Genomic DNA, 115,343 nt, shown 5'->3' on the forward strand with positions numbered 1-115,343 from the left:
GTGGCACCTATTAAAATGGTATTTGGGTTATACTTGTGACAGAGTTTTAAAAATGCATCTCCATATACATCTGAAGAATAATTTTTATATTCTTCTCCCTGTACAACATAAACTTTATCTGCTCCATGACTGCTTGCACCCTTAACTGCATCTTCTACATCACTGCCTATTACTACGGCACATAATTTCTGCTTTAGGCCATCTGCTAAAATTCTACCTTGTCCCAGCAGTTCAAAACCAACGTTCTTTGGTTGTCCCTGAAAGCATTCTATAAATACCCATACGTCTTTATACTCATCGAAATTCATAACCAAAGCCTCCCCTTAAACTAATTTTGCTTCTAATAGCTTGCCAACTAACTCTTTTGCTGTTTTTTCAGGATTTACAACTTTCATTACCTCACCACTTGCCTGACGTTTTGGTGTAAAAGTTGCTTTTACTCTTGTTGGTGAACCTTTAAGACCTATTTTGGTAGTATCTATATCCTTAATATCATCTAAATGAATTTCTCCTATTTCTGCCTTTAAAGAATCAATTTTTCCCTTAATAGTTGCATATCTTGGTTTATTGCTTTCTTTTGTCAAAGTACATAAAACAGGAAGTTTTGTTTCAACTATTTCAGCACCTTCTTCTACCTGACGCTTTACTACACACTTTTGGCCTTCCATTTTAATATCAAGCACATAGCTTAATCTGGAAATTTTCAAATGCTCTGCAATACTTGAACCTGTCTGTCCTGTATCTCCATCAATTGCCTGTTTACCTACAAGTACAAAATCAAATGGCCCTACTTTTTCAATTGCCTTTGATAAAATATAGCTAGTTGCATAGGTATCAGATCCTCCAAAAGCTCTATCTGTTACTAAGTACGCTTTATCTGCGCCCATGGAAAGAGCTTCTCTTAAAACTTCTTTTGCGTTATCAGGTCCCATGGAAAGTGCAGTTACAGTACCTCCATATTGATCTTTTAAACGAAGTGCCTGTTCTAGTGCATTTTTATCAAATGGATTTAGAATGCTTGGAACGCCTTTTCGAATCAATGTATTTTTAACTGGATCAATTTTAATTTCTGTTGTATCAGGAACCTGTTTTATACAAACAACGATGTTCATTTCTCTTCCCCCCTACTTATATTCCTTTTCTAATGCACCGGCTATTGTCATTCTTTGAATCTGATTAGCTCCTTCAAAAATCTGGAACACTTTGCAGTCTCTCATAAGCTTCTCAACTGGATATTCCTTGCTGTATCCATATCCACCGAAAATTTGAACTGCATTTGACGTAACTTCCTGTGCACAATCAGATACGAATGCTTTAGTAATGGCACCTTCTTTACGAACAAGATTTCCATTATCCATTAACTTCATAGTATTATTTACAAGTGCTCTGGAAGCTTCTACTTTTATTGCCATATCTGCAAGCATCTGTTGTACCATTTGGAATTTAATTATAGGCTTGCCAAACTGCTTTCTTTCTTTTGCATACTTTACAGATTCATCCAAAGCCCTCTGCATAATACCTACTGCTAATGTAGCAACAAAAGCTCTAGATAAGTTAAGAGAATTTAATGCAAGTTTAAATCCTGATCCTTCCTCTCCAAGCATATTAGAAGCTGGAACTCTTACATTTTCAAAAGTAACATCTGTAGTATTTGATAAACGAAGACCCATTTTGTCTTCATGTTTTCCAATAGTAATTCCTGGTGTATTTCCATCTATTATAAAAGCTGAAATACCTTTATTGCCTGCTTCAGGATTTGTTTTAAAGATTCCTACAAACACAGAAGCCAGTGCACCATTAGTGATAAACGTTTTTGTTGCGTTCAATATATATTCATCACCATCTTTTACAGCTGTTCCTCTCATTCCTGCAGGATCAGAACCTGCATTTGGCTCTGTAAGAGCGAAACCCGCAAAATTTCCTTTTCCAATTATATCTGCAAAATATTTACCCTGCTCTTTGGTACCAGAAAGAATAACATTTCTTAAAGCAACAAATGTAGTAACAAGTGTAATTGCATATCCTGCATCTACCTTTGCAAGCTCTTCAAAAATCATGGCTGTAGTTTCGTAGCTAAGTCCAGTTCCACCATATTCTTCTGGAATTTCAAGCATATGAAGTCCCATATCAAAGGCATACTTAAACAATTCTCTTGGACATTCGCCCTTTTCATCCAGCTCCTGAACATGTGGTTTGATTTCATTTTCTGCCATTTCTTTTACAAGAGCAATTAATTCCTTTTGTTCCTTTGTATATAATAAGCTCATTAATTTTAACCCTCCTCATTATTTTTTAAGCAGTTTCAATCCAGCTACAGCTCCTTCGTTTATGTATTCTTTAACCTCACTGCTGCTGTAACCCAATTCTTTCATGATTTGCTCTGTATGTGCACCTTGAGGTTTACAAGTTTTTATTATAGGTTCTGACATAGAACCAAATGAAATTGGATTAGTAGGAACCATTCTTTTTCCTGAAGGGTAATCTACCTTAGTTAAGATATTGTTTGCCCAAACCTGCTCATCTTTATAAACATCCAAAGGCTCATTTGCTGCTTCACACGGCAACTCATTGTCAGCAAGCATTTTCAGCAAGTCATCCCTATTAATCTTAGAAATAGCTTCATCAAGCATATCTACTACTTCATGATTTAATTTTTCAGCATTTATCTTTGCGCAGTTATTGTATTTGGTATTTCCTACTATATTTTTAATACCCAATAAAGTCATAATCTTATCATAATCTCTGTCATATTCAGGACAGCACATTACAACCCACTTATTATCCTTAGTACGATAACAATTATTAAATGGATTTGGAACTTCTTTTCGGCTCTTTGGATATTTATTTCCATATTGTGCTGAAATCATGGCAACACTTAACATAAATGATGCAGCATGCTGAAGACTTACAGTTATCTTATCTCCTTTTCCTGTCCTTTCTCTATTAAACAAAGCTCCGCATATACCAGATAAAAGACATATTGAAACCTGAAAATCTCCATAACCATTAGGTGGATTCATTGGAGAACCACCTTTATCTACTGTTGTGCCTAAGACGCCTCCTCTTGCCATATAGCAAGTAGCATCAAAACCCGGCCTATCTTTTGCAGGTCCTTTTTCTCCGTAACCTAAAACCTGTGCAAAAATAAGTTTTGGGAATTTTTCTTTCAAAGTATCATAATCCATACCTAGTTTTACAAGTGATTTTGTCCTTGTATTTGTAATAAATACATCTGCCTTTTCTAACAATTTATAAGCAACTTCTCGTCCACGTTCTGTTTTTAAATTTATAGTGATAAATCTCTTATCCATGTTTGCAACATCAAAAGGCAAGTTTTCTTCATCACTGAAAGGCATATTAAATACTGAACCCTGCTCTCTTGCGGGATCTCCTTTAGGGGCTTCAATTTTAATTAAATCAGCGCCCCACTCTCCCATAACTCTAGCAGTAGTAGGAGCTGCTAAATATGTGGTTAAATCTACTACCTTAATCCCTTTTAAAGGTTCCATTTTTATCCTCCTGTTCTTATATTTTATTTATAGCCTTTTGAAAACTTCAAAAGGCTATAATATAAAATAATAACTATTTCAAGTAAAAAATTACTCTTCTTCAGTATTGCCTCCATTAGCAATAAGTTTTCTTGAAGCTGTTAATCTTTGAACAGTTCTAGGTCCTTCCTCTAACCACATTGCACGACAATCACGGTATAATCTTTCAACTGGACCATATTCGCATTCTTCAAAGTATCCAATTCCTCCAAATATCTCTAACATATAATCAGATACTAACTTAACAGTATTGATACTGTGAAGTTTACACATAGCTGCTTTCATCTCAATTTCCTTACCAGCTTCATAATCTTTTGCAAAATCGTAAACCATTAATCTAAGTGCATGTATTTCAGTTCCCATATCAGCAATTGTCTGTTGAATTGCTTGTCTCTTAACAAGTGGTTTTCCAAATGTTACTCTGTCTTTTGCTCTCTTAATTGTCATCTCTAACATTCTCTGAGACATACCAAGATTACTTACTGCAATATGAGCTCTAGATACGGATAAAGAATGCATTGCAATCTTAAGACCTTCGCCTTCTTTACCAAGTAAGTATTTCTTGTCAAGTTTCATGTTAGTGAATTTTAATCCTGCATGTCCAGCTCCACGGCATCCCATCATATGAGGCATTGGAACGATTTCATAACCAGGTGTATTAACTGGTACGAAGAATGCAGATAATCTCTTATCCTTTGGAGCATCTGGGTCAGTTACAGCGATTACATATGCAAACTCACAACAGTCAGTATGTGAAATTAATGTTTTTTCGCCATTCATGATGTAGTAGTCACCATCTTTTACAGCTCTTGTATGTAAATCTGCTCCTGTACCACCTGTTTCTTCAGTTAATGCAAAGCATGTGAAGATTGTTTTATCTTGAAATTTGTCCATATATTCATCTTTTAATTCTTTACTTCCAAAGTCATCAAGAATTCTCCAGTTTAAATCCATTGCATAATGAAGATGCATACGCATTCCACCTGGTCCTCTACTGAACTCTTCTTGTACCTGTAAAATTTGTGTCTCACTTAATCCCCATCCACCATATTGTTCTGGCAATGCACATCTGTATAAATTGTTTTCAATTGATAGATCAAAAAACTTTTGAGGAAATTTATTAGTAACCTCAACTTCTTTTTGTATCTCTTCAAAAGGTCCTTCAGCTAAAGCTCTAATTTGTTTCAGATAATCCTGAAATTCTTTTTCATTTAATTTTGACATTTTATTTCCCCCTTGTGTATTTTATAACAATCTTTATGCTTTTATTATACTTATATCTAAAATATATTACCAATAGTTACCACCAATGTTATTGTTATCTTTTATAGTTATTGCCTATACATAATACAGCAATTCCACGGATAAAATTTAAGGAAATTGTCTTATACAAAGGGTTGAGGTACAATAATAAGAATTTGAATGAAATGCTTTACCAAAATATTTGCCTAGAAATTTAAAATTTTTTGAAAATAAGATGTTTTCAATTTTTATGTATAAAAAAGTAGAAAGCTATTGTTAATAAAAAGATTTTTATTAACAATAGCTTAATGAAAATTTTTAAAATTTTCTTATTTCATCTAATATACTATTTTCTACTTTATTACAATCTGGAACATAGCTTTTAAGCAATTTCATGTTACCTTTCAAGCTATATTCTCCAAGAGAAGCTGGAACAAGCACGCTGTCTCCTTTAAATATATTTTCAAAACCGCCGTTGTAAACTATCTTGCCCTTACCATCAACACAGGTAAATATATAAAACCTTTCTCTATCACTTTTTTCTACTGCTTCAATTTGAATATCATATAACTCCAGAGAAATTTCTCTTGATAAACAAAGATAGGTTTTTTTATAGCCATCCTTTTTTATACTAATACCTCTACTCTTATTTCCCTTTAATTTTAGATTTACTACGTCTAAGGCTTTATTAATATGTAACTCCCTTCCCCTTCCATAATCATATACTCTGTAAGTTATATCACTATTTTGTTGAATTTCTGCCAATATAACTCCTTCACATATGGCATGTACAAGACCGCTTTTTATAAAATACACATCACCTTTTTTAACAGGAATTCTGTTCATATACTTTTCCAAGTTTTCATTGTTTATAGCCTTTTTAAATTCGTCTATGCTGCATCCATCTTTAGTCCCAACTATCAAACTTGCCCCCTCAAATGCTTCAATAACATACCATACCTCTGTCTTTCCTGAATCATTTTCTACTTTTTTCGCATAGATATCGTCTGGATGAACTTGTATTGAAAGTTTTTTCCTGGCATTTATTAGCTTTACAAGAAGAGGAAATCTATTACCTTTAATTTTTGTTCCCAATAGCTTATCTCCTTGAATCTTAATAAGATCATCAAATCTAATTCCTTTAAATTTTCCATTCTCTACTATACCCATACCATTTTTATGGCAGGCTATATCCCAGCTTTCTCCTATCTTTCCTTCTGGAAGGTTACTCCTAAAAAGTTCTAAATCTCTGCCTCCCCAAATTTTATCATAGTATAAGTTTTTAAATTTTATTGGATACACACCAAACATCTCCTTATATTCCAAACTTATACTTATATTATAAGTCAATCTTAGATAAAATTTACATAAATATAAAAAGATTAATATTTAAGTAGCAAATTACTTTTTTACAATATCATAGTTCAATATATCAGTATATTGCATTAAAGTAACTTATTTATCCGATGACTATCTGCTCTAATACTCCCGCTTCTCCAAGTGTACGTTGCGAGCAGCTACGTCCCTGGATAACGATTTTCCCTAAAGGATAACGCCTTCTAAGTGCTGAAGCACTAAGAAGCCTGTTAATAAGCATCAGGTGGAGTCAAAACTCCATCTGATGCCAAGAACTCTGTTTATCCTAATTCACTTTTTATAACTTTTATCATAAAATACTACTATAATTTATATTTTGGAGAGTTGAAAATGAAACATTATATGTGTCCCTTTACTCGCTGTGGTATGAACTTCTCTAACAATATTTCTCAAGTAGACTTGAATTTAGATGAATACACTTATCCAGACAACTTCAATTCTGCACTAAAGTTAATAAAAGAAGCTATCTCTGGAGAAAGAGAAGATGAACTTTTTTACAACTATTTAATAAAAAATGCTCCCGAAAATGAATCTAAAAAAATTATATCTGGTATCAGGGATAATGAAAAAAAGCATAACAAAATGTTTAGATTTATTTACTATGAACTAACGGGAAATATGATTCCTTCTCCTGAAAATGTAGAGTTTAATACTCCTGATTCTTTTTGCAGTGGCATTAAACGTGCCTTAAATGGAGAACTAAATGCAGTTGTAAAATATAGAAAAATATTGTTTGCACTTAATAACAGAAAACACATAAACATGCTTATTGAAATAATAACAGATGAATTAAGACATGCTAGTCTATATAACTTTATATATACATCAAACTGTTCTAAGGAACAATTCTAGCTTAACTACTATGTATATGTAAAGTTTTTTCATTGATTTGTAACTATATAACTCACAATAACATACTATTTAATTAAGAGTAAAAAATAGGAGTTGTGTACATGTACGATTATGATTACTTCAGATTTGATGATGACGCTAGAGAAGATGATGAGCCAGAAGAACTAGATTATCTTGATGATGATTTTGTATGTCCTTACCTACAATTTTCCTCAAACCATACCCCTATGTGTATGAGCAGACAGCGAGATAACTTTCCACCAGGGCCTCCTCCAGCCAATGTTCCTCAAGCACCTCAAAACTTAGCACCTGGTTCAAGTACAAAATTTGTAGATCCAGGTTCTATAAGACGATGCTTATTTAAATTCGTTTATATTTGGCCAAATAGAGGCAATGGATTCTGGGCATGGTTAACTCATGTAGGAAGAAGATCTATTTCAGGTTATAGATGGCATAGAAATAGATGGGTTTATTTTGGAATGGATTTACGTCAAATAAGAAGTTTTATGTGCCGTTAACATTGATCCTAAAAATATAACTGACATAGTTACCAATTAAAAAATAAGCTTATACTCAGGATATTTCTACGTATAAGTTTATTTTTAAGTTTAGAAATTCTATATCATAAGAAATTTTTTAAACATTATGTGAAATAGTATTAGGAATATGAGAAAAAACGCTAATATCCTATGATCTACAAGCCATTTTCCCTTCATATTCCTACTTTTAAGTCCATATACTCCTAAACATGCTGTCGCAACCATAACTACAGCTGCAGCAAGCCCCGGTATGGAAATGCCCTTATATTTATACATAATATAACCATGGCACACTACAGCTATAACTCCTATAATTCCAACCAACTTGTGATATTTTATAATGCATTTCATAAAAGCTTTATATATATGCGCATACTGTTTTTTATCCTTTGGTAACTTCTTTATATATTTCCTATTTATATACTTTATAAAGAAATTAAGGAGTAATATAAAATACGCCCAAAATCCAACCCATCCCAAGAATTTTCCAAGTTCCTTCATAATCTTACCCTCCCATTTTCTTTCAAATGCCTAAATAACTTAGTATGTCATTTATGTTAATTTCATATAATATATATTAGAGGTGTGAATAAAATGTCTTGTTTAAACACAATGTCCCCTACACAGCTTGCAGTACTTAGTACTTTTATAGCCATTGTTATAACTAAGGATAAAAGTGCAGATGAAATAAATGTTCTTGGAAACGTAATTGCATCAACTGGAGCTACTGTACTTTCTATCGCAGCTCAGATGCAGTACCTCGAGTCAATTCAGAGTAAAAAAGATCAAATTCATGACTTAAAAAAGCAGCTTAATGACCTAAAATAGATATATCAAGACATAATTTAACTCAGCTTTTTTAATTAATAGTTAATGTGGATTTTTTTCCGTTACACTACAAAAAATCTTTGATTAAGCTTTTTACCACTCGTTTTGCTAAAGCAAAACATTACTAAGCACTGACTTATATAAATTTAAAGATTTTTTGCGAAAGCTAAAAATCATCCTTCACTATTAATTCTTCATTATTAATTCTTCATTATTAATTCTTAACTCACAAAGTTTTTAATATGCAAAATTTAATTTATTAATTTTAGCAATCAAATTCAATTTTAGCATACTCTTATACTACTCATCTGCTAATCTATAGCCTACTCCAACCTCTGTATATATATACTCAGGCTGTGCAGGATCTTTTTCTATCTTTCGTCTCAAATTTGCCATGAACACCCTTAATGATTTAGTCTCACTTCCCAAGGATGAACCCCATATTTCACGAATAATAAAATTATGAGTAAGCACTTTTCCTGAATACTTACATAAAAGTGCCATTATCTTATACTCTATAGGAGTTAAATGTATCTCTTTACCTTCTACAGTTACACGTCTTTTATCGAAATCTATAAATAGCTTTTTTACCTTAAAATTATTCAATATCTCATGTTGATCCTTGTTTACAATAAGATGCCTTAAAGACACACGAATTCTAGCAAGCAATTCACTTATACTAAAAGGTTTAGTTAAATAATCATCTGCCCCCTTATCAAGTGCTTCAACTTTCTGTCTTTCATTTCCTCTTGCAGATACAACTATAATCGGAATGTTAGACCATCCTCTTACTTTTTCTATAACTTCAATTCCATCAATATCTGGAAGACCCAAATCTAATATTATAAGATCAGGATTGTGTGACATTACAAGAGAAATACCCTCATTTCCCTTATCTGTTTCAATATATTTATATCCCTGGGAAGATAAAGCTGCTGTAATAAAATTTCTTATTGGTCTGTCATCTTCAATTACAAGAATATAAGGCTTACTATCCATCACTCTTCCTCCTTACATTAACTCATTACTATTACTTTCCCCTTTAGGGATGTTAAACCTAAAAATAGCCCCTCCTTCTTTTTTGTTTTCCGCTTCAATTGTACCACAATGGGCTTCAACTATGGATTTACAAATGGTAAGTCCAAGTCCCACACCACGTCTTGAATCTGCTATACTGCTGCCATTGGTAAAAAACCTATCAAATATATGGGGCAATATTTTATCTGATATTCCTATTCCATCATCTATGACTTCAAAAAATACATCGTCTACACTTTCATAAACTTTTATTTGTATAAACGATTGTTTCTTAGAAAATTTTGCAGCATTCTGAATTAAATTTATAAGTACTTGCTCAATTAAATTTCCATCCATAGGAACCATTATAAGTTTCTTTGGAACTTCTACCTTTATTTTATGGTCTTTAAAATATTTAGAGCTTCTCTGAACTGCCTCTGATACTACTTCCTCCACCAGTTCTAGATTTTTATTGATTTTCATATTTCCCTCATCAAATTTAGTCATACTAAGGAGATTCTCTACAAGACTTATAAGCCATTCTGTATCGTCATAAATCCCATTTAGCAAGTCTTCCTTAGTCTTTTCTGGTATAAATTTACCGTTTTCTATAATAGTACTTACTGCTCCCTTAATTCCTGCAAGGGGACTTCTTAAATCATGAGAAATAGATCTTAAAAGATTGCTTCTAAGCCTTTCACGTTCAATTTCCACTTTGGATTTTTCCTGCTGTCCTACAAGTATTTCTCTGTCAAGTGCAATAGCCATTTGGCCCGTTACAGTTTCTACAATAAATTTCTGATCATGGCTTAAAAAATCTTTTTCACAGGAAACTCCAATAACTCCTAATATCTTATTTTGCACTTTTATTGGAATGTAGTATCCCCTTGCCCTATAAAATGTATCTGTACCAGAACCAGCTTCCTTGCCTTTCAAAAAACTCCAGTAAGCTACAGCAGCCTCATCTTTATTCAAAATTGAATCATCTTTTTTTAATTCATCCAAATAATATACAAAAGGAGTTGAAAGCTTGTTATCTATAGATAGGTAACATACCACAGTCCTGTCCACAAGTCTTGATAGATATTTTATAGCTATGGAAATTACATCAGAATTTCCAACTGCACTTAAAAGTTTACTTGTCACCCTATACAATGTCTGTGTTCTTTTTTCCCTAGTATAGGACTCATCCGCATCCCGCTGGATCCTATTTGTCAAATTTCCTATTACAAATGCCTCAATAAGTATCATTATAAATGTAATCAAGTAATTTTTATCATAAAAATGAAAAGACCTCTTGGGCTGAACAAATAAATAATTAAATATAGATACACCTACTAAAGAAGATATTATACCCATTAAGTAACCCGTAGTCTGCATATATACAATTATAACACCTAAAATAAAAATCATAATAACATTGGCTTCTGAAAAACCCACATAGTCAAAAATCATAGCAACACAAGTTACTATTAATAAAATTAAAACAGCTTTAATAGCTTCCTTTAAGGACAAACTAAATTCTTTACTAAATTTCTTAGTAATCTTGTCACTTTTCCTATCATATAGTGAATTTGGTATCACATAAACATCGATATAAGAATTAGAATCCATAAGTTTATCTACTACATCTTTTGCATAAAAATGAAATACCTTACTTGTTTTTTTGTTGTTCTTACCTATTATTATCTTAGTTATATTTCTAAATTTTGCATATTGTATAACTTGATCTGCTATGTCATCCCCATATATTGTAACTACTTCTCCACCTAATTGCTCTCCTAAATTAAAATATGAATTAAGTCTTTTTCTATCTTCTTTACTTAATTTCTGAGATTTAGTAGTTTCTACATATACTACTATCCATTTTGAATGATAAACTTCTGCCATTCTTGCAGCTGTTCGTATAACCCGAAGAGATGAAGGTGATGAACTTATACATGCAAGTATTTGATCGGACGCAGGTACTACAGTAATCTGACCTTTTGAAAGCCTTGCAGTTTCAATTTCATAGTTTACCCTATCAGCCGTTTTTCTAAGGGCAATTTCCCTTAAAGCATATAAATTGCTTTTAGTAAAGAAATTATGAAAGGCACTCTTTACCTGATCTCTTGCATATACTTTACCATCGCTAAAACGCTTTAAAAGTTCATCTGGTTCTATATCTATAATTTCAACTTTATCCGCGTTATCAAATACTTTGTCTGGAATAGTTTCTCTTACGGAAATATGAGTTATACTTTCAACTACATCATTTAAACTTTCAATGTGTTGAACATTTAGCGTAGTATATACATCAATTCCAGCTTCAAGAAGCTCCTCTATATCTTGCCACCTTTTTCTATGTCTTTTTCCCTTGGCATTGGTGTGGGCAAGTTCATCTACAAGTATTATCTCAGGCTTTCTTGAAAGTGCTGCATCCAGATCAAATTCTTTTAAAATTACCCCCCTGTAGTCGATAACTTTAGTATTTATACTCTCAATCCCTTTAGTCAAATCCATAGTTTCTAATCTTTCATGGGATTCAATATAACCTATCACTATATCTTTTCCCAAATTTTTAATGTCATGGGCTTCTCTAAGCATGGAATAGGTTTTTCCAACTCCCGCAGCATATCCAAAAAATATTTTTAATTTTCCCCGTCCACTTTCACTCTCTTCTTTTTCCACTTTGTTTAAAATACGATATGGATTAGGTCTTTCATTATAATCTATAATAATCACCTCCATATAGAACTTGTATCACATATTTATTTTCTCATTTTTCTAGATAAAATGTAACATGTTTTTCATAAAACTTATCGAATTCAATTCTGTCCCCCTCAATTTTTCCTTCAATATATTCCTTTGGATAGGAAATTGTCTCGCCTTTCTTTAACATTAATTTCATATTGTTACTTTCTATGCTATACTTGCCTTTAGTATAAACAGCTTCTCTGTATAAATTATTTATTATTGTATAATTATTATTTTTATCAAGTATTAGAATCGTATTATTCTGGGGACATTCATATTTACCTGTATATGGATATTTATTACTACCTTTATCTACAAGAACTACTATAAATACAACAATAATTATACATAATATTATAACACCCATCTTCTTCATGATACTATCACCTACTTCTCCAATTAAAATAAAACTTATTTATTTAAAATCGAGGCTATTTCAAGATTAACTTTTAGTACATTTACCCTAGGCTCACCTAAAATTCCAAAAGTTTTATCTTCCGTATATTTACGAATTATCTTACGAATATTTTCTTCACTTATTCCTGTTGCTTTTGATACAGCAGGTATCTGTATTTCTGCAGCTTTAGGACTTATATCAGGATCAAGACCAGATCCTGAACTTGTAAGGAGATCTGTCGGTATATCTTCTTTCTTTACCCCTGGATGAGTTTTTAAGAAGTCATCTAAATCCTTTTTAACCCTATCCTGAAGTGCTTTATTTGATGGTGCCAAATTTTGAGATCCAGATGATACACCAGTGTAAGCTACTTTTCCACTCTTATCTGGTTTCAAATCTGCCTTTGTGTAAGTGTTATAGTTCACAGCCGAAACCCTTCCTCTAAAGAACCTCGGATCTGTAAAATTCTGTCCTATTAGTTCAGAGCCTACCTCTTTACCATTTACCGTTATAATACTTCCATTTGCCTGTTTATGAAAAAATACCTGACCTACACCTGTTATAAAAAGCGGATATATAATACCGCAAATTATCATCAAAACAACAGTTAAGCGAATAGATTTTTGGATCATTTTCATATTAAAACCTTCCTTTCTGAAAAACCTAACCTAAATTAAAAATTCTAACTAATGGAGTTATTAGTAAATCTATAATTTTTATTCCTATAAATGGAGCAATAATTCCTCCAAATCCAAAAACAAGCATATTCCTCAAAAGCATTGTCTCTGATTTCATAGGTCTATATTTTACGCCTCTCATAGCAATAGGTATTAAAAGAGGTATTATTACGGCATTGAATATTAACGCAGATAGTATAGCACTATAAGGTGTTGCCAATTTCATAATATTCATTACCTGCATTCTAGGTATAGCTACTGCAAACATAGCAGGTATTACAGCAAAATATTTAGCTACATCATTAGCTATGCTAAACGTAGTAAGTGCTCCCCTTGTTATTAAAAGCTGCTTTCCTATTTCAACCACTTCTAGTATCTTGGTTGGATCTGAATCTAAATCCACCATGTTGGCAGCCTCTTTAGCTGAAGTGGTACCACTATTCATAGCAAGCCCTACATCTGCCTGAGCCAGTGCCGGAGCATCATTTGTTCCATCTCCTGTCATTGCTACAATTTTACCTTCTGATTGTTCTTTTTTTATAGCTTCTATTTTATCCTCTGGCTTGCATTCAGCAATAAAACTATCCACTCCTGCCTCTTTAGCAATAGTTGCTGCCGTAAGTGGGTTATCTCCGGTACACATTATAGTTTTGATTCCAATTTCACGAAGCCTTTGAAATCTTTCCACAAGACCTGGCTTTACAGTATCTTTAAGATATATAACTCCATAAATTTTATTACCCACACATACTACAAGTGGCGTTCCTCCCAAGCTTGCTACTTTATTTACAATATCATCTAGTCCATATGGAATAGCTTCTTTTAATTTCTCTACCCTATCTTTTATAGCATCATAGGCCCCTTTTCTTATAGAAGTACCATCCTTTAAATTAACCCCACTCATTCTAGTCTGTGCTGTAAATTCTTCAAATTCCATATCCTCATATTTGGATTTTTCCACTTTTGAACCCAATTTATATCCAAGTTCTACTGTAGATTTGCCCTCTGGCGTATCATCCTTTAAAGAACATAAAACAGCATAATCTATAAGCTCTTCTTTAGATACATGTTCTACAGGAATAAAATCTGAAGCTAGTCTGTTTCCAAAAGTTATGGTACCAGTCTTGTCAAGTATCATGGTATCTACATCACCACAGGATTCTACTGCTTTTCCAGACATAGCTATAACATTAAATCTTGTGACCCTATCCATTCCAGCTATACCAATTGCAGATAACAATCCTCCTATTGTAGTTGGTATAAGGCAAACTAAAAGGGCTATAAGAGTAGATATTGAAATCTTTACCCCTGTATAAGAAGCCATGGGATAAAGTGCTACAAGTACTATAAGAAAAATAAGTGTTAGACTTACAAGCACAGTATTAAGGGCAATTTCATTAGGTGTTTTCTGCCTTGATGCTCCTTCTACGAGACTTATCATTTTATCTAAAAAAGATTCTCCTGGAGTCGCTGTAATTTTTACTTTTAACCAATCACTTACAACCCTAGTTCCACCTGTAACTGAAGCAAAATCCCCTCCTGACTCTTTGACAACAGGTGCTGATTCACCAGTTATTGCAGATTCGTCTACAGACGCTATACCGCAAACAACCTCCCCATCATTTGGAATTATATCTCCATTTTGTACTAAAACTACATCGCCTTTTTTAAGTTCACTTGCACTTATAACTTTTACATTATCATTTAAATCAAGTAATTTTGCAGAAGTATCCTTACGGGTTTTCTTAAGCGTTTCTGCTTGAGCTTTTCCTCTTCCTTCAGCTATTGCTTCTGCAAAGTTTGCAAACAATATTGTTATAAACAATATTAAAGCTACTACAAAATCATAAATTCTCAGATTATTTCCTTTATCTCCGAATATACTAGGAAAAACTGTACTTATCAAAGATATTAAAAATCCAATTTCAACTACAAACATAACAGGATTTTTAATCATATATTTAGGATTTAATTTTTTTAAAGATTCTACAATTGCATCTTTCATTATGCTCTTTGTAATAAACTTAGATTTTTTAATTTTATTTTTCATAATCACACCATTCCCTTTTTATATTCATAATGTAAGCTGTTCTGCAATAGGTCCAAGAGACAATGCTGGAAAAAATGTAAGTGCGCCAATTATCAAGACAATAAATACTAAAGTTATAGTAAATACCCCATTGTCTGTTTTAAATGTGCCTGCAGTTACAGGTATTGCCTTCTTTGAAGCTAAAGATGCTGATACAGCAAGCAGTATTATCATAGACAAATATCTTCCGAAAAACATTACTATGCCTGCAGTTGTATTCCAAAACATAGTGTTATCTGAAAGTCCCTCAAATCCAGATCCATTGTTTGCAGCTGAACTTGTAAATTGATATAATATCTGCGTAAGTCCATGAAATCCTGGATTTGATATGCCTGCAATTCCTTGAGGTACAACAAGTGCTAAAGCTGAAAACATCAATATCAAAAATGGATGTATAATAATAGCAAGTGCTATTAATTTGATTTCTTTTCCCTCAATTTTTTTTGAAAGAAATTCAGGAGTTCTTCCTACCATAAGTCCACACAGAAAAACAGTAAGTATTGCATACATGATCATATTCATAAACCCTACACCTTTTCCACCAAATATTACATTGAGCATCATGTTTACAAGTGCCACAAGTCCACCTATAGGTGTCAGTGAATCATGCATGTTATTAACAGCACCACAGGATGTAGCCGTAGTAGCTGTAGTAAAAAGTGCAGACATAGGTATTCCAAATCTAACTTCCTTACCTTCCATATTGCCCATAATTTGATTAAGTCCTAAATGTCCAAGTATAGGATTACCTGCTTTTTCAGCTGCATAACATATTACAATGCCAATTACAAATAGCACACTCATAGCTGAAAATATAGATATAGCTTGTTTCTTCTTTTTAATCATATGTCCAAAACATACCACAGTCGCTCCTGCAAAAAGAAGAAATGAAATTATCTCAAAAGCATTTGTAAGTGGTGTTGGATTTTCAAATGGATGAGCTGAATTGGCACCAAAAAATCCTCCTCCATTAGTTCCAAATAGTTTTATTGATTCCAAGCTTGCTACAGGTCCCATTGGAATGTCCTGAAACTTTCCCTCTATAGTAGTAATTGTTTTATTAGCTGATAATGTCTGTGGAACACCCTGTTGAATATAAAATATAGATATTACAATACACACAGGAAGAAGTATTCTTGTTATAATCCTTATATAATCCACATAAAAATTTCCCAGTGTTTTTTTCTTTCCTGCAAGTCCTCTCATAAATGCCAATGCTATAGAAAGCCCTGTTGATGCTGCAAGAAACATAAAAAATGTAATTACTATCATCTGGCTAAAGTAAGAAATTCCTGATTCTCCGCTGTAATCTTGAAGATTAGTATTTGTTAAAAAACTTATTACAGTATTAAATGTAAGTCCCTGTTCCATGCCTCCTATATGATTAGGATTTAAAACATGTATAAACTGTATTCTCAAAATTATATATGCTAAAACAGCTGGAACAGCATTGCATAAAAACAAAGCCAAAATATATTGTTTCCATGTCATATCCTCCTTTGTTATTCCGGATATTTTATAAATAAAGTTATCAACTTTATCAAGTACAGGATCTAAAAATGTCTTTTCATGCTCTGCAACTTTATAAATATATTTACCTGTTGGAATACAGAGTAGAACAAGAATAACAAGTATAATTTCAATTTGCAATATTCCCATATTATTAACCTCCACATCCTATAGTTAAAATTTCTCTGGATTAAATAATGCATAACACAAATATCCAAACAATAAAATAATCACAATTACTAAAAAGATCATAAACATCCCTCCAACTTATTGTTTTTTACTTATTTGGTTTTCACACCACTTTGTAAAATATTTTAATGACAAAAATCCTATTAAAAGCAAAGCTACAAATATAATATCCAGCATTTTTATTCCTCCTCCATATTTCTTAGCCCTAATACTATCACCTAATGTATAAAATTAGAGTTAAGATAAACCCCACCTATGTAAAAATTGCATAAATGTTTTATCCGATGGCTACCAGCCGTAATACCTTTATCGCACACAACGAAAGCGACTGTCACCAAATCAAAGATTTGGGACATCTGCTTTTCTTATAAAGTGGAGGATAACGGCTGCTACGCCCCTGGATAACGATTTCTAAGTTTCGGATGAAGAAAAAACTCCACCTGAAACCAAGAACTCTGTTTATTCCAAAAAAAAAGAAATCTACAAAATGTGAATTTCTTTCTTAACTCTCCATTTTTTACTATTATATTTTTCAAAGCTAAAATACTTTTCTCTGGTAATAGTAAAATGGTTCTAGGTTTTCTAACTAAAAAATAAACTTATGCGTAGAAATATTTTACAATAAGCAAGTACATTTAAATATTTTGTATATAAGTCTTAGGTAAAAATTTAAAAAAATTTAGGACTTTTGAATTGTTTGAGGTACGAGTTTTCAAAAGTCCTCAGTATTTTTTTAAATTTCCCCTTAGACTTATTAAAATATTTAACCGTACTTGTAGTTGTAAAAATATTCGGAGCATAAGTTTATTTTGGGTTTAGAATCTCTATACATATTTAATTTTCATCTATTATATAAGGCACTGTAACTATTGCTATATTTCTTCTTTTAAGAAGAATAGTTTTAATCAATAATGCAGTTTGATTGTGCAAAATATTTCCCCACCATTTAGTAACTACAAATTGTGGAAGTACAACAGTTATTGTATCCTTAGGTCCTGCAGCATACTCTTCAGAATCTATAAACTTTGCAAGAGGCTTTATAATACTTCTATAAGGAGATTTTTTCACTATTATAGGTATACCTATATTATATTCATTCCATTTCTTTAAAAGTTTATTAGTCACCTCATCATCTACAGAAACGTGAAATATTATTATATTCTCAGATATAGTTCTAGCATAATTTAAAGCTTTCAGAAAAGATTTATTTAAGGTATCTATAGGTACTATTACGTATCTCTTTTGCCCCTCAAAACTTACCTTCTCATATTTTCTCAGCTCATCCATTGAAAGCCTCAGCTGCTGTGCAACTTTTAAGTAATGTCTTTTTATCTTTTCCATGGTATATACAATTATAGGTATAAGTATGAAAACTACCCACGCACCACGAGTAAACCTAGTAACTCCTATAATAATAGTTGTAACAAAAGTTAACACTCCACCTAATCCATTTATAAATGCCTTGTGTTTCCATCCGTTTATTTTAATTTTAGTCCACCTTTTGAACATACCGCACTGAGATAAAGTAAATGATATAAACACTCCTACAGCATAAAGTCCTAGCAAATAATGGGTATCTCCTTTAAATATTATAACTAATATAGCAGCTAGCAAACCAAGCATTATTATACCATTGGAATAATTAAGTCTTTTACCACGTTTTGCAAACTGTCTTGGGGCATATCCATCTTTAGCCATAAGAGCAAGTAACAGCGGAAGTCCTGCAAAAGCAGTATTACATGCCATAACAAGTATAATGGCTGTAGCTGCCTGAATTATATAAAATAAAACTCCTCCATTAAATACCTGCCACGAAATCTGAGCAACTACAGTTACATTAGAATTTGGAACAGCATGATAAAGTGTAGCCAAATAGGAAATTCCCCCAAACATTAAAAGTACTATAAAAGCTAAAAGCATTAACACAATCTTAGCATTTTTCTGTGATGGTTCCCTAAAGTTTGGAACTCCATTACTTACAGCTTCCACACCTGTTAAAGCCGTACACCCTGCTGCAAAAGCCTTTAAAAATAGAAATATAGTTATAGTTCCAGAAACATCAGGTATCTTATAACTGGATTTAGGTACATACCCCATAAAATTTATTTTTATTATTCCCCATATAAGCATAACTAATATTAAAAATATAAATATATAAGTTGGAACTCCAAATACCTTTGAAGATTCTCTTATGCCCTTTAAATTTCCAATTACTAAAAGCGTTATAAGCACTAGAGTTATAGTAACCGTGTGTGGAAGCAGGGATGGTATTGCTGAAGTTATAGCAGCAGTTCCTGCTGAAGCACTTACTGCTACAGTCAATATATAATCAATAATTAATGAAGCTCCTGCCACAAGACCAGCGGTTGTCCCTAAATTATCTGTTGCTACAATATAAGAACCTCCACCACCTGGATAGGCATCTATAGTTTGTCTATATGAAAATATAAGCATAAACAATAAAAATATAATGCATAGTGAAGCATAGAGCATATATCTATAGGACAAAAGCCCCATAACCGGCATAAGTATCAATAATATTTCTTCTCCAGCATAGGCTACAGAGGAGATGGCGTCACTTGACATTATTGGCAGTCCCCAAAATACATTGAATTTTTCACCTTTTAATTCCTCGGTTTTTAAGCTTTTACCTATAAGAGCATTTGATACATTTCCTAAATTTAAATTCATTTTTAACACCCCCTAAACGTAAATTAAATATCTCAACTTTCGCACATACGAAATTAACTTAATATAAAAATATTGCGAAAGTTAAGTTAAATATATTAATAAACCCCTTGTCAAAAGTTGATTTCTTAATTTTGATTTTACTATACTACCACCTTGAACATAAATTTTGAGTTAAGATTGTACTTGCCTGTATAAAGATTCTATAAAGATTTTATTTTAAAGCTTATGAATACATTTTCATAATTTCATTTCATCTCGAACTTACAGAAGACTTAAATTTTTGCAAATATTTTTTATCCATGCACAGATAAACAGAGTTCTTGGTATCAGATAAAATAAATGAGCTGACACACTAATTAATTAGTGTATCAGCCTGTTTAAGAAGTATATATGTTTTTAAATAGTCGATAATTGATAGTGGAAATTTATGGATAATTTTCTTACGCTAACACTTTAAAAAATTACCTTTCTTCCCTTGAATAGGAAATACCTAACGCTTTAGGCATAGCTGAAGGTCTACTTTTAGTTTCTCTAGTTGTAAAAATTAGAACTACAAAAGTAAAAATATAAGGAAGCATTTGTAGTATATATGTAGGAATAACAAAACCAAAAGCCTGAAGGTGAAGGCCCAGTGAACTTATAATTCCAAAAATATAAGCTCCTACTACAGCACGAATTGGATCCCACAATGCAAATATCACAAGGGCTATGGCAATCCATCCCCGCCCTGCTGTCATATTTTCACTCCATGAAGGAGAATAAGCAAGAGATATATAGGCACCCCCTGCCCCGGACAGCATACCACCTAAAATTACACATAGATACCTTACTAAAAAAACATTTATTCCTGCAGCATCTGCAGCAGCAGGATTTTCTCCAACAGCTCTCAGTATAAGCCCAGATTTAGTTTTATAAAGCACAAACCATATTGCAAAAACCAGTATAAAACTCAAATACACCAAGAGATCATTTTTGAAGAGTATTGTCCCTATCACTGGTATTTTACTTAAAAGCGGAATATCTATAGCCTTAAATGAAGCAGCTGGAAGAGCTCCTATGTAGGATTTCCCAAGATAGGCACTAAGTCCAGTTCCAAATATAGTAAGTGCCACACCACTGGCTACCTGATTAGCTTTTAACTTTATAGTGAGGACAGCATGAAAAAATGCTAAAGCCGCACCAGCCACAATTCCTGCTATAAATCCCAGCCATTGATTTTTAGTATGAATACTAACTATAAATCCTGTTACAGCACCTACAAGCATCATGCCTTCTACACCTAAATTCATTACTCCTGATCTCTCTGTCAAAAGTTCTCCAAGACAAGCATATAATAAAGGCGTTCCTGCAATAACTCCCGCTGCAAACACTGAAATTATAAAAGTACTATTCATGTTATCAAGCTTCCTTTCTCACTAATTTATACTTGAGTAATATTTCGCTCCCCAGTACGAAAAGTAATATGGCACCTTGAAACATTAAAACCATACTTAATGAAAAGCCTGATGTTTGCAAATTATATCCGCCTACAAAAAGACCTCCCATAAAGAAAGAAACTATAACTATTCCTAAAGGACTAAGTCTTGCCAAAAGCGCAATTATAACCGCTGTATATCCATATCCAGGTGATATATTCTGTTGAAGTTTATGGATAACTCCTGATACCTCTACCATTCCTGCAATCCCTGCAATTCCTCCACTTATAAACATAACAATTAAAATATTTCGAACATAATTCATACCTGCATAGATTGCAGTGCTTTTATTACCGCCGCTTACCCGTATCTCATAACCCCATCTAGAATACTTCAAAACAATAAACATCAACACTGCTATTCCTATTCCAATAAATAGACCTATATTTATATCTGTATTACCAAAGGAAGTTAAAGTTGCACTTTTAGAAAAAGTGGCACTTACGGGAAAATTTTTGCCCTTTGGATCTTTCCAAGGTCCAAATACCAAATATTGAACCCATAAAATAGCTATATAATTGAGAAGTAATGTAGTTATGGTTTCATTTATGTTTAAAAATGCCTTTGGAATTGCTGCAACCATTGACCATAATCCACCTGCTATAAAACCTGCTATCATCATAAGTGGCAGCAATTCATAGGCTGGCATGTTTGGAAAAGATAGTGCAGCCCAAGAAGCCCCAAATGCTCCCATGAAAAACTGACCTTCAGCGCCTATATTCCAGAGCTGCATACGAAAAGCTAGTGATACTCCAAGAGAGGTAAGCATAAGTGGTATAGATTTCGCTACAGTTTCTGAAAGCCCATAAGTTGAACCAAAAGCACCAGAAAATATTTGGGAACATACATCTATAGGATCATTTCCAGTAATAGCAATGATAATAGCTGAAAATACAATTCCACCAATTACAGATATAATAGAAACCATTACCTTTTTCATCATAGAACAGGAGTCCGTCTTTTTTAGTTTCCACCCTTTAAGCACGTTAATCACTGTAATTCTCCTTTCTACTTCCAGACATCATTAGTCCAATAGATTCCATAGTAACCTCCGATGAATCTACTATTCCCATAATAGAGCCTTCATGCAAAACACAAATCCTATCTGAAAGCTGTATTAAATCTTCCAGTTCTTCAGAAATGAGAAGAATTGCTCTACCTTTATTTCTTTCATCTATTAAAAGTTTTTTTATATATTCTGAGGCACCTATATCAAGTCCTCTAAAAGGATATGCTAAAACAATAAGATTTGGATTTGACTGTATTTCTCTGGCTAAAAGAAGCTTTTGCATATTTCCCCCTGACATGGTTTTCACAGGAGTATTCAAAGAAGCTATCTTGATATGAAACTTTTCTATTATATTAACTGTGTTATCATACACTTTTCTCCAGTTAATATGATATCCTGGCATCCTTCGATAATTTTCAAGTATCATGTTTTCGCAAGCATTCATGTCAGCTACAAGACCTACAGTCATCCTATCTTCTGGTACATAACTTATTCCCTTATCTATAAATTTCCTTCTGCTTTCATTTATACAATTTGCTTCATTTAAGAATATATTTCCTTCTTTTATTGGTGTCAAACCTGAAATAACTTCTGCCAACTCCTTCTGACCATTGTCATCAATACCTGCAACTCCAAATATTTCTCCTTCATGTACGCTAAATGATATATTTTTTAGTTTTACAGATCCACTTTTGTCCTCTGAACACACATCTTTTAATTCTAAAATTTTCTTTCCATTTGATACTGCTTTTTTACTGGAAACATGTACTATATTTCCGCCCACCATCATTTTCGCCATATCTTTTTCTTTAACATCTTTTGTGTTAAAAGTACCCATGGATTTTCCATCACGCAGCACTGTAATTCTATTGGTATTTTCCATTACTTCTCTCATTTTATGTGATATCACTATAATGGATTTTCCCTTTTTAGCTAAAATGCCCAGTGTTTTATAAAGTGATTCCCCTTCCTTAGGGGTAAGTACTGCTGTAGGTTCATCCATTATAAGTATTTTTGCACCATGCATAAGTGCTTTTACAATTTCAACCTTTTGTTGTTCTCCTACTGTGAGTTGCCATATTTTAGCTTTAGGGTTTACATAAAGTCCATATTCTTGAGCATTTTTTTCAATTTCATCTTCAATATATTTCTTATTGTAAATTTCTTTTAAATTTCTAAGTCCTAACATTATGTTTTCTGCCACAGTAAAAGCTCTTACTAATTTAAAATGCTGATGTACCATACCTATACCACAAGTTATGGCATCTTTAGGAGAGTTGAATTCAACATTTTTCCCATTTATCTTTATTTCACCGCTATCTGGTTTATATAGACCTGTTAATATATTCATAAGTGTACTTTTGCCTGCTCCATTCTCACCTAAAAGAGCATGAATTTCTCCAGCATTTAATGAAAATGAGATTTTATCATTAACTGCTATTCCTGAAAATTCTTTTGAAATATTAGTCATTTCAACTATAGGTTGTTTCTCCATATTATCACTCCCAACCTTTAAAGTTTACATACCGACTCATTTAAAAGCCGGTATGCAAAAATAATATATTCTATTTAGAGATTGTTCCTTCAACGCCCTTTACAAACCAGTTAATAGAAAGCATTTGTTCATCAGTAAGTTTTTGTCCTTTAGCAACCTTTAAGTTACCAGCTTGATCATATATTGGTCCTTCAAATACATTTAACTTATTATCTATAATGTTCTGCCTCTGTTTTGAAATAAGTGACTTTACATCATCTTTTACCATTGGACCAAAAGGACCTATATCAACTATTGCGTTATCTTTAATTCCACCCCAGTATTGTCCAGGTTTCCAGGTACCATTAGCTACAGCTTTAACAGTCTTGACATAATAAGGTCCCCAATTCCATATTGATCCTCCAAGCACTGCCTTTGGAGCTTTTGACCTCATATCAGAACTAAAACCAATCCCATATACCCCTCTTTCCTGGGCAGCCTGCATTACAGTAGTAGAATCAAGATGCATTGCAAGTACATCAGCCCCCGCATCTATCAAACTATTAGTTGCAGTTTTTTCAGTAGCAGGATCACTCCATGAATTAGTATAAACTACTTTAACTTTTACATTTGGATTTACTGATTGTGCTCCCAAAGTAAAGGCATCAATATTTCTTACAATTTCAGGTATTGAAAACGGAGCCACAAATCCAATTACATTACTCTTTGTATTCTTACCTGCCAGAATACCTGAAAGATATCTTCCTTCATAATCACGTCCAGCATATGTTCCTAGATTGTTTGACGTTTTGTATCCAGTACAATGCATAAAAACTACATTTGGAAATTTTTTTGCTACATTAACCATATAATCCATGTATCCATAAGTTGTTCCAAATATAACCTTATTGCCTTTTTGGGCAAGCTGTGTAAATACTTTCTCTGAGTCTGCTGTTTCAGGTACATTGTCCACATATGTTACTTCTGCGTTTGGCATATTAGCAGCTAGATACTTTCTTCCTTGATCCTGAGCATAATTCCATCCTGTATCCCCTATAGGTCCTTCATAAACAAAAGCTACTTTAATCTTTTTGTTGTCAGAAGTTGCTTTTTTGTTACTCTGACATCCTACTATCAAGGTAGATAGTACAAGGATAGCACATAATAAAATTGAACTGCCCTTCCTTATTTTCTTCATAATCATTTCCCCCTATTTTAATTGTTAGTGTAAAGTTTTTTACACCATTTATTTAATTTCTACATTTTTTATACCCTTAAAAATATAGATTATAACCTTTATTTAATATGAAAATAAGGCCAAGCTTTATTTAATTTAATAAAGATTGACCTTATTTTTATATACTCAGTCAATTGATATCCATCTCTTTTATAAACAGATTTCTAAGCATCAGATGGAGTTTTGACTCCACCTGATGCTTAGAAATCGTTATCCAGAGACGTAGCTGCTCTTTACTCCCACTTGGAGACGTGAGAGTATTAGAGCAGGTAGTCATCGGATAAAAAGTGGATACATTTACATGACTTTATAATATTCTTTTTTGGCTTTTTCGTCAATATATAGAAAAATAATTTTCAAACTATTATACTAGAGCTGAACTAACTATACTCTTGAAGTTTTCTATCTTTAAACCAAATCTTCCAATAAACAATCCATCAATATCTTTTTGTTTCATGAGCAATTTAGAACTTTCAGGACTAACAGATCCTCCATATATAATTCTTATAGAATTTCCAACTTCTTCTCCATATTCATTTATTATAAAATTCCTCATAAATTCATGCATATTTTGAACATATTCCGGACTTGCTGCCTGCTGCTTTCCTATTGCCCAAACTGGCTCATAAGCTAGTATAACCTTTTTCATTTCCTCTCTGCTTAAACCGTCCAAAGCCCATAATATTTGAGTTTTTAACCTTATGCTTCCAAATTCATTGTCTAGATCATCTTGAGTCTCTCCGATGCAAACTATAGGTACGAAGCCATATTTAAAACTAAGTTTTACTTTTCTATTCACTATTTCATCTGTTTCATTAAAAAACTTTCTTCGCTCAGCATGTCCAATCTCTGTATACTGGCATTTTAAGTCCTTTAACACTTGAGGTGGTACTTCCCCTGTATAAGCTCCTTTTTCTGCAAAACACATATTTTGAGCTCCCCATCCAATCTTGCTTCCTTCTAAAATATCTTTTAGAAAGCTTATCATTGGAAATGTAGGTAATATAAATATTTCTACCGAATCCATATTTCCTAAATTATCTTTTATCTGTTTGGCTAAATCCACGCCATCTTTTATGGAATTAACATGCATTTTCCAGCTTGTTCCTATAATCTTTTTTCTCATACAAATTACCTCCAAATTTACTACATACAGCTTCTACTCTTTGCTTTGCATTCCTCTTCATAAAAAATTCTATTTACAATTTTAATTGCAGTTGTATCGTCTCCTGTAAGTCCTCCCTTACCTACCACAGTCATTCCATTAAATTTGCTTCCTATTAATCTTCCTAAATCCGATTGTGGAATAACGTAGTCAATAAGTTCAATTCCGTCCACTCCAAGTGAAGCACAAACATACACCATAACATCTCCACCTGTCATATAAAGACCTACTATCTTTTCTTTCATTTTATCAAGAATTCTTCGTGTAATTTCTCCTATTCCTAAATTTATGTTATCTGCAGCTTCTTCAGAAGATATTCCGTACTTTTTACCTTCTTCCTTTAAATTAAGGACATCACCGCTTAAAGCTGTTTCTAACATTATTACCCTAGGTACATTACTTTCGTTTAAAATATTTACAACCTTTTCACTTACCCTTTTTATTTCTAAATCTGAAGCTTTTCCACCGCCTAATAAAAGCGGTGCTTTTACTGAAACCTGACAGGTACCAGAAACATCCCTAAGCACTTTCATTTGTGAAACAGTAACTGATGATGCACTTCCTGCTACAACTAAAACTGTGCCACTACCATAAAATTCATTATCTTTTGTTTCCATTTTAACAGATTTCTTTATTACATTGGAATTAAATTTTTTAGCTCTAGCAAGTTGTTCTGTAAAGGGACCCGGGTCAACTGCAAGTACATTCCAATCAAGTTCTGTAACAGCACAAGCTACCATACTTACATCTTCTAAAGAAATTGCATCAACTAATAAAACTTCTGCTCCTTTATTTCTACTTTCAGTTAGTACTTTTTTAAGATTTTCTTTTCCTTTAAGTAATTCATCTAAGCCCACATGGCTTACTTTTCTCTTGGTCTGCTTAGCTATAAGCCTTGGGACATACGAATCTGTTACTGGAGTCCTAACGTCTTTTGCTACTGGAGTTTTAGATAATGGTACTCCATTAATTATAGAATATCCTCCAACCATAATACGATTTGATTGGGGCATAGAAGGAAGCATGACTGCAACAGTATCTGATCCTAATTCATCAAGCATAGCATCAATTTCAGTGCCTATATTTCCACGTAAAGTAGTATCTATTCTTTTAGAAAATTCCCTGATACCCATACGTTTCAAGTTTAAAGTAGCAATTTTTACTTTTTCCTTAGCTTTTTCTTTAGTTATACCACGACTATTAGTACTTACAATAATTGCCTCATGATCTAAATTACAATTATCTGACATTGAACAATTTTCGTTAAAAAGCGCAGCAGTAGTAATTCCTGATCTTGCAAGCAATACTCCAACAGTAGTAGCACCTGTCAAATCATCAGCTACAGCACCTATAATTGCCATTTCCTTCACTCCCCTTTGTGTAACACTGATATAAATAATTTTGTAACATCTAATAAATTGCAAATCTAATTTTGAACAGGTTCATCTAAAGTTAATATTATTAAGAAAGCTGCAAACAGAAGTACTGCAAAATATACGAAAGCTAAATTGTAGTTGCCAAATATGTCAAGCAGTGCTCCTATAATCATTGGTGCGAAGAATCCACCTAGGTTACCACCACTATTAACTACTGAAATAGCAACAGAATAAGTTTCTCCTGATGTCAATCCCATTAAGTATGATGTAAATGCTGGCCATCCTATGTTAAGACATAATCCAGTTATACATAAGCATAAAGATACTAAAGTTACATTTTCAGGTAAATTGATAAGTACAATCATCATTACTGCTGTAGTTAAAGCTGTTATAAGCATAGTTGGCTTACGTCTCTTTAAGAATACTCTATCTGAAATAACTCCACCTAAAAGTGCTCCAATAAGTCCTCCAACACTAGGGGCAGAAGCAACAAATCCCATCTTTATAAATGAATAATGTTTAGCAACAACTAAATATGATGGAATCCAAGTTAACATTCCATATAATACATTATTCATACAAAAGTAAGCTAATGTATCTCCCCATATATTCCATGATTTAAATACTTTCTTACTAGTATCTACTTTACTAATTTTCCTATATTTAATAAATTTATCAATCCATCCTAAAGATTTATCTTTAGGAGCTGAAGTAGCTTCTATTTGTGAAACTTCACCTTGACGAATATATTGAAGTTCAGATTTAGATACAAACTTATCGTCTTCAGGTTTTGTTCTTACTACAAAATACCATATAGCAGCCATAAATAATCCAGGAATTGCAAACCAGAAAAATATACTTCTCCAACCGTAATTTGTAGCAATCCAAACAGCAATAGTTGGTACTAAAATTGGTGCAAGTTGTGTAGATGCAATATATATACCTGTAGCTGTAGCTTTTTCTTTTGCTGGAAACCAGTTATTAATAGTAGACGTCATACCTACTGGAGCAGGTCCCTCTGCTAATCCTAATCCTAAACGATAGAATATTAAATGCATTGTACTTGAAACTGTACCCAGTAAATAAGTAAATCCTGAAAATCCTACAATAGCTGCAGAAACAATGCCTCTTGTTCCACGTTTTTTAATTGCAAAACCAGCTGGAATTTGAGAAAAAGCATATCCTAAGAAAAAGAAACTTGATATAGCTCCAGATACAAAATTGGTAATATGAAATTCCTTTTTTATGAAAGGTAATGCTATACCTATGTTGGATCTATCTGCCATATTGATAAAATAACTAATAAAAATAATAAATAAGATTATCCACCTATAATTAGTCCTTCTTCCAGAGTTCAGGTTATTATCAACCACATTCTGATTTTGATTCATTATTTCCCCTCCTTAAATTTATATGTTTTTAAATGTTGAATGTAAATATAAATGAGTTATAATATATATTGAATGTATATTATTTATATATAATTTCACCTTTTGCTTGATTTATTTTTTGCCATATACATCAAACAAAGGGTGCTAATTATTCTATAGTTCAAAACGTATACATATTATTTTAAAACGAATTAAGAACCCTTATCATAAAACTTACCCAAGTTTTAATTTTTATAGTTTTTAAGCATTCTTCATCATTTTGCTATATTCAGCTGCTAATCTAGTGGATTCCATCATACTTACATGACCCGCTATTCCTTTTCCTGCAATATCAAAAGCAGTACCATGATCAACTGAGCTTCTGATAAATGGAAGTCCTAATGTAAGTGTAATAGATTTTTCAAAATCTAATGTCTTACAAGCTATATGTCCCTGATCATGATAAAGAGATAAAATTGCATCATATCTTCCAAGTAAGCCTAAATGAAATACTGAATCAGCAGGTACTGGGCCTACCGCATTTATTCCCATTTCTTTAGCTACTTCTACTGCTGGAATCAATTGTTCTCCTTCCTCCGTTCCAAACAATCCATTATCTGAACCATGAGGATTTAATGCTGCTACAGCAATTTTAGGATTCTTAAGTTTTAATTTTTTCAATTCTTTATCAATGTTAACAACAAACTCTAAAACCTTTTCTTTGGAAGCATAGTCACAAGCATCTCTAAGTGCAATATGACGACTTACAAAAAATACTCTTAGGTTACGTACTGAAAACATAGTAAGTGCATACTCTGAATTAGTAAGTCCTTGATATATTTCTGTCTGACCTATGTATTTTACTCCAGCTATTCTTATTGCCTCTTTATTAATAGGAGCTGTGGAAACAGCATCAATTTCCTTATTTAATCCAAGTTCAATAGATTTTTTAATGTACGCATAAGACATTTCCCCAGCTTTAGCTTGGACCTTACCTAACTCTATAGAGTCACAATCACAATTTTCAGGTTCTAAAACATCCATAGTTCCCAATTCATATAATGCCTCTTTAGGAGATGCAATTTTATTAATTTTTGTTTTTATTCCAAGAATAGAAACAATTTTTTCAATTATTTTAACAGTTCCAATTACAAAAGGTTTACAAGTATTATATATTTCTTCTTCTTGTAATGTTTTAACTACAATCTCAGGTCCTACTCCTGCTGGATCTCCCATGGTTATAGCTACAACAGGTTTCCCTTGTTCTGAACTCATTATAATCGCTTCCTTTCATTTATTTATCTTTATAGTATCATCTATAGGACTAGTTTCCAAATATATAATCACCTTTTATATTTTATTTATTTATATATATATTAGCATTTGCTTTTGTTTTCTTTTATTTTCTTTTATTTTTATCTAATTAATATACCAAAAACTTAATAAATTCACAATGCTGTACACTTACCTTATTGTATATCCTTATTTATCATAAAAGATAACACCTTCTAAGTGATGAATCACTAAGAAGTCTGTTAATAAATATCAGGTGAAATTAAAACTCCATCTGATGCTAAGAACTCTGTTTATCATCTTTTATCGAAGTCTATCAAATAGCAATTAAACGAAAACAAACAAAAACAAATGAAAAATAAACTACTAATGAAATAAATAAGTGTAATGGTTGAATGGTACATTTGGACAGAAATCTTTTAAATGATACTATAATCATAAATATTAGATATTTACTCATTGTATAAATAGTAAAATTGCAGAAAGGATTTGATTTATTATGAAGATTGCTATAGGCTGTGATCAAAATGGCTATGCTTTGAAATTGGAGTTAATAAAATTTTTAAAAGAAAAAAATATTGAACATATAGACTTTGGATGTGGTGAAGGTGAAACAGTATACTACCCTAAAGTAGCTTTAAAAGTAAGCGAAGAAGTAGCAAAAGGAAATTTTGATAGAGGTATATTAATTTGTGGAACTGGTATAGGCATGGCCATAACAGCTAATAAAGTTCCTGGTATAAGAGCTGCAGTATGCCATGATATCTACTCTGCTGAAAGAGCTCAAAAAAGTAATAATGCACAAATTGCTACATTCGGTGCAGAAGTAATAGGTCCTTCTCTTGCTAAATACCTATTAAATATATGGCTCAACTCTGAATTTAAAGATGGAAGGTCAACTCCAAAAGTTGAATTAATCAATGAAATAGATGAGAATTTTAGAAAGAAAATATGATCAATTTGTGGTAGAATAATTGTGTAAATCATAATTTTATATAAATATAATAGGAGGTAATAAGTATGAAATTATTTATAGATACCGCTAATGTAGAAGAAATAAGAAAAGCTAATGAAATGGGCGTAATTTGCGGAGTTACTACTAATCCTTCTTTAATCGCAAAAGAAGGTAGAGACTTTAAGGAAGTAGTAAAAGAAATAACTACTATTGTGGATGGACCAATAAGCGCTGAAGTAATAAGCTTAGAATCTAAAAAAATGGTAGAAGAAGCAAGAGAACTTGTAAAAATACACAAAAATATAGTAATAAAAATTCCTATGACTGTAGAAGGCTTAAAAGCTGTAAAAGTTCTTTCAAAAGAAAATATAAAAACTAATGTAACATTGATATTTTCACCAGGACAAGCACTTTTAGCTGCAAGAGCTGGTGCAACTTATGTAAGTCCTTTTTTAGGAAGACTAGACGATATTGGAATGAACGGTATTGAATTAATTGAACAAATATCTGCTATTTTTAAAATTCATGATATAAAAACAGAAATTATATCAGCCAGCATTAGAGGTCCTCTTCATGTTATAAATGCTGCAAAAGCAGGATCAGATATTGCTACAGTTCCATATAAAGTATTAGTACAAATGACTAAACACCCACTAACAGATATAGGAATACAAAGATTTTTAGATGATTGGAAAACAGTACCTAATAAATAATATATTATGAATAAATAAAAAATTAAGCTGTAAATAAATACAGCTTAATTTTTTATTTATCTTCTTTTGGAGCTACTATCACATTTATACCATATTTTCTATATTTCTCAAGTACGTTCGTTGGTGAATTAAAATCAGTAATTATAGTATCTAGTTTTTTCGAATCTGCAAAACTAGAAATTGAACTAACTTCCAACTTTGAAGAGTCCAATAGAGCTACAACTTTTTTAGTCCTAGATATAAGAAACTTTTTAAGCTCGCCTTCATATATGTTAAATTCTGTAAGTCCCTCTTCTAAAGTAAATCCTCTCGCAGATACAAAAGCTACATCTGCATTTATCTGAGAAATTAGATTCTTACCTAAAAGACCTTCTAGTGCACCAGACTTTGGTCTAACCACTCCTCCAACAAGAATTACGTTTATGTTGTTATTATCTTTAAGTGCTAACGCAGTATATATGCCGCTAGTTATCACTGTAATTCTAAGATCAGTTTTATTTAAATACTTGGCAAGGGAAATAGCTGTTGAACTGGCATCTATTATTAGACACTGTCCATTTTTTATAAACTCACAAGCACTCTTACCAATAGCATTTTTTTCAATCTGATTTTTGCTTTTTCTACTAGGGAAACTTAAATCCCTCTGTATAGCCTCAGGTAATATGGCCCCTCCATGAATTCTCTTTATAAGCCCATCCTTTTCTAACTTGTTTAAATCATTTCTTATAGTACATGCAGAAACATCTATTAACCTACTTAAATCCTGGGTAGTTACTTTTTTATTCTTATATAATAAATCTAATATTTTATTGTGTCTTTCAAAAGCAAGCATTAATTAGCCTTCTTTCCTTATTTACTAAATTAATTTTAACTTTAATCTCTATATACAAAGCTATTTTATAACAAAATACGATGTATCACACAAACCCCCATAGTACTAATTTATCATAATATATGAAAGTAATAAAATTCTAAATCTAACTATTTATTATTATTTTTATGACATATATCGAATTTTTATTTATTTATTTTTATTTTCACTTATTTTCAGTATTTATCATTTTATAGTTAAAAAGAATCCTCTTATAATACTATACTAAATATATTCTATAAAATAGATTATATCATTTGATATCATTTGACATCAATAAAAAATACGTATATTATAATTATTAATGTAATTTACGAATATTTAGAATTTATATAAAACAAGGGGTGAAAATTATGAATAATGCGTCACAATTTCATAAAGAGGGATTTAATTGTGCAGAATCTATAATCAAGGCTTTTAACAGAGACAACAATTTAAACATTCCTGTATCAATTGCAAGTCCGTTTGGACTTGGCATGGCCGTACAAAGTACTTGCGGTGCTGTTACTGGAGCACTTATGGCTATGGGTTCCGTAAAAGGAAGAAACGAGTCTTCTGTACAAAATGAATCTAGAAAAATTGCAAAAGAAATAATGAACAAAGTAACAGAAAAGTATGGAACTTTTGAATGCTCTAAATTAAAACAAAAAGGTGTATCTTGCGATGAGATAATAGATTATACTTATGAAATTCTTAAAGATTATGCAAAATAATAGTAATTAATAACCACTTTAATACATTATAACTTATTAAAGTTTGTACTATCAGTACATATGTACTGATAGTACAAACTTTTAATTATGTTTAAAAGCTTCTTTAACTCATATTAATAAACTTTCACTTTATTAATGAACGTTTTCTATTCACAATTCTTTACCATATCAGCAATGGAATAATCTGATGAGTTTGTTATTGCCTTCACATTTCTTTGAAATCGTTCATATCTAAAACAGCAGTAATCAAGAAAATCATCTCCACTGTAGTGTCTAATCATAGCCCATACCATCCAAAGTAAATCCTGTGCTACCATATAACTTTTTATTTTTACTATTTCTTCATGTACCGGAAATTGGCCATAGTAGTCAACAAGAAGATATTGAATTGCTTCTTCGGTTAATTTAGATTCAAGAATATATGAAGCTACATCCCAACTTGGATCATTCATTCCAGAATATTCCCAATCTATAAGGTAGGTCTTTCCTTTACCATCAATAATAAAGTTTTCAGGAACTGTGTCATTATGGCATGGAACAGAAATAGTTTTTTTAATATTCTTTTCCATAAAATCAAGCAATTGTTTTTTTAATGTAGCATAGTCAAAGAAAAAATCACCATTAAGCTTTTGAATTATATTTTCGTATTTATTTAACTCCATCTTCCAATTAAATGAATTAGAAAAACACTTTTTGCTAGAGTGAGTTTTTTTCATGAGAGTAGAAACAGATCTCAGAGTTGTAGGAGAACATGGATCAGCTTGAGCAATATTTTTGCTATTTTCAATATATACGCTAATTTTAATTCCACTATCCTCATCAAAATAAATACACTCAGAATTCAAACCAAGCTCTGCTGCTATTTTATCATTAACACTTTCAATTTTACGATCAATCATCAGATTGGTCATGGCACCCGGTTGTCGGACAACGTACTGTTTTCCATTGATATTCATAATATAGTTGTAATTGGTAAGTCCACCTGCAAAACGAGATTTATCAAACATTATACTGTCATCGTTAAAAACAAGACACAGCTTTTTTTGTACTAATTCTTCCATCTTCATAAATAATCCACCACACATATTTCAATCTTTTGTTTTGTCAATAAAAAACACAAGCAGCCAACTAACACCGGTTTATAACTTTCTGACGATACCAATTCTGAAGTTAATTATAACAATAATACTCCCAAAAATCAACATATTGCTTTCTATTAGAAGCTTTATTAAATATTTCACACCTTTTTCACAAATTATATATATTCTAATAGCAATATTAATTGTAACTTTAAAAAAGTGCTATATCAAATCATATTTTGAAGTAGATATTGTTCAATAAAAACAATATTGTACCATATCAATTTCTAACTGGATACAATAGTGCTAAAACTATATATTGAATTTACAATATACTATCCGCTTTGTATGATACCATGTAAAGTGATAATTGTGAAAGCATTTATTAAAAAAATAACAAAGTTTATTAAAAATTTGTAAAAAGTAACTGTAGAAAGAATAGGAGGGAAAATCATGGAAGACAAGTTTGAAAATTTTAATTTGAAATCCAAGATTTATTTTAATAGGGAATCCATACAACTTTTAGAGCAGGTTACTGGCTCTCGAGCATTTATTGTTGCAGATGCCATTATGGGAAAACTTGGATATCTTCAAAAAGTAATAGATTCCCTAAGTAAAGCCGGAATAAGTTCCGTTGTTTTTACGGGAGTACACCCTGATCCAGATGTCAATGTAATTGCAGATGCAATGAAATTGTACAACAAAAGCGATGCAGATGTTCTCGTTGCACTAGGTGGAGGCTCCAGCATTGATACCGCCAAAGGAATAATGTATTTTGCATGTAATTTAGGAAAAGCAATGGGCCAGGAAATGAAAAAGCCCCTGTTTATTGCAATTCCATCAACAAGTGGAACAGGCTCTGAAGTAACAAACTTTACTGTTATTACTTCTCAGAAAGAAAAGGTATGCATTGTAGATGATTTTATTGCACCAGACGTTGCAATACTTGACTCTAGTTGTATTGATGGTCTGCCTCAACGTATTGTAGCAGATACTGGTATAGATGTTCTAGTTCATTCTATTGAAGCCTATGTTTCCAAAAAAGCAACTGACTTTACAGACGCTCTTGCTGAAAAAGCAGTTAAATTGATTTTTGAGAATCTTCCAAAAATTTATAACGATAGTAAAGATTCTGAAGCTCGAGATCATGTTCAAAACGCTTCTTGTATAGCAGGAATAGCATTTACAAATGCTGGTCTTGGAATTAATCACAGCTTGGCTCATGCTATGGGTGGATCTTTTCACATTCCTCACGGCCGATCCAATGCACTTTTACTTAATGCAGTAATGGAATACAATGCTAGCTTAGTGGGAAATGCAAACGATCATGCTATGGAAAAATACGCAAAACTAGCATCAGTTCTACACCTTCCAGCTCGAACAACTCGTGAAGGCGCTGTAAGTTTTATCGAAGCTGTAAATAAATTAATAAAATCCCTAGGTGTTGAAGATAATATTCGAGCTCTTGGAATTAAAGAAGACGATTTTCAAGGTGCTCTAAATCATATGGCAGAAACAGCAATGCAAGATAGATGCACTCCAACTAATCCTAGAAAACCTTCTAAAGAAGAACTGATACATATTTATCAAAAATGCTATTAATAAGTATCTCAACTTTCGCAATTTAAAAATATTGCGACACAATATTTTTAATTAATAGTTAAGAATGAAGAATTAATAGTTAATGTGAATTTTTTCCGTTACACTACAAAAAATCTTTGATTAAGCTTTTCATCACTCGTTTCGCTAAAGCGAAATATTGCTGATTTATATAAACTTAAAGATTTTTTGCGACAGTTAAAAATCATCTTTCACTATTAATTCTTCATTATTAATTCTTAACCTGTGAAACTTTGCTTAGCAAAGTTTTTAAATTATGTCTTAGTGCTTATAGTAAAAATTTAATATATTACTTGAAATCAGAAAAAATTGGAGTCTAAAGGTTTTATATTTATCTTCTTTTTTTGACAATATATGACAAAGAACTGTGAAAAAGTATAAAATATTGTTTACTTTTATATTTTTATATAATATAATATAAAAAAAAGAATACACTAGAATCTAATTAATTTCTTTTTTTGAGTATAAACTATAGGTCAGGAGACGGGTGTTATAAGGATGAATAAAACTGATAATCCACTTAAAAAATTTATAACCTCAAAGTTATATAGCCGCTATAGTGGTATTTTAGCCCTATCAGATGTACCTTTGTTTTTGGTAGATATAAATGGGGATATTTTACTTGAATTTATTCCATCCCCAGATTTTTGTACTCATGTATGTCAGGAAAGAGAGTCTCATGTATGTCCTGACTACCAATGTCGATTACAATCTGGCAAGGAAGGTAGATTTGTATGCCGACATGGTCTCGAAAATATGATTTTTCCGATCACAGTAGACAATAAAACTGTAGGTTATATGGCTGGTATACAAGTATATTTGAAGGATAATGAATACAAAAAGTATATGATTAATATCCAGTCTCCCAAAGAAACTAAGGCTGAGGAACTAGAGTTTATCGCTAAGTCGATTTTCTCACTAAAATCCGTAGAATCAAATAAAATTAAAGTATACGAGCGATTATGCTGCGAAATTGCTAAAAACATTTCTCTTGATTTATCAGAAAGCACTGAGCTGTCCCATCAGGATGTGAAAAGGTTGTCAATTGAGAAGGAAATATTAGAGAAAAAGATCATTGATCTAGAATCAAAAAATATGTCTCTAGTTGTTAATCCTCATTTTTTGTTTAACACTTTAAATTGTATTGCTCGTGTAGCTTATTTTGAGCATTCCAGCGAAACAGAAGAGCTTATTTATTGCCTTTCTGATTTGCTGCGGTATAATTTAAAGCAGGGTAACCAACTTCATACCATCGGTGCTGAAATTAATAATATTGAGAAATATTTATATATTCAAAAAGTAAGATTCAAAACTCGTCTGGAATATGATATTAATATTTCAGAAGATCTTAAGTCTTATAGAATTCTCAATATGATCATCCAACCTATTGTTGAAAACTCTGTAATTCATGGAATAACCCCAAGGCGAGATGGAGGCAAAATAAGTATTTATGCAGAAAAATATAAAGAGGAAGTGGTTATTTCCATCATGGATAACGGAAATGGTTTCCCAAAGGATGTTTTGCTTAGCATACAACAATGCGAAAATAAATCTGGCCTAGGTTTTCAAAGTACAGATAAACGTTTAAAACGATATTACGGAAAACAATATGGATTGAAAATTGTAAAATCTGATTTCAGTGGAAGTACCGTTACCATCACAATTCCTGCAGAACCTATTGTGAGGTGATAACAATGAGCATAATATTGATTGTAGAAGATGAAATACTTGAACAAGAATTTCTTAAATCAATTGTACTTGAAGAACTTTTTCCAGAAGATGTATTACTGACTTGTGAAAGCGGTGTTCAAGCTATTAAACTAGCCAAACAATATCATCCGAATATTATCATGATGGATGTAATGATTCCTGAATTGGACGGTCTTAGTACTATTGAAGAGATCAGGAAATTTCTACCCAATGCGCTTATTACAATTTTATCTGCTCACTCAGACTTTTCCTATGCACAGAAAGCAATCAGTCTCCGGGTTTTTGAATACCTATTAAAACCCGTAAAACCTAACATTATCAAACAAGTTTTTCGGAAAATGCTGGACTCCTCAGCTGATTGTAACATAGTAGTAGATAAAAATACTGAAGAAAAGAACCCAGAATCCAAAGAATCTCAGCAATACTTTATTGAAAAGTCTATAAAATATATTAAAGAACATTTTAGGGAAAAAATAACTTTACAAATAGTTGCCTCTACAGTGTTTTTGAATCCAAAATATTTTAGCCGTGTCTTTAAAAAGGAACTGGGTGTCTCATTTTCAAAGTATGTAATTAATCTGAGAATTCAATATGCCTGTAGATTATTAAAAACAACTAATTACCGTGCTTATCGAATTTCATCAGAATGCGGCTTTTCAGATCCATCTTATTTTAACAGGGTATTTTGTGCGGAGATGAATATGACTCCTCAAGCCTATAGAAAACATACGCTTATGTCAATGCAAGATGACTAAATTGTGTGTAGTTAATTTCATAGGAAAGATTAATATTTGAACTGTTCCCTGTTGAATGGGCAGTTAAATATAATTAAAGCGCCAATTGTATAATTGGCGCTTTAATTATATTTTCTGATAATACAATTTTCTAAAGAGCAAATAAGGAACGTACCTCGATTTAATTTACACAATCTAGATACGTTCCCTAAACAAACTATTACTTTTAACTATCTACCATATCACACCTGACTTATTTCAAAGTCATCTTTTCATATGCATTTAAACGGTAAACTGTAATCTACTTTTCATCTTCCTTTAAATTAGTTTTAGGAAGGATAGTTTCAACTTCAACGTGTGGACGAGGAATAACATGAACAGAAACTAATTCTCCAACACGTTGTGCTGCAGCAGCACCAGCATCAGTAGCTGCCTTTACAGCTCCTACGTCTCCTCTTACCATTACTGTTACAAGACCGCCACCAACATGTTCTTTACCTATTAAATAAACATTAGCTGCCTTAACCATTGCATCTGCAGCTTCAATTGAACCTACTAAACCTTTTGTTTCAATCATTCCTAATGCATCATATTTCATTTTTATTTCCTCCTAGTTTATAATTTATTTTTTTCTATTTTGTACTTTGTATCTTATACCCTATATTTTCTAATATTAGTCTTCCTTTAAACCAGTTTTAGGAAGGATAGTTTCAACTTCAACGTGTGGACGAGGAATAACATGAACAGAAATTAATTCTCCAACACGTTGTGCTGCAGCAGCACCAGCATCAGTAGCTGCTTTTACAGCTCCTACATCTCCTCTTACCATTACTGTTACAAGACCGCCACCAACATGTTCTTTTCCTATTAAGTTAACGTTAGCTGCCTTTACCATTGCATCTGCAGCCTCTATAGAACCTACTAACCCCTTTGTTTCAATCATTCCTAATGCATCAGATTTCATTTTTATTTCTCCTCTCCAAATACTGTTATTTTATGATTTATAATTTTACTATTTTACTATTGTAATTTTTGATGAGTTGCCAACACACATAGCATTTGCTTCCTCTGTGTCAATATGGCACTCTAAAGCTGAAGTATCATTTGCTCTGATAGCAACATTATTATAGATTCCACCACGTGGTCCATCAACTTTAATACTTACTGTCTGTCCATCATGCACATTAAAATGTTGTGCATTTGCAGGAGTCATGTGAATGTGTCTTTGTGCAACAATCACACCTTCCTTTATTTGAACAGATCCCTTTGGTCCTATTATGGTAATTCCAGGTGTTCCGTGTAAATCACCTGACATCCTTACTTCTGGAGCTACTCCCAATTTGAAAGAATCTCCTCTTAGGATTTCTACCTGTGTCTTACTACGTAATGGTCCAAGGATTCTAATTTTTTCGATAGCTCCCTTTGGTCCACATACTGTTACTGTTTCTTTACAAGCATACTGTCCTGGCTGTGCTAAATCCTTTATCTTTGTTACCTGGTATCCTTCTCCAAACAAGATGTTAAAATCTGCTTGTGAAAGGTGAATATGACGATTTGAAACTCCAACTGGGATTTCATTTGTATCTTGTTTTGTCTCTGTAGAAGACTGATTACCTTGAACAGCTTCCAATAAAAGCTTTATAACAGCTTCGTACTTGTCCATTTTAGTTAGCTCCCTTCATTGCAGCTACTAATTCACTTACGAGTCTAGCAAGTTTATCATTATCAGTAGTATCCGCAGCAGTGCTAGCACAATTGCTATTTGCTGCAAATTCTGCAGGGCTTGTAGCACAGCATCCTAAGTCATTTTTGCTTCCACAAAGTTCAGGATGATTGAAAGTTGTATCATCTGCAGCTAATGTAGAACAATCTTTAAGACCATATGCAACTCTCTTTATATTGATTAAATGTAATGGAGTAACATTTTCGGAAACAGAGCTTCCTCCCCATGTACCACAACCTAATGTAAATGCAGGTGCTAATCCTGTGCTTGCACCAGTACCTCCTTGGCTTCCACCAGTATTAACTAATATACGGGATGCTGGTTTTTTAGCAAACTTCATTACTAAGTCTCTGTCATTTGTATGAATGTTCATAGTATGTCCAAGACCATTTTGAAGTAATCTTATACTAAGATCACATGCTTCATGCCAATCTTTAACTGTATAGAAAGCAAGTACTGTTGTAAGTTTCTCATAAGATAGAGGGTAACCATTACCAACTCCGCCTTGTTCTCCTACTAAAACTTTTGTTCCTTCTGGAACTGAGAAACCTGCAGCTGCTGCTATAACCTGAGGAGCTCTTCCTACAAACTTAGCACTCATACTGTGTGTACCAGGCTTAAAAAGTATACTGCAAACTTTTGCAGTTTCTTCAGCTGTCATGAAATATCCGCCTTGTTTCTTCAACTCAGCTATTACTTCATCATGGTTGCATTCTTCAACAATTATTGATTGCTCAGATGCACAAATAGTACCATAGTCAAAACTCTTACTAGCAATTATATCTTTAACTGATTGATGAACATCAGCAGTTCTTTCTATATAAGATGGAGAGTTACCAGCACCAACGCCTATTGCAGGTGTTCCTGAACTATAAGCAGCCTTTACCATTCCAGGGCCTCCAGTGGCAATTATCATAGCAACTTCTTTAGCTTTCATAAGTTCATTTGTAGCTTGTATAGATGGTGTAACAATACCGCCAATTACATTTGCAGGAGCTCCTGCTGCTACTGCTGCATCACGCATAAGTTCTATTGCTTTTGTTGAACATTTTAATGCAGCTGGGTGTGGTGAGAATACAATTGCATTTCTTGATTTAATTGCAATGATTGATTTATAGATAACAGTAGATGTTGGATTTGTAGATGGTACAATACCCATTAATAAACCAACTGGTTCAGCAAATTCAATTACACCTTGACTTTTATCTTCTTTTATAACACCAATAGTCTTCATATCCTTGATATAATTATATACTGTAGTAGCAGCCATATGGTTCTTATAAGCCTTATCTTCAGCTTTTCCAAAACCAGTTTCTTCTGCAGCCATTTTACCAAGGCAAACTGCATTTTCCTCTGCTACCCTAACCATATTACATAGGATTTTATCAATTTGTTCTTCAGTATAATCAGCAATTTCACATGCTGCAATTTTTCCTAAACGTGCAAGATCTCTTGCTTCTTGTATAGAGCGTAAGTCTTTATCAAAATTTTCCAATTGTGTTCCCTCCATTGTTTATTATTTATATATTTTAATTTTTATAGCTGGCTAATTATGCCCATAATATTTTTTGAACTCTATAAGCAGCAACTTCTTGTCTGCTTTAGAAATGGACCTTCCTTTGATACCAAAGTTCTTATATTTACGAGCGAGATTTCGAAGCTCTATTACCTTAAACTTACTTAAAATCTCAATAGCTTTTTCTAAACCATAGTCAAGCACCATCTTATCTACAGCTTTTCTATTTAGTTTAGTCAAATCCATTTTCAAAGGATCAGTTATTTTTTCTGGCAAAAGCTCCTCATTCTCTGAATTTTCTACTGTTGAATTCTCTTCTTTTGAGTCTTCCACTGTTGTATTTTCCACTGTTGAATTCTCTTCTTTTGAGTCTTCTACTATTGAATCTTCTATTTTAACAGGAACCTCTACAGTATCTTCTTCAATTACTTCAACTGTTGTTTCATCTTCTGATTGGTTTTTCGCTGGAGCGACAGTTGGAATATTTCTATCTTTCAATGGTACTGCTGATACAATTATATTATCTAATTCCTCATGTGGACGGGGAATCACATGTTGTGAAACAAGCAATGTGTCATTTATGTTTCTAACTGCCGCTCCACCAGCGTCTACAGCTGCTTTCACCGCAGCCACATCACCAGTTACAGCAATCGAAACAAGTCCTCCTCCTACATATGTCTTTTCTAAGAGATTCACATCTGCCGCCTTGAGCATAGCATCTGCACTCTCAATAGCTGCAATAAGTCCTATTGTTTCGATTAACCCAAGTGCCTGCATTGTTTAACCCTCCTAAACTTTGGTCAAGCATTCTAAATTCTAATATGTAGCATAGAATGCTTTCATCTTGTCAGGTGAACCAAATGCTATCTTAGCTCCCTTAGGGAAGAATACTGAATCACCAGGATGTGCAGTATAAACTTTATCATCCACTGTTACTGTCAATGTACCCTCTATAACATAGTAAAGTTCTTGACATTCTGTTTCCCAATCAAATTTACAATCTTCAATTGTAATAAATCCTGCATTCATTGAGGAACCATCATCTGCATTGATTATTTCCTGATAAAATACTTTATCATCAGGATTTCCTGTATCAAGTGCTTCATACTTTACTGAACTGCCACGAACGATCTTCAAACCGATAGAGTCAGTCTCAGCAAGATAAGGCTTCTTATTAGTAATCAAATCAATCACTCCATTCAAAAGTCCTTTATCCATCATTACCTTGAATACTTTATAAATCATTTCACTATCAATTCCATTTTCAAAAACTTTTTCAAGTTCAGAAGCTTTTGTTTCACAAGAAGGTTTTGTTTCACAAGATCCTTTTGTTTCACAAGGAACTTCTACTTCACAAGATTTCTTTACTTCAGGAACTGGAGTTTCGGTAGAGAATTCTATTCCACTATTTCTAGCCGCATCTTTAGCTGAAGGAGTAACAATTGTATCGCAATTAATATACACTACTTTTTGACCCTGCTTTTCTGCAGTTTCAACATCTTTTACACAAATTAATTTTTTCATTCCTTCACATCCTTTCATTTATAAAAGTTCTTATATATTAGAACAATGATGCCAATAATCTTTCAGACGGTGAAGGTATAACCTCTGCATTTACTAATAACCCTTTTTCTTCTGCAATAGCTTTTCCTGTTTCAACACCAGTTTCAACAGCAGCTACATCTCCGGTAAAAGTAAAGAATGACTTACCTCCCAATCCATTTCCCAAACGAAGTTCAATCGGCTGCAATTCAGCAGATTTCAAAATTGCATCAGCAGCAATGACCATTGTTGACAGGGAGAAAGACTCCATAATTCCTAAAGCCTGAATTTCATCTGGCATCGTTGCACCTGTGATTGCAGGGAATACTGCCGGATTGACATTTGGTATAACAATAGAATCAACTAAAAATTCTTCTGCAAATCTTACACCAACACTCACTGAATCTTCAACTGCTGCAACATCACCTTGAACAATGGCAATATACTTGCCAGGGCAAGAAGAACCTGCTGTGACTATTTCCACTTCAGAAGTCTTTACCATCTGGTCTGCTGCATATATACCACGAGCAATGCTTGTAAACTCAACCATTCCTATTGCTTGTGACATATTATCCCCTCCTTATCACAATAAAATCATTTCCACATTCCACAACTGTTCCCGAAATACTTGCATGAATAGCAGCACTTAAACTACCTTCAGGAATTTTTCCAATTTGTTGTCCAAGTTCTACATGATCACCAACATTAACAATTGGTACTGCAGGTGCTCCTACATGCTGTCTTGTTGCAATATGAACTTCTTCAGGATTTACCTGAACTTCAGTCATAGGAGCTGGCCTGTCAAAGTCATGCAAACCTAATCTAGCAATAAGACGCTTACTTGGAACTAACCTATACTCACGGCTTTTGCGGGTAGTAAATTCCGACTTCATTGGTTTATATTTTATGTTCTGTTCTGCTAATTTTCCTTTAAAATAGAGATTTGCAGATTTCGGATAAAGTCCTGCTGGACATGAGAACAATTCACATAAATTACACTGACAGCAAAGCTGTGCAATCTTCTGCTCTTCAACATTCTTCAATGCATAATTCAAAGCTCTCATCATCTTGTGGGGTTGTGTACTATGTCCAAGAAGATAACGAGGGCACATATCTGTACACATGCGGCACTGCTCACAGGAAGACCTATTTACTCTTTTCGCCTGTTCTATGCTAACAGATTTTTTACGAATCAGAGGATGATCTTTTTTCAAAATTACGAATCCCTTATTTTTCTTCGTAACATATCCATCTACATTACTCTTTACAGGTCCCATCATAGGGCCACCATCAATAACTGTATAATCATCAAAATCTTCTATGCCACTCAGTTTCAGTACATCTATAACAGGTGTACCCACTGGTACCTTTACAGTCAAACGTTTAGGAATATCTCCTGCAACTGTGATATATTTTTCTGTAACTGGTACTCCCATAGAAGCGTGATAAATATTCAATGCTGTTTCTGCATTGACTACTACACAACCAACACTAATTGGAATACCCATTTCGGGAACAACTCTTCCAGTCAATTCATGAACTAGAACTTGTTCATCACCTGCAGGGTAAATATCAGGAATTTCTTTTACTTCGATAAAATCTCCTACTTGAAGTTCTTCAATTCTATTACGAAGTATAGAAATAACTTCCTTATGCTTTCCTTTAATACCTATAAGTGCTTTATTTGCACCTACTAACTTTCCTGCTGATTCAAATCCTTTAATTATCTCATCTGGAAACATCCTCATCAGCTGCTGATCCACACGAAGCAGCGGCTCACATTCAGCTCCATTAAGAAGTATATATTCTGCCTTTGATGCTAGCTTTGCGTGGGTAGGAAATCCTGCCCCACCGGCACCAATAACACCAGCTTCTCGCACCATATCAAGAATACTCATTCTCGTACCTCCTGAGTCTATTCTATATTGCAGTCTTCATCAATAATTCCAACAACAACTGCATCAACCGGGATATCCTCACATTCATCTAACATTTTTCGAGCTGATGATCCCGTTGAAACAAGAACTCTATCTCCAATACCGGCGCTGATTATATCTGCTACAACTAAATGTTGACCAGCACCAGTTCCACCAATTACTTCTGCTAACATAAATTTCAATCCATTAAGTGATTCTGCTTTTCTTGTTGCCCATACATTGTCAATTAATCTTGCTATTAACATATATTTTTCTCCTTTTTAACATTGCGCTTAATCTCCTGAATTGCTGATTCAACAGATGACGTATCGCCAAAAATCGCAATCATTATCATATTCTGTGGACAACTTCCTTTAATATCTTCTACTGTGACACCAACTGCCTTTTCAGCAATATCTGCGGCATAAATCATGTCCAGCATTTTACCTTGCACAAGACCAACCGCATCAACACAAATTGAATCTTTATTAACATTAGCACCCATACGCCTCATAAGCATATCTATAGTACCCTTTGAAGGTGATTTAATAATTCGAAATTCCATATTGAATCATCTCCAACTATATACTTTCCTGCGTACAACTAAGTGCTATACCTAAAGGGGTTACAAACATCGGATTCTTTGGCTTATGAGTAAAAATTCCTGTCTTTTTCTCTATAATTGTCTCAATACCTGTCAGGCAGCAAGTTCCTCCTACCAAAGATATTTCCTGAACATCGTACCCTTTAATATGCTGGTTAATAATAGATGCAATTTTTTCAACTACTGGCTTTAGTACAGGTAAAAGATCCTTATGGTTTTCTGGATTACGTTTATACAATTCTGCTTCTGCAAAAGGCATTTTATATGCACCAGAAACAACTAATGAAAATTGAGTACCTCCTGTTGGTTCATCTGCAATATAAACAACTTTTCCATCTTTTAAAATTGAAATTCCAGTCGTTCCACCACCGATATCTACAACTGCACCATTCTTAATTCTAAGAACTTTATTAGCAGCCGTCGGTTCATCAAGTACACTTGTAAGTTCAAAACCAGCTGCTTGAACTACATTTTTAACTGCTCCTGAGTCCAATTCATCTGTTCCAGGTGGAATAGCTGCAGCTCCATAAATCAACTCTGTACCTAACTTTTCTTCAATCTCATGCTTCATCTCTCTAACAATATTGATTGCACCAATATAATCAACAACCATACCATCTCGAACTACATCTGCATATTTATAAGCACCTGCTACTGGTTTATAGTTTTCATCTACAACTGCTAGGACAACACATGCTGTACCCAGGTCAACTCCTGTATAATAAACAGAAGACTTATCAACAATCGGATGTTTTACTACATGTTCAAAATCTTTCACAAGTTGGTCGCAGAACTTAAAAGTCAAATTTTTCTCTGACATTTTGTACCTCCAAAAATAGAACAAATCATTTGGGACAAAGCATTAATAATCTGATTGATCTTTCCAATAGTATCACTGCACAATGCATCCTCATCTTCACTATCTTCATATGCTTCTAAAATAAATGGTTCGATTTCTCTAAGAGCACAGCGCAGTCTATGCAAAATTATGATATCTCTGCCTTTTTTAAGCTGCATATGAAATTCTGTAATTTCAAAGCAATCATCTAAATCAAGTGAATAATTACTAAAATTTATTGCTGTACATTCCTTAATACAAAGATTTTCAACGGACCCCTTACCCTGAATGGCATTCTTAATTTTAGTAAACTGCTTACCTAAACTAATAACATTCTGTGCCCAAAGGATATCCTTATTCAAAAGTTCTTCTTCCGTAATAAGGAACAATGCTTCCGTTGATTTCATCTTACTGTAAAGTTTTTTCTTCTTCCAATTATTCTTCTTTTTGGGCTGTGCAGGTGTTTGATTTTCCTTTATAGTCTGCACCTTTTCCACAGTTTCCTTTTTCTCTACAGCTTGTTTTTTCTCTACAGTCTGCTTTTTCTCCGCAGTCTGTTTTTTATTTGCAGTATTTCTCTTTGTGTAAGGACCATCGTCAAACATATTTATACCTTTATCTGATAGAAATTGACGTGCTCCAGGCGTAAGTCTTGTTCCCGGTTCTAATTCATAATCTGTAAAAGGTTCTTTTCTATATAAATCCCGCAAATCAATTTCGGTAATAAATTTCATTTTGGCCCCCCTTTACTTTTATTTTAAAAATAAACATTTTTTAGGGCTCCACCGGCTAATCCGCTAGGAACACTAATCTTATAATAAGGCTCTGAAACTTTTATTTGCCTCAACTGTCGGAAACATAAACTCTAATGTTCCACCATCAAATCAATTTTATTTATTACACCAATTACAGGTCATTTAATAAATCTTTATAAAACCAGGGAAATTACACATTAACACATATTGACTAATTAACTGCTTATTAATGCTTAATAACCGCAACTGGGAAATCATATTCTTTAATCCAGCCTTCAATCCTATCCAAATCATCACTACTTAAGCTTGGATCTCCCTCTATTGGGTAATCTATACCCAGCTGTGTATATTTATTTACGCCTAATTTATGATAAGGAAGCAGATCTATACCTTTAAAGTTTTTGTAATCACGGAAAGGCATCAAGAAGTTAATTACACCATCAAACTCTTCTTTGCTATCATTCAAGCCTTTTAACAGGGGCATCCTAATCTTCACGTTATACCTGTGGTTAAGAAGTTCTTTCAAGTTCTTCAAAATTTGCTCATTATGCACTCCTGTCAGTTGATAGTGTCGTTCAGGATCAATATGCTTTATATCAAAAAGGAACAAATCTGTGAACTCAGCAACCTTAAGTATTGCTTCCAATTTTGCATGACCACAAGTTTCAATGGCTGTATTGATTCCTTCCTGCTTACATACCATAAGCAAATTTGCTGCAAATTCCCACTGCATCAATACCTCGCCGCCACCTAGTGTGACACCACCACCTGAAATTTCATAAAACTGCCTGTCCTCTTCTATAACTTCCATAATTTCAGAAACAGTTTTTTCTTGTCCCATAATGGATATTGCAGACTCGGTACAAGCATTCTCACACTTGCGGCAACCTAAACAATCAATACTATGATCTACCTCATGTTCCATTCCTTTTGACATTGTATGTATTCCAACCGGACAAACAGAGACACAAGCACCGCAATTAATGCATGAATTCTTTTTGAACATAACTTCATATTTTCGTAATTGTCCTTCAGGATTGGCACACCACTTGCAACGCAATGGGCATCCTTTAAAGAATACCAGTGTCCTTACTCCCGGTCCATCATACATATTGTATTTTTGCACATTAAAAATGACTGCTTTTCTTTCAATCATTGCTGCCTTCGCATTACTCATACTAACCAATCTCCTGTTTGATTCATTTTGGTGTTCAGATGAATTTTTAACCGAGCCTGTCCTCTTGCATACCTTGCAGTATGCAAGATACAGACATCAGATAAATTAATTTAAAATCAATGGAATACTATGTTTAAAAATGTGTTAACATAGTTCTACTAATAATTTCATCCTGAACATCCTTACACAATTCAACAAAGAATGCACTGTAACCTGCTACACGAACAATAAGATCTCTGTACTGTTCTGGATGCTTCTGTGCTTCAATCAAAGTCTTGTTATCCAAGTAATTGAACTGCATTTGTCCATTACCAAATAAGCAAGCAGTACGTAACAATGTGATAATACCTTCTTCTCCTTCTGGAGTTTCAAGCAATCCTGCCATAAGTTTAAAGTTATGAACCATACCTATGTTCATATTGTCACAAGACATCTTGGAAACAGATTTAATAATAGCAGTAGGTCCTTTAAAATCTGCACCCTGAGTTGGACTGATACCATCAGATAATGGTGTCCATGCTTTACGTCCGTTAGCAGAGGCGCCTGTCAACTGACCAAATGGAGTATTATTTGAGATAGATAAAGTACCATGACTCAAAACAGAGTACAAAGTCTTATATTTACGATGTTCCATCTCTGTAAAGTTGATCAAATCTGCAGCAATTAAATCTGCATAATCATCATCATTACCATACTTAGGAGCTTTTAAGCAATCATTTCTAAGTTCTTCATATCCAACAAAATCAGCTTTCAATGCTTGATTTAATTGCTCTAAAGTACATTTCTTATCATCGAATACTACCTTCTTGATAGCAGCCATGGAATCTGCATATGTAGCCAATCCAGTCCATACAACACCAGGTCCGAAATTGTACATAGCACCACCGGCAGAAACATCTTTACCGTGTTCCATACATCCTTCATACATGATGGACATTAAAGGCTTTGGAGCTAAATCTCTGTGAACACGCTGAGAAATAACTGTAGCAACATCAGTCCATTTTGTAACATACTTAATTTCTTCCTTAACAGCATTATCAAACTCTTCATAAGTCTTAAATCTATTTAAATCTCCCATATCAGGGCAAACTTGCTTTCCATACCATAAAGGAACACCATGGTTTAGAACTAATTCTATACATATAGGCCATTGAGTATAAGCTGTAGAAGTCCATTGATATAAACGTCCAGCTTTCTGAGGTTCAACACAACCCATTATGCAATAATCTCTAGCATCTTCTATGGAAACACCTTTTGCAAGCATCATCTTAATATGCGCATCATCAAAATGGCAAGCTGGGAATCCCATACCAGCACGAACAACATCAACAATCTTCTTCAAGTACTTCTTAGGTGATTTGTTGTGAATACGGCAAGCTAAAGATGGCTGATAAATCTTAACGTGACGAACAGCATCCATCAAAAGATAAGTCAAGTCATTTGTTGCATCAAGACCATCACGAGTAACACCACCAACACACATATTTACGAATGGTTGGTAACCTGCAAAGAACTTAGAAGCACCTTCGCTTGTAACCCACATCATTTCAGACATTTTAATTAGCATACAACCAGATAATTCAAATGCTTCATAATTATTCATACGTCCTGATTCTATATCTGCCTTATAGAACGGATACATATATTGGTCAACACGACCAATGGACATACCAGTTTGATTTTCTTCAACTACAAGTAATGACTCAATAGTCCAAACTGATTGAATTGCTTCCCAGAAATTACTAGGTTTATGTGCAGGAACATGTGCATTAACTTCTGAAATCTTTTGTAATTCTGCTTTACGCTTAGGGTTTGTCTCTTTTGCAGCTAATTCAGCAGCATATTCAGACATACGTTTAGCGTAAATCATAACTCCTTCAGTAGTATCAATAACGGATTTATAGAAATAAATCTTTTCAATATCTTCAGGATTTTCATAATCCAATTTTGCTAAATGATCCTTTGCTTCCTGCTGAATATCTGCCATACCTTTTTTCATTAAGATAACATCATATCCAGGGTTTGAATCACCACCACCATTAGTTGCATGGTAAGAACAATCTGAAACAAATGATTCACCTGAAAGTTCCCAAACACCCGCTTCACGGTATTGGTCTTCACAGTATTCATCAACGGATTTACCTTGCCAGAAAGGGAAAAGTTCATCACGCATAAGCTTTTTATCTTCTTCAGATACATAAAATGGATCTTGAGGACGTGTTCCAATAGTATCTATTTCATCTTGCATCCATCTCCATGCTATATCAGGAGAAAAAGCTCCAGCACGAGGTGCACCACAAGGAGCTCCTACAATTAGCTCATCATCTTGAATTACTAAAGGTGCAGTTTCACAGCAATAACGGAAACATTTAGCACGTAATAAAATCTTAGGCATACCAGGATTTTCTTTAGCAATCTTTGTAATAGCCTTAGCACGATATGTTGTTATTGAAGGCTTTTGCTTTAAATAGTTTTCCTTTATTCTTTTTAAACGTTCTGTCATTCCATTTGGAACTTCTCCATTATTAGTGCAAGGTTCTGCACAAGCTGCAGGTACTCCATTATCTTCTTTTGTAATTTCTTGAGAAACGCCTTGAAATATCTTCATTAAGGCTGCTTGTTCTTCTGCAGACATATTTTTAGTTGCCTCTGCAAACTTATTTGAAAATTCACGAATATCCAAAACACTTACCTCTTTTCTTTCATAATTATTTTAGATTTAACTATTTGAGTTTTAAACTTATTGTTTACCATGTTTCAACACATCTGTACGCTATTTAATTTTTTCCATAGCTTTTTTCAAAATATGCTGCAACATTTGTATATCCTCTGGATTATAGTCTGACTGCTTTGTCATACCACTCAAATCACTTTTTTCTTCTGTAAACAATCCATTAGTATTAATAATCTCTTCTACATTCCGTACGCCATATCCGACTTTACGGACGTAAATAAGATTCATTGGTGAAACATTATCGGAGGTAATACCTTTACCTGCCGATCCACTACCTAAAGTTAAAGCAGGAAATAAATTACTTGTAGCACCCATACTACCAAAGGAAGCAGGCGTATTAACAAGTATCCTGCCTACAGGTTTTTTTAATGCAAACTGGCGAATTACATCTTCGTCTTTTGAATGTATAACAAGAGTGTGACCATGTCTCTCACTTAATAGCAGCTCAATACACTTTTCACATGCATGCATCCAATCATCTTCAATGTAGTAAGCTAGTACCGGACAAAGTTTCTCCTTGGAATAAGGATTATCTTGGGAAACATATTTCTGCTCTGAAATTAGCACTGTGCTACTTTCAGGAATACTGAAACCTGCTTTCTTAGCCAATCTCTGTGCGGATTTGCCAACCATTTCTGAATCCATACTACCATCAGAACGGAAAAAGAGAGAACCCAGTTTTTGTGCTTCCTCCTCTGTCATGAAATATGCACCACTATTTTGCAACTCACGTTTAACATCAGATGCAACACAGCTATCTACAACAATAGATTGTTCAGATGATGGTACTATTCCGTTATCAAAGGTCTTACTAGCAATAATATCTCTTACCGCCTGCTTGATGTCAGCTGTACGTTCAATAAATGCTGGTCCATTACCAGTTCCTCCATAGATCACAGGTTTTCCAGATCTATATGACGCTTTAAGCATCCCGGGAACGCCTGTATTCATAATCAAAGAAGTCGCCTCATGGTTCATCAATTCGATTGTTCCACTAGGCGTCACAGTATGTAAGTATGCAAGAGCTCCTTCTGGCAGCCCATATCCTTCAGCTGCACGAATCATGATGTCAAGCGCCTTACAAATTGTCTCCTTTGCTCTAGGATGTGGAGAAAAGATAATTGCATTACCAGACTTAATTGCAATTAATGCCTTATATATGGTAGTAGAAACCGGACTAGTTGCAGGACATAATGCAATAATTACACCCATAGGTACACCTACATCCATGGTCTTATCCTGACCATTTTCGTTAATAATACCTACACATCGCATTCCTCTAAGCTTAGCTGGCAAATATTCACAGGCAAATCGGTTTTTGATGCATTTATCCTGCCATTTTCCATAACCAGTTTCATCCTGTGACATTACAGCAAGCTCTCGGGTATGTTTTCCGATTTCTTCAGCCATACGTTCAACAATCTCATCTAACTTTTCTTGCGGAAAAGTTGCTAACATTTTTTGTGCTCGTGCAGCATTTTCCACAAGGATTCGGGATTCTTGGATGGAGAGCAAATCATTATCAATAATATTCATTTCTAACTCTCCCTTTCATTTTTACTAACTAAGTACTGTACTTCTGTACTTTTTCATTTTATGTGGTGGTATCATATCATCCACATATTAAGGAAGTAAATTTTCAATTGTATAACGTTTGGTGATTTTCTGAAGATCCGGATGTGGACTTGCAATAACAACTGAACTATAAACTTCAGCGCCCATATCTGTTACAGCTTTTACTCCAGCTTCTACAGCTGCTTTGCAAGCTCCTACATCTCCGGCAACCAATACAGAAATATAACCGGAAGCTACATTTTCGTAGCCAATTAATTCAACATCTGCAGCTTTACACATTGCATCTGCAGCCTCTAAAACAAAAACCAAACCAAATGTTTCTACTAAACCTAAAGCCACATATTTGCTCATCTGTTTTTCCTTTCCTTTACCATATTTTTTACTATATTTTTATGCATCGATGTCATGTACTGAAACAATGTCTCCAACACCTTTAATTGGTCTTGGCATAACATTGTGTGCTGTCAATTTGCCTATTGCTGCAGCAGCAGCAGCTCCTGCTTCCACAGATGCTCTAACGGCAGCAACATCACCCTTTACCATAATTGTAACAAGAGTGGAACCTATATTTTCATATGATATCAGTTCAACATCAGCAGCCTTTAGCATTTTGTCTGCTGCTTCAATTGCAGGAACCATCCCTAATGTTTCAATAAGGCCTAATGCCTCTTCGCCATAATACCTCATTTCATAACCCTCCTCCTCTATACGCAATTACGCAGTATGGATCTTTTTCAAGCAAATGCAATTTTGATTCGATTACCTTTGCTTGAAAATATTTATTATTTGAACTAATAATTTGAACTTATGAAATTCAAGTTATTAGTCTTTGATATATTTATTAATTGTAGCTGCACCTTCTTCATGTGCGTGATAATAAACTCTTAAGTTACCTGATTTATCCATTTCAAATCTTGTTTCTTCAAGAAGTCCATTAGCCTCAGCTGTCATTAAAGCTTCAATTACAGCATCTCTATTAAGTGCCTTAAAATTACCATAGTCATCTTTTAAAGCTTCAATAACCTCTTCTGCACAAGCCTCTTTAACTGTTGTAAAGTGTTTTAAAATAGCATAGTTAAGTGGTTTCATACTATTTATCCTCCTTTTTTCTAAATAAATCCATTGGATTCATAGCAATTACCAAAATACCAAATACCATAAGTACTGCAGCAATCCAACCAATAGCAGGTATTGACCAACCTGATTTGCCAAAGATTACACCAAGTACTATCCAGCAGCAGAATGGTCCCCAGAATGAGTAAGTACCATTACAAGCCATACCAAGAGCTGCACCACACATACTATTACCCTTATACCAACTCATGTATGAAACAAATGCGCAAAGACCACTTATAGCAAACCAAATCATAGCAGATCCACTTGTAAACGCCTGAAATACAAGACCAGTTGAAAGCTTAACACTACCTGCAAGCATACCCATAATAGGTATTAATATAATTAAGTTTGAAATACCTGATGTTGCTTGACGGATAGTAATACCTATTTCAGAATCAATCATAGATGTACCATAACCAGCTACACAACCTTCAAATCCCCATCCAAGGGCTGCTATGAAAGCAATAGCAATACCTAAAAGAGCGCCCTTTGGAGCACTTCCAGTGATGCTTGTACTACCAATCATGAAACTAGCAGTAACACAAATAACTATACCTAACATCATACGTTTGTTTAACTCTTGTTTAAATAAGATTCTACCTAATATAGCACCAATAGCCGGACAAAGAGCTGTAATAGGAATAACTATTGAGCCAGCCATCTGAAGACCGATAACATAAGCTGTACTTGAAATTGGTCCTCCTATAAGAGCTGCCAAAATCATTACACGGCCTGGAGTAGTATTGATGCATCTTAAGAAATCTCCAAACTTACCCTTAATACCTGCATAAAGCATTGCCCAGATAGCACTGCAAGAATCATTTACTGCACTACCAAGGGCACCCAATACATAGGTAATAACAAAAGCGGATAACCCTGCTGTATTAGTACCATACCAGTCACTCCAAACTCCTTTAGTCATACCTAATGATAAGAATGCAGAATAGAATCCATACATAATACCTGAAAATATAGCAATTGATATACCTTTTTTGAAAAATTGTGATGATAATTTCTTTTTAGCGGCAATTGCTGCCGCACTAGGTTTTCCTGTCATTTCACACATAACTTAAAACTCCCCTCTTTCATAACTAGACTTTAGTGAAAACGTTTTTGTTTTCTAATGATATATTAACTTAATAACACATTTTTTCATGGTATAAAGTTCAATATTTTACTGCATAATATCTGCTAGTTTTTTGGAGTTCTTGTACTATAGCTATTTTCTTGTACTAATAGCATTTAATTTTAATCAATGTATTTATTAATTGTAGCTGCTCCTTCTTCATTTGCATGATAGTAAACAACTAAATCACCTGACTTATCCAATATAGATCTTGTTTCTTCAAGAAGTCCATTAGCTTCAGCTGTCATTAAAGCTTCAATTACAGCACCTTTTTTAAGTCCCTTAAAATCGCCATAGTCACCTTTTAAAGCTTCAATAACGTCATCTGCACAAGCTTCTTTAGCTTTTGTAAAATGTTTTAAAATAGCATAATTAAGTGGTTTCATACAATTAATCCTCCTGTTTTCTAAACAAATCTATTGGGTTTACAGCAATTACTAAAATACCAACTGCCATTAATATAGCGGAAAACCATACTATAGGAGCCATTGCCCAACCTTGTATACCGAAAATTACACCAAGTATAATCCAGCAGAAGAATGGTCCGAAAAATGAGTATGTTCCATTAGTTGCCATACCAAGAGCTGTACCAGTCATACTATTACCTTTATACCAAGTCATAAATGAAAGATAAGCACAAAGACCACTTATAGCAAGCCAAATCATAGCAGGACCACTTGTAAATGCTTTAGCAGTAAGCTGAAATGCTAGACCTGCATTATTACCTACAATTATAGATATAATAGGAATAAATATAATTAAATTTGAAAGACCTGATGTTGTCTGACGAATAGCAATACCAATCTCTGAATCTACCATACATGAACCATAACCAGCTATACAACCTTCTAATCCCCATCCAAGTGCAGCGATAAGAGCGATAACCATACCTAATCCTGCTCCTGCAGGTGCATTTCCAGTAACACTTTGGAGACCAATCAAACCACTTGCACAAACACAGATAAGAATACCTACAATCATATGCTTGTTTAATTCTTGTTTGTATAAAATTCTACCTAATATAGCACCAATAGCTGGGCAAAGGGCAGAAATCGGAACAGCAAGTGAACCTGCCATCTTTAGAGCTACAACATAAGCTGTAGTAGCAACTGGGCCTCCCATAAGAGCAGCTACCATAATCAATCTACCTGGTTTAGTATTAAGACATCTAAAGAAATCACCCAGTTTGCCTCTAGCAGCTGCAGCAATTAATGCCCAAGCTGCACTGGCAGTATCATTTATTCCACTACTAAGTGCACCAAGTACATATGCAATAGTAAGCGCTGTTAAACCTGCTGTATTTGCACCATACCAGTCACCCCAAATTCCTTTTGTTGTACCTAATGTCAAAAATGCTGAATATAGTCCATATGAAATTCCTGAAAATAAACCAATTGCAATACCTTTTTTAAAAAAACTTGATTTTACCTTTTTTTTAGCAGCAGCTAAAGCCGCATCCATTGACAATTCCATAAACAAACCTCCAATTATTTTATTATATTGTTATTTGATGAGAAGCCTCATCTTAATGCGAATTTCAGATTTAAGACGCTTTTGTAATATTAATATATTAATACATTAATCATTGTAAACGAATAGAGAATCTTTTCATGGCATAAAGTGACATATGTTATTTGGACAATATCCGTTTATTTTTTTATATTTTTGTACTATTGTTACCTTATTGTATTAATAGTATTAATTTTTTCGGTAAAATATTAAAAAAGGTGACTTACTTTGTAAATAATTTAGAATAAATGGGTGTATTTTAGGATGAGACAGAAGATTATACCTAGTACTTTTAGAATTGTTAAAAATTATACAAAATGTTATGTAACCTACTCACAGTACATATCCAGGCGCGCAGCAGTGCTTATACCACATTTTGATAGAAAAGCAGATATTCCAAATCTCTGATTTGGTATAGTCGCTTTCGCTGTGTGCAAGCAGATATTCCAAATCTTTGATTTGGTATAGTCGCTTTCGCTGTGTACTATGGGGTGTTAGCAATGGCAGCGATCGGATAAACTTCTAATTATTTGTGAAAGCTTTTTAAGTCCTAGTTCCAAGTCATAAAGAGAAGCATAGGAATAGGATATCCTTATATTATAATTTTTAGTAAAATCGTATATATATCCTGGATTTATTAATATTCCATTTTTGCAACATTTATAAAAAAGTTTTTTCATGTCTATTTTATTTTTAAGCTTTAACCATATATAAAACCCTCCTTTTGGCACATTCCAACTAGCTATGTTAAAAAAATATTTTTCAAGAGCATTTAGTGCAATTTCTCTCCTTATTTTAAGTTTTTCTCTCAGTTCTTTTAAATATATTTCATAAAATCCACTTTCTATCCATTCAGCAGTTACATACTGTGAAATGGAACTTGCACCATAATCCGTTTGCATTTTAACATCTCCAAGTCGCTCAACAACAGTTTCGGGAGCAACAACCCACCCTATTCTCATTCCTGCTGCCATTGACTTCGATGTAGTACCCATATAAAGTACTATTCCATTTTCATCTTTTGCTTTTATTGGATAAGGTGGCACTTCATCCAACCATAATTCCCTATAGGCATCATCTTCGATAATTGGAATTCTCTCTTTATTACATAAATCCAGTAGCTTATTTCTCCTATGCTGCGGCATTAATATACCCGTAGGATTATGGAATGTTGGAATAGTATATAGAAGAGATGTATTTCTATCTATATTTTTTAAAATTTCATTTAACTTAATTCCATCTGAATCCATAGATATTCCACTGAAACTAACTCCAGAAAAGTCAAATACATGAAGTGATTTTATATATGATGGTTTTTCCACAAGTATCCTAGATCCAGGCTTTAGTATGCTCATTGAAATCAACTGAAGAGCCTGAAGTGAACCTGAAACAATTAGTATTGAGTCTGATGACACATTTATATGGAATTTTTTTAAATACTCACTTATAACCTTTCTCAATTTAGGTGAACCCTTAGCCATTTCATAACTTAAAGAAGTTATGTTATTGGACACAGTTTTAAATACCTTCTTCATCATATCTTTTGGAAATAATTCAGGAGAAAGTTCACCCGTGCCAAGCCTTATTATATTATCCTTATATTCCAACTTATTTATAATTTGGATTGTATGAAGGTTAGGTTTGTGTATTCCACTTTTTATATAGGGTTCCCAACTACCTGGCAGCATAGACGCCATCAAAGACCAAGTATTATTTATAATTCTGGTACCTTTTTTACTTTTTCCCTCAATTAGGCCATCTGCTTTTAACTCATCTAAAGCTTCTACAACAGTGCTTCTATTTACTTCAAATTTTTCTGCCAGCTCTCTCTGTGATGGTAGCTTTTCTCCTATAGTCCACTCTCCATTTCCTATTTTCTCCTTTACATAATTTACAATCTGCCTGTACATAGAAATACAAGATTTTTTATCCGGTTTCCAATCAATACTTAACATACACATTCAAATCCTTTTACTTTGATAATATGAAATTCAAGCCAAGTCTTACTCCGTAATAAATTATTATTATACCACATATCCTATTGATTACCTTAATTGATTTTTCATTAAAACTGTGCTTAAAAATCGACATAATAGCTGCAAGAGAAGTAAACCAAAAAATTGATGCCATGCAAGATCCAAGTATAAAGTACCAAGAGGTTTGATAAGAAAGAGATGCCCTAAACCCTCCAAGGAGAAGTGAGCCATCAATAATAGCCTGCGGATTCATCCAAGTCACAACAAAACAAGATATAATTACTTTAACTAAGCCTTTTTCTACATTAGTTTTTTTATCAATATCCGACTTACTTCTTATAAGGCTTACTCCAATGTATATAACAACTATACATCCAACCAATAACACAACTGATCTCAAAACTTTTGATTTTTGAATTATGGTTCCTATACCCCAAAAACAGGTTAGTGCAAGGGAAATATCAAAAAATATAGTTATAAAAGCTGTCCTAAATGCCTCTGCTCTTTTACTAGCAGTTATAGCTGAATTAATTACATATAAGTTCTGCATACCAATTGGAGCCACATAAGAAATTCCAAGTAAAAATCCTTGTAAAAAATATCTAATCATTTTTCCACCTCTAAAAATTCATATTATAGAATTTCCAAGTAAAAAATAAAAACTCTATAAAATTAATTATATTTATTAAAGTGCCAATGTCTTCAACCAAAATCTAAAATTTATACCAACCAAAAGATTTCATTATATTTATTAGACTAGGTGGAATTTTTACAATAATATTTATTAAAGCACCAGTTATCAATTGGATTAATAACTGGTGCTTCATCAAATTATATTAAGTTTATATTAGGTTCATATTGAGTTATACTAAAAAGTTACCTTTTTCCCATCATATATACATTGAAGTATCTTTTTCATCTGATCAAAATCTATAGGCCTTGGATTAGCTCCTGTACATGCATCTAAGAGAGCATTCTTTGCTATAAAATCAACATTTGAATTGAAATCATCTTTACTTATACCATAATCTTTTAAAGTCAAAGGTATGTTCATTTCCTTATCCATATCTTGTACCATTTTAACTAGAGAATCTACCAATTCATCTTCAGTAGTTCCTTTAAGTCCTAATATTTTAGCTATATTAGCATATCTATCTCCACAAGCTTTTTTATTAAAATCTAAAACATATGGAAGATATATTGCATTAGCGCATCCATGTGGTATGTGCCATACAGCTCCTGTTTTATGTGCTAAACTATGGGTTATACCAAGAAGTGCATTAGAAAATGCCATACCTGCTAAACATTGTGATATATGCATTTTATTTCTAGCATCTTTATCACCCTTATAGGATTTAAATAAGTTATCCCTTGTCATAATTATAGAATGTATTGCAAGTGGATCTGAAATATCTGACCTAGCTGATGCTACATAAGCCTCTAGTGCATGAGTTAATGCATCCATACCAGTATGTGCAGTTAATTTAGGTGGCATTGTCTGGGCTAATGCTGGATCAACTATAGCTATATCTGGTGTCAAATTGAAGTCAGCTAAAGGATACTTTATTTTAGCTTTGTAATCAGTTATTACTGAAAATGAAGTAACTTCAGTAGCTGTTCCACTAGTAGAAGCTATAGCTACAAATTTAGCTTTTTGTCTTAATTCTGGTAATCCAAATGGAACAATTGCTTGTTTGAAAGTAAAATCTGGATATTCATAAAATAACCACATAGCCTTTGCAGCATCTATTGGTGAACCTCCTCCAATAGCAACTATCCAATCTGGTCCAAATTCTGTCATTATTTTAGCGCCTTTCATAACAGTTTCCACAGATGGATCTGGTTCAACACCTTCTATTAGTTTAACTTCTATGTTTGCTTCTTTTAAGTATTCTTCTACCTTGTCAAGGAAACCAAATCTCTTCATGGATCCTCCTCCAACAACTACTACAGCTTTCTTACCCTTTAACGTTTTCAAAGCACCCAAAGCGTCTTCTCCAAAGTAAATGTCTCTTGGCAACGTAAATCTCTCCATTATTATTCCCCCTAATTTTATTTCCATATATTTTTATTCCCATATATTTCATTAGCAAAATTCGTACCAATCAACTTACTTACTTTTGAAATTTTCTATATCATTAGATATTATACCCAAAGCCATACCAGTTAAGGTTTCGAGGTACTTTTATAGCTTTTCCAACTTTAGGTTTATCTTTAATAATACTAGTACCACTGTTCAAAAAAAAAGCAGGATTTTGATCAAATAAAGAACACAATCTTCAGACAATTCTGTAATGTTATTATTTGGATGATAGCCGTATATTCCTTTGTATTACATTAAAATTTTCATAATACTATATTTTATTTCATCTATTAAGTGTACTCTTTTTGTACACTATTAATAGACAACTGATAGTTGAATTTTTTCTTGTTTTATTTTAGGCACTGTTCTGTAAATTTTCTATAAATAAATACCTTCTAACAGGTGATGATACTTTACCCAGTTAACTCCAAGGACACTTCCCAATGAAATAAAAGTGGTCGTCCATATAAGAGCTCCTATATATGCGTTAACTGAAAATTTTTTATATGATATATGTGCAATGCCTGAAACATACCCCGTAACATGCCTTACACCTGGAATAAAGTATGCTATAATTAACAGTTTATTACCATACTTTTGAAGCCATAGAAATACCTTATCAAATTTATTTTTATTCATATGAATATAATGTCCATGCTTTTCGAAAAAAGCTGATCCTAATATTCTTCCAATAAAATAAGATAGAGTTATACCTATACTTACTCCAAGCGAAGCAATTAATATACTTATAATCAAACTCATTTTTCCCTTATAAATAACATATCCACAATAAGTCATAAGCGCTTCTCCAGGTAATGGAAATGCTATAAGTTCCAGCATTAACGCTATTAATAATACAATATATCCATAATGATTAAATAATCCTATTACAAACTGCAAAATTTTCACCTCACATATACAAGTATAACCCTTAATTTTTATTAGTAACTATAGAGTTCTCAACAAAAATCAATTTATCCGATTGCTGCCATTGCTAACACCTGTATCTGAACTTAAGAATCACTTTATACTGCAAAATGTGCTATGAATTTGTTTTCTATTACTTCATATAAACTTTGAATTTTTCTTCTTAATATTAAATTGTATATGTAGTTTGTTATCCATACAATTACATATGCTGCAATAACATCCATAGGATAATGGTTACCTACATATACTCTTGAAAATCCTACAATCAACGATAAAAAGGTTAATATTAGACTAAGTGACTTATTATAATTTTTAAAGCCTAATGCTATACTCATTGTCCCTGCTGCATGGTCACTTGGAAATGATGCATTACTTGTATGAGGTAATAATAAATTTACTTTATTATGAACAAAAGGTCTGTCTACATAATAAATGCCCCCGATAATGCAGTTTAAAATTAAGTTTAATGAAGTAATAAATAAGGCATTAACAGCACCTTTCCTATATTTAGAATTCCTTTTTACAATTCCTAAAATAAATACCGCACTAAGAACTGCCACAAATATGAAAGGCGAATATTTAGAAAAGAAAATCATTATCTTGTCCAAAATTAAATTTTTATTTGCTAAGTTGTTTATTAATCTAAAAAGTTCCATGTTCATTCTTAACTGTCACCCCTACAAAGCAGTAATTAATTTTATCCGATCGCTACCATTGCTAACACCCCCATCGCACACAGCAAAAGCGACTATACCAAATCAAAGATTTGGTATATCTGCTTTTCTATCAAAGTGGGGAATAAGCACTGCTACGCGCCTGGATAAGTTCTTCTAAGGTTCAGCTGGAGAAAGTCATCCTTATAAGCAAACTCCATCTGAACCTAAGAATCACTTGATTACATCATATATTATATCATTTAAAATTAAAACTGCATTAAGGGATTCCTTAATTTTCCCACACATATTTTAGATCAAATTTCAAGTGTTGCATATATTAATCATATCTGACAAAGGAAATATTAATGTAACTTTAGTTCCCTTATTTATATCAGAGTTAATACTAATTTTCAGCCCTAATTTTGAACAAAGCTTTTCACATAAATATAGTCCCATTCCTGTACTTTTGCTAAACTTTCTTCCGTTCTCACCAGTAAACCCATTTTCAAAAACTCTATTTATATCTCTATCTACTATACCTACTCCATTATCCTCTATAGTTAACATTACTACATTAGCTTTCTTCGCTGAATATATAATTATCATTGGGTCCTTAGTACTTGAGTACTTTATAGAATTTCCTATTATCTGATTTATAATAAATTCAACCCATTTTCCATCAGTATATACAATTTCATCAATATCTTTTATATCTAATTTTATTTTCTTATGAATAAAATCTCTATAATTTCTTTTGGCTACATTTCTTACTGCATTATCAAGGCTAATTTGCTTTATAATATAGTCTTTACTCACATTGTTACTTCGTGAATAATAAAGTACCTGTTCTACAAATCCCTCAATTCTATCCAGTTGGGAGTCTATTTTATTAGTTACTTCATTTTGATTATTTTCAAGTATCAGCTTTGTAGAAGCTATTGGTGTCTTAATTTCATGTACCCAGGTCTCTATGTATTCTCTATAATCTGCTTGACTATCCTTATAATATTTCACATTCTCATGCATATTTCTGCTTACCACTTTAAGTATAGAATTAAGTTTTTCTCCTTCTATAAAGCTTGCTTCCTTTATTACCTCTGGGAGCAGATATTTCTTGTCCAATTTTTCTAATATGCTATCAATTTCATCATAATAATTTTTATATTTTATAAATTGTAAGGCCATATATGAAACTAATGGTAAAAACCAGACGCAAAAAAGCAATACAATTATACTGAAGCTAACATTAATAGCAAGCATTATAATTGATAACACAATAAATATCAGCATATTACATGATATTATTACCATTTTATCTTTAATAAATTCACCTATACTCATGGCATTATATACCCTAACCCTCTTCTTGTCTCTATTGGATTTTCTATACCTATCTCTTCAAGCTTCTTTCTTAATCTGTTAATATTAACAGTTAAAGCACTGTCATCTACAAAATAGTCTACTTTCCACAAGTATTCCATAAGTAAATCTCTTTTTACTATACTTCCCCTATTATTTATTAAATAAGAAAGTATCTTAACCTCATTTTTAGTTAGCTCTAAGGATTTGTCTTTATAAATAACCGTTGCATTTGAAAGATTTAAATTAAAATCTTTGTAATTTAATATATTATTAGTTTTTAAGTTTCCATATGTTCTTTTTAATATATTTGTCATCCTTGCAAGTAGTATTTCTGTATTATAAGGTTTTGTTATAAAATCGTCTGCCCCCAAATTCATACTAATTAATTCATCTGCGTCACTATCTCTGCTAGTAACTATTATAATAGGAACATCTGAGGTTTTACGTATTTCTCTACATATATAATAGCCATCAAACTGTGGGAGATTTATGTCTAGCAATATAAGGTTTGCATTCTCATTTTCAACATATTGTATTATATTATTAAACTCTACAGGAGCTTTCACTTCGTATCCATATTTCATTAAAAAGCTTTGTAATTCTTCTCTTATAACTTCATCATCTTCAATAATAATAATTTTTCTCATTATTTTCTTTACCTTTCTATATAGAAGACTATTAAACTTTGGCAAACAAAATTTAATAGCCCTAATAATTATTATAATATTAGATATTATTTTTTACTATATTTTTATATCCTGTATATGTTGTATAGAAATATCCTGCGTAAACTGCAATAAATAATAACGCTGTTATTAAAGCTGAAAATCTAATATCTATTTGATTAAACTTACTCATCTCTCCATTAACTACTGAAATGCCAATAATAGAATGAATTATCGCAAGCATAACTGGGAGACTAAAATATATCAGAGTTTGAATGAAGATTGTTTTATCTATCATTTTTTTGTTTGCACCAATTCTCTTTAAAGCTTTATATCTTTCTATACTATCACTAGCTTCTGACAATTGCTCAAGAGCAAGCACTGCCATGCTAGTTATTAGAAATACTATCCCTAAATATATTCCAATAAATAATACTGCTGTTGTTCCGCTCTTACTTCTAGAATAAATATCATCCTTTGAATACGCATCCATATTTGAAATACTTAAGCTCTTATACTTGTGATTTAATAAATTCTCGTGTATTTCACTATATTTTTTATTATTTTGTTGCCTATTTTTATCTAAATACATCACATTAAGTATGGATCTACAAATTTTATTGTACTTTGGTAGAATTTCATCATTTATAACTATCGTTAAATAAGTATCTTGCACTATATCATTTCCGAGATTTTCTTCTATAATTTTATCGTTTTTAACCAAGTACTCTTTTCCTTTAATATTAACTTTCTTACTACTTTTAAGCTTTTCATGAGCTAACTTAACCAGCTCATTATAGTTGGACATAAGTAAAACTTCATCCTTGTTTAAGCTTATTTCTTTTTTTCCTCTCAGTTTCAACATTTTATTATAATCCGATATTTTAATAAAGGATACCTCATCATCCTTATGATCTTCATCTGTAATTGATAATAAATTCCCTACTTTTACTCCTGAAAGATATTCATTGTAAGCTGCATACTTTTCATTTTTATTTGTTTTAAAATTAATTTTAGCTAATACATCTTCTAAATTGTCCTTTTTACTATTATTGTATACTGTTACACTAGCATCAAAAGGTGCTTCTTTTTCAAGTCCTACTTCAAAACCTTTCTTAAGACTTATTCCCGTAGATAATATAAGTATTGTAATAAATAACATTAAGCATATTACTGACATTGATATAAAATTTGTATTAACCTTACTATTTATTTGTTTTACTACAAATATATTCAATCCTTTTAAATATACATTCTTATTTCTATTTACTATATATAGTATCACTCCAGATAAACTAAAGAAGAATAATACTGTACCTACTACCGAGAAGATTATTAATGGCTTAAACATAGGATTTCTTGTATCCAAACCTATCTTTAGTATAGATTTATACGTAAATCCAAGTAATACCACACATAGAATAAAAGCTAATAAATATGTAAATGAATTTTTAAATTTTATATCTTCATTTTTCCTTCCTGCTGTTAGTAAATCAATTATTTTATACTTAGAAATAACAAATACATTAAATATCATAACAAGCAAAAACATTATTCCAAAGTATAATATAGTCTTACCTATAGCACTTGTTGAAACAGCAAATCTGTATTCATTTATAGAAGTCTCAAATAATTTTAATGTAAAAATAGATAAAACCTGTGATGTCCCCATTCCTAATATAAGACCGGAAATTAAAGATATAATTCCAACTATAAGTGTCTCTGTTACTAATATCCTGGATACTTTTCCTTTTCCCATACCTAAAGACATGTATATTCCTAATTCTTTTTTGCGTTTCTTTATTAAAAAATTATTTGCATATAATATTAAACTCCCTAATATCATTGATACAAATACTGATACGCCAGACATCATTTCCATTAACCTGGATATGTATTTTGCATTTGAAGATTTTAGATCAATAAGTGCCTTTTGTGAATCTATAGAATTAAAACTGTAAAATATACAAACAGCCAGTATTAGTGTTAAAAAGTATATAGTATAATCCTTATAACTTTTCTTAATATTGTTTATAGCTATCTTAAAATACATTGTTGTCATCGCCTCCAAGAAGAGTTATAACTTCTATAATTTTATTAAAGAATTCTTTTCTAGTGTTATTACCTCTTACAAGCTCGCTGAAGATTCTTCCATCTTTAATAAAAAGTATTCTATGAGCATAGCTTGCTGTAAAGGAATCATGAGTAACCATAAGTATGGTAGTATTCAACTCCTTGTTTAAACTTTCAAATCTTTCAAGTAATAATCTGGAAGACTTTGAATCCAGTGCTCCTGTTGGTTCATCTGCAAGTACCAAGGATGGATTAGTTACTATTGCTCTTGCTGAAGCAACTCTTTGTTTTTGTCCTCCTGACATCTGATAAGGATATTTATTTAATACTTGTCCTATTTCTAAATATTTAGCTACTGATTTTATTTTTTCATCTATTTCTGAAATTTTCTCGCCTTTTATTGTTAATGATAAAGCAATATTCTCATAAGCTGTAAGAGTATCTAATAAGTTGAAGTCTTGAAATATAAACCCTAACTCATTTTGTCTAAACTTGTCCAATGCTTTTGATTTTAACCTGGTAATGTCACTACCATTTATTATTATCTTTCCCACAGTAACATTATCAATAGTTGATATACAGTTAAGTAATGTAGTTTTACCACTTCCTGAAGGTCCCATTATTCCAACAAACTCCCCTTCATCTACCTTAAAGCTGATATTATCTATAGCCTTTGTTACATTATCTTTACTACCATAATACTTTTCAATTTTTTCTACACTTAATATATTTTGCATTTCCAATTCTCCCTTTTCCTTATTCCAGCTAGAATTTTTTAACTTCATCTGATGAACTTATTTTATATGATTCTATTTATATCATCAATTGAACTATATATAATTAATATTACATTTTTGTTATGTTATTTTCCTTAATTATAGAGCTGCTGCATTATAGATTTTTTATTGCAGCAGCCCCATGTTACAAATGTAATGTTGTTAATCCCTCATGTGTATGAGAAAAAATCTTATATTTTTATTTCCCCAACCTAAATCCCAGGGTACATGATACCTATCTGTAGTATGGGAGTTAACCAAAGGGTAATTGTGAGAATCAAATCCCGTTACTATTGCAAAATGATCTATATTGCCTCTGCCTTTCTCATAAGCTATCAAATCACCTGTCTTTAACTTACTAAATACTCCATTAGATGTATTTGATATAGCAGCAGTCAACTGGTCAAAAGTTCCAATCCTTATAACACTTCCCCTTCCACTGTGTAATAAATAGTTTTTTAATCCATCTGCATTTGACCAAGCTCTTGTACCTGGATGCCATTCACCATTAGTACGCATGGCACCTCCTTCTTTATCTCCCAATACTTGAGATATAAAATTAGTACAGTCTCCCCCTGCTCCATTATAATCATCATACTTCCTATTATATTTAAAGTTATTGCTATTTCCCCAAGCTATGCCACAATACTTGTCAGCATAAGCCACTGCATTTTTCCTGTCATAAACCATTTTCCTTTTACTACTGAAATTATTGAAATACTTTTTTGAAGAACTTAAGTTATTATTTAATGCTGCTGTATAAAGTTGAAGAGAATCTTCAAAGCAATCAGTGTACCAATCACTAAGTACAAGCCAATTTCCATCTTTTTTTACTACACTTGCCGTATGGCGTATACCTACTCCAAATGAATTTAATGGACTAGCTTCATCATTTTTATATTTATAATCAAACTTATAACTTTCTGCAATAACTAATCTTACTGCGTTGCCACGAGGTATAGCTTTTCTTAAATTTATAGTAGATTTAATATCTTTAAATTCTATATTTCTTTTACTGCACCAATCCTTCAAGTATTTAGCTCTTTTTACCTCATGCTCCAATGCATATCTACCGCTTGGTCTAGATGTATCATAGTAATTATTCAATGTTGAATAGTCACCGGTTTTAAGAGCATCACACCGAAAATTATATATTTTTTCAATTTCTGCACTTATCTCTTCCTTATTTATATTTTCCCTAGACTTGCATATTGAACATTTAAGTACAGGGATCGTTAAGAATATAAATATTAAAGTTATGTATTTTAGCAATGACATAACTTTAATTTTCTTCATCCCATGATTTAATCTCACAAATAGTCTCCTCCTAAAAAATAACTTAACAGTTTGCCTATTATGTTTAATAAAAAGCATCTATAACTATATGATTAGAATTTTATTATAAAATCATGTGATAAATATATTTCCAAATTTCATGTTAAATTTTATACCTTGTTCTACTTTGTATCACTTAAATTTATCTTTTATTGTAATAAACTTAGAGGGTACATCACTGCTTAAAAACTTTTCTTTTTATAGAGGATTATAGAATATTATGTAGAATAATTATATTATGGATTAAAATAACATTGTACTAAGGAGACAATATGATGAAAGACAATATGATGAAAGTATTATCCCAGCTAAATAGTGAAGAAAATTATGAAAGTATTATAGAACTTACTTCACTTATCTTAATTAAACATCCAGAGGATATCAAAATTCACTATTGTCTGGCAATGGCTTACATTACAAAAGGTGACAGAACTAACGGATTAAAACATTTACAAAATTTAATCTCCCAATCATTAAGTGCAAATAAAGAAAGCAAGGTTCATAGATTATTTATAAATCGGATAATATTACAGACGGTAGAAATTACAGAACTTTCACTCCATGGGGGGGATATGCTTGGTAAAAATACAATTCAAATAGTTAAAGAAGTAAAGCATTATGCCCATAAACTTGGAGAAAAGAATCTAGAACAGAGTGCAGAAAATATTTTAAAAAGGTGGATACATATAAACTCATTCAATCAACCAATAGTGGCGTTAATTCCTGATTCGCCATTAACTCTTCAAGTAGAGCCCACTAATGCCTGCAATTTAAACTGCACTATGTGCCCTCGCAGTAAGATGACCCGTAAAGTGGGATTTATGGATACGGCAATTTTTGATGAAATGCTTGGCGGTTGGAAAAATAGAGTACTTGTTAAATATGTACAGCATTTAATTTTTGGGACTACTTTCCCCATCATTAAGAGGGGTTCCATTAAACTCTTTTTTATGGGTGAACCTTTAATTCATAATCAACTAGATAAATTAATAGGAAGTGGAAAACGGGCTGGCTGTACTGTTGGAATCCAGACTAATGGCATAGCTCTTATAAATAAAGTGGTCCGCCAAAAATTGTTGTCAGCAAAACCTTCTGTAATAGGAATTTCTCTTGATGGTATAAATGAAATGTCATATGAATCTGTTAGACAAGGAGCCCATTGGGTAGATATTTGCAAAGGATTGGAAGCGCTACATAAAGAACGTGAGGAAATGAATTTGCATAGAAAGGCATGGATTATAATATCTTCTATTATTCCCCAATGGAATCAGATGTCGCTGGAACGTGCACAAAAATTTCTTGAGCCGATCCGTCCTTTTGTAGATCATATTGGATTTATTCCTCTAAGCCGTGAGCGGAATCCTAAATTTTATGATGGAAACGGTAAAATCACCTTATACAGCAAGCAGCCTATAGCCAGCGTATCAAAACTGCAGCCATTATGTGTAGAACCATTTACAAAACTCAATGTTCTCTGGGATGGGAGTATCACTCCATGTTGTTATGACATTGATTGTGATATGCTATTAGGTCAGGTCAAAGATGGTATCGATACCATCTGGAAATCCAACAAAGTAAAAGAACTTCAGTATGCTCTTTTAAATCAGGATATTAAGAAGTATCCCCTATGTTCAGTATGTATGGGCAATAACAAAATGTAATATCAAATTTTTATGGTGAAATACAAACTATTTTAATTAAGGAGGAATATTTTATGGAACTTAAAAAGAGTCAAACACCTACATGGCCACCAACTATGGAGGAAAAAGAAGAATCCGGGTTTGTTGATCGTGAAGTTAAAGGACAACCTTCAACTGAAAGAAACAAGAGAATTAAGCAGCGTTATTTAGATGCAAGACTTATGTTGGATCCAGAATTTTCAGTTTTATTTACAGAAAAATGGCGTGAATGTGATGGGGAGCCTGTATTAATACGCCATGCTAAAGCTTATGCTTATGCACTTGAAAATGTTACTCCATCAATTCTGCCTGATGAATTAATTGTAATGCAGAAAACACGTTACACACGTGGGGCACCAGTTCATCTGCAATACAGTCAGCAATTTTATCCGATTATGTTAAGTCATAGCGAATCTGTTGAGGACAAAAAAATATACGATATAGGAATGGGTGGCGGACGTAAACATATTGAATCAAAAGGCTTGAAGCAGTGTGGAATTTATGCAATCAGAGATGAGGATGTTCAACCACTTCTGGATGCCTGCAATTATTGGAAAGGCAAATGTATTGATGAAGCAGCTGAAAAATTTATTAACGAAAATATGCCCGATGCAGAAACCTTTAATAATGGCTATAAGGTAACTATGTGGCCGTTAAGTGTCGTTTCCATAATGGAAGGCAGATGGGTACCCGCTTATGATATAATCGTGGAGCGCGGCCTTGAGAATGTTATCAAGGAATGCAAGGAGCATATTGCCAATACTTTGCCTACTACCTATGATGTTGCGGAAAAGATCTTGTTCTGGAGAGCCTCAATTATTTCCTGTGAAGCAGTAATAAATTGGTCAAAGAACTACGCGCAGCAAGCTCGCATAGCTGCAGACACCGAAACAGATATGACACGTAAAAAAGAATTATTAGATATAGCAGAAAGGCTTGAATGGGTTCCTGCAAAACCTGCACGTAATTTTATGGAGGCACTTCAATCTGCATGGATAGGCCATATCGCTGTGGGACATGATTGTTCCGTCGTTGGTCTTTCACCAGGAAGATGGGGACAATTGTTGTACCCTTATTATAAAAAAGATCTTAAAGAGGGAAAGTTAACACGTGCACAAGTTATTGAAGTAATGGAACAGATACGTATCAAATTCTCAGGAAATGAATATATTGCACCACGTGCATGGTCTGCAATGGCTTCTGGAAATGCATATCAGCACCTAGTAGTGGGTGGTGTAGATAAAAATGGTTTACCAGCAGAAAATGACCTAGAATTTGATATTTTACAAGCTGGCATTAATATGCAGACAATACAGCCAACTCTCGGGGTACAGGTCAGTTCAAAAACCAGTGATAAACTGATGATGAAGGCTGCAGAATGCTGCAAGAGTGGCGGCGGCTATCCAGCATTCTTCAATAACGACATCAGCATTCAACATTTACTAATCGATGAAAGCGAAGAAGATATTACTTTAGAGGATGCAAGAGATGTAGCTATAGCAGGATGTGTTGAAATCGGAACACAGGGAACTTCACACGGTATTACCCATCCTGCATTCTTTAATGAGCCAAAGATTCTTGAAATAGTCCTTAATGATGGTGTTGATCCAAGAACAAACGTAAGATGCTATGATCCTCTGGGGAAAATAGATAGTTATGAAAAACTGTGGGATACATGGTGCAAGGTTGAATCAAAATATCTTAAATTTTACATGGATTCATGGAATTATACAGTAGAAATGCGCCGTGAAATAAATCCTTTGGTATTTGCTTCGGTGTTGATGAAGGATTGTATTAAGACCGGTAGGCCTATGGACGAAAATGGATGCCGTTATAATAAGTCAGTAACCCTGTTGAATTCAGGAATGGTTAATGTAGCAAACAGCTTTGCTGCTATCAAAAAGTGTGTATTTGAAGAAAAATTATTTACTTTGGATGAATTAAAACAATCTTTAAAGGAAAACTTCGGTTATGAGAAATCAGATAGTCGTACGTCGATGCTTGAACAAAAACGAATTGATATGAAATGGGCTAAGATTCATAAATTATGTCTTGATGCACCAAAGTTCGGTAACGATGATGATTATGTTGATAGCATTTTCGTACATTTGTGGCAACATTATAAAGATATAGTTTCAAAACAAACAACCTATTTAGGCTATCATTGGGTTCCTGCAGCATTATCCATATCATCACATGGTCCATTTGGTCGTGTATGTGGAGCAACACCTGATGGAAGATTAGCAGGTGTAACATTGACCGATGGCATCCTTTCAGCAACTCCGGGAACTGATGTTAATGGTCCTATGGCTCTATTAAATTCTGGAATTAAACTAGATTGTACCGATATGCGTAGTGTACAGCTGAATATGAAATTTCATCCTAATGCTGTTAAAGGTACTGAAGGTTCACATCACCTTGTAGACCTAATTAGAGGCTATTTTAGTAAGGGTGGTTACCACGTCCAGTTCAATATAGTGGACTCCAAGATGCTCCGAGATGCACAGGCACATCCTGAAAACTACCGTGACTTAATTGTACGTGTTGCTGGCTTCAGTGCATACTGGGTTGAGCTCGGCAAACCAATTCAAGATGAGATTATTGCCAGAACAGAATACGGAACCTCAGTGTAATAATACTGGATAATATAATTATGGGATGTGCATATTCCATCCCACATGTATAAAATAGTTATTTAATCATATATTGAAAGATAAAAGGAGGGAATTAAAATAACAAATAAAACAGGAATAGTTTTCGATATTCAAAGCTTTTCAGTTCACGATGGACCGGGCATTAGAACTATTGTATTCTTGAAGGGATGTCCACTAAAGTGCTGGTGGTGCGCAAATCCTGAGGGACAAGCTACCTTACCAGAAATTAGTTATCATGTTGATAAGTGTCAGGGCTGTATGTCCTGCGTAATAGCTTGTAAAAATAAAGCCATAGAAGGAATTACTGAATTGAAGACAGGTGAACATCATATTAATATAGATAAGGAAAAATGTAAAAAATGCTTGGAATTTGATTGTGTAAATGCCTGCCCGAATAAAGGGTTAGTTACCTGGGGGGATTTAAAGACAGTTGAAGATGTAATGAAAGCGATAAAACGCGATATTTCATATTTTAGAGAAAATGGTGGCGTTACGTTATCTGGAGGAGAACCTTTATGCCAGCATGACTTTGCTTTAGAAATATTGAAAGCATGTAAAGAAGAATATATTAATACCGCAATTGAGACTACACTTTATGCACCTTTTAAGGTTATTGAACCTTTTATACCTTTTGTAGATTTGTTCCTATGTGATATTAAGCAAATGGATGATTCAAAACACAAAAAATATACAGGGGTACCCAATAAAATGATATTGAGTAACATTTGCAGTTTATCTCAAAAAACCAAAAATATTTTAATAAGAATTCCTTTAATTCCAGGATGTAATGATGATATTTTAAATATTCAAAATACATCAAAGTTTGCATACGATAATGGGATAAATAGAATAAATATATTACCTTACCACAATCTTGGACAAAGCAAGTATGATAAATTGGGTAAAGAATATAAATTAAAGGATACAAAATCCCCTGGAGCTGATAAATTGGAACAATTAAGAAAAATAGTGGAAGAACAAGGTGTTAAATGTATCATCGGATAAAATTAAATCTATACATTTCAAAATAATTCAAAAGTACCCTCACATCACATTTATGACATGAGGGTACTTAAATTCTTTTTTTTAATTGTCATTGACATAAGGGTTCGTTTTAAATATTAAGAGCTCCTTCTTATATCTTAAAATTATGTACCAATTTATCAATCTTTTGAGCAAATTTTTCTTGATTTTGTGACGTTTGTACCATTTGTTTCATAGATTTTGAGGTTTCATCAATATTACCTTTAATATCCCCAGTACGCTCTGCAGAAAGCTGTGAATTTTCTGCAAAAGTTTGTACTGCTGTACTAACCTGGTTTACTGTGGCTTCCACTTCTTCGGACATAGATGCAATTTCTTCGGACATGGAACTCACAAATTGACCATCTTCATCATATTGTTTTGCTAAATCTTTATATTCATGCAATGTAGGTCTAATATGTTTTATAACAAATTCAAGTAATTCTTTGCTATTTACTGACAAATTTTCAAAAGCATCTTCCACCTTTACTATGGTACCTTGAATAGAATTTACGGTTTCCGCTGATTGCTCTGCAAGCTTTTTCACTTCCTCTGCAACTACTTCAAATCCTTTGCCTGCTTCTCCTGCCCTTGCAGCCTCAATAGCTGCATTTAGTGCAAGTAAATTAGTTTGTGATGCAATCGCTGCAATTCCATCCGCCATAGCTTTTATTTCATCTACCACTTTTCCATCTTCTATAGACTTTATTATATTTTTTTCTTTTTCATCATAAATAGAATGAGTTTCTTCCAATATTTTTTTGCCATTTACCTGAGCTTCTTTTGCTCTTTCTTTAATTTGAGAAGCATTGCTGCTACCATCCACAGCTTTTGAAGATAATTCCTCCATGCTTGAGTTAACTTCTTCAATGGATGCTGTTATTTCTTCTAATGTGGCGCTTTCTTCTTGAACATCTTTATCCATTTCTACTGTTGAGAGGTCTACATTTTTTATTTTAGATGTTATTTTCTCAATTGAAGCTGATAGTTCCCCAGAAGATGCACTAATACCTTGCCAATTTTCCATAATAGTATTTATAAGTTCTCTAATATTATTTTGTGCTTTTATTAATGATGCTTCTGTTTGTCCAAATTCATCACTTCTTGTGTTCTTAAACTTATATATAAAATCATAATTGGCAAGTTTTTCACCAAATAATTTTATCGTATTTAATGGTTTCATTATACTCTGAATTAATATGTAAGCCATAAAAATTGTAATTAAAAGTGCTATAGCTGTGATAATTATAACTTCGTTCCTAGAACCCTCATTTATTTTTGATAAACTTAATATACTTTGTGATGCTATTAAAATTATAAACACACAAACTATTGAAAATACTAATATAAACTTTTTCTTTACACTTAAATTCTTAAAAAATTGCATTTTTATGCTTCCCTTCTATTTTATAATATGTTCTTGAAAATCCAATACACAAAATTAGCGAGTAAAATGATTATATGAAAATTTACCTGTCCCAAAATTATTTAAATCTGTAAGTATATATATTATCATTTCACATCTTACACCTTTTTGTAATATATTTCAAGATATTATTTACTTTTTGTGCAATTTTCGTCAAAGAATCTATTTTTTACTAAATTTCATTTAAATAAAACTTACTGATTTAGTTACATGAAAATAATGCAGTTAAACTAAAAAACTTATCCATATTCTAATATGACCCATTTTTTTGATTCACATATTTTGTAACATTAATCATAATTTTTATAAATACAACCACTATTGTTCCCATTGTAATTAATCCACCTATAGTAATTAAAAATATCTCTAAACCTCGCGACATCTAATCTCACTCCTCTTCTTAAAGTTTAATATTATTTTTATTATTATCACATATTAATTAATATATACACTTACCTCTATTAGTAAAGGAGTGATATTATTATGGCAATAATAAAAACTAAAGAAAAATCTCTTCATAAAATTAGAAATAAGCATTATAAAAAAGCACTTACAGGAATTATTGCACTATTAATTATTTACGCAATAATTAGAATTATAGCTATGCCGACAAAATCTAATTCACCATTTATTTTAATATTTATTCCAATAATTTATTTGCTATATCATTTGAATAAGGCAGCAATATTTTCCCATGGTATAAAAGGCGAGAAAAAAGTCTTAGATAAATTACAAGTCTTATCTAATGATTATTTAATTTATAATGATATAACTATTAAAAACAAAAATAGGACTTCTCAAATTGATCATCTGGTAATTGGCCTTAATGGTATATTTTGTATTGAAACTAAAAATATGAAGGGTACTATTATTGGAAATGAAGAAGATCATAATTGGCGCCAGAGAAAAGTTGGCCAAAAAGGAGGAGTTTACTATAAAAACTTTTACAATCCATGTAAACAATGCTGCGGACATGTATACACTTTGAGTTGTTATTTAAAAGAGAATCAACTTGGACATTTGTGGATTCAACCTATAGTAGTATTCACAAGGAAATGGAGTTCAAGATTAAAAGTATCTACAAATACTACTCCTGTTATGAAAGTAAATGAATTACTTTTATTTATAGATAATTTTAAAAGTAAAAATGGAACTATTTCACATGAGGAAATCAAAAAATTAGAGACAATTATTGATACCAAGATAGATTTATAATTTTTTACATAATATAGATAAATTACAGAAAAAAGCCGGTTATTTTAACCGGCTCTAATACTCACATCTTCCAGTCTTCACAATTCCACACATTGGTTACAATGTCTTCATAAAACTCTGGTTCATGGCACACTAAAATTATGCTGCCGTCATATTCCTTTAAAGCACGCTTAAGTTCATCTTTAGCATAGATATCCAAGTGATTAGTTGGTTCATCCAAAACTAATATATTGGTTGGTTTATTGATAAGCTTGCACAATCTAACTTTGGCCTGTTCTCCTCCACTCAATATATTAATAGGACTGTCTATGTGCTGTCTTGTGAGTCCGCATTTAGCAAGATCACTTCTAACCTCAGTTTGGGTCAAATCAGAAAAAGTCTTCCAAACATCATATAAAACCGTATGGGTATTACTTTCTGCAACTTCCTGCTCAAAGTAGCCTATTTTTTTATAGTCACTTAAAACTACTTCACCATTTATAGGTTTTAATAATCCAAGCAAACTTTTTAATAGAGTTGTCTTTCCTAAACCATTGGCTCCAGTTATTGCAATTTTTTCTCCTCTTTTCATTTTTAGATTTAGAGGTCTACTTAAAGGCTTATCATATCCAATAACTAAATTGCTGGCTCTAAAAATTACACTTTCCGGCATTTTTACACTTTTAAAATTAAAGCGAGGTTTTATAAGGTTCTTTTTAATTTCTATTCTTTCAATTTTATTTAGCTTTTTTTCTCTTGCCTTTGCTTGTTTTGCAGTTGCAGCTCTTGCTTTATTTTTTCTTACATAATCTTCAAGCTTTGCGATTTCATTTTGCTGCTCTTTGTATTCAATTTGCAACTGCTGTTTTCTCATCTCGTAAAGTTTGAGAAAATAATCATAATTTCCGTGATATCTAGTTAAAATTTTGTGTTCAAGGTGATATATTACATTGACAACGCTGTTTAAAAAGCTGTTATCATGGGATATCAATATAAACGCATTTTCGTAATTTATTAAATAGCTTTTTAACCACTCTATGTGTTCTTCATCGAGGTGGTTAGTAGGCTCATCTAATAACAAAATGTCTGGTGCTTCAAGTAAAAGCTTAGCAAGTAAAACCTTTGTCCTTTGTCCACCGCTTAAATCTGAAACGTCTTTATCTAAAAGTTCTCTAATTCCAAGACCTGCTGCTGTAGATTGTATTCTTGAATTAATGCTGTAAAAGTTATTTTTGTCTAAAGTTTCTTGCATATTTGATAGCTTATGGAGAGCTTTGGATAATTCCTTTTCATCCATAGTGCCAAGCTTGTTGCATAAGTCACTTATTTTTTTCTCTATATCAAATAACTTTGAAAATGCGCTTTTTAAAGTGTCTAGTGTGGTATTTCCTTTTTTTAGATCAACATGCTGATCCATATAGCCTATGCTAAATTTGCGGTTCCATTCAATTGTCCCCTCATCTGGTAGAAGCTCTCCCGTAATAATTTTCATAAAGGTTGACTTACCTTCACCATTAGCACCAATAAGACCTATATGCTCTCCTCTTAATAATCTAAAAGATGTATTTTTAAATAATACTCTTTCACCAAATGAATGGCTCATATTTTCAACTGTTAAAATACTCATTATTTATTTACTTCCTTTATATATGTATTTCCAAATTAATATATTATCCGCTTTTAAAGCATATCATTTTATCCTATAAATGCTCAAGCTCATAAATATTTCTGTATTATATGTGACTATATAAAACAACGGTATATTAGCATACTTTTTTATGCTAATATACCGTTTTACATTAACCATGCTTTTTTTGTTTTCTGATTATTCTTCTAATACTATTTTCTGTTAAATAATATTGCTTAGATAAGCTTTTAACAGATATTCCTGTACAATACTTATTAAAAATTTCTTTATTCCTTATATAAAGATACTTTTTGGTTTCAGTATTTTCTCCCCAGGATTTTTTATTTTCATTTTTTCTAGGAATATAAATATATCCTCCATCGGTATATTTTTGAATTGCTTGAATTATACATTGTGGTAATACATTCTGTGCCTTTTCATATTTCATAAGCCATCTGCTCCAATCTACATTTACTTTGTAAATAATGAAGCAAAGACTGAACAAAACATGTAAAAACTAAATTGATAAATTTATAGGGTCGCTAATTAACTTATACACTACTCATAATGATTTAAAAATGTCATTTTGAAACATACATAAATTAAGTTTAACATTGTTTTCCCTGCAGCTCCAAACAAAATTTTTCCATGTCTTTACAATCTTTGCATGGAGCTAAATCTTATAACTAAAATCATTATCAATTTTCCCCCTTTTTCTTTAATCATAGTAAATATATATTTACAATAATTATTCTATGAACTTATACACCATGAAAACTATTGAAGATTTGAAATACAATCAAGTTAAGTATAATATAAACTCCAGCATTTTCAAAGCTTTAATTTGGAGTGACTTCAATAAGAAAAGAACCTTTTTTAGCATATGTCCATTATGGTAAAATATAGTTAACTGTGTTTACATGAGGAGTTGATTAATACAATGGATGAAAATAAAAAACTTTATCAAATAGGAAAAGTATCTAAAATATGCAATATTCCAATAAAAACACTCAGATACTATGATGAAATAAAACTGTTGATACCAAGAAAGATTGATCCAGACAGTAATTATAGATATTATTCAAATGATCAATTGGCTTTGGTGCTTGTAATCAAGCATTTTAAGGAAGCAGGTTTTTCATTAAAGGAAATAAAAGTTCTTTTGGGGAGAGAAAATTTAGAATATAACACAAGAAAAATTAATGAAAAATGTATAGAGATTGATAATAAAATTAACGATTTAAAAATGCTAAAAACAAAATTGCAGTTTTTTATAAAAGAAAGTAAGAAGAAAAAGAAAGAACATGAGGAATTTAAAATTGAGATAAAAGAAATACCTGTTTCTTATGTTGCCTATCTCAGAAGTAAGGGACCTTGTACTATTGAAGAATTTACAGTTAGGTACTGTAAGCTGATTTCATTAGTTGAAAGAAACAATTTTCACATTATAAAGAATGCTATGGCAGTGTATTATGATAACTGTATTGATTTTGAAGAAAAAGAAAAGCAAGATTATGATATAGAAGTTTGTATAGATGTGTCTGAGGAAAGAGAAATAGATGGTTTAGTTAGAAAGTTTGGAGGTTTTAAAGCTGTTACTGCTGTTCATTATGGAAGTTATTATAGTATGATAGATACTTATAGAAAGTTGTATAAATACATTTATGAAAATGGATATGAAATTTGCGGCGAGCCTGTAGATAATTATCTTGTGGACATAATGAACACAGTAGATGAAGAAAATTATGTGACTGAACTTATAGTTCCAATAAAATAAGTGTTGACTCTCCCGTTACTGTATGCATTATTCTTTCAATTGTAGATATTCACACCAGAAATATATATCTGTAGATAAGTTTGCTAACTTCCGTGAATGTCTATATGAAATTTGAAAGAGGTGTATGTAAGTTGAGCGAAAAGAGTACAAAAATTAATGAAAGCTATATTGAAAATGAAAAGCTTGGCAAGCTTATTATGAAGTTTTCAATTCCCTGCGTACTTGCAATGGTGGTCAATGCTCTTTACAGTATTGTGGATCAGATTTTCATTGGTCAGGGAGTAGGCTATATTGGTAATGCAGCTACAAATATAACCTTTCCACTTGTAGTTTTAGCCTTAGGTTTTTCACTACTTTTGGGAGATGGAGCAGCTGCTTTTTACAGTATAAAATTAGGAGAAAAAAACAAAGAAGAGGGCGCTAAGGCAATAGGTAATGCAATTGTTTTGATGGTGATTTTAAGTTTGATATTTTTAGCAGTTGGATATATTTTTATGGAAAAACTGCTGTGGGGCTTTGGGGCTACAAGCACTAACATTTCTGTAGCACTGGATTATATGAGAATAATCTTAATAGGATTTCCTTTCATGATTTTGGCAGCAGGGCTAAATTCAATAATACGCGCAGATGGCAGCCCGGAATATTCAATGCTTGCTATGATAGTAGGAGCAATTATAAATATTGTTTTAAATCCAATACTTATATTTCATTTTGGCATGGGTGTTAAAGGTTCTGCCATAGCAACAATAATAGGACAAATCTTATCCTGCACAATTTCTCTAAGTTACCTTAAAAAGTTTAAAAACATAAAGTTTAAAAGAGAATATTTGAGGCTTGATGTAAAGGTGAGCAAGGCAGTAATGCTTTTAGGAATCTCCAGTTTAATTACGCAGGCAGCAGTAACAATAATAATAATAGTAAGCAATAATATGCTTAAAATTTATGGAGCACAATCAATTTATGGCAGTGATATTCCCATATCAGCAATAGGTATTGTAATGAAAGTGAATGATCTTTTATTAGGAGTGGTAATAGGTATAGCGATAGGAGGCCAGCCAATACTTGGATACAATTACGGTGCTAAAAATTTAAAACGTGTTAAAGATACCTATTTTATGCTTATAAAAATAGCAACTGTTGTATCAATAATAGGCTTTATTATATTTCAGTTTTTTACACAGGGTATAGTAAATCTATTTGGTCAAAATAGTGCATTGTATAATGAATTTGCATTAAAATCTTTTAAGATATTTTTGATGCTCTGTATGTTTATAGGTTTTGAACTTACAAGTTGTATTTTCTTCCAGGCTGTAGGTAAACCTGGAAAAGCAATGCTTCTCACACTATGTAAACAGACCTTCTTTATAGTTCCTCTTATGATAATTTTACCTAAATTTCTTGGAGTTTTAGGAGTTTTATATGCAGGACCCTGTGCAGAAATATTATCAGTTATAGTGACTATTATTCTTATTACCTCAGAGCTTAAGAAATATTCAAAGTTAACTGTAAGTTGATTTTATCAACTAAAATCAACTTTTAATCCATTGTTATCATATATTAAAACCGTATAATTACATTATGAGGTGATAATATATGAAAGAAATTAATATTGCAAAAACACTTATTACAAAGCGTAAGGAAAAAGCCATTACGCAGGATAAATTGGCTGAATATATAGGTGTATCCAAAGCGTCAGTTTCTAAATGGGAAACAGGTCAAAGTTACCCTGATATTACTTTTCTTCCACAGCTTGCAGCATATTTTAATATCAGTATAGATGAGCTTATAGGATATGAGCCGCAAATGACAAAGGATGATATAAAAAAACTCTACAATAAATTAGCTGGTGAATTTAGCAGCAAACCTTTTGAAGAAGTTCTAGATAAGTGTCATGAAGTTATAAAAAAATACTATTCTTGTTTTCCACTTTTGGTGCAGATGGCTGTACTTCTTACGAACCATTATATGCTGGCAAAGGGTAAGGAAGCACAGGAGTCCGTCCTTCATGAAGTAATTGATTTATGCCAGAGAATTAGAGCAGAAGAGGATGATGTGTATGTAACAAATGAGGCAAACTCACTTGAAGCTGCCTGTTATCTCATATTACAACATCCGGAAGAAGTTCAAGAATTACTAAATGGAACAATGAAACCTAAACCATCAGATGAAGTAATACTGGCAAGTGCATATCAGATGACAGGAAATATACAAAAGGCAAAAGAAGTTTTACAGGTTGGTATATATCATCACTTAATTAATATGATGGATATATTGCCAAGTTATTTTATATTAAATCAGGATGTTCCAAAGCAGTTTGAAAATACACTCCAGCGCACAATTTCCACAGCCAAGCTTTTCAATTTAAACAATCTTCATCCCGGAGTTATGCTAAAGATATATTTAACAGCAGCACAGTGCTATGCAATGCAAAATAATCAGGATAAGGCAATTGATATGATAAGAAAATATGCGGATATATGCACATCAGAGTCACTCTCATTTGAACTACACGGCGATGAGTTTTTTGATAGTATTGATAATTGGTTTGCAGAATTTGATTTAGGAAACCAGGCACCTAGAGATGAAAAGGTCATTAAAAGAAGCATACTTGAGGCAATCACAGAAAATCCGGCATTTGCAGCATTTAAGGATCAGCCCAAATTTAAGAGTATCCTTGAATCAGTGAAATCAAAATTAGGAAACCTATAAAAAGCTTATTTGACACTGTCACAGCTTCTAAAGTTTCTGCTTCACAGATGAGCCAACTTAATCAAATAAATATTCTTATTTAAGACGAAGAAAATCTTTTGCTTCAGCTAAAATGGAACTATATTAAGTTATAGCTCCATTTTGGTTAAAATCATTTTTAACCAATTACTTCTTCAACTGTTTTAATAATAGCCTCTATGCTTGGAAATAGACTTGGAAATTTGGCCTCTTTATTTTCAACAAATATTACCCCATCTTCTTTAAGTGTTTTCACATTTCTTTGTACACTTGGTTTGCTGTACATTTTCGGATTAATATGAGTTGCAAAAATAATAGGTGAACTTGTTGACAATAGATTTGTAGTAAGAAGATTATCTGCTATTCCATTTGCTGCTTTTCCAACAGTATTGGCAGAAATTGGTGCGACAAGCATTAAGTCAGATTTAAATGACAGCGACTGATGATTCATATCATAAGCCTTTGGAAGTTCAAATTGCTCAATCTGGATAGGCGTTCCTGCCTCTCTCTGTACCATAAGCGGTGTAACAAAATTGGCTGCATTTGTCGTCATAATTACATGCACCTGTGCTCCACGCTTTTTCAATTCCTTAATTAACGTAAGTGACTGGTTTGCTGGGCTGCATGCTGTGATCCCTAAAGTTATTATTTTTCCTGATAACATATTTACTCCCCCATTTTCTTATAATTTTATTATTTCATCAATTGTTTACACAATAATATAAATTCTACAAATTAATCCAAACTCCTCTACGAATGACCAAATTTATAAAACAAGCCTAGTGTTTTAGCCATGTACAGCATCACTTTTGTTGTATCATGAATAATTAGTAAATATGGGCGTAGTTCAAAATAATCTTAATTACGCCTGTCCTATTTAAAAAAAGCTACAAGAAATACAACGTCCATCTGTATCCATGCAAATACTTCCATTACTTTTTGATTTGCTCATTTTTTAAATGAACTTCCCATATCCCTCTCCTGTTGTTTCCTTTATGTTTTAAAATGCCCTTGTCTTTTAATTTTTTAATATAATATTTAACTCTATTTACTGCCCAGCCAAGTTCGAGTGCTATCTCAGACTGTGTAATTATTGGATTCTCCATAATTGTTTTAATTACTGTCTCATCAAAATATGTTAATTTCATATTTGGGATGGTGTTTTGGATAGTTTGGGTGGTACTTTGGGTGGCGTTTTGGGTGGTACTTTGGGTGGCGTTTTGGATAGTATTCAATACTATCCTATAAAGATTCACTCTGAAATCGCCATCCAAATCAATAAGCTCTGGTTCTTTCAAACCATATTCCTTAAATTCTTCAAATATACGTGGAATACCACTACCCCACTGTTCTATAATTTTCATATAGACAAACGCATTAGCAATTGCACGATTGCGCACTTTTGAATATCCTTCACGAATCTTTTCAATGGTAACACCAGTAAGAAGCATTCCTGGAGAAGTGACTTCCAGACGGTCATCATATAAAGCCACCTGCACATTGCCCGGTTCAAGATAGCTACGATGTGTAACAGCATTAGCAATAATTTCACGTACACTTCCAATTGGCAGCTCATATTCATCCTGACGATACAATCCATTTATTTTTGCACCAAGATTAATCTTTTCAAGTACATATTTATAAGCTTTTTCTATCTGATTTTGAATAGAACCTGCAAACTCACGGCGGTCTACAAATACAGCTCTTGTCGTTCCTTTAAATACTCCGCACTGTATTTTTGTCTGCAATATCGGATTTCCTGAAAGAAGTGCAAAAGCATTTGTAGGAATAAGCTCACCATTTTGTTCTGCTAAAACACCCCATGACAGCAGAGTATTAGTAGTTACTTTCTTTACTTCTGCTTTTTCTGCATCTGTTTTGCAGTTTTCTATTGCAGTTTTTCTTAAAGAACTACAAAGATTTTTAAAATCAGCCTTTGAAACAGTATATCCAATACAAGGTGTCTGATCAAAGCATCTATTTGCACCTTCAAACATCAATTCTTTAATCATGTAGTTGTCAGCAGGTCTGGTAGTTCCTGCCGTTCTTACATAAATGCCTTTTTCCATACCAAGCGATTTGATATAATAAGGACGCTGTTTTCCTGCACTGATTTCAACCACAATAATAGTTTTCCCGTCTATTGTCTGCAATGTTACATCCGGTATAATTACAGGTTCACAACTATCTGAAATTGCATTTGTAATGGAATCCATTGTTTTAAAAATTGAATCATCATCTATTCCAACTACTTCATGATTATCATCTCTTATTCTAAATATCAACTTTCCTCCATGTCCATTTGCAAAAGCAACAACAGTCTTCATATATTTACTGCTTTTCTCCGGCAGCATCTCTTTAAACTCCATGCACTTGGATTCACCTGAAAGGATTTCTTCTATGCTCATGTTAGCACCTCCTCCATTACTTTATTTTTGCCAAAACATCCTTAAATATTTCTAGGAATGATGTTATCTTCATCAGCAGGATAGGTTTTATATTTTCCTGCATCCCATTCACCGCCTACATAAGCAAGAGCAAAGATATATTATACTATTAATGGAAGCCAGCCAAGTGTAACAAATCCTGCAAGTATGATTTATACAGCACCAATAACAGTAACCAGTTCAGAAACAACTTAAATTTACAACACAGTTCTCATTTTTTAAATCTTTCAAAGAAACAAGAAAGCATTTCTGCAAGATATTCTATATACTTTTCCTGCTTTTTAGAATCCTCCATGGATGAAACAACTATAGCATTTCTATTGGTGGTTTCAACTATCAATTGTGCAATAACTTCTGAATCTTCACCTGAAAAATAATTTTCAATTTCTTTGATTATTTCTTCATCACACCTTTTTATTAATTCGTTTATTTCAGGATAATCAGCCATAATCCTGTCTCTTTCCATAACAATTTTTATTTTTGATCTTATTTTTAATAATACATCGTATAGATAGCTATAAATTTTTGTTTTTAAATCATCCTCCTCATCAAACAACTTTTTTAATAATTCTATAATTTTACTATTGTCATCATCATATCCTAGATTTAAACATTCGTAATAGATTTTGCTTTTATCTTTAAAGTAATTATAAAATATTCCAATAGAAACTCCAGCTTCTTTTGCAATGTCTTTAGAAGTTGTATCATAAAATCCTTTTTTATTGAAAAGCTGTTCTGCAGCTGTAATTAACTTTTTTCTAGTTTCAAGTGCTCTTTTTTGTTTAGGTTTTTCATTGTAGTTTTTTTCCATAGAACCACCTTTTATATAAAAATTAATATTTAATAAGTTAATTATAAAACTAAAAAAAATTAAGGTCAATAAATTTTGAACCAAAGCTCAATTTTATATTGGCAATAATTATTTGCATATATATAATAATACCCGAACTTTGGTTCAATTTTTAAAAATATGTTGGAGGCTATTATCGACAATAAAAAAAATTATTTAGGTCTTGTAGGATTATTATTGGTTGGTTTCATAGGTAATCTGGATATTTCAGTAGTTAACATTGCTTTGCCATCTATAGAGAAATACTTTAATTCAGATTTAAACACTGTAATGTGGGTAACGTTAATATTTGCTCTAGTAAGTACAAGTACTTTAATTCCAATATGCAAATTGGGAGATATGTTTGGAAGGAAAAAAGTTCTTCTTATATGCTTAATTATTTTTTCAATAGCTTCAATAATTTGTGCTGTCTCTAGCTCTTTAAATATTTTAATATTAGGACGTGGACTTCAAGCCTTAGGTGCTTCTGCTTTGATGACTATTTCTATTCCACTTGCTTTAGAAATTTTTCCAAAAGAAAAAAGAAATCTTATTGCAGGTATATGGGGAGCTATCTGTGCCTTAGCTATAGCAGTAGGTCCATCTTTGGGAGGATATATTATTCAGTGCTCCAGTTGGAAATACATTTTCTTTATTAATATACCTATTTGTCTTATAAGTTTTATATTAATTTTTAGTTTTATAGAAGAAAGTTTTAATCAAAATGGCAATAAAAGTATTGACTTTATTGGAACAATTATTTTAGCTGTTGCTCTCTCAACCCTCACATATTCACTTATTGAAGGAAACAACTATGGTTTCACTTCTAAAAGAATACTTGCTTTATTTATACTAAGTGCCATATGTTTTATTGGGTTTACACTTCTAGAAAAAGCAATTTCTAATCCTATAATAGATTTTTCATTGTTTAAAATAAGAAGTTTCTCTATCCCATCTTGCACTATAGGTTTTATAACAATTATAAGCGTAATTTTTACTAATTTTATTAATTTCTTTTTTAATGGAATATCAAATTATACTGCCTCAGAAAGTGGTAATATAATTTTCTTCTACGCTTTAGGTCTTATGATTTCATCAATTATTGCCGGAAAGTTAACTACAAAATTCAAAACATCTACTGTAGTATTTTTTTCTGTTATCATATGTATAATTTCAATTTTTTTAGTAATTCATGTTACTTCTAACACAACTAAATTGAGTTTTATAATAATATTATTCATTGCAGGTTTAGGCTCAGGTGCTCCTAGCGGTCAATTAGTGGCTTACGCACTTTCTGATGTTCCAAATGAGAAATCCGGATTGGCTTCTGGTTTAAACAATATAATAGCAAAATTATTTCTCCTTGTGCTAACTGCTATTATGACTTGCAGCTTAACATATAGAGAAAATATTGCATTTAACAACACTAAAAAATATTTAATTAGCAATGTATCCTCTTCTCAGGTTTTAGATAAAAAAACAAAAGATATTATTGAAAGCAATTTAACTCCCCTGAATAAAAATAATTTTAACTTAATACAAAAGAACATTACCTTAAAACTAAAAAAAGATGCCCAAACTACTATAAAGAATAGTTCAGACATCAAAACAAGAGAAGCGCTGCTGCAAAAAGCATCCCATATAAACAATTATTTAACTAAAACAATAAAAACTACTAAAGTAGAACTTAAGAAAAATTATTCTAATGCTTATACAGCAACCTTTAAATTAAGCTTTATATTCCTTGGAATATCAATTTTATTCTGCCCTTTTGTAAACCCTAATCGTAAAAGAACTGAAGCGTAATTATGGACAATCAAAGTATTAGATAGAAAAGTATCAAGAAGAATTTATTATTTTTATATATAATAGCTGGAAAGGTATCTTTCAATAAAATAAAAATGGAGGTTATGATATGGAATGCAATAATTATTATTTAGAAAACAAAAATGAACTTATTAAATTGTTTAGAGACAGTAAGAAACAGCAAAATGAGGTATTATGCAGGTATTTTGGAATACAAAGAACTGAGTATTGGATGGATAAAGCAGAAAAAACTTTTATAGAGTTAATTCCTAATATTCCTGATATAGGTGGTCATGATAATATAATGCTCTCATTTTTAACTTATTCCTCAGTTCTTATGCCTATTGCAAAAATACTTAAAAATGAAGAATTTAACACTAGAATTATAGGTCAATCTATTTTCGAAATGGCGAAAGGCATATATAATACAATTTCAATAAAAAATAGATTGATAATAAATAGAGATTATTACTTAGACAGTAATATTGATAAGTGGAGAAAACACGCTGAAGAATCTCATAAGAAAAAATATGATGGAGATTGGGTTTTTAATTTTATTGAAGGGAAAAATAATTTTTTATATGGCTTAGATATGACTGAATGTGCCTTATTTAAATTTTGGAAGTCTCAAAATCTTGAAGAATTAGTGCCATATCTTTGCTTAATGGATTGGGCATATTGGAAGACTGTTAGCATAAGAGTAAAAAGAGCCAAGACTATTGCAAATGGAGGGATAATATGCAATTACAGATATCTTGGAAGGTCAGAGTGCAAGAATGATTGTCCAAGTGGATGGCCACCTGAAACAATGGAAGAATGGACGGGAAAATATGAAAAATAAAGGTATACCCTATTATAACAAAAGGCTTTGTACTGTATATATGAAATATATTAGGTGGAAGAAAGTAACTATGAAAAAAGTAATTATTATTGGGGCAAGCAATAGGATAGGTAAAGAATTATCAAAATTATTCGCATAAAATGGTTATATAGTTGGATTAGCAGCTAGAAGGACTACGCTTTTAGAAGAATTGAGTAAAAGCATTTTATTAATATTATGTGTTCTTTTTGCCATTTTTCATTCCTAGATATAATAAAAATCTAAACATTCCTAATTTAAAATGTCTAGCTTTTATTTTTTCGTGCTTTCCCAATACTAAACATCTAAGTTTAGTATTGCCATTCTATTTAGTTTTAATCAAACTTTGTTATTGTGAGTTATAATTAATATTGTCATAAAATACTGGCTAAAATATATGTTTTTATATTTTGAAGCTGTCACAATTTATAAGTATTTTTGCCACAATCCATATTAATTATAAGATAAAATGTCCTAATCTGTCTTCAGCAATCTCACAATATACAATTAATCAATCCTTACAGGCTTATAATTATAAGTATATCCGTATAAATACTTATGTGAATAAATAAAAAGAGCAAATCAATGCCCTTAAAAATACTAAAAAAGTTATTGCGTTTAATAAGAATGTTACAACACAAAACATTTATGGGCTTGTAATTTACTTACCGTACGAAATATCATTTTTGCGTATGCTACCCCTATATGCAAATTTACAGGTGTTGCATAAGAGGTCTATCTGTATTTGAAACATTTCATATATCATTTTTATAACCCTAGTGAAACATATTCTAATAGTGTCCTTAGGGTATACTTGATGAAATATATTGTTAAATTTCGTCTAAAAGGCTTAAAACTTCTGAAATTAGCAAACTTTAATGCTTAACGTTGTAAATTCGTATAATGATGGCTGTACCCCATTAATCTAATCCGTTGTTCAATTTATAACGTTTAGTATTAAAAACCGTTTTAGATGGGGAGAGTTATTATTTCTTAGCCTGATTTAAAATATCTGAAATATTGGCATTAGGGTGATGATATCTTTTACGAGTTGGTGTTTTCTTTCCATATTGAATAGCTTCTTGAGGACACCACTGCAAACAAGCTAAACACTGTTCACATTTATTATTCCATATTGGATTTCCACTATTCATATCAATATTGCAAACAGGACAAATCTTTTGGCATATACCACATTTATTACATTTTTCATCAACCCAAAAATTCTTATCCATTTTGGCAATATTCTTAGCTGAATGGTTGTAAATTAAATTTGAAAATAGTAAGTTTACAAGTATGTTGTTATTTTCCTTTTTACCCTGCTTGTTAGTTTTAATATATTCAGCAATGACTTTAACTTTTTCACCACACTTATCAAACAATTTCTTTTGCTTTTCTTCGGGAAATGCTCCATATTTTGGCACGTAATTACCAGGCATATTTATGGTAAATCCTGCCGAAAGCTTTCCTTTACAACTTTCTATTACTTTTTCAAGTATGTTGATTGCAACACCAGGCATACCACCATGTGTAGCAATTGCATAAACGTATTTATCATTAAGATCTTCAAAGTTTTTAATGAATCTTTCAATAATGAGAGGTATCCCCCACATATAAACTGGAAATATTATTACTACAACTTTTGCATCAGTTTTAATAATACCATTCCCTAGTGCATAGGGAATAAAAATAAGATCACCCTCTATTTTTTTTGCAATATCTTTAGCTACTGCCAACGAATTTCCTGTACCTGTAAAATAATATACATCTGATTTCATTCCAATTTTCCTCTCTTTATAATAATATAGGAATCTATCTAAATATAACGTCTTACTCTATTCATATATTTTATATACACTTCTCCAAATTCCTTAATACACCATCTTTCTTCTGAAAGAATAATCCAATGCGCTGATATTTGAAAACATATTAATAGCATAAGCAATATCCATGATTGAGTTAGAATTACACACCCTAAGAAATAAATAAAATATGAAATGTACATAGGATTTCGGGATACTCGATATAACCCATTTAAATTTATTCCGCTCATTTTAGGCTTAGCATAATTTATTATAGATACCCCATATAAAATAATTCCTAAACTATAGATTATTAGACCTATGTAAAACCACTCAGAGTCTGCCCTGATTTTAAGTAATAGCAAATATAGTAAAATAAGGATAGTTGAAATTTGATAAACCCAATATGCTACTTGTTCTCTTCCGATTACTGGAGCAAATAAACCCGCACGTTTAAGTGCTTCTTTGTTTACTATACTTAAAAGCCCATACCTAATAAGTATAATTGGTATTACTGTCAAAACTGCGTTCATTTTATCCCACCTTCTACATCTTTAATTTATAACTACTTCCTACCATTCCATGTGGTCATCCGGATAATACCTCATATTAATTTAACCTTTTTATATTTAATAATTGTGACGTAATAATTTACAACTGTGAACTAAATAATAAGTAAATTATATCATTATCTAATTACAATTACCCATTTTTTGTCTTAACATGGGTTTTGCCGGAAATGTTGGTGCTACCACATATACTATAGAATATTATGGAAATATTTTTATTAACATTTGAATATCAACTAATAATATATGGTAAAAATCAGCAAAACAATGAGATATGTAAAAGTAAATTGATATAATATATAGTCAATACTAATTTGAAAATTGCTTAAAAATTTTTCCTATAGTATGCTTTTAATATAATATATATTGTATTTTAAAATATCTTCCTTTTTAAAACAATTAGATATTGTTTACAGCTTTCTTAGAGAGTATCTAAATTTTATACGATTTTACAAATTATATTTTTAATATTGGTTATTATACAAAATATAAAAAATAATAGGTGAATTGATATATCAACGACAATATCTCACATGCATGTTTGATGTATATGAGGAAAGGAGAGTTATAATGAATGATATAAATAATTGGATTTTGATTGGATATGAAATGCTTTCTGTTTTAATTCCGTTTTTTATCACATATGTGATTCTACAGGCAGTATTTAGAAAAGATGAAATGAGAAATAAAAAAAGAAAATTAATTTGGAATTTTATTTTTGCAATTTATATTTTTGGAGTTCTACATTTTACGGGTGCTGGAACATTATATAATATTAAAATGTATGGATTGAAAATAAACCCAAATGAAGTTAATCTAATACCTTTTTCTAAAGATATAGATGTAGTAGGTTATGTTTTAAATATCATGTTGTTTATTCCTCTTGGATTTTTAATTCCACTAATTTGGACAAGTTGGAACAAATGGAAGTCCGTAATTATTGGAAGTTCTTTTTCTATATTAATAGAATTAAGTCAGCTTTTCAATACTCGATGTACAGATATTGATGATTTCATAACGAATACTTTAGGAGCAATATTAGGTTATTGTTTGTATAAGATGATTAATAGAAGAGTGAAAAAGAAAGATATACAGACAAGCTATTTGGAAATAGAACCTTTTATATTTATTTGTGCTATGTTTTTAGGACGTTTCTTTATATTTAATGAATTTGGTTTGGCTAAAATTCTTTATAAATTTTAATCAAGGTTAAAATGAACGTTTATATGTATAAAAATAGGTCACATACTGGAATTAATATCTTGATGTGACCTTAGTTAGTAAACAATATAAGAAAACTGTTTACCATAGAGTATCCTTTTGGTAGTGTGTTATTAATAATCAAGCGATGGTTCATTGATAACAGAATTAATAATACCTGATACGGTATGAAGCTGTTCCTCAGTACCGGTAATGGCTATCCAACAACTGCCTTCCGCACCACATATTCCTCCAGCAGCAACAAGTTCTGCTGAAGCTCCTGTTAGAATTTCAATAGCTTCAAGTTCTGTTATAATGGTGCCGCTTATTGGAAGCATCCTTAATCCGGTGGTGGAAGGAGCGTTAAGCCTTGATGCAATTTGTCCGATATCACCGAAAACTCTTTTTTCCAATCCCACAGGAATGATAAGCTCTGTGCGTTTGCCGATAACGGCTTGCATAATCGGCCCACTTGTGCCAATGGTTGGATTCGCAATTTGTATACCTGCCATCTTTCTTTCTGAATCAACGGCATTGGCGCCTTTCAGTATAATATCTCCATGACCAAGACTCTCGGCGACATCATAAATTGTTTTTCCTTTGACCCATTTTCCTTTCTCAATCACAATATCCTTGTTAAAATAGCTGTCATTAGTTGTTTTTATTTTTCTGCCTGGCCTAGTAGTAACTCCTCGGAAAAATGTGTTTTTAGAAAAGTCTCCAATTTGATCAATGGAAAGTAGCAATTCTTCAGCAACATAAGCATTGGTAGTTCCTGCAATAACAACAATCGTGTTACTTTCTAATGCTTTTTTTATCTGTTTAAGAGAAATAACTGCTTTAGCTATGAGTCTCTTACCTGCGGGAATTGTAATGAGAAACTGATTTGTGTTCAAATTTTTTGTTGCCATATTCATCCTTCTTTCTTTTATTGATTTATTTAGATTTGTATGTAATGTTGCCACTCAAATTAACAGATACTAAACGCCTTTATTTTTTAATCCCCATGACCTGTTTTTTTATTTTTCATCCTCTTTATTGCTTATATAACCTAAAATTATCATTAAAATGCCGCCTAAAATTCCTATTACAAGTGGAGCCATATCTAAATCCATAAGAAGTAACCTCCTTCTTAGTTTTTTATGCAATAAAATACCTTTGTGAATTAATTTATAAGTAGATTATACTATTTTATACAATATATTGTATATATTAATTTTCAAAAAACTCATGATTTCACTATATAAAATAAGAACTTGATATACTCATGATGAGTATATCAAGTTCTATATTTAAACATTCTCTATAATAACTATAAATAATACTTAATTTAAAATTTTTTTTAAATATCGTCAGCACTATTATTGTTAAACCTTTAGCAATATTTTAGTTTCCAACCTTATTTATAGTTTCCAACATTTTTTATACAAAACATAAAATTGTTGGTTTGAAATAAAGTTTGATCAAAATAAGCCGTAGAAACGGCTTAAATTCGTTGAGACTTGAAGTGAATTTTGTAATAAAGTTTGATCAAAATTGGGCTGCTTTTATTTTTGAAGTACTTTATTTTTGAAATAAAGTTTGAGCAAAATATTGTTCTTTTATATTTTGCAATTACTCTTTAATTATCCCTTTTATAATTTTTTGAAATTCAAAAGCACGAATCACTTGTGTTTCTATTCCTAAATAAGTATATACAGCATTTGTTCTTTTTGAAAAACTCTCATCTTCCGAAATAAAATAATTACAATATGTTGCATATATCGAATGCTGAACATCATGAATTCCTGATATAGCTGTCCGCTCCTGTTTATCTCGATTATATCCACATTCACCTAATACATTGTATAAAAACTCTATAACACATTCTAATAAAGAATAGTTATTTTTTAGCTTATTATAACAATTTTCTTTTAATTGAAATCCATCAGATTTAATATTACAAATACTTTCTGCTTGCTCAAATCCATATAAAGATGCAATTTGCATAAAAGTAATTTTCTTATATTTATCAATATATCCTGAATATTTATTTAATTCTTCTATAATTTCTTTTTGATTCCATACTTCATTGCATGATAAATTTGAGTAATTTATAACTTTTTTATTATCTTTCACATAAGACTTGACAGATTCCTTTTGAATATCATGCAATACTTTTCCATTATTAATAACTATATCACCAGTATCATATTCTTTTACCCTCTCAAGACAATCATTAAACTTTTCATTTATATTTTTAATTCTAGTTTTACTTGGGTTTAATATTCCACAAGGTGTTAATGAAACCATTTCATTAAATACATCAGTTAATTTCTTGGAATTTTGCTTATTAATATCATTTTTACATGCCTTATAATATTCTTCAGCATGTGCTACACTTAAAAAAACCTTTACATTATTGCTCTTAAAAATACTATCATCAATAATGTTTTCGCAAATTCTATTGTAAATATTGTAATCTAAATAAACTCTAATTTTATTTTTATTTTTCATTATATACTCATCTCACTATTCTCAACAAATCTTAGACTGTAAAAATAACTGTAATTCTTTATTTATAGTTTTATGAAACTTCATTTGTTTATTTTATATAGTTGCTTAAATTTCTTCTTTAAATTGCATTTAAAAGTTAAACCCGTTAATGTTACCTAAAGTTATTAAAAAACCCTATACTTTTATTATCCAATGTTCCTACTATTAATGCTCTATCCAATAAAGTATTAAATTCCTCACAACTTGTCTCTGACACTAAACAGCAAGAAAAACATGCGGACAAATTTAATCCGTCTCTACCTTGACCTAAACTTTCTATGCACACAGGATCTGATGAACAAAATCTTGCCTTTTCTATTGCACTATCAATAATATTAGGCAATCTATCACTTTTCCCTTGCCTAACTAATCCCCCTAATGTGCCTTCAGAATCTCCATTTGCTGTATATATCATAATTCCGCACATGTGGTAACCATTATCTTTGGTATTACAATAAATACGTTCTCTAAGAGAGGTTGAACTATATCCACATTTAAAACTTAATTCCTTGATTATTAAATGTGAAAGAGTATGCAATAGCACAAATTTAGGTGTTATCTTTCTAATAGAAAATCCTTTATCCAATAAAATTTTATGATACTTACCGTTTATATTAGCTATTCTTTCTGTTACTTCTGGATTTTCATCTATCCACTTTTGTATCAATATTTCATCTAATTCAATAAATATTCCTTCACCATTAACTTCAATAGCTGGATACCAATCTTTATCTGATAATGGCTTAATTAATTTATAATTTTTATTACTTGATTCTCCTTCATTATCACTATCCATAATATTATTATCAGGTCCATTTATCCGTGAAAACCCAGTTAACACCCTTACTTCTCTCATTTTATGAATTAAAACAACTTTACTCAAATAACTTTTATGATACTCTTTCACTTTTTGAGGAATAATTTTAAAATCAGCTTGATTAGAAATATCATAACTTAATTCTCCAATCAATGCCTTATATTCTTCTTCTTTATATTTTATTTTATCAATATCACATTCTTCATGCTCTTCCTTAACTTCTAGTTTTCTCAAAATTATATTCTTAACTACACTTTCATCAATTGCTTTTTCTTTTGAAATTGCGTTAATCGCTTTAACTATAAATTCTTCTTTTTTATTTTCTCTATCCTCATCTTCTAATTTAATAATTAATTTTTCAAACTCTAATGATTCTTCCACCATTTTAGTATATTTATCTGAATACGGCGGAATAACTATTGAACTTTCTATCTTTGGAAAATATACATTTATTGCACCTCTTTGTAATGTTGTTGGGTATAGTCCACACTTTTCATCTTTTGTTCCATCCCAAGGCCTGTTTCCTTTACATTGTAAAGAAAAATTATCTTGAACTAATTTTTCTTTTCCTTTAGATTCATTTTTTACCTTTTCCTCCAACATTTCAAATTCATTTTTACCACTATTGGTAAATGTTCCACTTAAACTTATTCGAGCATTGCAAGTTTTACACTCAACTGTTATTCCTTCAAGACCAGATGAAACTCCGCTAGTTTTAATAACTAATTGAGGATTATCACAAATTTTCTTGTGATCTTTAAGATGTGTCCATTCTATCCATGGGAAATCATCAATATGTCCATTTTCACAAGCTACTATAAGCCTTGCAGGTACTAATTTAGTCATATATTTGTGCTCTTTACTACAGCAAAACGGTGTTCTCATCACTTCATCTTCACCCTTTGCCTTCTTATAATCCTTTTCCCACTCTTTTAATGTTTTAAAGCTTCTACAATTAGGGCAAAAGTACCAAGTTGGGAACTGTACAAATGGCATATATAATTTTTCATCTTTTTTAACATTATCTATATCATCATCTTGCCTAATAACAGGAGACTTAAATCCTCTAACTCTAAGTACATTTTCCAATCTTTCATCATGTATAGTCTTTAACTTTTTTTTATCCCAATATTCACCACTAGCTGTCATAAGTACCCAATTAGGTAAATCAATCATAGCTCCAGTCCCAAACGGAAAAACTAATGTAGATGCTCTAACTTTCATTTTCTTTATTGAAATTTGGTACTTATTTCTTAAATCACTCATTATTTTTCTGCCTCCTGTTCAAATATTTTAATACCAACTTCTCCATCAACATTTCTCATTGATGTCATTGTTTGAATTCCCTTTATATTAGTATTTTTATCATAAAACCCACTTATTAATGGATTATTTCCCTTAACAAACTTCACTTGGTCCTCTTCATTTTTTAATTTTTCTTTCCAAAAACTCACTATATATTCAAGTTTATTTCTTATATACTCTACACTAGTTGGTTCTATTTCTGATGATCTTTCAATAATATATTCTTTTATTTTTTCTATATTATCTTTCTCTATCTCCATATTCATGGCTGAATCATCGCTATTTAAACTTGTACTATTTCTAATCATACTAATAAACACTGAATGCAGCATTCTATCAACAGAAGCTTCTGAATATGGAGTAATACTTGTTGGTTCAACATACTTATAAAAAGCTTGATGATATGCTTGAAATATTTCATAATGTGAATCATCTCTAGACTTTCTTCCATCGTACAATGTAAAAACTATCCCTGGATCACTACGACCAACTCTGCTAGATGCTTGTATATATTCTGATGTTAATTTAGGTTGCCCTATTATTGACATTATATTTAATCTTGGAACATCTACGCCAACTGAAATCATATTAGTTGCCAATAGCATATTTATAACTCCCTTTTCAGGATACTTTATTTCTAAATCCTTCAATGTTTTAACTATATCAGATGAACTTACTCTACTTGTTAATTCTTTAGCCTCATATAGTTGTCTTTTATATCTTGAATCTTTTATTCTTCTCGCCATACGAACCATATAATCTTTTACATCATCACAGACAAGTGTTGAAGCTTTGCCAAGTTCCCTAATACTATTAAAGTATGATACTAATGTCCAATATTTATCCTTTTCTTCATCAGATATATTCATTACTCCAATTCTCTGCAAAATAGCCGCAAACATTCTTATTTCAGTAGTAGTTTGTGTTTGTCCTATTCCTTCTATGCCAACATATAGCCTTCCAAATTTCTCTTCAAGTTTACTTTCTCTTGTAAAAAATGAATCTTCAATTTCTATTCCAGGTGCAGGAAATTGTTTTACTTTTCTATTATACAAATTTTTTATTTGCTCATCAGCTTCACATATTGTAGCTGTAGATGCTATTATTTTAGGTCTAATTCCTTTTCTACTACATAAATAATCTATGGAATTTTCAAATAGCCCAACCAACGTACCTAATGGTCCTGATATTAAGTGTAACTCATCTTGAATAATTAATTCGGGTGCCGCATTATCATTACCATATCCAAAGAAAGATGCTGTTTCTCCTTTCCAAGGTAACATTGCAAACTTATCAACAGTTGAAAATAACAATGTTGGTGGTTTTTTATACAACAACTCATCTATTATTTGAATAGGTAAATCGCCACTAAAATGACAATTGTGGTTTGGACAATCAAATTTAAAAGTTTTATTTCTCCCTCTAGAAATATCATAAGCTTTAGTCGTAAATTTAGTTTTACACCATGGACATTCTCTTAATTGAAACTTATTATCAGCATATTCACTTTTTGCAAGTTCTCGCTTTTGATAAGTAGCATCTTGTAGTGTATTAGGAGTTTGAGTAGAACCAATCCATAATCCTATTGAAATTGGTTCTTTACCTAATAACTTTTCATCATTTTCCCTTAAATATTCGCATGCACATATTAATATACTGGCTCTTTCAAATTGTTGAGCAGCTAATAAACGTAATGTATACCTCATTATTATTGTAGTTCCATATCCTTTTTTACCCTTGGTCATTCTTCTGTAAAATATAGTAAATGCGCAAACTCCTAAATAAGCTTCTGTTTTTCCACCTCCAGTAGGTATCCAAATTAAATCCACTATATCTCTATATTTATTTTTACAATCAACTAAAGATGGTATTGTCATTAACAAAAATGCTAATTGGAATCCTCTCCATTTTGCCTCTTTTATTTCATAATTTTTATACATATCAATTGAATTGCTTTTTTCTAGGTCATTAGGATAATTTGATTGAATTCTTTGAATCAACATTGCTGTATTTGATAATTTAAAAGATTCAAACATATCATTGTTTTCAAGTAATAACTTAATACCTTCCTTCATTCTATTATAAGATTCTTTGCAATTTTCAATATTATCTCCTGCTACATCTTTATATATTTGGTCATATCCTATATTATTTATTCCATCATTTTTTTTGTCTATCCATTGTTTATAACTTTCAATAAACTTATTTAATAAATCTATTATTTTTTCTTTGCAAAAGTCACTTAAAATTGATAAATTTAACATTGGCAAAACTAAATTTTCAATATCTTTTATTTCTTTCATATTAAATTCAGTACTTGCAACTTCATATGTTGGCATATATTCAGTTTTTATTATGCCTTCTCCAGTTCTTCTATTTATATTAGAAAAATCTACTGAAACTCCATGGCCTGAACCATAACTTTGTTTATGTCTATATAACAATTTCAATAGCTTGTCTTCATTATCGTATTCAATATTAGAACTCAAAAATTTAAAATTATTTTCCTCGGAATTCACCTTAATCTCTGGTTGAAAAACATACTTTTCATCTGAACCTTTTGAGTTGTTTTCATTTACTAGCATGACTGTAATACTATATTTTTCATGGTATTCTCTTTTTAAAACAAATAACTTTAATTTTTCATCTTTTATTTCAAAGAAACCATAATTTCCTTTATCAAATTTAATCTCAATAGGATTATTAAATTTAATTGGATGTCTTTTATATGCCTTATATCTATTACTACTTTGTTTTTGCAATTTATATAGTGCATTTTCTAATGTTTCTCTGTTTACAAAATATCCTTTTTCTTTAAATCTATTTATAAAACTTATATCAATTCTATTTTTCAGTTTTAAAAATCCATCTTCATAATATATATCCATAGATACTTCTGAATCTTTTAATGGCAATAAATCTCCATTATAACTAACCATGCATTCACTAGTTTTAACTTCTTTATAACGTGCTCCATTTACATGAACTAATAGCTTATCTAAATCCTTGTTACAGAAAAAAGTCATTCCCATTGAACTTTTTTTTAATATATGTGAATTATTTATATCTTCATAAAATTCCTCATCTACTTTATAAATATGTTGTTTTTGTTTCTTACTTTCTTTTTCATTCAAATCATCTTCAGTATTATTATCTGTACTAATTGAATCATTAGTTACAACTTGCAATTCTTGCTTAGTAAATAATATTCCAGTGGAATATCTTTTACTTGGTCTATCAGTTATTATTTCCTCTTCAATTGGTAAGCCTGTTTGTTCTGATCCAGGTCCCAAAATTTCTTCTCTAACTGCATGATATATATCGTCACGGATATTTCTTAATTTATTTGACATATATTCTCACCCCATTATTCTTCAATAACTTTATTTGCTAAGTACATAGGAATTTGTTTTCTTACCGGATAAATATTCTGTACTTTTACTTTTTTTATATAGGTAACAGTTTTTTCAATTCTATTTCTAATTAATAAATCTAACTTATCCTCATCTTTATCAATTGAAGATTTTAAAAGACATCTCGCCGTAGCCTTACGAATATGGATTTGAAATTTACGTATATTTGAACATGCTTCATAACATTGAGCATAATTATTCAATAAAATTTTCAATGATGTTATCTCACCTAAAGCTTTTAGTACCTTTTGATCTTGAGGTCCAATAACAGAATTTACAAGCCATGACCTAATTGTTGCCCCACACCTTGATATGCCTTTAATCTTTAATTTTTTTTCTAATTCATTATATGTAATATTATGGATAATCATATACTTACTAAGCTCTATTTTCCATAATTTCACCAAATTGTAGTCTTTATCATATCTATCCTTGATTTCTTCTATATTCATGAGATCAGCCATTATTTTATCAATTAGATCTTTCTCTATTTCTTCTATAAATAGCATAACATCTCCTTTCTCAATATTTTTAGCTTTTTTATTGACAATTTCCTCCCTTCCTTCATTTAGAATGTATGCTTCATATTGAGATGTTATAAATGCTCTCTCTCCAGTTTGAAAAGTTAGAACTAATTCACACATCATAGAATTTTGATTTTTTCCTGTATTTAAATTTATTGGTATATAATTAGTTGCTATAAGTCTTTCTAATTCATTATTTAAATCAATCTCTTCTTTTGCTTCCAATTTCTCAAAGATGATTTTTTCATCATCATTATCATGATTTATTGTGCTGTCACATTGTTCTATTTTCGAATTATTTACTTGCTTAATAAATCTTAGATACCTGCATTTTAAATATTTTATATTATTTTTTTCACTTTTAAATAAAATGTAAACATTATTATTTGAATTTAAAACTCTGTAGTTCCAATAATAATTATCAGCTAATTTAGAAGTATATATTATACTTTCATAGATAGATTCTTTAATCGTATTAATTGATTCTACAGAGATATTACTTTTTAATGGATATCTCATCTTTAAGTATCTTCTAAATACTCTTCTTATATTTTTATTTTCTATTATGATTCCAATTCTTTCGTTCATTGATAATTTTATAATTTTATCCAATTCATTCCACTTATCATTTACTTTTAATTCGCTATAATATAAATTCAAACAATTTCCATATATTTTATTAATAAGAACATTTGATTCAATTGATAGTGACTCTACAAATTCACTCTTAGAAAATTCTTTCAATTCTTTTAAAATTGATTTTATTGTATACTGTTTCAGATTTTTACTTTCAAAAAAGCTTTCATATTCTGGTAATGGTACAATCATGCTAGATAATCTTTTTGCCAACGTTCTAGCGCCTATTACAAATTTAATAATTTTATTGTTATCTTCAAATATACTAATTAAATTTCTACATTTTTTTAATATATCTTTTCTGTAAACATCTTTATTTGAATCTTTAATGGTTACATATTTTTCTGTTGCACTTGCATAATTCTTAATTAACCTGTACTGTCGCTTATTAAATGTATTAATATCTTGTGCAGTTATATCTTTATAAAAATCTTTGTTAATATTTATAATTTTAAAGTTTTCTAAAACAAACTGTTCAGCCATATAGTGTTCAATTTCTATTGGTTGCAAAAACAAACGAGTTTTTTCAATGTTATTTTTCTCACTTATATATATTACATCTTCCAAGTCTTCTCTGTTTACTTTATTTTGTAATATAACAACCGATCTTATCTTTTTATTTTTCTTTATAATATTCTTTGCATTATAAATTTTAGATGTAAATTTTATTATTGGTTCTTGCTTTGACGAATTTCCTCTAAAATAATAATAATTATCTTCTGATAAACAATATGCCATTGGAAAAACTTCTCCAATGTCTAACATTTCTCCATCAAATTGTATCTTTAAATTTTCTATAATCGAGAATACACTATCTTTTTGTGCAACAATTAAAGTCGAACTACTTATTACTTTTGAAAATACATCATTATCAATTTCCAATAATCTAGCTATTATGTTTCTGGCCTTCTTCGCACCTCGATTAATATTTCTGGGAAACTTATTTAAAGTATTAGCATTTCCTTTATATATATTTATTTTATATATTTGTTCAATAGGAAGTTTATATATTAGCCCATCTGCAAATTTAAGACTTATCAGATTATTATCTAAACCAATAAATTTACATCTTGCTTTGCTGTATTCTAATATATCACCCAATTTTATCTCATCAATTAAATTATGACCTTTTGAATATATATTATCTAAATATTGAACTAATCCTGAATAAATAATAAATATTAAAATGAAATAAGTATTATCTTTTGGTATAATATAAACATTAGCATTATTTTCTTCATTTAAGAATTCATTTATTAATCTATTTTCAAATCCATAGAATTTAATTTTCTTGTCTTTATAATATATATTAAGTTTCCTTATTGATTTTATTATAATATCATTATACATATACCGTCCCCCATATTTACCAATTATAACACTATTCTACACCAATTTATTTAAAATTCACACAGTTGTATTTAACACAAAATCAAAAAATGTAGTGAAACAGAATCTCTTGTTCCACTACATTTTTAAACACAATTTACATATTAATTTTTATTTAACATATTCTCGCAAATGTCTCTTTAAACCATAATGCTATTTTTTCTGCCATTAATGGTGGTACTGCATTTCCTATCTGAACAAAATTTGCTGTTCTTGGACCTTCAAAAAAATAATCGTCAGGAAAAGATTGGATTCTAGCAGCTTCACGTACTGTTAGAGATCTATTTTGTGTTATATCTGGATGAATATAATGATGTCCATCTCTTGAAATATGAGCTACTATTGTATGTGAATATTTTTTATCACCGGCAACCACTTTAAATCTATCTAAAAAAGATGTTTGATTTTTATGTGTCTTTAAATATTCTGGTAAATCTGTGTATTTAATTCTAGCCTTTTCTCTATTCCATTTATCCAGTGCCAACCTATAAATTTCTAAATCTCTTTTTGTATGATTTCTCGAGATATGATGTGTAACAATATCATCTTTGTTTCTTATTTTAGTCTTTAAGAGGCATTTGTTTACACTTTTCCTATAAGTGAATTCACGATAATTCTCTCCAGCTCTCAACTTTGGAAGGTCATTCAATATATCATTAACTGTATAATCAGAAATAACAGGCTCAAATATAGGATATGTAAATTTTAAATCCTTTCTCCATCCAATAATAATTATTCTTTTTCTACTTTGGAGAACACCTAAATCTTTTGCATCAATTTTATGAGCCTCTATATTATATCCAACTCTTTTCATATATGCTTGAATGTTCCTAAATAAGTTTCCATTAAATGCTGTTAATATTCCGGGAACATTTTCAAAAACAAATGATTTTGGATGATATCTATTTAAAAATCTAATATATAATTTATATAAATAGTTTCTTGGATCGTTTTCCATGTTGTTCTCATCTCTTGCTCGTCCAACCAAAGAATATGCTTGACATGGAGGTCCACCAATTACAATATCAACATCTTCTTGACCTACAACATTCAATCTTTGATCAATTTTATCAAATATTTCTGGTAATGTTTTTTTAGAAATCTCAATATTTAATACGGGTTCTAAAATTCCTTGAGGAATATGAGATAGAAGTATTTCTCGTTCTCTTTCCCTAACATCATCTGTTTCATTATAACTTTTTTGGTATCTTCTATACAATTGCAACATATTATTTCTCTTGAGATAATAATATGCGGATCTTGTCTCTAATGTCTTACATGCATTTTTATCTAATTCTATATGTGTTATTGGTTCAAAGCCATTTCTTAAGAATCCTTCAGAAAGACCTCCCCCTCCTGCAAACAAGTCTAAGAAATTCATACTCCTCCACCCCCTTATTCAAAATAATATATCAATATAAAGCATACCAGGTTAAGTGTTAAATGTAAATAGTATTTTAATTTGCATTTGGCTATCTTAATATTTTAATAAATTTTTTAGTAATCCTTACTTTATGCATTTATTTAGCATTGAAAATTATGTGTTATAATTAATATATTTATTAAGTATAAAATTTAGTAAATTACCAAAGGAGGAGTAAAAATGGGCAAATCATTTCATAGATATACAGAATATGAATTAAGTCACTCAATTGGAGCATCATTATGCAGCAATTGGATATCAACAAATTACTTAACTCAAGTTGAAACCAATGATCCTAATGCTGGAGTAAGGGAAGTTTATCTTACTGCTTTTAAAAATAAATTAGACGCTTTATACTATTTTTATAATTTAATATCAGATATTTATGATAATTGTTTTGAAGAAAAGTATTTATCGAAATTAAATGAAATTAATAATTTAATTAGTCTAATTAAGTTAAATAAAAGTGATAAAGATATTGACTTAAGTGTGGTTAACTTCAATTTTGAAGATTTGTCATTAAATTCTTATAATGATGGATATTGGATTGATTCAGTTAAACAAATTCTACAACAAATTATAGAAGACATAAATATTTATTTCGAAATTCAATACGAAAATGAATCTGATGATACTCTTTCACAGTATGATAATCTAGAATTTTCATTATCTTCAGTAAAAGAATTCCAAATAGAATGTCAAAACCTAATCAATTTTAAGAATATTTTTGACCCTATTTTTGTTGAAAAATTCAACAAAACTTGCACATATATGAATAATTTCTGGAACTATTGGTTTGAATAGCCAAAATTTACTCTAATATGATTTATTTCCATACCATATCGCTTGGTAGGGATTCTGTAAGTATTGTACCTTATATGCAAATCATATCAATGGTTAACTTACATATAGGCTACAATACTCCACCCTCCATGTGAAACAAAGACTTTTAATTATGTATTTGGGAATTATCATACATCATACTATGTTAAATTTCTATTATAAACAACTAATTAACTAATTTCTCATCCAACCTTAAAGATTTATAATACCTACCCTAGATATGTAACTTGATAATCTATGTTTAATTTCATTAAGTAATAACTCTCTAAAAAATAATTTCACTGCACTTGTATCTAATTCATCTTTTTTTTGATTAGATATATAATGAAAATTAAAAACTATCTTAACTATTTTTTTATCTAATTTAATCAACGGTGTACAATATATATCTTCTGTACTTTGTACTGCATTAAAATTTTCTTTTTCTATTATAATCCCATATAAAACCCTAATTCTTTTCAATTTATTTTGTGCATAATCACATGCTGAAGATATATCTAGTTTAACTAATTTAATATTTTTGATTTGATCAATATTTTTTAACGACGATCTACATATTTCTTTCAATAATTCTTTATTCTCAATCAAATATAACCCACCTAATTTAGCAAAAACATTATCATTACCAGTATTCTCACAAAGCAATTTGAAATTAGTTTCTGCTAAAAGGCTTAAATATTTTTCATAAAGTTCAATAACAACCTCTTTATCTTTCATTTCACTTAAACTACTTATATCCTTAAACGTTATATAATCACTATTGTCCTTCTTAATACAATATGTACCTTTACTGGATTTGTAAATTGAATATGTAGTACCATATGCTATTTTTTTAATAGATGGTTCCTTGATAAAAGAAAATTCTTCTTGATTAATATCCTCTCTTATTAATGAATTCCAAAGTTCATCTGATAACATTTCATTTAATGCCTGTATCGCATTCGTAATATATCCTTTTGGTGTCTCTTCTAAAGCTTTTCCACCATTTGCTCTTGCTAAATTTCTAATTAATGTTTTAATATTATTATCCCAACATTTATCATTATCTGATAAATCGGATATATCTTTAATTAAATTTTGTGCTGATACATTAACAAGTTTTTCCCACAATAACAGAATAGATAATGAATTCATATTCTTTAACTTTTTATCTAATTCACTTGCTAACTTTTCTATTCCACCATCTTTAATCTTAACTTTTTCATTTCCCTTATCTATGTTATCTTTCAAAATTTTTAATAATTCTTTATTTCCCTTTTCTTCTATAGCACTAGCTATCTCATAATACGCACTGTTCTTTTCATAAGTTTGCTCTATAAATTTGTTCTTTTCCATATTTAAAATTAAATATGGACTCGCAATTTGTTTTTCTATTAATATATCCTTTTTAAAGCTTTCTAAATATTCACTATCATGTTTACTCCAAATAAAAAGAATATAAGGACCATTATCAATACTTATTGCTTTTTGTAATAAGTGAAATAAAAATGTATTAATATTTCTCTCATCATATACAGCAGAAAATCTCATATCTAAAAATACAAGTCTCACCCCTTTTAACGGTGCTTTAGGAGTATTCTCATATCCACCATCCCAATATATTGAAGGTATACCTTTTATAGCTAAACACTTAATAAGCGGCTTTGCTTCCTCATATTCGTCATCAATTATAATAACTTTTTGACTATTACTTAATTCCATATATTATTCCTCCTTAAAAGCTAACGCTACTATTGCCCCTTGTCCAAATTCACATGGCAATTGTAAATCATCAAATTGTGGAAATAAAAGATTACCACCATGTTGTTTCATTAGTTCACTTGCTAAATGCAATCCTAGTCCCATACCACCTGGCTTATCTGTAATAAATGGTTTAGTTGCCATCTCTGTTGGTATTGTAAATCCCTTTCCATTATCAGCAATAATAATGCTTATGTACCCAGGAATATCTTTCGTAATATCAAAATATATTTTTTTATTTTTTACTTTTGCAAAATTAAGCCACCATATTGAATTATCAATAATATTAACTATAATACTAGCAATCAAATTATCATTTCCCTTAGCTTTAAAAATTTGATCGTTATTCATATATTCCTCCATTACTTTAATCTCATGGGCTTGTAATCTAAAATCAACCATAAAAAGTGATTGTTTAATTATCTTTTTCAAGTTAAGTATTTTGATAGATTTTGATTTCATTACTGATGAATAACCATCTGTTAAAATCTCTAATCTTTTTACAAGCATTTTTATATGTTCAGATGTATTTTCAGCAATAATAGCATATTCAAGTTCAGAAATAATTTTATCTATTTCATGTAAAACTACATTCATGCTTAAACCTGCACTGGAACTTTTTTGATATATATCTGTAATATGTTTATAGTCTTTTTCAATATTATTAAGGCACCCCAATATTTCCTTTTTCAATTTCTTATCTGATATTTTATTTTCTACCTTTTCCCTAACTTCACTTACTGCTGCAATTACTGGTTCCGATTTTGAAGTTGCTCCATAATATTTTCTTAAAAGCTGTTTATCCAACGCACGATCCCTTTCAAATTTTCCTACAGCAAACAAAACGGCCTTTCTAAAAATACCATAGGCAGCATCTTCTATAAATCCTTCTCTATTTGTTTTTTCTTTTAAATCTCCACTATCTTTTCTATCAATATTGACACTACCTAAAACCAAATTATTACTTATTTTATCTCCAGGTGCATTTACACGATGAGCACCTAATCCTAACCAATCATTTTCACCAGCTTCATAGATCTTAATATTATCTCTATAAACAAAAATGCCTCCATTAGCAGTTAAGTATGTCTTTAACCCTTGTATATCTTTAACACTCATATTTAGAATTTTTGTATCCAAATCAAAACTCAATAATTCTATCTTAACATCACCTATTTTAAACTTACATAAATCGATGCTCTCGTTTCCTCTTCTCGTTTTACCATTATTGCCCATCTTCCTAACGGTTTCAAACATATCAATTCCAGTTTCAAAATTATTTCTATACTCAAGTTTATTCATGGATTTCCATGGAATAAACTCATACCTATAATCTTTTATTTTATCTCCAGATAAAGTCATTGTACATTTAAATAGAGCATAGTCTTTTATATCCTCATATTTAACAAGCCCTTTTATCCAGTCTTTATTATCAATGTCAAATATAATATTAAAAGAATCTATAGATTTGAATGGTGAGTTTAATGAGTTTATAGAACGATATAGTGATCTAACTTTTCCTCTACTCCATTTAACCTTTAATTTCTCAATAATAATTTTAGTTCCTTTTAAACTTTCACCTAAAAACTTTTCATTACTATCCCTCTCTATAATTCTTATAGGTATTTCCGATAAATACTTACTTGAGTTAAAAATTGTCCAATCAATTTCAATATAAACTTCCTTTTGATTTTCTGCTCTAGTAATTAAAGTGATTTTACTTCCTAACTTATGTACCCCAAATCTGCCTATACCCTTTTCTCCCATTGGCAACCTATTTAATTTACTGCGTATATTATTTTTTATCATTTTTTCTAATTTTTTTTCTTTATTGTCTGTTCCAGGTTCCATCCAGCAATTTTTTACTATATCAAAAGACATTCCATCACCATTATCTTCTATGATAATTACCCCTTGATCTGGACTTTCTAAATTTTTCATTGTAACTTTAACTTCTTTTGCATCTGCATCATATGAATTTTTTATAAGTTCTAATACAGCTATATTTTCATCTTTTATTAATTGTTCACCCAACTGTGCCATAAGCCTAGCCCTTGGTCTAAATGATATAGATTCATTCATTCCTCTCACTCCCTATCCACATAGAAACTTGTATCTCACATTATTTGCCTTTTCAATACCTATAAATATGCATTCTATGGTTCACAACTATCCTTTTAATATTATACTACAAACATTATTTCAAACTATGATTATATAAAAAATCACTTTATATATACTTTTCAAAAATAAATGTTATACTCCTATTATCAAATTGTTTAAACTCTATTATTTTTATGAAACCTTTATATATAAAATAACAATCATATTCACTATTAGTACTTTACATTAACTTTTTGTAAAGTGCATTTTCTATTCCCATAACTTTTTTATTTATATGTTTTTCTCTGCATATTATTATTCCCATTTTTTCCGTGTTTCTAATAATTTTATTACTCCATTTTCCACTTTCATCAACCAATGCAATCAATAAACTATTATAAACCCACCTCCAATTAACCTTAACCTTTGCATTTAATACCAACATCGACAATGCCCTATCTTCTCTCTCAACATCAATCAAACTAATCTCTCTTCCATCCCTCATAATAACCTGTCCAATAGCATATTTTCTTCTAGTAATTCCATCGCTAAGTCTTGCAAATTTCTTACCTTTTCTCCCTTCGTGAAGTTCTCCAATAATTATATTAACTGATTTTATGTTAGGTCTTTTTTCTAAGAGCTTCAATACCTCAACAAACCCTGCCAATTCACCTTTTTCTTCAACTTTATCTATACTTGTGAACTCTAATCCTCTAATTACTTCTTCTCCACCAACATCTGCTGTTGTTCTTAAATGATCATCTTCCAAAACATATTTCTTGGTATTTTCATCTTCAACTTTTCTTGTTATTCTAAGACCTTTTTTCTTTTTATTTATTTGGGGAAGTCTTTCATATTCATGTTCTATTGATGAACTATCTATTTCTTCTGATGTTTTTGTTGATCCATCACCTTCTGAGGTTAGTTCTCTGCTTGAATTGGAGTTCTTATTAACATATTTTCTTATTTTAGCTTGATTGCTACCTTTAGTTTCCTCCAAGCTTGGATGATATATGTTTATTTCCTCAACGTTAATCCTTTTTCTTTTCAAGGCTAGTATTTCCAATATCTTAGTATAGTTATTTTTTCTTTCTACTCTAGCTCTTGTATTAAAATTATCCAATAAGAAGTCAAACTTCAACTCTCCAAGCTGCCACATATTTTGTCCTATTTTATTAAACATTTTTAATGCGCTAATGTTTGTTAACAGCCAAGCTAAATGATTTATCTTATCAGCTTTTAACAACCTTTGCTCATATTCATAAGTGAAATGCATATCAAGTCTTCTTTTATCCAAATCATATGTAAAATAGTTATCAAAGCTATCAGTTTCTAGTATTCTGTACAGCATGAACTTACTCGGTGCTAAAACAGCTCTTATTATTTCAATTATAGGTATTGTATATAATTCACCATTGCTAAAGAAGCTAAAGGTTTTTGATTTTGTTTGATTATTAGAACCATTAACCCAAAGGTTCCAATCCCTTTCCATATACTTTGCTTTAGCACCCTTTAAGTTTATATCTATGACCTCACTGTTTTCTGGTTCTTCTGCATTATTTAAATCACCATCTACATAATACTTTTCAGCAACTAGAAAATGAACACTAGCCCAGTCAACTATTACTTTTCTAGTATATTTAATGCCATTAAAATATGCATTCACCATCCATTTATTATTTTGTTTAAAAGGTTCTCCTATCCAAATTAATTCAACACGTTCTCCCTTTTCAAAAGGCCATCCTTTTATTTTTGTTTCTCGCTTACTCATTTCTTATCCCCCGTATTTATATACTTCTGTAATTTCCCCGTTAGTTTTCTAAAGGCTTCAGTTCTAATTGCTGCCTCTCTTTGAACCTCCCAAAGCTTTATAGGTTCTTCTTCCTTAAACTTTTTATCAATTATTTGCTTGCATCTTCTAATCTGAAATTGTTCTACACTTTCAATTATTTCATCTAAATATTCCTTTGTTTTAGGCAATTTATCTATTTTTTTATCTAATATAGCAAGTAATCCTATTGCTTTTCCTATACTTGATTTTGTTATTCTAATTGGCTTTTCTTCATTTAGCATTTCCTTCTTTTTTGCTGCTATTAAGCTTTTAATTTCAATATCTCTTTTATCCCAAGCTACTCTTTCCTTATTATTTTTATTTCTTTTAGCTCTAGGTATAGCTTCAGGGAGCTTATTATAAAGCCAGATTTTATCATGCCTATATAACCAAATATATTGTTTCTTTAAGCTGTTTCTAAGCTGCTGCCTTGTACAACCTTCATTATTTTTTATAAAATTATCAACATCATTTTTATAGATACTCTCAAAACTTGTATTTAATTTCTCAATTTTTTCTTTTAATTTACAGTTCACAGCTTCTGTATTTATAGAAGAAAGTAATCCTAGCTTATCAGCATATTTTATAGCCGTTTTAGCATCACACCCCATAGCATTACTAATTTCCCTTACTCCATATTTTCTACTGCTAAGTAACCCTTTAAGTCTATTTTCCCAAGTAGCCCCAAAGCATTTAACTCTTCCGATTTTATACTTATCCTCTTCAGTTTTGTCTGGTCCTTTTCTTGAATATACGAAGCCACAGGAACAAGTAAAAGTTCCAACAGGTACTTTGGTTTTGTAATCTTCAGTTATTTCTAATTTCTCAATTACTCTTTTTCCATAGTGATCAGCAGCCTTATTTAAACACAACCATGGGCCTTTTCCAAAGGGATTGTATTTGTGATTTACTTCTTTAAAAAATTCTGATATATCCTTTTGTAAGAAATTTATTAATAACAAGTGTCTAATTGGATGAATTACTCTACTTCTATTTCTAGTAGCTACCTTTAACCAATTAAATTCATCATCAATATCAATAGTTGATTCCATTAACTTTAAAAATTCCTCACCATAAAAAGCTATAAATTCTTCATACAGTTCTCTTTGCCTAATTCTCCCACTAGAGCTGGCCAAATCTCTTTCATATAATAGGTTTTTATACCTTTTATGTATATCTTCCTTAGAAACCCTTGTAAAATCTTGATTCAACAGGTAATAAGCATCTTTAGATAACTTCAATAATTTATCCTCATACTTATCGTTGTTTGATTTGTTTTCATTTAAATCAAGTAGCCTTTCATCAAACCTTATATATTGAAGCCTGCTAACCTGCTGCTTACTTATAGGATATCTTTTTAATTTAACTCCATGCTTATAACACACTGATATTCCTTGAAGCTGATCTTCTCTGTGAATATATGCTTCACCATACTTTTCTATATCATCCTTTGCACAAAATGGACAATAATAAATACCATCCTTAACACATATGCTGCCAGCTATTATTCCTAATCTTGTATAAAGGCCCCTTCCATCCTGAAGTTTTATTTCCTTCAATGCTTGCTTCTTTCTCTTACCAGGCAAAAATGGACTGTAGAAAGGAAATATGGTGTGTTTATTAATAATGTAATCTGCTGTATATTTACCACCTAAATTTTTGACCAAAGCTTCTATATTACTTCCTATCTCAAAGCTAGGTATTATTGTTCTTTTTCCAAATAGCTCTTCTAAGGTATCTTTATAATCTATATTCCCTGTATAGCAATGATATCTTGCAATTGCTGAATAAATAAGTTCATCCTTGTAAGGGTCAGTAAAAAAATATAACATTTCATTTTTCTCCTTTGTTATATATTTTTAAACCGCCCATCCCAATTAAATCATGATCTTTAATTAATTTTTAAAAATTCTTCAATAGGAGCTTTAATAAATCCATTTTGTTTTAATACTTCATATGGATGCTGTTTATTTTTCATTGCTTTTTCATATAAATATAATAGACCTTCAGTCTTTAACTTCTTTTCTTCAATTTTTGAAGCTTTGTCTGCTTTTTCATTAAGCTCCATAGCTTTCTTTATAGCCAAAGCTTTTATTGAATTATATTCTTCCCCTACTGGCTGCTTTTCAACTATTTTTTCTACTAGCTTGCGTATTTGTATATTGTCCAATTTATCAAATATACCTATCTCACATAGATCCATAACTAGATTTTCTACTGTATCTCTTCTCTTAAGCTCAATAGTTTTCTTTCTCTCTTTAAACAGCTCTTCTACTTTTCCACTGAGTTCTAAATTTCTGCTGTGCTTAAAAGCAATATCATCTAAATTTAAAGAAATGTCCTCATATCTCATAATTTCAAATTGGTTATTATCTCTTAACGCTTTTATCATTGGCTGGAGCATAGCAAGATCTTCCTTAGCTGTAGCTCTCAAAAGCTTTGCTGTTATTTTTTCTTTTCCCTCGGACAAGGCTCTTTCCTGTGCTAATATAAATAAGTTAACTGCAACTGCTGTTATCCCCTGACAATTATCGTAAAAGGCATCCTTTATATCAGGTGTTAAAGGCGCATTTTCTTTAAGAGCTTGAAAGTCCCATAAGGTTTCTAAAAAGAATTCCCACTCAGGACTTTCTTTTTCCATCCTATCCCACATTACAGAACCATCACTAGCTGCTCTTCTCGTTTGTCTGAAGTTTCCTTTGAATATTTGTTGAGCCTTGCTAGTTCCTATAAGCACCGTAGGTATGCCAACTGTATTGCTTAAGGTTACAAAGAAATTCAGCATATCCTCCATATCATTTTTAGCATTCAAAAGCTGCTGTATTTCATCAATTACTAAAACTCCAATTCCATACATACTGGCTAAAGTAGTCATATGCAGCAGCATTGAAGATGTAACTCTAGTGGTATAACCGAATTTTTCTAAGTATCTAGTACCTAGCAAATCATCTATTGCTTTAAAAAAGCTTTTACAAAGTGTTGCCAGGCTTCCATCATATGGGCAATCTATTTTAAGCCATACAATTTGTGTTCTGCTAAAGTATTTACCCTTATATTCCTCATGCTTTATAATTTGTGGATACATTAAAAGCAGTCTTTCTATAGCTGTCGTTTTACCAATACCTGATATTCCTATAATAGATATGCTATCTGCTGTTGTTCTTATATAGCTCATTCTCCTATTAAGCTCTCTATCATCAGCATTTTCATCTCTAATTTCATTTAATATTCTAAGCCTTTGAAGAAAAGTTTTATCCATTGGATTTCTTGCTAGATATCCTCGTCTTATAAGTGAGGATAATCTTCTTTCTAAAGTAAAATGAATAGGTAAGGGTTGAATAAAATTCTTAGCTCTTTTAATTATGTGATACCGTAAATTAGTTGCCTTTACTCTATCTTCATTACTTATGACTGGAGACACTGTAAAACGGTCTGCAACTTCTTCCTCAGTAAATATATTTGGCAAAGCTTCAATAAAAGGATTATCTCTGTATTCATCTATTTCTTGCTGCTTGTAATTTGCCAGTTCAACCTCGCCCTTCAGAATTATTATTCTCTCATCGTTTTTCACGTTTCTCATCTCTCTTCTTCCTAAGCAAATCCATTAGCCTATCCTTACTGCTTTCAGCTTTTTCTTCTTTACTACTTGCATTTAATTTTATTACTTCTGCACCTTCAGCCGAAATTTTTTCTTTTCCCAGTTTGAAGGCTTCTTTTTCTCTATTAAGTTCTTTTTCAATTGCTCTATTTATTTTGATTCCTTTAAGCTTTTTATTATCACTTTCACCATTAAGCTCTATAGATTTTTTCTTTCTAGCAGCTTTGACTATTTTATCTATTTCTAAATCGACATCAACCTTTAGCTGATTTTGCTTATTCTTTTGTGCTTCCTTTAACTCTGAAATAAGTTCAAAATTAAATATAATCTCCTCTAAAATGCAATCCTTATACTGTTTACTTGGATCAAGTAAATAACACGTTTCAAAGCTTTTGCCTTCTTCATATGGAATGTAAATATTATTCATATTCCTTGGATCATACAGTATTTCTATACTTCTAACCTTTGATTTTATGAACCACTGCTCCTCCAATGCTTTTTGTGAGCCATAATATAATCCCTTAAATCTTATACCTGCTCTTGAAACATTAGCTCTGCCCCTCGGAAGTACATTTAATCTTAAAACCTCTCTATCAACAGTTCTAAGTCTTCCTTTTTTATTTTCTATTCCCCAATTCCAAAGTACTGATGGGATTGGAGCTATGTTATCCTTAAGCATTTCAATTTCTACTGGATACTTGTCAATTTGTTTATTATTATGTTCCAATACAAGGTTTATATATATCTTTGTAAACTCTTCTAAAGTAAGGGTTGCATCCAGCCTATAATCCCTATCTCCCCTTTTCCTATATTCCTTTTGGATTGCACCAGGGGTCTTGTGCTTGATTTTCTCATTAGTAGTTTTAAAACTTCTCTCAACTATTCCCTTTAAGTCTCCTCTATATGGTGGTGTGTTTTCTATTTTAATATTTAAATTATTTATCAAATTTTCTACCGAATACCCTTCAAACTCTCCTCTATCAGCTATTATAATATCTGGAATATGTTTAGCTGGCCACTGCTCATCCACTATTTCTATACCATAACTCTTACAAAATTCAACCTTATCTGTAATCATATTATCCAGTGCCATCA

The 115,343-nt window shown here is 31.5% G+C and carries 100 protein-coding genes (2 of these 100 running past the window's edge); 23 read left to right on the forward strand and 77 right to left on the reverse strand.

From position 1 onward, the window contains the following. From CLRAG_RS10660 to CLRAG_RS10685, 6 genes are all read right to left on the reverse strand, one after another. A protein-coding gene (locus CLRAG_RS10660) for an electron transfer flavoprotein subunit alpha/FixB family protein (protein WP_065078425.1) crosses the window boundary here: on the reverse strand, positions 1-308 show its 5' end (the start). It extends 703 nt beyond the left edge of the window; the window shows 308 of its 1,011 coding nt (coding positions 1-308); its start codon is at positions 306-308; the stop codon falls past the left edge of the window. Positions 309-323: 15 nt separating this feature from the next. Continuing rightward, positions 324-1,112, reverse strand: coding sequence for an electron transfer flavoprotein subunit beta/FixA family protein (locus tag CLRAG_RS10665; RefSeq protein ID WP_065078426.1), 789 nt, complete (start codon positions 1,110-1,112; stop codon positions 324-326). Between the two features lie 12 nt (positions 1,113-1,124). After that, on the reverse strand, positions 1,125-2,267 hold the full coding sequence (locus CLRAG_RS10670; RefSeq protein WP_065078427.1) for an acyl-CoA dehydrogenase family protein: 1,143 nt from the start codon (positions 2,265-2,267) through the stop codon (positions 1,125-1,127). A gap of 18 nt (positions 2,268-2,285) precedes the next feature. Continuing rightward, positions 2,286-3,509: a CaiB/BaiF CoA transferase family protein gene (locus CLRAG_RS10675; protein WP_065078428.1), complete on the reverse strand. Its 1,224-nt coding sequence runs from the start codon at positions 3,507-3,509 to the stop codon at positions 2,286-2,288. A 90-nt stretch (positions 3,510-3,599) separates the two neighbouring features. After that, positions 3,600-4,772: an acyl-CoA dehydrogenase family protein gene (locus CLRAG_RS10680; protein ID WP_013240541.1), complete on the reverse strand. Its 1,173-nt coding sequence runs from the start codon at positions 4,770-4,772 to the stop codon at positions 3,600-3,602. Between the two features lie 336 nt (positions 4,773-5,108). Continuing rightward, positions 5,109-6,092, reverse strand: coding sequence for a type I phosphomannose isomerase catalytic subunit (locus tag CLRAG_RS10685; RefSeq protein ID WP_065078429.1), 984 nt, complete (start codon positions 6,090-6,092; stop codon positions 5,109-5,111). A gap of 405 nt (positions 6,093-6,497) precedes the next feature. On the opposite strand from CLRAG_RS10685, the gene CLRAG_RS10690 reads away from it, so the two are divergent. Continuing rightward, on the forward strand, positions 6,498-7,019 hold the full coding sequence (locus tag CLRAG_RS10690) for a ferritin family protein (protein ID WP_065078430.1): 522 nt from the start codon (positions 6,498-6,500) through the stop codon (positions 7,017-7,019). Between the two features lie 101 nt (positions 7,020-7,120). Next, positions 7,121-7,537: a hypothetical protein gene (locus tag CLRAG_RS10695; RefSeq protein WP_065078431.1), complete on the forward strand. Its 417-nt coding sequence runs from the start codon at positions 7,121-7,123 to the stop codon at positions 7,535-7,537. 99 nt (positions 7,538-7,636) lie between these two features. Here CLRAG_RS10695 and CLRAG_RS10700 read toward each other — a convergent pair whose 3' ends face one another. Further along, positions 7,637-8,059: a hypothetical protein gene (locus CLRAG_RS10700; protein WP_065078432.1), complete on the reverse strand. Its 423-nt coding sequence runs from the start codon at positions 8,057-8,059 to the stop codon at positions 7,637-7,639. Between the two features lie 93 nt (positions 8,060-8,152). On the opposite strand from CLRAG_RS10700, the gene CLRAG_RS10705 reads away from it, so the two are divergent. Beyond that, positions 8,153-8,386, forward strand: coding sequence for a hypothetical protein (locus CLRAG_RS10705; RefSeq protein ID WP_065078433.1), 234 nt, complete (start codon positions 8,153-8,155; stop codon positions 8,384-8,386). Between the two features lie 300 nt (positions 8,387-8,686). On the opposite strand, the gene CLRAG_RS10710 is transcribed toward CLRAG_RS10705, so the two are convergent. The 16 genes from CLRAG_RS10710 to pdxA all read right to left on the reverse strand — a co-directional run bounded on the left by CLRAG_RS10710 (position 8,687) and on the right by pdxA (position 30,072). Beyond that, entirely contained in the window at positions 8,687-9,385 is a 699-nt protein-coding gene (locus CLRAG_RS10710; protein ID WP_065078434.1) for a response regulator, read from the reverse strand. Between the two features lie 12 nt (positions 9,386-9,397). Then, positions 9,398-12,118: a sensor histidine kinase gene (locus tag CLRAG_RS10715; RefSeq protein ID WP_065078572.1), complete on the reverse strand. Its 2,721-nt coding sequence runs from the start codon at positions 12,116-12,118 to the stop codon at positions 9,398-9,400. Between the two features lie 43 nt (positions 12,119-12,161). Next, positions 12,162-12,515, reverse strand: coding sequence for a hypothetical protein (locus tag CLRAG_RS10720; RefSeq protein WP_065078435.1), 354 nt, complete (start codon positions 12,513-12,515; stop codon positions 12,162-12,164). Between the two features lie 35 nt (positions 12,516-12,550). Next, entirely contained in the window at positions 12,551-13,174 is a 624-nt protein-coding gene (locus CLRAG_RS10725; protein WP_065078436.1) for a K(+)-transporting ATPase subunit C, read from the reverse strand. 25 nt (positions 13,175-13,199) lie between these two features. Beyond that, complete coding sequence (gene kdpB, locus CLRAG_RS10730; protein ID WP_065078437.1) at positions 13,200-15,263, reverse strand: potassium-transporting ATPase subunit KdpB; 2,064 nt, start codon at positions 15,261-15,263, stop codon at positions 13,200-13,202. Between the two features lie 24 nt (positions 15,264-15,287). Beyond that, positions 15,288-16,961, reverse strand: a complete 1,674-nt coding sequence (gene kdpA, locus CLRAG_RS10735; RefSeq protein ID WP_065078438.1) for a potassium-transporting ATPase subunit KdpA — start codon at positions 16,959-16,961, stop codon at positions 15,288-15,290. Positions 16,962-16,985: 24 nt separating this feature from the next. Beyond that, the gene (kdpF, locus tag CLRAG_RS21400; RefSeq protein WP_081442095.1) at positions 16,986-17,069 is read right to left on the reverse strand and encodes a K(+)-transporting ATPase subunit F; all 84 of its coding nucleotides are present in this window, start codon (positions 17,067-17,069) and stop codon (positions 16,986-16,988) included. A gap of 765 nt (positions 17,070-17,834) precedes the next feature. Further along, on the reverse strand, positions 17,835-19,691 hold the full coding sequence (locus CLRAG_RS10740) for an APC family permease (protein ID WP_065078439.1): 1,857 nt from the start codon (positions 19,689-19,691) through the stop codon (positions 17,835-17,837). 461 nt (positions 19,692-20,152) lie between these two features. Continuing rightward, a complete protein-coding gene (locus tag CLRAG_RS10745; protein WP_065078440.1) occupies positions 20,153-21,085 on the reverse strand; it encodes an ABC transporter permease in 933 nt (310 codons plus the stop codon). Positions 21,086-21,089: 4 nt separating this feature from the next. Further along, the gene (locus CLRAG_RS10750; protein ID WP_083985670.1) at positions 21,090-22,160 is read right to left on the reverse strand and encodes an ABC transporter permease; all 1,071 of its coding nucleotides are present in this window, start codon (positions 22,158-22,160) and stop codon (positions 21,090-21,092) included. Next, entirely contained in the window at positions 22,153-23,670 is a 1,518-nt protein-coding gene (locus tag CLRAG_RS10755; protein WP_065078441.1) for an ABC transporter ATP-binding protein, read from the reverse strand. The genes CLRAG_RS10750 and CLRAG_RS10755 overlap by 8 nt, the downstream gene beginning before the upstream one ends. A gap of 70 nt (positions 23,671-23,740) precedes the next feature. Further along, positions 23,741-24,847 (reverse strand): BMP family ABC transporter substrate-binding protein, encoded by a 1,107-nt coding sequence (locus CLRAG_RS10760; protein WP_065078442.1) that lies wholly within the window; start codon positions 24,845-24,847, stop codon positions 23,741-23,743. A gap of 403 nt (positions 24,848-25,250) precedes the next feature. Then, positions 25,251-26,012 carry a triose-phosphate isomerase gene (tpiA, locus tag CLRAG_RS10765; RefSeq protein ID WP_065078443.1) on the reverse strand — a complete coding sequence of 254 codons (762 nt, stop codon included), beginning with the start codon at positions 26,010-26,012 and terminating at the stop codon, positions 25,251-25,253. 20 nt (positions 26,013-26,032) lie between these two features. Continuing rightward, entirely contained in the window at positions 26,033-27,412 is a 1,380-nt protein-coding gene (locus CLRAG_RS10770) for a four-carbon acid sugar kinase family protein (protein ID WP_065078444.1), read from the reverse strand. 65 nt (positions 27,413-27,477) lie between these two features. Then, positions 27,478-28,818, reverse strand: a complete 1,341-nt coding sequence (locus tag CLRAG_RS10775; RefSeq protein WP_065078445.1) for an MFS transporter — start codon at positions 28,816-28,818, stop codon at positions 27,478-27,480. Between the two features lie 240 nt (positions 28,819-29,058). Then, complete coding sequence (pdxA, locus tag CLRAG_RS10780; protein ID WP_065078446.1) at positions 29,059-30,072, reverse strand: 4-hydroxythreonine-4-phosphate dehydrogenase PdxA; 1,014 nt, start codon at positions 30,070-30,072, stop codon at positions 29,059-29,061. A 517-nt stretch (positions 30,073-30,589) separates the two neighbouring features. Between pdxA and rpiB the strand changes: the two genes are divergently transcribed. Both rpiB and fsa read left to right on the forward strand, forming a co-directional pair. Further along, positions 30,590-31,045 carry a ribose 5-phosphate isomerase B gene (gene rpiB / locus CLRAG_RS10785; RefSeq protein WP_065078447.1) on the forward strand — a complete coding sequence of 152 codons (456 nt, stop codon included), beginning with the start codon at positions 30,590-30,592 and terminating at the stop codon, positions 31,043-31,045. A 65-nt stretch (positions 31,046-31,110) separates the two neighbouring features. Continuing rightward, on the forward strand, positions 31,111-31,758 hold the full coding sequence (gene fsa / locus CLRAG_RS10790) for a fructose-6-phosphate aldolase (RefSeq protein ID WP_065078448.1): 648 nt from the start codon (positions 31,111-31,113) through the stop codon (positions 31,756-31,758). 52 nt (positions 31,759-31,810) lie between these two features. On the opposite strand, the gene CLRAG_RS10795 is transcribed toward fsa, so the two are convergent. Beyond that, on the reverse strand, positions 31,811-32,590 hold the full coding sequence (locus CLRAG_RS10795) for a DeoR/GlpR family DNA-binding transcription regulator (RefSeq protein ID WP_065078449.1): 780 nt from the start codon (positions 32,588-32,590) through the stop codon (positions 31,811-31,813). Positions 32,591-32,982: 392 nt separating this feature from the next. Here CLRAG_RS10795 and CLRAG_RS10800 point away from each other — a divergent pair, with 392 nt between their 5' ends. After that, positions 32,983-33,342, forward strand: coding sequence for a C-GCAxxG-C-C family (seleno)protein (locus CLRAG_RS10800; RefSeq protein WP_065078450.1), 360 nt, complete (start codon positions 32,983-32,985; stop codon positions 33,340-33,342). Between the two features lie 146 nt (positions 33,343-33,488). On the opposite strand, the gene CLRAG_RS10805 is transcribed toward CLRAG_RS10800, so the two are convergent. Further along, positions 33,489-34,409 carry a choline kinase family protein gene (locus CLRAG_RS10805; protein ID WP_065078451.1) on the reverse strand — a complete coding sequence of 307 codons (921 nt, stop codon included), beginning with the start codon at positions 34,407-34,409 and terminating at the stop codon, positions 33,489-33,491. A 465-nt stretch (positions 34,410-34,874) separates the two neighbouring features. Between CLRAG_RS10805 and CLRAG_RS10810 the strand changes: the two genes are divergently transcribed. From CLRAG_RS10810 to CLRAG_RS10820, 3 genes are all read left to right on the forward strand, one after another. Further along, positions 34,875-36,023 (forward strand): 1-propanol dehydrogenase PduQ, encoded by a 1,149-nt coding sequence (locus tag CLRAG_RS10810; protein ID WP_154104977.1) that lies wholly within the window; start codon positions 34,875-34,877, stop codon positions 36,021-36,023. A 516-nt stretch (positions 36,024-36,539) separates the two neighbouring features. Next, positions 36,540-37,730 (forward strand): histidine kinase, encoded by a 1,191-nt coding sequence (locus CLRAG_RS10815; RefSeq protein ID WP_065078453.1) that lies wholly within the window; start codon positions 36,540-36,542, stop codon positions 37,728-37,730. 5 nt (positions 37,731-37,735) lie between these two features. Beyond that, complete coding sequence (locus CLRAG_RS10820; protein ID WP_065078454.1) at positions 37,736-38,506, forward strand: response regulator transcription factor; 771 nt, start codon at positions 37,736-37,738, stop codon at positions 38,504-38,506. 280 nt (positions 38,507-38,786) lie between these two features. On the opposite strand, the gene eutM (CLRAG_RS10825) is transcribed toward CLRAG_RS10820, so the two are convergent. The 21 genes from eutM (CLRAG_RS10825) to CLRAG_RS10925 all read right to left on the reverse strand — a co-directional run bounded on the left by eutM (CLRAG_RS10825) (position 38,787) and on the right by CLRAG_RS10925 (position 56,580). Next, a complete protein-coding gene (gene eutM / locus CLRAG_RS10825) occupies positions 38,787-39,083 on the reverse strand; it encodes an ethanolamine utilization microcompartment protein EutM (RefSeq protein WP_013237864.1) in 297 nt (98 codons plus the stop codon). Positions 39,084-39,158: 75 nt separating this feature from the next. Beyond that, complete coding sequence (gene eutM / locus CLRAG_RS10830; RefSeq protein WP_023163089.1) at positions 39,159-39,449, reverse strand: ethanolamine utilization microcompartment protein EutM; 291 nt, start codon at positions 39,447-39,449, stop codon at positions 39,159-39,161. 48 nt (positions 39,450-39,497) lie between these two features. Continuing rightward, entirely contained in the window at positions 39,498-40,148 is a 651-nt protein-coding gene (locus CLRAG_RS10835) for a phosphate propanoyltransferase (protein WP_065078455.1), read from the reverse strand. Between the two features lies 1 nt (position 40,149). Further along, a complete protein-coding gene (locus CLRAG_RS10840; protein WP_065078456.1) occupies positions 40,150-41,703 on the reverse strand; it encodes an acetaldehyde dehydrogenase (acetylating) in 1,554 nt (517 codons plus the stop codon). A gap of 51 nt (positions 41,704-41,754) precedes the next feature. Continuing rightward, complete coding sequence (locus CLRAG_RS10845; RefSeq protein WP_065078457.1) at positions 41,755-42,501, reverse strand: BMC domain-containing protein; 747 nt, start codon at positions 42,499-42,501, stop codon at positions 41,755-41,757. Positions 42,502-42,540: 39 nt separating this feature from the next. After that, a complete protein-coding gene (locus tag CLRAG_RS10850) occupies positions 42,541-43,248 on the reverse strand; it encodes a cupin domain-containing protein (RefSeq protein ID WP_065078458.1) in 708 nt (235 codons plus the stop codon). Positions 43,249-43,285: 37 nt separating this feature from the next. Next, positions 43,286-43,834: a BMC domain-containing protein gene (locus CLRAG_RS10855; protein ID WP_065078459.1), complete on the reverse strand. Its 549-nt coding sequence runs from the start codon at positions 43,832-43,834 to the stop codon at positions 43,286-43,288. Position 43,835: 1 nt separating this feature from the next. After that, entirely contained in the window at positions 43,836-45,164 is a 1,329-nt protein-coding gene (locus CLRAG_RS10860) for a 4Fe-4S dicluster domain-containing protein (RefSeq protein ID WP_065078460.1), read from the reverse strand. Between the two features lie 17 nt (positions 45,165-45,181). After that, entirely contained in the window at positions 45,182-45,448 is a 267-nt protein-coding gene (locus tag CLRAG_RS10865) for a EutN/CcmL family microcompartment protein (RefSeq protein WP_065078461.1), read from the reverse strand. Further along, positions 45,442-45,747 carry a BMC domain-containing protein gene (locus tag CLRAG_RS10870; RefSeq protein ID WP_063556965.1) on the reverse strand — a complete coding sequence of 102 codons (306 nt, stop codon included), beginning with the start codon at positions 45,745-45,747 and terminating at the stop codon, positions 45,442-45,444. The genes CLRAG_RS10865 and CLRAG_RS10870 overlap by 7 nt, the downstream gene beginning before the upstream one ends. Positions 45,748-45,763: 16 nt before the next feature. Beyond that, entirely contained in the window at positions 45,764-46,606 is an 843-nt protein-coding gene (gene eutJ / locus CLRAG_RS10875) for an ethanolamine utilization protein EutJ (protein ID WP_065078462.1), read from the reverse strand. After that, positions 46,588-47,358 (reverse strand): hypothetical protein, encoded by a 771-nt coding sequence (locus tag CLRAG_RS10880; RefSeq protein WP_065078463.1) that lies wholly within the window; start codon positions 47,356-47,358, stop codon positions 46,588-46,590. The genes eutJ and CLRAG_RS10880 overlap by 19 nt, the downstream gene beginning before the upstream one ends. 247 nt (positions 47,359-47,605) lie before the next feature. After that, a complete protein-coding gene (gene cutD / locus CLRAG_RS10885; protein ID WP_065078464.1) occupies positions 47,606-48,556 on the reverse strand; it encodes a choline TMA-lyase-activating enzyme in 951 nt (316 codons plus the stop codon). A 133-nt stretch (positions 48,557-48,689) separates the two neighbouring features. Continuing rightward, positions 48,690-51,239 (reverse strand): choline trimethylamine-lyase, encoded by a 2,550-nt coding sequence (cutC, locus tag CLRAG_RS10890; RefSeq protein WP_065078465.1) that lies wholly within the window; start codon positions 51,237-51,239, stop codon positions 48,690-48,692. Between the two features lie 90 nt (positions 51,240-51,329). After that, positions 51,330-52,826, reverse strand: coding sequence for an aldehyde dehydrogenase family protein (locus tag CLRAG_RS10895; RefSeq protein ID WP_065078466.1), 1,497 nt, complete (start codon positions 52,824-52,826; stop codon positions 51,330-51,332). Positions 52,827-52,913: 87 nt separating this feature from the next. Next, a complete protein-coding gene (locus CLRAG_RS10900) occupies positions 52,914-53,216 on the reverse strand; it encodes a BMC domain-containing protein (protein WP_065078467.1) in 303 nt (100 codons plus the stop codon). A gap of 39 nt (positions 53,217-53,255) precedes the next feature. Then, positions 53,256-53,552, reverse strand: coding sequence for a BMC domain-containing protein (locus CLRAG_RS10905; RefSeq protein ID WP_013240575.1), 297 nt, complete (start codon positions 53,550-53,552; stop codon positions 53,256-53,258). Between the two features lie 135 nt (positions 53,553-53,687). Next, positions 53,688-53,954 (reverse strand): hypothetical protein, encoded by a 267-nt coding sequence (locus CLRAG_RS10910; RefSeq protein WP_065078468.1) that lies wholly within the window; start codon positions 53,952-53,954, stop codon positions 53,688-53,690. A 1-nt stretch (position 53,955) separates the two neighbouring features. Next, complete coding sequence (locus tag CLRAG_RS10915) at positions 53,956-55,047, reverse strand: hypothetical protein (protein WP_065078469.1); 1,092 nt, start codon at positions 55,045-55,047, stop codon at positions 53,956-53,958. 182 nt (positions 55,048-55,229) lie between these two features. Beyond that, on the reverse strand, positions 55,230-55,493 hold the full coding sequence (locus tag CLRAG_RS10920; protein ID WP_063553798.1) for a hypothetical protein: 264 nt from the start codon (positions 55,491-55,493) through the stop codon (positions 55,230-55,232). 4 nt (positions 55,494-55,497) lie between these two features. Further along, positions 55,498-56,580 carry a hypothetical protein gene (locus CLRAG_RS10925; RefSeq protein WP_065078470.1) on the reverse strand — a complete coding sequence of 361 codons (1,083 nt, stop codon included), beginning with the start codon at positions 56,578-56,580 and terminating at the stop codon, positions 55,498-55,500. Positions 56,581-56,880: 300 nt separating this feature from the next. On the opposite strand from CLRAG_RS10925, the gene CLRAG_RS20525 reads away from it, so the two are divergent. Continuing rightward, positions 56,881-57,024 (forward strand): hypothetical protein, encoded by a 144-nt coding sequence (locus CLRAG_RS20525; protein WP_154104978.1) that lies wholly within the window; start codon positions 56,881-56,883, stop codon positions 57,022-57,024. Positions 57,025-57,110: 86 nt separating this feature from the next. Here CLRAG_RS20525 and CLRAG_RS10930 read toward each other — a convergent pair whose 3' ends face one another. From CLRAG_RS10930 to CLRAG_RS10975, 10 genes are all read right to left on the reverse strand, one after another. After that, positions 57,111-58,571, reverse strand: a complete 1,461-nt coding sequence (locus tag CLRAG_RS10930; protein WP_065078574.1) for an aminotransferase-like domain-containing protein — start codon at positions 58,569-58,571, stop codon at positions 57,111-57,113. A 16-nt stretch (positions 58,572-58,587) separates the two neighbouring features. Beyond that, on the reverse strand, positions 58,588-59,202 hold the full coding sequence (locus tag CLRAG_RS10935; protein ID WP_065078471.1) for a LysE/ArgO family amino acid transporter: 615 nt from the start codon (positions 59,200-59,202) through the stop codon (positions 58,588-58,590). A gap of 258 nt (positions 59,203-59,460) precedes the next feature. Further along, a complete protein-coding gene (locus CLRAG_RS10940; protein ID WP_065078472.1) occupies positions 59,461-60,627 on the reverse strand; it encodes an iron-containing alcohol dehydrogenase in 1,167 nt (388 codons plus the stop codon). A 426-nt stretch (positions 60,628-61,053) separates the two neighbouring features. Continuing rightward, positions 61,054-61,575 carry a DedA family protein gene (locus tag CLRAG_RS10945; protein ID WP_065078473.1) on the reverse strand — a complete coding sequence of 174 codons (522 nt, stop codon included), beginning with the start codon at positions 61,573-61,575 and terminating at the stop codon, positions 61,054-61,056. 125 nt (positions 61,576-61,700) lie between these two features. Further along, positions 61,701-62,267: a phosphatase PAP2 family protein gene (locus tag CLRAG_RS10950; protein ID WP_065078474.1), complete on the reverse strand. Its 567-nt coding sequence runs from the start codon at positions 62,265-62,267 to the stop codon at positions 61,701-61,703. A gap of 315 nt (positions 62,268-62,582) precedes the next feature. Further along, positions 62,583-63,602: a sensor histidine kinase gene (locus CLRAG_RS10955; RefSeq protein WP_065078475.1), complete on the reverse strand. Its 1,020-nt coding sequence runs from the start codon at positions 63,600-63,602 to the stop codon at positions 62,583-62,585. Next, on the reverse strand, positions 63,599-64,270 hold the full coding sequence (locus CLRAG_RS10960; RefSeq protein WP_065078476.1) for a response regulator transcription factor: 672 nt from the start codon (positions 64,268-64,270) through the stop codon (positions 63,599-63,601). Before CLRAG_RS10960 ends, CLRAG_RS10955 begins: the two co-directional genes overlap by 4 nt. 79 nt (positions 64,271-64,349) lie before the next feature. Next, positions 64,350-66,341 carry an FtsX-like permease family protein gene (locus CLRAG_RS10965; protein WP_065078477.1) on the reverse strand — a complete coding sequence of 664 codons (1,992 nt, stop codon included), beginning with the start codon at positions 66,339-66,341 and terminating at the stop codon, positions 64,350-64,352. Further along, positions 66,331-67,098 (reverse strand): ABC transporter ATP-binding protein, encoded by a 768-nt coding sequence (locus CLRAG_RS10970; protein ID WP_065078575.1) that lies wholly within the window; start codon positions 67,096-67,098, stop codon positions 66,331-66,333. Before CLRAG_RS10970 ends, CLRAG_RS10965 begins: the two co-directional genes overlap by 11 nt. 201 nt (positions 67,099-67,299) lie before the next feature. Then, positions 67,300-68,451 (reverse strand): amidase domain-containing protein, encoded by a 1,152-nt coding sequence (locus tag CLRAG_RS10975; protein WP_154104979.1) that lies wholly within the window; start codon positions 68,449-68,451, stop codon positions 67,300-67,302. Positions 68,452-68,747: 296 nt separating this feature from the next. Between CLRAG_RS10975 and CLRAG_RS10980 the strand changes: the two genes are divergently transcribed. The 3 genes from CLRAG_RS10980 to CLRAG_RS10990 all read left to right on the forward strand — a co-directional run bounded on the left by CLRAG_RS10980 (position 68,748) and on the right by CLRAG_RS10990 (position 73,810). After that, entirely contained in the window at positions 68,748-70,133 is a 1,386-nt protein-coding gene (locus tag CLRAG_RS10980; protein WP_065078478.1) for a radical SAM/SPASM domain-containing protein, read from the forward strand. Positions 70,134-70,186: 53 nt separating this feature from the next. After that, the gene (locus CLRAG_RS10985) at positions 70,187-72,784 is read left to right on the forward strand and encodes an indoleacetate decarboxylase (RefSeq protein ID WP_065078479.1); all 2,598 of its coding nucleotides are present in this window, start codon (positions 70,187-70,189) and stop codon (positions 72,782-72,784) included. Between the two features lie 117 nt (positions 72,785-72,901). Next, complete coding sequence (locus CLRAG_RS10990) at positions 72,902-73,810, forward strand: indoleacetate decarboxylase activase (RefSeq protein WP_275507580.1); 909 nt, start codon at positions 72,902-72,904, stop codon at positions 73,808-73,810. Between the two features lie 130 nt (positions 73,811-73,940). Here the strand turns inward: CLRAG_RS10990 and CLRAG_RS10995 are convergent, their stop codons facing one another. Together CLRAG_RS10995 and CLRAG_RS21245 are read right to left on the reverse strand one after the other, a co-directional pair. Then, positions 73,941-75,215, reverse strand: coding sequence for a HAMP domain-containing methyl-accepting chemotaxis protein (locus CLRAG_RS10995; protein WP_065078481.1), 1,275 nt, complete (start codon positions 75,213-75,215; stop codon positions 73,941-73,943). Positions 75,216-75,504: 289 nt separating this feature from the next. Next, positions 75,505-75,636, reverse strand: a complete 132-nt coding sequence (locus CLRAG_RS21245; RefSeq protein ID WP_275507578.1) for a hypothetical protein — start codon at positions 75,634-75,636, stop codon at positions 75,505-75,507. Between the two features lie 101 nt (positions 75,637-75,737). On the opposite strand from CLRAG_RS21245, the gene CLRAG_RS11000 reads away from it, so the two are divergent. Continuing rightward, positions 75,738-76,469 carry a nuclease-related domain-containing protein gene (locus CLRAG_RS11000; protein WP_065078482.1) on the forward strand — a complete coding sequence of 244 codons (732 nt, stop codon included), beginning with the start codon at positions 75,738-75,740 and terminating at the stop codon, positions 76,467-76,469. 61 nt (positions 76,470-76,530) lie between these two features. Here CLRAG_RS11000 and CLRAG_RS11005 read toward each other — a convergent pair whose 3' ends face one another. Then, complete coding sequence (locus CLRAG_RS11005; protein WP_065078483.1) at positions 76,531-78,075, reverse strand: ABC-F family ATP-binding cassette domain-containing protein; 1,545 nt, start codon at positions 78,073-78,075, stop codon at positions 76,531-76,533. Positions 78,076-78,247: 172 nt separating this feature from the next. Continuing rightward, complete coding sequence (locus CLRAG_RS11010; RefSeq protein ID WP_065078484.1) at positions 78,248-78,523, reverse strand: CD3324 family protein; 276 nt, start codon at positions 78,521-78,523, stop codon at positions 78,248-78,250. Between the two features lie 492 nt (positions 78,524-79,015). Between CLRAG_RS11010 and CLRAG_RS11015 the strand changes: the two genes are divergently transcribed. The 3 genes from CLRAG_RS11015 to CLRAG_RS11025 all read left to right on the forward strand — a co-directional run bounded on the left by CLRAG_RS11015 (position 79,016) and on the right by CLRAG_RS11025 (position 82,561). Beyond that, entirely contained in the window at positions 79,016-79,852 is an 837-nt protein-coding gene (locus tag CLRAG_RS11015; RefSeq protein ID WP_065078485.1) for a MerR family transcriptional regulator, read from the forward strand. Between the two features lie 131 nt (positions 79,853-79,983). Beyond that, positions 79,984-81,366, forward strand: a complete 1,383-nt coding sequence (locus tag CLRAG_RS11020) for an MATE family efflux transporter (protein WP_242872134.1) — start codon at positions 79,984-79,986, stop codon at positions 81,364-81,366. A gap of 79 nt (positions 81,367-81,445) precedes the next feature. Continuing rightward, on the forward strand, positions 81,446-82,561 hold the full coding sequence (locus CLRAG_RS11025; RefSeq protein ID WP_065078486.1) for a helix-turn-helix domain-containing protein: 1,116 nt from the start codon (positions 81,446-81,448) through the stop codon (positions 82,559-82,561). A gap of 157 nt (positions 82,562-82,718) precedes the next feature. Here the strand turns inward: CLRAG_RS11025 and CLRAG_RS11030 are convergent, their stop codons facing one another. Then, positions 82,719-83,243: a flavoprotein gene (locus tag CLRAG_RS11030; protein ID WP_065078487.1), complete on the reverse strand. Its 525-nt coding sequence runs from the start codon at positions 83,241-83,243 to the stop codon at positions 82,719-82,721. A 268-nt stretch (positions 83,244-83,511) separates the two neighbouring features. Beyond that, a complete protein-coding gene (locus CLRAG_RS11035) occupies positions 83,512-84,987 on the reverse strand; it encodes an ATP-binding protein (RefSeq protein WP_065078488.1) in 1,476 nt (491 codons plus the stop codon). Positions 84,988-85,122: 135 nt separating this feature from the next. Between CLRAG_RS11035 and CLRAG_RS21405 the strand changes: the two genes are divergently transcribed. Next, positions 85,123-85,221 (forward strand): FN3 associated domain-containing protein, encoded by a 99-nt coding sequence (locus tag CLRAG_RS21405; RefSeq protein ID WP_083985684.1) that lies wholly within the window; start codon positions 85,123-85,125, stop codon positions 85,219-85,221. A 16-nt stretch (positions 85,222-85,237) separates the two neighbouring features. Here CLRAG_RS21405 and CLRAG_RS11040 read toward each other — a convergent pair whose 3' ends face one another. Then, positions 85,238-85,837, reverse strand: coding sequence for a TetR/AcrR family transcriptional regulator (locus CLRAG_RS11040; protein ID WP_065078489.1), 600 nt, complete (start codon positions 85,835-85,837; stop codon positions 85,238-85,240). Between the two features lie 216 nt (positions 85,838-86,053). On the opposite strand from CLRAG_RS11040, the gene CLRAG_RS11045 reads away from it, so the two are divergent. The 3 genes from CLRAG_RS11045 (at position 86,054) to CLRAG_RS20880 (ending at position 88,641) form a co-directional block, all read left to right on the forward strand. Further along, a complete protein-coding gene (locus CLRAG_RS11045) occupies positions 86,054-87,661 on the forward strand; it encodes a DHA2 family efflux MFS transporter permease subunit (protein WP_065078490.1) in 1,608 nt (535 codons plus the stop codon). Between the two features lie 109 nt (positions 87,662-87,770). Next, on the forward strand, positions 87,771-88,502 hold the full coding sequence (locus CLRAG_RS11050; RefSeq protein ID WP_065078491.1) for an L-2-amino-thiazoline-4-carboxylic acid hydrolase: 732 nt from the start codon (positions 87,771-87,773) through the stop codon (positions 88,500-88,502). After that, the gene (locus tag CLRAG_RS20880; protein ID WP_167351568.1) at positions 88,492-88,641 is read left to right on the forward strand and encodes a hypothetical protein; all 150 of its coding nucleotides are present in this window, start codon (positions 88,492-88,494) and stop codon (positions 88,639-88,641) included. Before CLRAG_RS11050 ends, CLRAG_RS20880 begins: the two co-directional genes overlap by 11 nt. Positions 88,642-89,506: 865 nt before the next feature. Here the strand turns inward: CLRAG_RS20880 and CLRAG_RS11055 are convergent. After that, positions 89,507-90,298: an EFR1 family ferrodoxin gene (locus tag CLRAG_RS11055; RefSeq protein WP_065078492.1), complete on the reverse strand. Its 792-nt coding sequence runs from the start codon at positions 90,296-90,298 to the stop codon at positions 89,507-89,509. Positions 90,299-90,336: 38 nt separating this feature from the next. Next, entirely contained in the window at positions 90,337-90,855 is a 519-nt protein-coding gene (locus CLRAG_RS11060) for a methyltransferase family protein (protein WP_065078493.1), read from the reverse strand. A 606-nt stretch (positions 90,856-91,461) separates the two neighbouring features. On the opposite strand from CLRAG_RS11060, the gene CLRAG_RS11065 reads away from it, so the two are divergent. Next, entirely contained in the window at positions 91,462-92,094 is a 633-nt protein-coding gene (locus tag CLRAG_RS11065) for a VanZ family protein (RefSeq protein WP_167351569.1), read from the forward strand. Positions 92,095-92,225: 131 nt separating this feature from the next. Here the strand turns inward: CLRAG_RS11065 and CLRAG_RS11070 are convergent, their stop codons facing one another. The 6 genes from CLRAG_RS11070 to CLRAG_RS11095 all read right to left on the reverse strand — a co-directional run bounded on the left by CLRAG_RS11070 (position 92,226) and on the right by CLRAG_RS11095 (position 104,091). Next, positions 92,226-93,002 carry a hypothetical protein gene (locus CLRAG_RS11070; RefSeq protein ID WP_065078494.1) on the reverse strand — a complete coding sequence of 259 codons (777 nt, stop codon included), beginning with the start codon at positions 93,000-93,002 and terminating at the stop codon, positions 92,226-92,228. Between the two features lie 703 nt (positions 93,003-93,705). Further along, entirely contained in the window at positions 93,706-94,587 is an 882-nt protein-coding gene (locus tag CLRAG_RS11075) for a hypothetical protein (RefSeq protein WP_065078495.1), read from the reverse strand. A gap of 151 nt (positions 94,588-94,738) precedes the next feature. Next, positions 94,739-96,709, reverse strand: coding sequence for a DUF1998 domain-containing protein (gene drmB, locus CLRAG_RS11080; RefSeq protein WP_065078496.1), 1,971 nt, complete (start codon positions 96,707-96,709; stop codon positions 94,739-94,741). After that, complete coding sequence (locus CLRAG_RS11085) at positions 96,709-100,101, reverse strand: helicase-related protein (protein ID WP_065078497.1); 3,393 nt, start codon at positions 100,099-100,101, stop codon at positions 96,709-96,711. The genes drmB and CLRAG_RS11085 overlap by 1 nt, the downstream gene beginning before the upstream one ends. Positions 100,102-100,115: 14 nt before the next feature. Beyond that, positions 100,116-102,671 carry a DrmE family protein gene (locus tag CLRAG_RS11090; RefSeq protein ID WP_065078498.1) on the reverse strand — a complete coding sequence of 852 codons (2,556 nt, stop codon included), beginning with the start codon at positions 102,669-102,671 and terminating at the stop codon, positions 100,116-100,118. A 154-nt stretch (positions 102,672-102,825) separates the two neighbouring features. Continuing rightward, positions 102,826-104,091, reverse strand: a complete 1,266-nt coding sequence (locus CLRAG_RS11095) for a DNA cytosine methyltransferase (protein ID WP_065078499.1) — start codon at positions 104,089-104,091, stop codon at positions 102,826-102,828. A gap of 222 nt (positions 104,092-104,313) precedes the next feature. On the opposite strand from CLRAG_RS11095, the gene CLRAG_RS11100 reads away from it, so the two are divergent. Then, entirely contained in the window at positions 104,314-104,937 is a 624-nt protein-coding gene (locus CLRAG_RS11100; RefSeq protein WP_065078500.1) for a hypothetical protein, read from the forward strand. A gap of 231 nt (positions 104,938-105,168) precedes the next feature. On the opposite strand, the gene CLRAG_RS11105 is transcribed toward CLRAG_RS11100, so the two are convergent. From CLRAG_RS11105 to CLRAG_RS11130, 6 genes are all read right to left on the reverse strand, one after another. Further along, positions 105,169-106,677: a hypothetical protein gene (locus CLRAG_RS11105; RefSeq protein WP_065078501.1), complete on the reverse strand. Its 1,509-nt coding sequence runs from the start codon at positions 106,675-106,677 to the stop codon at positions 105,169-105,171. 3 nt (positions 106,678-106,680) lie between these two features. Next, positions 106,681-108,798, reverse strand: a complete 2,118-nt coding sequence (locus tag CLRAG_RS11110; protein WP_065078502.1) for an ATP-binding protein — start codon at positions 108,796-108,798, stop codon at positions 106,681-106,683. A gap of 262 nt (positions 108,799-109,060) precedes the next feature. Next, positions 109,061-110,590 (reverse strand): Tn7-like element transposition protein TnsE, encoded by a 1,530-nt coding sequence (locus CLRAG_RS11115; protein WP_065078503.1) that lies wholly within the window; start codon positions 110,588-110,590, stop codon positions 109,061-109,063. Further along, positions 110,587-112,482 carry a TnsD family Tn7-like transposition protein gene (locus CLRAG_RS11120; RefSeq protein WP_065078504.1) on the reverse strand — a complete coding sequence of 632 codons (1,896 nt, stop codon included), beginning with the start codon at positions 112,480-112,482 and terminating at the stop codon, positions 110,587-110,589. Before CLRAG_RS11120 ends, CLRAG_RS11115 begins: the two co-directional genes overlap by 4 nt. Positions 112,483-112,541: 59 nt before the next feature. After that, a complete protein-coding gene (locus CLRAG_RS11125) occupies positions 112,542-114,230 on the reverse strand; it encodes an ATP-binding protein (protein WP_242872135.1) in 1,689 nt (562 codons plus the stop codon). Continuing rightward, positions 114,208-115,343 carry the 3' portion of a Mu transposase C-terminal domain-containing protein gene (locus tag CLRAG_RS11130; protein ID WP_065078505.1) on the reverse strand. The gene runs 1,021 nt beyond the window's last position, so only the last 1,136 of its 2,157 coding nucleotides appear in the window; the start codon falls outside the window, past its right edge; it ends in the stop codon at positions 114,208-114,210. Before CLRAG_RS11130 ends, CLRAG_RS11125 begins: the two co-directional genes overlap by 23 nt.

The sequence above is a fragment of the Clostridium ragsdalei P11 genome (genome assembly GCF_001675165.1).
Classification (GTDB): Bacteria; Bacillota; Clostridia; order Clostridiales; family Clostridiaceae; genus Clostridium_B; species Clostridium_B ragsdalei.

Coding starts and splice junctions, on each gene's coding strand:
- CLRAG_RS11125 (WP_242872135.1), bottom strand. CDS start 114,230: ATGAGAAACGTGAAAAACGATGAGAGAATAATAATTCTGAAGGGCGAG.
- CLRAG_RS11015 (WP_065078485.1), top strand. CDS start 79,016: ATGGATGAAAATAAAAAACTTTATCAAATAGGAAAAGTATCTAAAATA.
- tpiA (WP_065078443.1), bottom strand. CDS start 26,012: ATGAGAAAAAAGATTATAGGAACAAGCTGGAAAATGCATGTTAATTCC.
- CLRAG_RS10925 (WP_065078470.1), bottom strand. CDS start 56,580: ATGGAATTGTCAATGGATGCGGCTTTAGCTGCTGCTAAAAAAAAGGTA.
- CLRAG_RS10870 (WP_063556965.1), bottom strand. CDS start 45,747: ATGGAATTTCGAATTATTAAATCACCTTCAAAGGGTACTATAGATATG.
- CLRAG_RS21245 (WP_275507578.1), bottom strand. CDS start 75,636: ATGTCGCGAGGTTTAGAGATATTTTTAATTACTATAGGTGGATTAATT.
- CLRAG_RS10700 (WP_065078432.1), bottom strand. CDS start 8,059: ATGAAGGAACTTGGAAAATTCTTGGGATGGGTTGGATTTTGGGCGTAT.
- CLRAG_RS10845 (WP_065078457.1), bottom strand. CDS start 42,501: ATGCAGGCACTTGGGTTAATCGAAACAATAGGACTTATTGCAGCTATT.
- CLRAG_RS11070 (WP_065078494.1), bottom strand. CDS start 93,002: ATGGCAACAAAAAATTTGAACACAAATCAGTTTCTCATTACAATTCCC.
- CLRAG_RS10705 (WP_065078433.1), top strand. CDS start 8,153: ATGTCTTGTTTAAACACAATGTCCCCTACACAGCTTGCAGTACTTAGT.
- CLRAG_RS11075 (WP_065078495.1), bottom strand. CDS start 94,587: ATGAAAAATAAAAATAAAATTAGAGTTTATTTAGATTACAATATTTAC.
- CLRAG_RS10880 (WP_065078463.1), bottom strand. CDS start 47,358: ATGAAATTTATTACCGAAATTGATTTGCGGGATTTATATAGAAAAGAA.
- CLRAG_RS10910 (WP_065078468.1), bottom strand. CDS start 53,954: ATGAAACCACTTAACTATGCTATTTTAAAACACTTTACAACAGTTAAA.
- CLRAG_RS10720 (WP_065078435.1), bottom strand. CDS start 12,515: ATGAAGAAGATGGGTGTTATAATATTATGTATAATTATTGTTGTATTT.
- CLRAG_RS10775 (WP_065078445.1), bottom strand. CDS start 28,818: ATGAATCAAAATCAGAATGTGGTTGATAATAACCTGAACTCTGGAAGA.
- CLRAG_RS20525 (WP_154104978.1), top strand. CDS start 56,881: ATGAGACAGAAGATTATACCTAGTACTTTTAGAATTGTTAAAAATTAT.
- CLRAG_RS10770 (WP_065078444.1), bottom strand. CDS start 27,412: ATGGCAATTATAGGTGCTGTAGCTGATGATTTGACAGGTGCTACTACT.
- CLRAG_RS10895 (WP_065078466.1), bottom strand. CDS start 52,826: ATGAATATTATTGATAATGATTTGCTCTCCATCCAAGAATCCCGAATC.
- CLRAG_RS10745 (WP_065078440.1), bottom strand. CDS start 21,085: ATGAATAGTACTTTTATAATTTCAGTGTTTGCAGCGGGAGTTATTGCA.
- CLRAG_RS11065 (WP_167351569.1), top strand. CDS start 91,462: ATGAATGATATAAATAATTGGATTTTGATTGGATATGAAATGCTTTCT.
- fsa (WP_065078448.1), top strand. CDS start 31,111: ATGAAATTATTTATAGATACCGCTAATGTAGAAGAAATAAGAAAAGCT.
- CLRAG_RS11025 (WP_065078486.1), top strand. CDS start 81,446: ATGAAAGAAATTAATATTGCAAAAACACTTATTACAAAGCGTAAGGAA.
- CLRAG_RS11110 (WP_065078502.1), bottom strand. CDS start 108,798: ATGAATGAATCTATATCATTTAGACCAAGGGCTAGGCTTATGGCACAG.
- CLRAG_RS10960 (WP_065078476.1), bottom strand. CDS start 64,270: ATGAGAAAAATTATTATTATTGAAGATGATGAAGTTATAAGAGAAGAA.
- CLRAG_RS10665 (WP_065078426.1), bottom strand. CDS start 1,112: ATGAACATCGTTGTTTGTATAAAACAGGTTCCTGATACAACAGAAATT.
- CLRAG_RS10940 (WP_065078472.1), bottom strand. CDS start 60,627: ATGGAGAGATTTACGTTGCCAAGAGACATTTACTTTGGAGAAGACGCT.
- CLRAG_RS11120 (WP_065078504.1), bottom strand. CDS start 112,482: ATGTTATATTTTTTTACTGACCCTTACAAGGATGAACTTATTTATTCA.
- cutD (WP_065078464.1), bottom strand. CDS start 48,556: ATGAGTAATGCGAAGGCAGCAATGATTGAAAGAAAAGCAGTCATTTTT.
- CLRAG_RS10690 (WP_065078430.1), top strand. CDS start 6,498: ATGAAACATTATATGTGTCCCTTTACTCGCTGTGGTATGAACTTCTCT.
- CLRAG_RS10795 (WP_065078449.1), bottom strand. CDS start 32,590: ATGCTTGCTTTTGAAAGACACAATAAAATATTAGATTTATTATATAAG.
- CLRAG_RS10815 (WP_065078453.1), top strand. CDS start 36,540: ATGAATAAAACTGATAATCCACTTAAAAAATTTATAACCTCAAAGTTA.
- CLRAG_RS10670 (WP_065078427.1), bottom strand. CDS start 2,267: ATGAGCTTATTATATACAAAGGAACAAAAGGAATTAATTGCTCTTGTA.
- CLRAG_RS11050 (WP_065078491.1), top strand. CDS start 87,771: ATGGAATGCAATAATTATTATTTAGAAAACAAAAATGAACTTATTAAA.
- CLRAG_RS10680 (WP_013240541.1), bottom strand. CDS start 4,772: ATGTCAAAATTAAATGAAAAAGAATTTCAGGATTATCTGAAACAAATT.
- CLRAG_RS11055 (WP_065078492.1), bottom strand. CDS start 90,298: ATGAAATCAGATGTATATTATTTTACAGGTACAGGAAATTCGTTGGCA.
- rpiB (WP_065078447.1), top strand. CDS start 30,590: ATGAAGATTGCTATAGGCTGTGATCAAAATGGCTATGCTTTGAAATTG.
- CLRAG_RS10820 (WP_065078454.1), top strand. CDS start 37,736: ATGAGCATAATATTGATTGTAGAAGATGAAATACTTGAACAAGAATTT.
- CLRAG_RS11085 (WP_065078497.1), bottom strand. CDS start 100,101: ATGTCAAATAAATTAAGAAATATCCGTGACGATATATATCATGCAGTT.
- CLRAG_RS10675 (WP_065078428.1), bottom strand. CDS start 3,509: ATGGAACCTTTAAAAGGGATTAAGGTAGTAGATTTAACCACATATTTA.
- CLRAG_RS10915 (WP_065078469.1), bottom strand. CDS start 55,047: ATGTGTGAAATGACAGGAAAACCTAGTGCGGCAGCAATTGCCGCTAAA.
- CLRAG_RS10695 (WP_065078431.1), top strand. CDS start 7,121: ATGTACGATTATGATTACTTCAGATTTGATGATGACGCTAGAGAAGAT.
- eutM (WP_013237864.1), bottom strand. CDS start 39,083: ATGAAATATGATGCATTAGGAATGATTGAAACAAAAGGTTTAGTAGGT.
- CLRAG_RS11105 (WP_065078501.1), bottom strand. CDS start 106,677: ATGGAATTAAGTAATAGTCAAAAAGTTATTATAATTGATGACGAATAT.
- CLRAG_RS20880 (WP_167351568.1), top strand. CDS start 88,492: ATGAAAAATAAAGGTATACCCTATTATAACAAAAGGCTTTGTACTGTA.
- CLRAG_RS10865 (WP_065078461.1), bottom strand. CDS start 45,448: ATGTTAATAGCAAGATTAATTGACAATGTATGGGCAACAAGAAAAGCA.
- CLRAG_RS10860 (WP_065078460.1), bottom strand. CDS start 45,164: ATGAGTATTCTTGATATGGTGCGAGAAGCTGGTGTTATTGGTGCCGGT.
- CLRAG_RS10855 (WP_065078459.1), bottom strand. CDS start 43,834: ATGTCACAAGCAATAGGAATGGTTGAGTTTACAAGCATTGCTCGTGGT.
- CLRAG_RS10805 (WP_065078451.1), bottom strand. CDS start 34,409: ATGAAGATGGAAGAATTAGTACAAAAAAAGCTGTGTCTTGTTTTTAAC.
- CLRAG_RS10810 (WP_154104977.1), top strand. CDS start 34,875: ATGGAAGACAAGTTTGAAAATTTTAATTTGAAATCCAAGATTTATTTT.
- CLRAG_RS11060 (WP_065078493.1), bottom strand. CDS start 90,855: ATGAACGCAGTTTTGACAGTAATACCAATTATACTTATTAGGTATGGG.
- kdpA (WP_065078438.1), bottom strand. CDS start 16,961: ATGGGAATATTGCAAATTGAAATTATACTTGTTATTCTTGTTCTACTC.
- kdpF (WP_081442095.1), bottom strand. CDS start 17,069: ATGTTTATGATCTTTTTAGTAATTGTGATTATTTTATTGTTTGGATAT.
- CLRAG_RS11000 (WP_065078482.1), top strand. CDS start 75,738: ATGGCAATAATAAAAACTAAAGAAAAATCTCTTCATAAAATTAGAAAT.
- CLRAG_RS11030 (WP_065078487.1), bottom strand. CDS start 83,243: ATGTTATCAGGAAAAATAATAACTTTAGGGATCACAGCATGCAGCCCA.
- CLRAG_RS10950 (WP_065078474.1), bottom strand. CDS start 62,267: ATGAACATGGAACTTTTTAGATTAATAAACAACTTAGCAAATAAAAAT.
- CLRAG_RS10965 (WP_065078477.1), bottom strand. CDS start 66,341: ATGTATTTTAAGATAGCTATAAACAATATTAAGAAAAGTTATAAGGAT.
- CLRAG_RS10755 (WP_065078441.1), bottom strand. CDS start 23,670: ATGGAGAAACAACCTATAGTTGAAATGACTAATATTTCAAAAGAATTT.
- CLRAG_RS10900 (WP_065078467.1), bottom strand. CDS start 53,216: ATGAGCAAATATGTGGCTTTAGGTTTAGTAGAAACATTTGGTTTGGTT.
- eutM (WP_023163089.1), bottom strand. CDS start 39,449: ATGAAATCTGATGCATTAGGAATGATTGAAACAAAGGGGTTAGTAGGT.
- CLRAG_RS10740 (WP_065078439.1), bottom strand. CDS start 19,691: ATGAATTTAAATTTAGGAAATGTATCAAATGCTCTTATAGGTAAAAGC.
- CLRAG_RS10725 (WP_065078436.1), bottom strand. CDS start 13,174: ATGAAAATGATCCAAAAATCTATTCGCTTAACTGTTGTTTTGATGATA.
- CLRAG_RS11010 (WP_065078484.1), bottom strand. CDS start 78,523: ATGAAATATGAAAAGGCACAGAATGTATTACCACAATGTATAATTCAA.
- CLRAG_RS10970 (WP_065078575.1), bottom strand. CDS start 67,098: ATGCAAAATATATTAAGTGTAGAAAAAATTGAAAAGTATTATGGTAGT.
- CLRAG_RS10920 (WP_063553798.1), bottom strand. CDS start 55,493: ATGAAACCACTTAATTATGCTATTTTAAAACATTTTACAAAAGCTAAA.
- CLRAG_RS10955 (WP_065078475.1), bottom strand. CDS start 63,602: ATGAGTATAGGTGAATTTATTAAAGATAAAATGGTAATAATATCATGT.
- CLRAG_RS10850 (WP_065078458.1), bottom strand. CDS start 43,248: ATGAAAAAATTAATTTGTGTAAAAGATGTTGAAACTGCAGAAAAGCAG.
- CLRAG_RS11005 (WP_065078483.1), bottom strand. CDS start 78,075: ATGAGTATTTTAACAGTTGAAAATATGAGCCATTCATTTGGTGAAAGA.
- CLRAG_RS11095 (WP_065078499.1), bottom strand. CDS start 104,091: ATGAATTTCTTAGACTTGTTTGCAGGAGGGGGAGGTCTTTCTGAAGGA.
- CLRAG_RS11040 (WP_065078489.1), bottom strand. CDS start 85,837: ATGGAAAAAAACTACAATGAAAAACCTAAACAAAAAAGAGCACTTGAA.
- drmB (WP_065078496.1), bottom strand. CDS start 96,709: ATGAGTGATTTAAGAAATAAGTACCAAATTTCAATAAAGAAAATGAAA.
- CLRAG_RS10985 (WP_065078479.1), top strand. CDS start 70,187: ATGGAACTTAAAAAGAGTCAAACACCTACATGGCCACCAACTATGGAG.
- CLRAG_RS11100 (WP_065078500.1), top strand. CDS start 104,314: ATGGGCAAATCATTTCATAGATATACAGAATATGAATTAAGTCACTCA.
- kdpB (WP_065078437.1), bottom strand. CDS start 15,263: ATGAAAAATAAAATTAAAAAATCTAAGTTTATTACAAAGAGCATAATG.
- CLRAG_RS11090 (WP_065078498.1), bottom strand. CDS start 102,671: ATGTATAATGATATTATAATAAAATCAATAAGGAAACTTAATATATAT.
- CLRAG_RS10760 (WP_065078442.1), bottom strand. CDS start 24,847: ATGAAGAAAATAAGGAAGGGCAGTTCAATTTTATTATGTGCTATCCTT.
- CLRAG_RS10995 (WP_065078481.1), bottom strand. CDS start 75,215: ATGCAATTTTTTAAGAATTTAAGTGTAAAGAAAAAGTTTATATTAGTA.
- CLRAG_RS10935 (WP_065078471.1), bottom strand. CDS start 59,202: ATGATTAGATATTTTTTACAAGGATTTTTACTTGGAATTTCTTATGTG.
- CLRAG_RS10930 (WP_065078574.1), bottom strand. CDS start 58,571: ATGTTAAGTATTGATTGGAAACCGGATAAAAAATCTTGTATTTCTATG.
- CLRAG_RS10835 (WP_065078455.1), bottom strand. CDS start 40,148: ATGGACAAGTACGAAGCTGTTATAAAGCTTTTATTGGAAGCTGTTCAA.
- CLRAG_RS10800 (WP_065078450.1), top strand. CDS start 32,983: ATGAATAATGCGTCACAATTTCATAAAGAGGGATTTAATTGTGCAGAA.
- CLRAG_RS11115 (WP_065078503.1), bottom strand. CDS start 110,590: ATGAGTAAGCGAGAAACAAAAATAAAAGGATGGCCTTTTGAAAAGGGA.
- CLRAG_RS10980 (WP_065078478.1), top strand. CDS start 68,748: ATGAAAGACAATATGATGAAAGTATTATCCCAGCTAAATAGTGAAGAA.
- pdxA (WP_065078446.1), bottom strand. CDS start 30,072: ATGAGTTCAGAACAAGGGAAACCTGTTGTAGCTATAACCATGGGAGAT.
- CLRAG_RS10905 (WP_013240575.1), bottom strand. CDS start 53,552: ATGAGGTATTATGGCGAAGAGGCATTAGGCCTTATTGAAACATTAGGG.
- CLRAG_RS10710 (WP_065078434.1), bottom strand. CDS start 9,385: ATGGATAGTAAGCCTTATATTCTTGTAATTGAAGATGACAGACCAATA.
- CLRAG_RS11035 (WP_065078488.1), bottom strand. CDS start 84,987: ATGAGCATAGAAGAAATCCTTTCAGGTGAATCCAAGTGCATGGAGTTT.
- eutJ (WP_065078462.1), bottom strand. CDS start 46,606: ATGTCAGAGAAAAATTTGACTTTTAAGTTCTGCGACCAACTTGTGAAA.